The 112,716-nt window shown below is 68.5% G+C and carries 105 protein-coding genes, 1 tRNA gene and 1 pseudogene (2 of these 107 only partly in view); 55 read left to right on the top strand and 52 right to left on the bottom strand.

The genetic code is table 11. The features are described 5' to 3' along the window. Nucleotides 1-1,759, top strand: the 3' portion of a protein-coding gene (locus ACIBG5_RS28085) for a family 43 glycosylhydrolase (protein WP_396394447.1). The gene continues 464 nt to the left of window position 1, outside the view; 1,759 of the gene's 2,223 nt are visible here — the last part of the coding sequence; its start codon lies beyond the left edge, outside the window; the stop codon is at nucleotides 1,757-1,759. An 8-nt stretch (nucleotides 1,760-1,767) separates the two neighbouring features. Beyond that, nucleotides 1,768-2,670, top strand: coding sequence for a glycoside hydrolase family 43 protein (locus tag ACIBG5_RS28080; RefSeq protein ID WP_396394446.1), 903 nt, complete (start codon nucleotides 1,768-1,770; stop codon nucleotides 2,668-2,670). Between the two features lie 420 nt (nucleotides 2,671-3,090). Here the strand turns inward: ACIBG5_RS28080 and ACIBG5_RS28075 are convergent, their stop codons facing one another. Next, nucleotides 3,091-4,470, bottom strand: coding sequence for a PLP-dependent aminotransferase family protein (locus tag ACIBG5_RS28075; protein ID WP_396394445.1), 1,380 nt, complete (start codon nucleotides 4,468-4,470; stop codon nucleotides 3,091-3,093). 69 nt (nucleotides 4,471-4,539) lie between these two features. Between ACIBG5_RS28075 and ACIBG5_RS28070 the strand changes: the two genes are divergently transcribed. Next, on the top strand, nucleotides 4,540-5,220 hold the full coding sequence (locus ACIBG5_RS28070; RefSeq protein WP_396394444.1) for a pyridoxamine 5'-phosphate oxidase family protein: 681 nt from the start codon (nucleotides 4,540-4,542) through the stop codon (nucleotides 5,218-5,220). Here the strand turns inward: ACIBG5_RS28070 and ACIBG5_RS28065 are convergent. The 5 genes from ACIBG5_RS28065 to ACIBG5_RS28045 all read right to left on the bottom strand — a co-directional run bounded on the left by ACIBG5_RS28065 (nucleotide 5,217) and on the right by ACIBG5_RS28045 (nucleotide 8,958). Beyond that, entirely contained in the window at nucleotides 5,217-5,999 is a 783-nt protein-coding gene (locus tag ACIBG5_RS28065) for an ABC transporter permease (protein ID WP_396394443.1), read from the bottom strand. The two genes, ACIBG5_RS28070 and ACIBG5_RS28065, sit on opposite strands and share 4 nt — an antisense overlap. Further along, the gene (locus ACIBG5_RS28060; RefSeq protein ID WP_396394442.1) at nucleotides 5,996-6,952 is read right to left on the bottom strand and encodes an ATP-binding cassette domain-containing protein; all 957 of its coding nucleotides are present in this window, start codon (nucleotides 6,950-6,952) and stop codon (nucleotides 5,996-5,998) included. Before ACIBG5_RS28060 ends, ACIBG5_RS28065 begins: the two co-directional genes overlap by 4 nt. 136 nt (nucleotides 6,953-7,088) lie before the next feature. Then, nucleotides 7,089-7,613, bottom strand: a complete 525-nt coding sequence (locus ACIBG5_RS28055; protein ID WP_360437924.1) for an EXLDI protein — start codon at nucleotides 7,611-7,613, stop codon at nucleotides 7,089-7,091. Nucleotides 7,614-7,699: 86 nt separating this feature from the next. Continuing rightward, nucleotides 7,700-8,308: a hypothetical protein gene (locus tag ACIBG5_RS28050; RefSeq protein ID WP_396394441.1), complete on the bottom strand. Its 609-nt coding sequence runs from the start codon at nucleotides 8,306-8,308 to the stop codon at nucleotides 7,700-7,702. Between the two features lie 41 nt (nucleotides 8,309-8,349). Continuing rightward, nucleotides 8,350-8,958 carry a hypothetical protein gene (locus tag ACIBG5_RS28045; protein WP_396394440.1) on the bottom strand — a complete coding sequence of 203 codons (609 nt, stop codon included), beginning with the start codon at nucleotides 8,956-8,958 and terminating at the stop codon, nucleotides 8,350-8,352. 81 nt (nucleotides 8,959-9,039) lie between these two features. Here ACIBG5_RS28045 and ACIBG5_RS28040 point away from each other — a divergent pair, with 81 nt between their 5' ends. Then, a complete protein-coding gene (locus tag ACIBG5_RS28040; RefSeq protein WP_131362217.1) occupies nucleotides 9,040-9,486 on the top strand; it encodes an Lrp/AsnC family transcriptional regulator in 447 nt (148 codons plus the stop codon). Nucleotides 9,487-9,681: 195 nt separating this feature from the next. Here the strand turns inward: ACIBG5_RS28040 and ACIBG5_RS28035 are convergent, their stop codons facing one another. Beyond that, on the bottom strand, nucleotides 9,682-9,942 hold the full coding sequence (locus tag ACIBG5_RS28035; RefSeq protein ID WP_360437914.1) for a cell division protein CrgA: 261 nt from the start codon (nucleotides 9,940-9,942) through the stop codon (nucleotides 9,682-9,684). Between the two features lie 111 nt (nucleotides 9,943-10,053). Between ACIBG5_RS28035 and ACIBG5_RS28030 the strand changes: the two genes are divergently transcribed. After that, on the top strand, nucleotides 10,054-10,824 hold the full coding sequence (locus ACIBG5_RS28030; RefSeq protein WP_396394439.1) for a DUF881 domain-containing protein: 771 nt from the start codon (nucleotides 10,054-10,056) through the stop codon (nucleotides 10,822-10,824). Between the two features lie 17 nt (nucleotides 10,825-10,841). Next, nucleotides 10,842-11,459 (top strand): aminodeoxychorismate/anthranilate synthase component II, encoded by a 618-nt coding sequence (locus tag ACIBG5_RS28025; RefSeq protein ID WP_396394438.1) that lies wholly within the window; start codon nucleotides 10,842-10,844, stop codon nucleotides 11,457-11,459. Nucleotides 11,460-11,513: 54 nt separating this feature from the next. On the opposite strand, the gene pknB is transcribed toward ACIBG5_RS28025, so the two are convergent. The 6 genes from pknB to ACIBG5_RS27995 form a co-directional block, all read right to left on the bottom strand. Then, the gene (gene pknB, locus ACIBG5_RS28020; protein WP_396394437.1) at nucleotides 11,514-13,337 is read right to left on the bottom strand and encodes a Stk1 family PASTA domain-containing Ser/Thr kinase; all 1,824 of its coding nucleotides are present in this window, start codon (nucleotides 13,335-13,337) and stop codon (nucleotides 11,514-11,516) included. A 115-nt stretch (nucleotides 13,338-13,452) separates the two neighbouring features. Next, on the bottom strand, nucleotides 13,453-14,904 hold the full coding sequence (locus tag ACIBG5_RS28015; RefSeq protein WP_396394436.1) for a peptidoglycan D,D-transpeptidase FtsI family protein: 1,452 nt from the start codon (nucleotides 14,902-14,904) through the stop codon (nucleotides 13,453-13,455). Next, complete coding sequence (locus ACIBG5_RS28010) at nucleotides 14,901-16,298, bottom strand: FtsW/RodA/SpoVE family cell cycle protein (protein ID WP_396394435.1); 1,398 nt, start codon at nucleotides 16,296-16,298, stop codon at nucleotides 14,901-14,903. The genes ACIBG5_RS28015 and ACIBG5_RS28010 overlap by 4 nt, the downstream gene beginning before the upstream one ends. Beyond that, nucleotides 16,295-17,701 carry a PP2C family protein-serine/threonine phosphatase gene (locus tag ACIBG5_RS28005; RefSeq protein WP_396394434.1) on the bottom strand — a complete coding sequence of 469 codons (1,407 nt, stop codon included), beginning with the start codon at nucleotides 17,699-17,701 and terminating at the stop codon, nucleotides 16,295-16,297. The genes ACIBG5_RS28010 and ACIBG5_RS28005 overlap by 4 nt, the downstream gene beginning before the upstream one ends. Before the next feature lie 10 nt (nucleotides 17,702-17,711). Next, a complete protein-coding gene (locus ACIBG5_RS28000; protein ID WP_396394433.1) occupies nucleotides 17,712-18,194 on the bottom strand; it encodes an FHA domain-containing protein in 483 nt (160 codons plus the stop codon). A gap of 10 nt (nucleotides 18,195-18,204) precedes the next feature. Then, complete coding sequence (locus ACIBG5_RS27995) at nucleotides 18,205-19,023, bottom strand: DUF3662 and FHA domain-containing protein (protein ID WP_360437891.1); 819 nt, start codon at nucleotides 19,021-19,023, stop codon at nucleotides 18,205-18,207. A 223-nt stretch (nucleotides 19,024-19,246) separates the two neighbouring features. On the opposite strand from ACIBG5_RS27995, the gene ACIBG5_RS27990 reads away from it, so the two are divergent. Continuing rightward, nucleotides 19,247-19,330 (top strand) — tRNA-Leu (locus tag ACIBG5_RS27990). Between the two features lie 336 nt (nucleotides 19,331-19,666). Here ACIBG5_RS27990 and tgmC read toward each other — a convergent pair. From tgmC to tgmA, 3 genes are read right to left on the bottom strand one after another with little or no spacing between them, the layout of a single operon-like run. Next, complete coding sequence (tgmC, locus tag ACIBG5_RS27985) at nucleotides 19,667-20,839, bottom strand: ATP-grasp peptide maturase system methyltransferase (RefSeq protein WP_396394432.1); 1,173 nt, start codon at nucleotides 20,837-20,839, stop codon at nucleotides 19,667-19,669. Nucleotides 20,840-20,856: 17 nt separating this feature from the next. After that, the gene (tgmB, locus tag ACIBG5_RS27980) at nucleotides 20,857-21,783 is read right to left on the bottom strand and encodes an ATP-grasp ribosomal peptide maturase (protein ID WP_396394431.1); all 927 of its coding nucleotides are present in this window, start codon (nucleotides 21,781-21,783) and stop codon (nucleotides 20,857-20,859) included. A gap of 18 nt (nucleotides 21,784-21,801) precedes the next feature. After that, nucleotides 21,802-22,053 (bottom strand): putative ATP-grasp-modified RiPP, encoded by a 252-nt coding sequence (gene tgmA, locus ACIBG5_RS27975; protein ID WP_396394430.1) that lies wholly within the window; start codon nucleotides 22,051-22,053, stop codon nucleotides 21,802-21,804. A 223-nt stretch (nucleotides 22,054-22,276) separates the two neighbouring features. On the opposite strand from tgmA, the gene ACIBG5_RS27970 reads away from it, so the two are divergent. Next, nucleotides 22,277-23,665 (top strand): hypothetical protein, encoded by a 1,389-nt coding sequence (locus ACIBG5_RS27970; RefSeq protein WP_396394429.1) that lies wholly within the window; start codon nucleotides 22,277-22,279, stop codon nucleotides 23,663-23,665. Nucleotides 23,666-23,669: 4 nt separating this feature from the next. On the opposite strand, the gene ACIBG5_RS27965 is transcribed toward ACIBG5_RS27970, so the two are convergent. Then, nucleotides 23,670-24,563, bottom strand: coding sequence for a phosphotransferase enzyme family protein (locus ACIBG5_RS27965; protein WP_396394428.1), 894 nt, complete (start codon nucleotides 24,561-24,563; stop codon nucleotides 23,670-23,672). Nucleotides 24,564-24,640: 77 nt separating this feature from the next. Between ACIBG5_RS27965 and ACIBG5_RS27960 the strand changes: the two genes are divergently transcribed. From ACIBG5_RS27960 to ACIBG5_RS27950, 3 genes are all read left to right on the top strand, one after another. Then, nucleotides 24,641-25,471 carry a carbon-nitrogen hydrolase family protein gene (locus ACIBG5_RS27960; RefSeq protein ID WP_396394427.1) on the top strand — a complete coding sequence of 277 codons (831 nt, stop codon included), beginning with the start codon at nucleotides 24,641-24,643 and terminating at the stop codon, nucleotides 25,469-25,471. Nucleotides 25,472-25,597: 126 nt separating this feature from the next. Continuing rightward, nucleotides 25,598-26,356 (top strand): ABC transporter ATP-binding protein, encoded by a 759-nt coding sequence (locus ACIBG5_RS27955; RefSeq protein WP_396394426.1) that lies wholly within the window; start codon nucleotides 25,598-25,600, stop codon nucleotides 26,354-26,356. Continuing rightward, nucleotides 26,341-28,164: a hypothetical protein gene (locus tag ACIBG5_RS27950; protein ID WP_396394425.1), complete on the top strand. Its 1,824-nt coding sequence runs from the start codon at nucleotides 26,341-26,343 to the stop codon at nucleotides 28,162-28,164. The genes ACIBG5_RS27955 and ACIBG5_RS27950 overlap by 16 nt, the downstream gene beginning before the upstream one ends. Here the strand turns inward: ACIBG5_RS27950 and ACIBG5_RS27945 are convergent. After that, a complete protein-coding gene (locus tag ACIBG5_RS27945) occupies nucleotides 28,144-28,287 on the bottom strand; it encodes a hypothetical protein (RefSeq protein WP_360437880.1) in 144 nt (47 codons plus the stop codon). The genes ACIBG5_RS27950 and ACIBG5_RS27945 overlap by 21 nt on opposite strands. A 194-nt stretch (nucleotides 28,288-28,481) precedes the next feature. Here ACIBG5_RS27945 and ACIBG5_RS27940 point away from each other — a divergent pair, with 194 nt between their 5' ends. Beyond that, a complete protein-coding gene (locus tag ACIBG5_RS27940) occupies nucleotides 28,482-29,459 on the top strand; it encodes a helix-turn-helix domain-containing protein (RefSeq protein WP_396394423.1) in 978 nt (325 codons plus the stop codon). A 37-nt stretch (nucleotides 29,460-29,496) separates the two neighbouring features. Here the strand turns inward: ACIBG5_RS27940 and ACIBG5_RS27935 are convergent, their stop codons facing one another. Then, nucleotides 29,497-33,141: a S8 family peptidase gene (locus tag ACIBG5_RS27935; RefSeq protein WP_396394422.1), complete on the bottom strand. Its 3,645-nt coding sequence runs from the start codon at nucleotides 33,139-33,141 to the stop codon at nucleotides 29,497-29,499. A gap of 314 nt (nucleotides 33,142-33,455) precedes the next feature. Between ACIBG5_RS27935 and ACIBG5_RS27930 the strand changes: the two genes are divergently transcribed. From ACIBG5_RS27930 to ACIBG5_RS27900, 7 genes are all read left to right on the top strand, one after another. Further along, complete coding sequence (locus tag ACIBG5_RS27930; RefSeq protein ID WP_396394421.1) at nucleotides 33,456-34,082, top strand: transcriptional regulator; 627 nt, start codon at nucleotides 33,456-33,458, stop codon at nucleotides 34,080-34,082. Then, a complete protein-coding gene (locus ACIBG5_RS27925) occupies nucleotides 34,066-35,196 on the top strand; it encodes an aminotransferase class I/II-fold pyridoxal phosphate-dependent enzyme (protein WP_396394420.1) in 1,131 nt (376 codons plus the stop codon). Before ACIBG5_RS27930 ends, ACIBG5_RS27925 begins: the two co-directional genes overlap by 17 nt. Beyond that, the gene (locus ACIBG5_RS27920; protein WP_396394419.1) at nucleotides 35,193-36,110 is read left to right on the top strand and encodes an ornithine cyclodeaminase family protein; all 918 of its coding nucleotides are present in this window, start codon (nucleotides 35,193-35,195) and stop codon (nucleotides 36,108-36,110) included. Before ACIBG5_RS27925 ends, ACIBG5_RS27920 begins: the two co-directional genes overlap by 4 nt. Before the next feature lie 355 nt (nucleotides 36,111-36,465). Next, complete coding sequence (locus ACIBG5_RS27915) at nucleotides 36,466-37,593, top strand: endonuclease (RefSeq protein ID WP_396394418.1); 1,128 nt, start codon at nucleotides 36,466-36,468, stop codon at nucleotides 37,591-37,593. 106 nt (nucleotides 37,594-37,699) lie between these two features. After that, on the top strand, nucleotides 37,700-37,951 hold the full coding sequence (locus tag ACIBG5_RS27910; RefSeq protein ID WP_396394417.1) for a type II toxin-antitoxin system Phd/YefM family antitoxin: 252 nt from the start codon (nucleotides 37,700-37,702) through the stop codon (nucleotides 37,949-37,951). A 76-nt stretch (nucleotides 37,952-38,027) separates the two neighbouring features. Next, nucleotides 38,028-38,855, top strand: coding sequence for a siderophore-interacting protein (locus ACIBG5_RS27905; protein WP_396394416.1), 828 nt, complete (start codon nucleotides 38,028-38,030; stop codon nucleotides 38,853-38,855). Nucleotides 38,856-38,900: 45 nt separating this feature from the next. After that, on the top strand, nucleotides 38,901-39,581 hold the full coding sequence (locus ACIBG5_RS27900; RefSeq protein WP_396394414.1) for a class I SAM-dependent methyltransferase: 681 nt from the start codon (nucleotides 38,901-38,903) through the stop codon (nucleotides 39,579-39,581). Here ACIBG5_RS27900 and ACIBG5_RS27895 read toward each other — a convergent pair. Continuing rightward, nucleotides 39,544-40,266, bottom strand: coding sequence for a hypothetical protein (locus tag ACIBG5_RS27895; protein WP_396394413.1), 723 nt, complete (start codon nucleotides 40,264-40,266; stop codon nucleotides 39,544-39,546). The genes ACIBG5_RS27900 and ACIBG5_RS27895 overlap by 38 nt on opposite strands. A 17-nt stretch (nucleotides 40,267-40,283) precedes the next feature. On the opposite strand from ACIBG5_RS27895, the gene ACIBG5_RS27890 reads away from it, so the two are divergent. After that, complete coding sequence (locus ACIBG5_RS27890) at nucleotides 40,284-41,204, top strand: aminoglycoside phosphotransferase family protein (protein ID WP_396394621.1); 921 nt, start codon at nucleotides 40,284-40,286, stop codon at nucleotides 41,202-41,204. Between the two features lie 12 nt (nucleotides 41,205-41,216). Then, nucleotides 41,217-41,678 (top strand): group II truncated hemoglobin, encoded by a 462-nt coding sequence (locus tag ACIBG5_RS27885; protein ID WP_396394412.1) that lies wholly within the window; start codon nucleotides 41,217-41,219, stop codon nucleotides 41,676-41,678. A gap of 13 nt (nucleotides 41,679-41,691) precedes the next feature. Here the strand turns inward: ACIBG5_RS27885 and ACIBG5_RS27880 are convergent, their stop codons facing one another. Further along, nucleotides 41,692-42,348, bottom strand: coding sequence for a hypothetical protein (locus ACIBG5_RS27880; RefSeq protein WP_396394411.1), 657 nt, complete (start codon nucleotides 42,346-42,348; stop codon nucleotides 41,692-41,694). A gap of 156 nt (nucleotides 42,349-42,504) precedes the next feature. Here ACIBG5_RS27880 and ACIBG5_RS27875 point away from each other — a divergent pair, with 156 nt between their 5' ends. Genes ACIBG5_RS27875 through ACIBG5_RS27865 form a run of 3 tightly spaced genes read left to right on the top strand, consistent with a single transcriptional unit; the run spans nucleotide 42,505 to nucleotide 46,486 of the window. Further along, a complete protein-coding gene (locus ACIBG5_RS27875; protein WP_396394410.1) occupies nucleotides 42,505-43,575 on the top strand; it encodes a glycine betaine/L-proline ABC transporter ATP-binding protein in 1,071 nt (356 codons plus the stop codon). Beyond that, complete coding sequence (locus ACIBG5_RS27870; protein WP_396394409.1) at nucleotides 43,575-45,530, top strand: ABC transporter permease subunit; 1,956 nt, start codon at nucleotides 43,575-43,577, stop codon at nucleotides 45,528-45,530. The genes ACIBG5_RS27875 and ACIBG5_RS27870 overlap by 1 nt, the downstream gene beginning before the upstream one ends. Further along, nucleotides 45,527-46,486, top strand: a complete 960-nt coding sequence (locus ACIBG5_RS27865; protein WP_396394408.1) for an ABC transporter substrate-binding protein — start codon at nucleotides 45,527-45,529, stop codon at nucleotides 46,484-46,486. Before ACIBG5_RS27870 ends, ACIBG5_RS27865 begins: the two co-directional genes overlap by 4 nt. On the opposite strand, the gene ACIBG5_RS27860 is transcribed toward ACIBG5_RS27865, so the two are convergent. Then, a complete protein-coding gene (locus ACIBG5_RS27860) occupies nucleotides 46,440-47,237 on the bottom strand; it encodes a tetratricopeptide repeat protein (protein WP_396394407.1) in 798 nt (265 codons plus the stop codon). The two genes, ACIBG5_RS27865 and ACIBG5_RS27860, sit on opposite strands and share 47 nt — an antisense overlap. A 95-nt stretch (nucleotides 47,238-47,332) precedes the next feature. Beyond that, nucleotides 47,333-49,324 carry a BTAD domain-containing putative transcriptional regulator gene (locus tag ACIBG5_RS27855; protein WP_396394406.1) on the bottom strand — a complete coding sequence of 664 codons (1,992 nt, stop codon included), beginning with the start codon at nucleotides 49,322-49,324 and terminating at the stop codon, nucleotides 47,333-47,335. A 52-nt stretch (nucleotides 49,325-49,376) separates the two neighbouring features. Between ACIBG5_RS27855 and ACIBG5_RS27850 the strand changes: the two genes are divergently transcribed. Both ACIBG5_RS27850 and ACIBG5_RS27845 read left to right on the top strand, forming a co-directional pair. Then, entirely contained in the window at nucleotides 49,377-50,249 is an 873-nt protein-coding gene (locus tag ACIBG5_RS27850; protein ID WP_396394405.1) for an NAD(P)-dependent oxidoreductase, read from the top strand. 106 nt (nucleotides 50,250-50,355) lie between these two features. Next, nucleotides 50,356-50,952, top strand: coding sequence for a ParA family protein (locus ACIBG5_RS27845; protein WP_396394403.1), 597 nt, complete (start codon nucleotides 50,356-50,358; stop codon nucleotides 50,950-50,952). Nucleotides 50,953-50,995: 43 nt separating this feature from the next. On the opposite strand, the gene ACIBG5_RS27840 is transcribed toward ACIBG5_RS27845, so the two are convergent. The 4 genes from ACIBG5_RS27840 to ACIBG5_RS27825 are packed head-to-tail and all read right to left on the bottom strand — an operon-like array spanning nucleotide 50,996 to nucleotide 54,975. Continuing rightward, nucleotides 50,996-52,195 carry an ROK family protein gene (locus ACIBG5_RS27840; protein WP_396394402.1) on the bottom strand — a complete coding sequence of 400 codons (1,200 nt, stop codon included), beginning with the start codon at nucleotides 52,193-52,195 and terminating at the stop codon, nucleotides 50,996-50,998. Nucleotides 52,196-52,204: 9 nt separating this feature from the next. Next, nucleotides 52,205-53,107, bottom strand: a complete 903-nt coding sequence (locus tag ACIBG5_RS27835) for an oxygenase MpaB family protein (RefSeq protein WP_396394401.1) — start codon at nucleotides 53,105-53,107, stop codon at nucleotides 52,205-52,207. A 30-nt stretch (nucleotides 53,108-53,137) separates the two neighbouring features. Continuing rightward, a complete protein-coding gene (locus ACIBG5_RS27830; RefSeq protein ID WP_396394400.1) occupies nucleotides 53,138-53,671 on the bottom strand; it encodes a GNAT family N-acetyltransferase in 534 nt (177 codons plus the stop codon). A gap of 8 nt (nucleotides 53,672-53,679) precedes the next feature. Then, nucleotides 53,680-54,975, bottom strand: coding sequence for an XRE family transcriptional regulator (locus ACIBG5_RS27825; RefSeq protein ID WP_396394399.1), 1,296 nt, complete (start codon nucleotides 54,973-54,975; stop codon nucleotides 53,680-53,682). A 229-nt stretch (nucleotides 54,976-55,204) separates the two neighbouring features. Here ACIBG5_RS27825 and ACIBG5_RS27820 point away from each other — a divergent pair, with 229 nt between their 5' ends. Further along, nucleotides 55,205-55,378 carry a hypothetical protein gene (locus ACIBG5_RS27820; RefSeq protein ID WP_165553433.1) on the top strand — a complete coding sequence of 58 codons (174 nt, stop codon included), beginning with the start codon at nucleotides 55,205-55,207 and terminating at the stop codon, nucleotides 55,376-55,378. A gap of 544 nt (nucleotides 55,379-55,922) precedes the next feature. Here ACIBG5_RS27820 and ACIBG5_RS27815 read toward each other — a convergent pair. After that, a complete protein-coding gene (locus ACIBG5_RS27815) occupies nucleotides 55,923-56,333 on the bottom strand; it encodes a MarR family winged helix-turn-helix transcriptional regulator (protein ID WP_396394398.1) in 411 nt (136 codons plus the stop codon). A gap of 28 nt (nucleotides 56,334-56,361) precedes the next feature. Here ACIBG5_RS27815 and ACIBG5_RS27810 point away from each other — a divergent pair, with 28 nt between their 5' ends. After that, on the top strand, nucleotides 56,362-56,796 hold the full coding sequence (locus ACIBG5_RS27810; protein WP_396394397.1) for a MarR family winged helix-turn-helix transcriptional regulator: 435 nt from the start codon (nucleotides 56,362-56,364) through the stop codon (nucleotides 56,794-56,796). On the opposite strand, the gene ACIBG5_RS27805 is transcribed toward ACIBG5_RS27810, so the two are convergent. Continuing rightward, nucleotides 56,791-57,807 carry a GNAT family N-acetyltransferase gene (locus ACIBG5_RS27805; protein WP_396394396.1) on the bottom strand — a complete coding sequence of 339 codons (1,017 nt, stop codon included), beginning with the start codon at nucleotides 57,805-57,807 and terminating at the stop codon, nucleotides 56,791-56,793. The genes ACIBG5_RS27810 and ACIBG5_RS27805 overlap by 6 nt on opposite strands. An 80-nt stretch (nucleotides 57,808-57,887) precedes the next feature. Between ACIBG5_RS27805 and ACIBG5_RS27800 the strand changes: the two genes are divergently transcribed. Continuing rightward, the gene (locus ACIBG5_RS27800) at nucleotides 57,888-59,318 is read left to right on the top strand and encodes a sulfatase (protein ID WP_396394395.1); all 1,431 of its coding nucleotides are present in this window, start codon (nucleotides 57,888-57,890) and stop codon (nucleotides 59,316-59,318) included. Here ACIBG5_RS27800 and ACIBG5_RS27795 read toward each other — a convergent pair. Next, complete coding sequence (locus ACIBG5_RS27795; RefSeq protein WP_396394393.1) at nucleotides 59,256-60,707, bottom strand: MDR family MFS transporter; 1,452 nt, start codon at nucleotides 60,705-60,707, stop codon at nucleotides 59,256-59,258. The two genes, ACIBG5_RS27800 and ACIBG5_RS27795, sit on opposite strands and share 63 nt — an antisense overlap. A gap of 276 nt (nucleotides 60,708-60,983) precedes the next feature. Here ACIBG5_RS27795 and ACIBG5_RS27790 point away from each other — a divergent pair, with 276 nt between their 5' ends. Further along, nucleotides 60,984-63,239, top strand: coding sequence for an NACHT domain-containing protein (locus tag ACIBG5_RS27790; RefSeq protein WP_396394392.1), 2,256 nt, complete (start codon nucleotides 60,984-60,986; stop codon nucleotides 63,237-63,239). Here ACIBG5_RS27790 and ACIBG5_RS27785 read toward each other — a convergent pair. Further along, on the bottom strand, nucleotides 63,229-64,362 hold the full coding sequence (locus ACIBG5_RS27785; RefSeq protein WP_396394391.1) for an MFS transporter: 1,134 nt from the start codon (nucleotides 64,360-64,362) through the stop codon (nucleotides 63,229-63,231). The two genes, ACIBG5_RS27790 and ACIBG5_RS27785, sit on opposite strands and share 11 nt — an antisense overlap. 55 nt (nucleotides 64,363-64,417) lie before the next feature. Between ACIBG5_RS27785 and ACIBG5_RS27780 the strand changes: the two genes are divergently transcribed. Further along, nucleotides 64,418-65,152 (top strand): AraC family transcriptional regulator, encoded by a 735-nt coding sequence (locus ACIBG5_RS27780; protein ID WP_396394390.1) that lies wholly within the window; start codon nucleotides 64,418-64,420, stop codon nucleotides 65,150-65,152. On the opposite strand, the gene ACIBG5_RS27775 is transcribed toward ACIBG5_RS27780, so the two are convergent. The 10 genes from ACIBG5_RS27775 to ACIBG5_RS27730 all read right to left on the bottom strand — a co-directional run bounded on the left by ACIBG5_RS27775 (nucleotide 65,125) and on the right by ACIBG5_RS27730 (nucleotide 77,696). After that, nucleotides 65,125-65,736, bottom strand: a complete 612-nt coding sequence (locus ACIBG5_RS27775) for a TetR/AcrR family transcriptional regulator (protein WP_396394389.1) — start codon at nucleotides 65,734-65,736, stop codon at nucleotides 65,125-65,127. The genes ACIBG5_RS27780 and ACIBG5_RS27775 overlap by 28 nt on opposite strands. Next, nucleotides 65,729-67,297, bottom strand: a complete 1,569-nt coding sequence (locus ACIBG5_RS27770; RefSeq protein ID WP_396394388.1) for an AMP-binding protein — start codon at nucleotides 67,295-67,297, stop codon at nucleotides 65,729-65,731. The genes ACIBG5_RS27775 and ACIBG5_RS27770 overlap by 8 nt, the downstream gene beginning before the upstream one ends. 49 nt (nucleotides 67,298-67,346) lie before the next feature. Beyond that, nucleotides 67,347-68,504: an acyl-CoA dehydrogenase family protein gene (locus ACIBG5_RS27765; RefSeq protein ID WP_396394387.1), complete on the bottom strand. Its 1,158-nt coding sequence runs from the start codon at nucleotides 68,502-68,504 to the stop codon at nucleotides 67,347-67,349. Then, nucleotides 68,501-70,471 carry a biotin carboxylase N-terminal domain-containing protein gene (locus tag ACIBG5_RS27760; protein ID WP_396394386.1) on the bottom strand — a complete coding sequence of 657 codons (1,971 nt, stop codon included), beginning with the start codon at nucleotides 70,469-70,471 and terminating at the stop codon, nucleotides 68,501-68,503. Before ACIBG5_RS27760 ends, ACIBG5_RS27765 begins: the two co-directional genes overlap by 4 nt. Before the next feature lie 7 nt (nucleotides 70,472-70,478). After that, the gene (locus tag ACIBG5_RS27755; protein WP_396394385.1) at nucleotides 70,479-72,032 is read right to left on the bottom strand and encodes an acyl-CoA carboxylase subunit beta; all 1,554 of its coding nucleotides are present in this window, start codon (nucleotides 72,030-72,032) and stop codon (nucleotides 70,479-70,481) included. Then, nucleotides 72,029-73,150: an acyl-CoA dehydrogenase family protein gene (locus ACIBG5_RS27750; RefSeq protein WP_396394384.1), complete on the bottom strand. Its 1,122-nt coding sequence runs from the start codon at nucleotides 73,148-73,150 to the stop codon at nucleotides 72,029-72,031. The genes ACIBG5_RS27755 and ACIBG5_RS27750 overlap by 4 nt, the downstream gene beginning before the upstream one ends. Further along, nucleotides 73,147-74,859 carry an acyclic terpene utilization AtuA family protein gene (locus ACIBG5_RS27745; protein WP_396394383.1) on the bottom strand — a complete coding sequence of 571 codons (1,713 nt, stop codon included), beginning with the start codon at nucleotides 74,857-74,859 and terminating at the stop codon, nucleotides 73,147-73,149. The genes ACIBG5_RS27750 and ACIBG5_RS27745 overlap by 4 nt, the downstream gene beginning before the upstream one ends. Then, nucleotides 74,856-75,644: a TIGR03084 family metal-binding protein gene (locus ACIBG5_RS27740; RefSeq protein ID WP_396394381.1), complete on the bottom strand. Its 789-nt coding sequence runs from the start codon at nucleotides 75,642-75,644 to the stop codon at nucleotides 74,856-74,858. The genes ACIBG5_RS27745 and ACIBG5_RS27740 overlap by 4 nt, the downstream gene beginning before the upstream one ends. 74 nt (nucleotides 75,645-75,718) lie before the next feature. Next, nucleotides 75,719-76,831 carry an FAD-dependent monooxygenase gene (locus tag ACIBG5_RS27735; RefSeq protein WP_396394380.1) on the bottom strand — a complete coding sequence of 371 codons (1,113 nt, stop codon included), beginning with the start codon at nucleotides 76,829-76,831 and terminating at the stop codon, nucleotides 75,719-75,721. Nucleotides 76,832-76,955: 124 nt separating this feature from the next. Then, nucleotides 76,956-77,696: a GntR family transcriptional regulator gene (locus ACIBG5_RS27730; RefSeq protein ID WP_131511608.1), complete on the bottom strand. Its 741-nt coding sequence runs from the start codon at nucleotides 77,694-77,696 to the stop codon at nucleotides 76,956-76,958. 169 nt (nucleotides 77,697-77,865) lie between these two features. Here ACIBG5_RS27730 and ACIBG5_RS27725 point away from each other — a divergent pair, with 169 nt between their 5' ends. From ACIBG5_RS27725 to ACIBG5_RS27715, 3 genes are all read left to right on the top strand, one after another. Then, nucleotides 77,866-78,180 carry a hypothetical protein gene (locus tag ACIBG5_RS27725; RefSeq protein ID WP_396394379.1) on the top strand — a complete coding sequence of 105 codons (315 nt, stop codon included), beginning with the start codon at nucleotides 77,866-77,868 and terminating at the stop codon, nucleotides 78,178-78,180. Then, nucleotides 78,180-78,761, top strand: coding sequence for a carboxymuconolactone decarboxylase family protein (locus ACIBG5_RS27720; protein WP_396394378.1), 582 nt, complete (start codon nucleotides 78,180-78,182; stop codon nucleotides 78,759-78,761). The genes ACIBG5_RS27725 and ACIBG5_RS27720 overlap by 1 nt, the downstream gene beginning before the upstream one ends. Before the next feature lie 67 nt (nucleotides 78,762-78,828). Beyond that, nucleotides 78,829-79,470 (top strand): hypothetical protein, encoded by a 642-nt coding sequence (locus tag ACIBG5_RS27715; RefSeq protein ID WP_396394377.1) that lies wholly within the window; start codon nucleotides 78,829-78,831, stop codon nucleotides 79,468-79,470. On the opposite strand, the gene ACIBG5_RS27710 is transcribed toward ACIBG5_RS27715, so the two are convergent. Both ACIBG5_RS27710 and ACIBG5_RS27705 read right to left on the bottom strand, forming a co-directional pair. Continuing rightward, on the bottom strand, nucleotides 79,467-80,834 hold the full coding sequence (locus ACIBG5_RS27710; RefSeq protein ID WP_396394376.1) for an NAD(P)/FAD-dependent oxidoreductase: 1,368 nt from the start codon (nucleotides 80,832-80,834) through the stop codon (nucleotides 79,467-79,469). The two genes, ACIBG5_RS27715 and ACIBG5_RS27710, sit on opposite strands and share 4 nt — an antisense overlap. After that, nucleotides 80,819-81,259, bottom strand: a complete 441-nt coding sequence (locus tag ACIBG5_RS27705) for an Lrp/AsnC family transcriptional regulator (protein WP_396394620.1) — start codon at nucleotides 81,257-81,259, stop codon at nucleotides 80,819-80,821. The genes ACIBG5_RS27710 and ACIBG5_RS27705 overlap by 16 nt, the downstream gene beginning before the upstream one ends. A 189-nt stretch (nucleotides 81,260-81,448) precedes the next feature. On the opposite strand from ACIBG5_RS27705, the gene ACIBG5_RS27700 reads away from it, so the two are divergent. From ACIBG5_RS27700 to ACIBG5_RS27680, 5 genes are read left to right on the top strand one after another with little or no spacing between them, the layout of a single operon-like run. Continuing rightward, nucleotides 81,449-82,639, top strand: coding sequence for a spermidine/putrescine ABC transporter substrate-binding protein (locus ACIBG5_RS27700; protein ID WP_396394375.1), 1,191 nt, complete (start codon nucleotides 81,449-81,451; stop codon nucleotides 82,637-82,639). 2 nt (nucleotides 82,640-82,641) lie between these two features. Next, on the top strand, nucleotides 82,642-83,775 hold the full coding sequence (locus ACIBG5_RS27695) for an ABC transporter ATP-binding protein (RefSeq protein WP_396394374.1): 1,134 nt from the start codon (nucleotides 82,642-82,644) through the stop codon (nucleotides 83,773-83,775). After that, a complete protein-coding gene (locus tag ACIBG5_RS27690) occupies nucleotides 83,772-84,680 on the top strand; it encodes an ABC transporter permease (RefSeq protein WP_396394372.1) in 909 nt (302 codons plus the stop codon). The genes ACIBG5_RS27695 and ACIBG5_RS27690 overlap by 4 nt, the downstream gene beginning before the upstream one ends. Beyond that, the gene (locus tag ACIBG5_RS27685; protein ID WP_396394370.1) at nucleotides 84,677-85,477 is read left to right on the top strand and encodes an ABC transporter permease; all 801 of its coding nucleotides are present in this window, start codon (nucleotides 84,677-84,679) and stop codon (nucleotides 85,475-85,477) included. Before ACIBG5_RS27690 ends, ACIBG5_RS27685 begins: the two co-directional genes overlap by 4 nt. Continuing rightward, nucleotides 85,474-86,841: an NAD(P)/FAD-dependent oxidoreductase gene (locus tag ACIBG5_RS27680; protein WP_396394369.1), complete on the top strand. Its 1,368-nt coding sequence runs from the start codon at nucleotides 85,474-85,476 to the stop codon at nucleotides 86,839-86,841. The genes ACIBG5_RS27685 and ACIBG5_RS27680 overlap by 4 nt, the downstream gene beginning before the upstream one ends. A gap of 200 nt (nucleotides 86,842-87,041) precedes the next feature. On the opposite strand, the gene ACIBG5_RS27675 is transcribed toward ACIBG5_RS27680, so the two are convergent. After that, the gene (locus tag ACIBG5_RS27675) at nucleotides 87,042-88,421 is read right to left on the bottom strand and encodes an aspartate aminotransferase family protein (protein ID WP_396394619.1); all 1,380 of its coding nucleotides are present in this window, start codon (nucleotides 88,419-88,421) and stop codon (nucleotides 87,042-87,044) included. A gap of 129 nt (nucleotides 88,422-88,550) precedes the next feature. Between ACIBG5_RS27675 and ACIBG5_RS27670 the strand changes: the two genes are divergently transcribed. Further along, nucleotides 88,551-90,209, top strand: a complete 1,659-nt coding sequence (locus ACIBG5_RS27670) for an amidohydrolase (protein ID WP_396394368.1) — start codon at nucleotides 88,551-88,553, stop codon at nucleotides 90,207-90,209. 9 nt (nucleotides 90,210-90,218) lie between these two features. Then, complete coding sequence (locus tag ACIBG5_RS27665) at nucleotides 90,219-91,649, top strand: gamma-aminobutyraldehyde dehydrogenase (RefSeq protein ID WP_396394367.1); 1,431 nt, start codon at nucleotides 90,219-90,221, stop codon at nucleotides 91,647-91,649. A gap of 119 nt (nucleotides 91,650-91,768) precedes the next feature. Here ACIBG5_RS27665 and ACIBG5_RS27660 read toward each other — a convergent pair whose 3' ends face one another. Further along, a complete protein-coding gene (locus ACIBG5_RS27660) occupies nucleotides 91,769-92,854 on the bottom strand; it encodes a glycoside hydrolase family 172 protein (protein ID WP_396394366.1) in 1,086 nt (361 codons plus the stop codon). A gap of 137 nt (nucleotides 92,855-92,991) precedes the next feature. Here ACIBG5_RS27660 and ACIBG5_RS27655 point away from each other — a divergent pair, with 137 nt between their 5' ends. From ACIBG5_RS27655 to ACIBG5_RS27610, 10 genes and pseudogenes are all read left to right on the top strand, one after another. Further along, entirely contained in the window at nucleotides 92,992-95,652 is a 2,661-nt protein-coding gene (locus tag ACIBG5_RS27655; protein WP_396394364.1) for a hypothetical protein, read from the top strand. Then, nucleotides 95,649-96,572, top strand: a complete 924-nt coding sequence (locus ACIBG5_RS27650) for an N-acetylglucosamine kinase (RefSeq protein WP_396394363.1) — start codon at nucleotides 95,649-95,651, stop codon at nucleotides 96,570-96,572. The genes ACIBG5_RS27655 and ACIBG5_RS27650 overlap by 4 nt, the downstream gene beginning before the upstream one ends. A gap of 9 nt (nucleotides 96,573-96,581) precedes the next feature. Next, on the top strand, nucleotides 96,582-97,250 hold the full coding sequence (locus ACIBG5_RS27645) for an N-acetylmannosamine-6-phosphate 2-epimerase (RefSeq protein WP_396394362.1): 669 nt from the start codon (nucleotides 96,582-96,584) through the stop codon (nucleotides 97,248-97,250). Between the two features lie 110 nt (nucleotides 97,251-97,360). After that, nucleotides 97,361-98,740 carry an N-acetylglucosamine/diacetylchitobiose ABC transporter substrate-binding protein gene (gene ngcE / locus ACIBG5_RS27640; protein WP_396394360.1) on the top strand — a complete coding sequence of 460 codons (1,380 nt, stop codon included), beginning with the start codon at nucleotides 97,361-97,363 and terminating at the stop codon, nucleotides 98,738-98,740. Between the two features lies 1 nt (nucleotide 98,741). Next, a complete protein-coding gene (locus tag ACIBG5_RS27635; protein WP_396394359.1) occupies nucleotides 98,742-99,632 on the top strand; it encodes a carbohydrate ABC transporter permease in 891 nt (296 codons plus the stop codon). Between the two features lie 9 nt (nucleotides 99,633-99,641). Then, nucleotides 99,642-100,547, top strand: coding sequence for a carbohydrate ABC transporter permease (locus tag ACIBG5_RS27630; protein WP_396394358.1), 906 nt, complete (start codon nucleotides 99,642-99,644; stop codon nucleotides 100,545-100,547). Beyond that, a complete protein-coding gene (locus tag ACIBG5_RS27625) occupies nucleotides 100,544-101,788 on the top strand; it encodes a hypothetical protein (protein WP_396394357.1) in 1,245 nt (414 codons plus the stop codon). Before ACIBG5_RS27630 ends, ACIBG5_RS27625 begins: the two co-directional genes overlap by 4 nt. 88 nt (nucleotides 101,789-101,876) lie before the next feature. Next, nucleotides 101,877-102,431: a hypothetical protein gene (locus ACIBG5_RS27620; protein WP_396394356.1), complete on the top strand. Its 555-nt coding sequence runs from the start codon at nucleotides 101,877-101,879 to the stop codon at nucleotides 102,429-102,431. A 73-nt stretch (nucleotides 102,432-102,504) separates the two neighbouring features. Further along, a pseudogene (locus tag ACIBG5_RS27615) lies at nucleotides 102,505-102,729 on the top strand (hypothetical protein); the annotation flags it as partial. Between the two features lie 271 nt (nucleotides 102,730-103,000). Next, nucleotides 103,001-103,210 (top strand): hypothetical protein, encoded by a 210-nt coding sequence (locus tag ACIBG5_RS27610; RefSeq protein ID WP_396394355.1) that lies wholly within the window; start codon nucleotides 103,001-103,003, stop codon nucleotides 103,208-103,210. Here the strand turns inward: ACIBG5_RS27610 and ACIBG5_RS27605 are convergent. The 4 genes from ACIBG5_RS27605 to ACIBG5_RS27590 all read right to left on the bottom strand — a co-directional run bounded on the left by ACIBG5_RS27605 (nucleotide 103,207) and on the right by ACIBG5_RS27590 (nucleotide 107,554). Next, nucleotides 103,207-104,769, bottom strand: a complete 1,563-nt coding sequence (locus ACIBG5_RS27605) for a molybdopterin-dependent oxidoreductase (protein ID WP_396394354.1) — start codon at nucleotides 104,767-104,769, stop codon at nucleotides 103,207-103,209. The genes ACIBG5_RS27610 and ACIBG5_RS27605 overlap by 4 nt on opposite strands. 98 nt (nucleotides 104,770-104,867) lie before the next feature. Beyond that, the gene (locus ACIBG5_RS27600) at nucleotides 104,868-105,419 is read right to left on the bottom strand and encodes a MarR family winged helix-turn-helix transcriptional regulator (RefSeq protein ID WP_396394353.1); all 552 of its coding nucleotides are present in this window, start codon (nucleotides 105,417-105,419) and stop codon (nucleotides 104,868-104,870) included. Nucleotides 105,420-105,548: 129 nt separating this feature from the next. Next, a complete protein-coding gene (locus tag ACIBG5_RS27595; RefSeq protein ID WP_396394352.1) occupies nucleotides 105,549-106,811 on the bottom strand; it encodes a hypothetical protein in 1,263 nt (420 codons plus the stop codon). After that, a complete protein-coding gene (locus ACIBG5_RS27590) occupies nucleotides 106,811-107,554 on the bottom strand; it encodes a hypothetical protein (protein ID WP_396394351.1) in 744 nt (247 codons plus the stop codon). The genes ACIBG5_RS27595 and ACIBG5_RS27590 overlap by 1 nt, the downstream gene beginning before the upstream one ends. A gap of 103 nt (nucleotides 107,555-107,657) precedes the next feature. Here ACIBG5_RS27590 and ACIBG5_RS27585 point away from each other — a divergent pair, with 103 nt between their 5' ends. Further along, nucleotides 107,658-108,455 (top strand): metallophosphoesterase family protein, encoded by a 798-nt coding sequence (locus tag ACIBG5_RS27585; RefSeq protein WP_396394350.1) that lies wholly within the window; start codon nucleotides 107,658-107,660, stop codon nucleotides 108,453-108,455. Between the two features lie 81 nt (nucleotides 108,456-108,536). Here ACIBG5_RS27585 and ACIBG5_RS27580 read toward each other — a convergent pair whose 3' ends face one another. Next, on the bottom strand, nucleotides 108,537-109,181 hold the full coding sequence (locus tag ACIBG5_RS27580; RefSeq protein ID WP_396394349.1) for a GNAT family N-acetyltransferase: 645 nt from the start codon (nucleotides 109,179-109,181) through the stop codon (nucleotides 108,537-108,539). 35 nt (nucleotides 109,182-109,216) lie between these two features. On the opposite strand from ACIBG5_RS27580, the gene ACIBG5_RS27575 reads away from it, so the two are divergent. Together ACIBG5_RS27575 and ACIBG5_RS27570 are read left to right on the top strand one after the other, a co-directional pair. Then, entirely contained in the window at nucleotides 109,217-110,143 is a 927-nt protein-coding gene (locus ACIBG5_RS27575) for a hydroxymethylglutaryl-CoA lyase (RefSeq protein ID WP_396394348.1), read from the top strand. Between the two features lie 40 nt (nucleotides 110,144-110,183). Continuing rightward, nucleotides 110,184-111,023, top strand: a complete 840-nt coding sequence (locus ACIBG5_RS27570) for a helix-turn-helix transcriptional regulator (protein ID WP_396394347.1) — start codon at nucleotides 110,184-110,186, stop codon at nucleotides 111,021-111,023. A gap of 3 nt (nucleotides 111,024-111,026) precedes the next feature. Here ACIBG5_RS27570 and ACIBG5_RS27565 read toward each other — a convergent pair whose 3' ends face one another. Next, on the bottom strand, nucleotides 111,027-111,413 hold the full coding sequence (locus tag ACIBG5_RS27565; protein ID WP_396394346.1) for a VOC family protein: 387 nt from the start codon (nucleotides 111,411-111,413) through the stop codon (nucleotides 111,027-111,029). Nucleotides 111,414-111,418: 5 nt separating this feature from the next. Further along, complete coding sequence (locus ACIBG5_RS27560) at nucleotides 111,419-112,114, bottom strand: EcsC family protein (protein WP_396394345.1); 696 nt, start codon at nucleotides 112,112-112,114, stop codon at nucleotides 111,419-111,421. Nucleotides 112,115-112,254: 140 nt separating this feature from the next. Here ACIBG5_RS27560 and aat point away from each other — a divergent pair, with 140 nt between their 5' ends. Beyond that, nucleotides 112,255-112,716, top strand: the 5' portion of a protein-coding gene (gene aat / locus ACIBG5_RS27555; RefSeq protein WP_396394344.1) for a leucyl/phenylalanyl-tRNA--protein transferase. It continues 204 nt past the right edge of the window; 462 of the gene's 666 nt are visible here — the first part of the coding sequence; the start codon lies at nucleotides 112,255-112,257; its stop codon lies off the right edge, out of view.

Below are 112,716 nucleotides of genomic sequence, written 5' to 3'. Positions count from 1 at the left end.
CGACGGACCGGTCGTCGCGCCGAGACCGGACGGCAACGGCGGCTTCCTCGGCACGATCGACCCCGCTCTGCTGACCGCCGCCGACGGCAAGCGGTACCTGTACTACGGCGGCTTCAACGGCGGCATCTCCGTCACCGAACTGTCGCCGGACGGCCTGCACTCGGTCGGTACGCCGACCCAGGTGACCATCGGCGACCGCTACGAGGGTTCGTACGTCGTCTACCGCGACGGCTGGTACTACTTCATGGGCTCGTCGATGAACTGCTGCGCCGGCCCGACCACGGGCTACTCGGTCTTCGCCGGCCGGTCCCGCTCACCGCGCGGCCCCTTCCTCGACAAGGACGGTGTCGCACTGACCGACTCACACGTCGGCGGTACGACGGTCATCACGCAGAACGGGAATCGGTGGATCGGACCCGGCCACCACGCGTTCATCACCGACGCGGCCGGCCAGGACCACATCGTCTACCACGCGATCGACCGCGGTACGCCGTGGCTGACCAACCCGCTCGGGGTCAACCGGCGGCCGATGCTGATCGATCGGATCGACTGGATCGACGGCTGGCCGCGGACCCGCGCCGGTCTCGGGCCGTCCGAGGGGCCGGTGCCTGCTCCAACAACCGGGTCCGGACTCGGGATCGACTCGACCGATCCGGCTGGTGGTGTGCTCGGTGCCAGTCGGCAGCCCGGTGACGCTTTGGGCGGACCGACGGCGTCCATCTCCGGTGCCGCGCAGACGCGCCAGTCGGCGCCGGGTGGTTCGCTCCGCGTGGAGGCCGACGTACGGCTGGGGAACTCGTTCACCACTGTGCTCGGCAACGAGGTCGTCGCCACTGTGTCGGGTGGCAAGGTGACCGTTGTGGCGGGTCACCGGACCGCGTCGGCCGCACTGCCGGCCGACTTCGATCGGTCGCAGTGGAACAAGCTGAGCGTGCAGGTCTCCGGTACGACTGTCACCGCTCGGGTGAACGACGCCGGTCTGGGTGACGTGTACGCCGAGGCACAACTCGCCGTACCCGGGCTGATGCTTCAGGCTGCGCCGGTGCGGTGGCTCGGGTCGGCCGAGGTGGACAACCTGACCGTCCGTCCGGTGGCGGAGCCGGTACGACGGATGGCCGACGTACCGCGGACCGGGGAGCTGTTGTCCGGAGACGACTTCTCCGCGAACCTGGGTGACGACTGGTCGTGGTTGCGTGAGGACGCCAACGCGGTTGTTGCTGATGGCAAGCTGTCGTGGCCGTTGGAGAACGCGGACATGGTCGGCAGCGGGAACAACGCCGGGTTGCTGTTCCACCAGACGCCGGCCGGGGACAGTTGGATCGCCGAGACCAAACTGCATCTCGATCTCGGTGCGAACGACGTACGCAACTATCAGCAGGCCGGGATGATCGTCTATCTGAACGACAACGACTTCGCGCGGCTGGGCTCCGTCTCGATCTGGAAGACACGGCAGACGGAGTACGGGCGCGAGCTGGTGGCGCGGCCGTCGGACGGTGCGACGACGTACGGTGCGGCGGCGATCGGGCGGTCGGCGTCGACGCTGTGGCTGCGGATCGCGTACAGCAAGAACGCTGCAGGTGAGAACGTCTACCGCGCTGGGACGTCCGTCGATGGGCAGAGCTGGACATGGGGCGCCTCGTGGGTACTGCCCGCGGGGCAGACGCCGAAGCTCGGGCTGTATGCGCATGGTGAGTTCACCGGTGCGAACCCGGCGCCGGTGGCGACGTTCGACTATCTGCGGTTCTACGAGAGCAAGTAAGGAGACACGTGGGATTCACCAATCCGGTCTACGACGGCAACTTCGCCGACCCGGCCATCATTGCGGTGGGCAACGGCTTCTACGCCTTCGCGACCAACGGGCCGTTGGGGAACGTGCAGACGTTGAAGTCTGCCGACCTGGTGGCGTGGGAGCAGGTCGGCGATGCTCTGCCGTCGTTGCCGGATTGGTCGTCGCCGGGTCGGGTCTGGGCGCCGGAGGTTTCGGTGCACGGGCCCGATCGGTACGTCATGTACTACACGACGCGCGGGACTGCCTCCGGTCGTCAGTGCATCGGGGTCGCGGTCGCGTCCGTGCCGACAGGTCCATATGTCGATAAATCGTCTGAGCCGTTGATCTGTCAGGCAGACGAGGGTGGTTCGATCGACGCGTCGCCGTTCCAGGACTCGACCGGGCGGCGCTGGCTGTACTGGAAGAACGACGGCAACGCGATCGGTGTCGACACGTGGATCTACGTGTCGGAGCTGTCGGCCGACGGTCTGAGTTTGACCGGTCCGGTACATCGGCTGATCAAGCAGGACCTCCCGTGGGAGGGTGCGCTCGTCGAAGCGCCGTACATGGTCGAACGATCCGGCGTCTTCCATCTCTTCTACTCGGCCAACGCCTTCGACAAGGCGGCGTACGCCGTCGGCCACGCCCGCTGCTCATCCCCCATCGGCCCCTGCACGAAGTCCGGCGACCCCATCCTGTCGTCCTCCCCCGACGCCGCCGGCCCTGGTCACAACATGGTCATCCGCAAGGACAACCGCGACTGGTTCGTCTACCACGCCTGGAACCCAACCCAGGTAGGCACCGACCCCAAAGGCCGCACCATGTGGCTCTCCGAACTCACCTGGCCTGCGGACACCCCCGTCGTACAACCACCACTCCGACTCAACCCACTCACTCCGTAGAAGCCCCGCGCCTCGTTCGCGACCCGTTGAACGGCGATTGAGACCGGCCGTAACCTTTCGGGTCGTTCCCGCATCAAGTGTATGGAGGTACTTGCCGGCGGAGGCGGGTGTAGCGGCCGCGGAGGGAACGGCCGCTGCGTGCCGTCTCATGACTGAGGCCGTGACGGCTACGGGTGACGACGCGGGGAGCGTGGTCAGCAGGTCCGCGCCGGTACCTGGCAGGGCTTCGAGAAGCTGATCGCGACCAGGTGCGGCCAGAACGGCACACTGCTCCTCGGCATCGACAAGGACGCCAAGGCCGGCTACCTGTACGCCGTTGGCCACGCCAACGGCACCGCCACGGTCATCAAGGGCCTCGGCAAGGTCAACGCCACCTTCTCCGACCCCGTCAACTTCCGCTGGGCCGTGAGTGGGACCAACTCAACGGGAACTGACGCCGGCTCCATCGAGAACCCGCACCAGGATGTCGAGGGCCCGGTGGAGGTCGGGGGTGCTGGGGGTGGCGTAGCCGATGACTAGGCCGGGTGGGCCGGGGGTGGAGCGGCGGTACTCCGACAACGGGGCTACTACTACGCCGGCTTGGCGGGCTTCGGCGGTGATTTGGTGGTCGTTGAGGGAGTCGGCGAGGAGCAGGGTGATGTGGAGGCCCGCCTCCTGGCCGATGATTTGGCCGTAGGGCGAAAGGGTGGTGCAGGTGTGGAGGCGGCGATCGGCGTACAGGCGGCGGCCTTTGCGGACGGTCTGGTCGAGGTAGCCGTCGCGGAGCATGGCGAGGAGGGCAGCCTGCATCGGCCAGCCGGGCCAGTCGCCGGACTCGGCGCGGAAGCGGGCCAGGCGATCGACCATCGTGTCGGACGCGACCAGCCAGCCGAGCCGGAGCGCCGGACTGATCGTCTTGGAGAGCGTGCCGAGGTGGACCACCCGATCCAGGTCCAGCTGGGCGAGCGCGGGCAGTGGCGCGACGTCGTACCGGAACTCGCTGTCGTAGTCGTCCTCGATCAGCATCGCGTCGTTGCGGCGTGCCCACCGGACCAGCTCGTTGCGTCGGGCAACGGGCAGCCGTCCGCCGAGTGGGTACTGGTGCGACGGGGTCACGTAGACGGCCGGGACCTCGGTCAGTGCGGAGACCTGCAGTCCGTCGGCGTCCACCGGTACGTCGAGGATGTCGAGGTGGTGGTCCCGGGCCGCGACGACCGCGTTCAGGTAGCCGGGGTCCTCGATCGCGATCCGGTCGCCCGGCCGCCGGGTCACCGTGAGCAGCAACCGAAGGCCGTGCACGGTGCCGTTGGTGATCAGGATGTTCTCCGGCCCGCAGGCGATCCCACGGACGCGGCCGACGTGGTCAGCCAGCGCAGCGCGGAGCTCCGGTAGCCCGGCGGCTTCGTCGTACCCATGTGGGGGCGACTGCGTCGACACCTCCCGCCAGGCACGTCGCCAGCCGGGGTCCGGCGTCGGTGCGATGTACGGGATGCCGGGGCGCAGGCTGAGCAGCTCGGCCGCCCGATCCGGCTGGGGTGCAGCCCGGTGCCGTACGGCGGGCTGCAGCGGTACGACGTCCGTCACGTACGTCCCGGCACCCGTACGACCCTCGATCCACCCCTCAGCGTGGAGTTGGTCGTACGCCGCCTGAGTCACCGACCGGGACACGGACAGGTCGCGGGCGAGATCGCGGGTGGACGGGAGCCGGTGGCCGGACCGGAGCCGGCCGTCCAGGATCGCGGCCCGGAACTGCTCGGCCAGCTGCAGGTGCAGCGGCAGACCGGTACGGCGATCGATGGTCAGCGGCAGGGAGCTTTCCACGAATGGACTACCTGATTCGCGCGGGAATGGACCGTGCCAGCATGCCACTCCGGACGGGACTCTGGTGACATGACCACCACGCCGCTGCAGCCGACCGACCGGACCGCCCTCCGCCGCTCCAAGGAGCGCGCTGCTACCGACCGGCAGGCGCTGTACGACGTACTCCTCGACGGCATGTTCTGCCACCTCGGTGTCGTCGTCGACGGTGCACCGCTGGTGCTGCCGACGGCGTACGGCGTGGATCTGGACGAGGGACCCGACGGGACGCTGTACCTGCATGGGTCGGTCGCCGCCCGCAGTGTGGTCGCGGCGCCGCAACAGACAATCTGCGTGACCATCACGCACGCGGACGGCCTGGTGCTTGCCCGCTCCGCGTTCCACCACTCGGTCAACTACCGGTCGGCGGTGATCTTCGGCGTACCGAGGCTGGTGACCGATCCGGAGGAGAAGCTGCACGCCCTCAACCGCATTGTCGACCACCTCGTCCCCGGCCGCTCCACCGCGGTCCGCCCGCCGAACCGCAAGGAACTCGCGAAGACCTCGGTCCTCGCGCTCTCACTGACCGAAGCCTCGGTGAAGACCCGCTCCGGGCCCGCCAACGACGAGGAGCAGGACCTCGACCTGCCCTATTGGACTGGCGTGATCCCGCTCCACATCGTTGCCGGCGAACCGGAGAACAACCCTGACTGCGACCTGCTCGTGCCCGCTCACGTCCGCACGAAGGCGAACCTGCTCGGCGCACCGTCCTAGGCCACCGTCCCCTTGTTGTAGTTCTTCTGGGCCCAGAAGTAGCCGACCACGGCGATGGCGGCGCACCAGGCCAGCGCGAGCCAGCCGTCGCCGCTGTCCATCGGCGTGCCCAGCAGCAGGTGCCGCAGGGTGTTGATGGTCGGGGTGAACGGCTGGTACTCGGCGAACCAGCGGATTCCGCTCGGCATCGACTCCAGCGGGATGAAGGTATTGCTGAGGAACGGCAGCAGCAGGGAGATCGGCAGGACGACATTGCTCGCCGCCTCCGGTGTCTTGCTGGTCAGGCCCAGCGCGATCGCGAACCAGGTCAGCGCGATGGTCAGCGCGATCAGCAGGCCGGCTGCCAGCAGCCAGTCACCCGGCGACGCGTTCGGACGGAACCCGATCAGGACGGCGAAGCCGACCACCAACGCCAGGCTGACGATCGTCACGAGTACGTTGCCCAGCACATGTCCGGTCAGTACGGCGGGCCGGAAGATCGCCATCGTCCGGAACCGCGCGACGATGCCCTCGGTCATGTCCATGCAGACGGCCACCGCGGGAGACATCGTCCCGGACGCGATCGACATCAGCAGGATGCCCGGGGTGAGGAAGTCGATGTAGTCGAAGCCGCCGCTGCCGCCGAGACCTGCTGAGAACGTGTCGCCGAAGACGAGGCCGAACAGCAGGATCATGATCACCGGCATCGCGAGAGCGCCGAGGGACAAGCCGGGGTAGCGCTGGGCGTGCCGTAGGTTGCGGCGCAGCATGGTGGCGGTGTCCTGCAGTGCGTAACTCATTTCGTCGTCACCTTCTCGTGCGAAGTCTCAACAGTGGGCTGACCGGTGACGGCGAAGAACACGTCGTCCAGGTCGGGGGTGTGGACGGTCAGGTCGTCGAGCTCGAGTGAGGCGTCGTCGATCCGGGCCAGCAGGGCGCGCAGCGAGTGCACGCTGCCGTCGTTCGGCACCTGCAGGACCAGTGCCTCCTCGTCCCGCGCCGCCTCCGGCAGGACCTGGGCCGCAAGGGCGAACACATCGGGCGCGGTGAACCGGAGCCGAACATGCCCGCCCGGTACCAGCCGCTTCAGCTGCTCGGCAGTTCCCTGCGCGACCAGCCGCCCATGATCGAGTACGGCGATCCGGTCGGCGAGCTCATCCGCCTCGTCCAGGTACTGCGTGGTGAGCAGGACGGTGACGCCTCCGGCGACCAGCTCGCGGATCAGCTGCCACATGCTGTGCCGGCTGCGCGGGTCCAGGCCGGTGGTCGGCTCGTCCAGGAAGATGATCCGTGGATCCCCGACCAGCGTCATCGCCAGGTCGAGCCGGCGCTTCATACCGCCGGAGTATGTCGAAGCCATCTTCGAGCCGGCTTCGACGAGGTCGAACCGCTCGAGTAGTTCGTCCGCCCGGAGGCGGCCCTCGCGACGGCCGAGGTGGTGCAGGTCGGCCATCATGATCAGGTTCTCGCGGCCGGTGAGCAGGCCGTCGACCGCGGAGAACTGGCCGGTGACGCCGATCGCGGACCGGACGTCCTCGGGGTTCTGGTGCAGATCGAACCCGGCGACCCGGATCTCGCCGGCGTCGGCCGCGATCAGGGTGGACAGGATCTGCACCGCGGTGGTCTTACCGGCGCCGTTCGGGCCGAGCAGGGCAAAGATGGTGCCTTCGGCAACGTTCAGGTCGATGCCGTCCAGCACGAGCTTGTCGCCGTAGGACTTGCGCAGTCCGCGGACGTCGATGGCTGATGACATGGGTCTTCCTCGGGTGAAGTGGGCAGGGTGAACCTGACCCAGTGGCTGAAAGGGTCTGTGGGAGGAGATTCAGGGCGTGCTGATCCAGCCGGCCGGCCTTCGTCGAAGGCGCCGGATCAGCGCAGAGGGATGAGGACTAGATGTCGAGGTCCTCCACCGTGGGGTGGTTCGAGGCTTCCTCGACCAGTTCGTAGAGGTCCTCGGGGATCAGCTCGCGGAGCTCCTCGATGGTGTCGACGACATCGAGGGTGGCCTCGCCCTGGGCCACGCTCCAGGACTGGTCGGTACTCCAGTTGCCGATCCAGGAGCGCCAGCCGCTCAGGTACTGCTCGTCGTCGGCGCCCACGGTGAAGAGGTTGCTGCGGTCCGCGTGCAGCACGTACTTGCCGGTCCGGCTCCGGTACACCTTGAAGGCCTCGTAGCCGTGCTTGCTGGATCGGCCGCCCTCGGCGAGCAGTACGCCGGAGAACCGCTGCTTGCGGCCGGTCCCCCGGCCCACCCGCACGGTGATCTCGTCGTACCCCTCGAGCCGGCCTTCCTCCAGTTCGACGTACTTGCGCAGCGCGATCGAGATCGCCGAGGACAGGTTCCCGGCGAGCTCCTGCGCCTTCTTGTACAGCGGCAGGTCGTCGTCCGACACGTAGATCGTCTTGTTGGGCATGCTTCTCACTCCTCCTACGTAGAACTATACGTACGAGGGTGGGCCGTGTCTACATATATCTCTACGTAGAGGTGGAGCCGGCCGGCTCAGCGGGGTGAGAACAGCCAGGGCTGGTCGAGATCGAAGAACACCGGCTGCTCCGCGTCGAGCGAATTCAGTTCGTCCATCGTCGCCTTCAGGCTGGCCGGCGGCTCCTTCCGCTCGCCCTCCCGGGCCTCCGCCTCGGAGGTGAAGTACAGCGCGGTCGTGAAGGCACCGTCGTCGTAGATCGCGAGCAGACTGCCGATGATGTCCGGCCGGAAGGCAGCCCATTCCTCCGGATGCTCGGCCATCAGCGCCCGGGCTCGCTCGGGGTTCGATGCCCGTCCCTGGATCACCTGGACGAACCCTGCCGCATCCGGATCGCCGGACTGGTCGACCGTCACATCCTCGGACTCGTGGAAGATGGCGCTGCCGGTGAGCAGCGTCGAGAACTCGTGCCACCACTTGTCCTGCGCGGGCGACTCGCTGTTCCGCCGCGCCGCATCGGCGGAGTCGAACCGGGCCAGCACGATGAACCGCCCGTCCGCGGTGACCCCGGCGGTGCTCCCCAGCCAGCCGGTCGCCTCGGGCGCCAACTCTTCCATCCACCGGTCGAACGCGGTGTGCGCCTGCTCGGCATCGGTGATCTGCCCCTGAATGACCTGAACGAACATCGTGCGACCTCCCCTGTCTCGCCCCAGGTCGCACTTCGAAGCTACGCCGGTGACTTGATTCGGTCGATGGGTGCGGAGGTGAGGCGGGTGGCGTGGCGGATACGGGCCAGCATGAGGAGGCTGGCGAGGATGCCGGTGGCGCCCAGGGTGATCAGGCGCGGGTCCGCTTTCCACAGGCCGAAGACGAACCAGCAGGACAGTTCGCCGAACACCAGGGCCCACGTGCCTTGGGAGATGCCGGTCGGGCGTGCGGTCCGGTACGCCGTCCACACTGACGGCGTGACCTGGACGATCGAGGCGGCGGCGAGCAAGGTGCCCAGGCCGATCCGTCCACCGACGGCTGCCGCGAGCACGAGCAGTCCCACCCAGCCGCAGATCCACACGATCGCGCGGCGGTTCACCGCGCCACGTCGTACCAGCATCACCGAGAGGGTTCCGGCCAGGATGGCTGCCCCTGTGGACGGCAGGCTGGCGGTCCAGTAGCCCGAGGCCATGAAGTACGCGAACCAGGCCGCGTTGTTCGCACTCGTCAGCGTCGCCCAGGACCAGGAGACGCCGGCCGTGTCACCCGTGCCGCGGAGCTTGAGGAGCTGCGGCAGGTACTGCGGCATCCCGAAGCAGGCAGCGAGGATGGGCAGGAAGTCCAGCATGGCGCAAGATTACTGCTGAATCGGCGACGATATCGTGCGAATTCATGCTCACATCGCGGGACAGCGGTTAGGATCTGTGCCATGGACGCGATCGATCGCAAGATCCTTGCGGTGCTTCAGGCGGAGGGCCGGCTGACCGTCACCGAGCTCGCCCAACGGATCGGGCTGAGTGCGGCGCCCTGTCACCGGCGGCTGCGGGAGCTGGAGCGGTCCGGAGTGATCAGTGGATACCGGGCCGTCATCGATCCGGGCGCGGTCGGGCGCGGGTTCGAGGTGCTGCTCGCGGTCACGATGGACCGGGAGGAGTCGGTGGCCGGATTCGAGTCCGGGCTGGCCGAGATCCCCGAGGTGGTGCATGCCGAGCGGCTGTTCGGGGAGCCGGACTACTTCGTCCGGGTGGCGACGGCCGATATCGGCGCGTTCCAGCGGCTGCGCGACGAGCGGCTGGCCCGGCTGCCCGGAGTACAGCGGCTGACCTCGACGATCGTGATGAAGAAGGTGGTGGACAACCGCCCGCTGCCGACGTGAACGGTGTGGAAACTCATCCACTCAAACCTGACTTATCCACAGATTTCGCCGAGTTTCGGCCGGATTCGGTGGAGAAGTCGACGGTGAGCTGGGGACAACGTCGCGAAAACGGTGTGCACAACTGGGGATATGGATGTGGATAACTCCACTGCTGTGATTCCGGACAGGTCCGGTTCACCCGCTGGGATCAGTGCGTCAGACCCACTGGGTGGAGACGACGAAGCCGACCGCGATCAGGCCCATGCCGATCAGCAGGTTCCAGTTGCCCAGGTCGTCCATCAGCGGAATGCTCTGGCCGGCCACATAGAAGACGACCAGCCAGGCGAGCCCGAGCAGCCAGCAGGCGAGCATCACCGGCGCGACCCACACGCGGCTGGTGGTGCGCGGCTTCTTCGGCGTCTTCTCGACCTTGACCTTCTCGGTCTTCTTCTTGTTGCGACTGCTCGACTCGGGCACGGCTGAACTCCTTGTAAGGACGCATAAGCTGACCTCTGAGGCCAGGAGGCCCGGACCTGTCGGGTCCGGTCCGGGGTTAGCGTAGTGCAGACAGCAACATGGAGATCACAGGTGCGTAGGTTCAAGCGGATTTCGCTGTGGCGCGTGGGGGCACCCCTGGCGCTGCTGTGCGCCGGTCTGCTGTTCGCGACCAGCGCCACCAACGCCCGAGGCACCGACCTGCGTCCTTCTCGCAACACTACGCTCGCCGGGCTCGTGGAGGAACAGAGCCGGCGCAGTGCGAGCCTGGTCCGCCAGCACGCGGCGCTGACCCAGGACATCGAGAAGCTGCAGGAGCAGCAGGGTTCGATCGATCCGGCGCTGGCCAAGAAGCTCCAGGATCTGTCCGAGGAGGTCGGCACCACGCCGGTTACCGGTCCAGGTCTGACGGTGACGCTGAAGGACGCGCCGTCCGAGGTGGTCAAGGAGAACCCGGACGTCGACGCGGACTGGTTGGTGATCCACCAGCAGGACATCCAGGCGGTGGTGAACGCGCTCTGGGCCGGTGGTGCCGACGCGCTCTCGATCCAGAACCACCGGGTCATCTCCACCACCGGGATCAAGTGCGTCGGGAACTCCGTCGTACTGCACGGTGTGCCCTACCTGCCGCCGTACAAGATCACGGCGATCGGTGATCGGCGGAAGCTGCAGCAGGCGCTCGACGACTCGCAGTACATCGAGAACCTGCAGGACTATGTGGTGAAGTTTCAGCTCGGCTACGAGGTGAAGAACGAGTCGTCGGTCGCGATGCCGGCGTACGAGGGCACCCTCGACCTGCAGAGCGCGACCGTGCCCGGGTTCGAGCACACCCCGTCGGTCAGCCCGACGGCCAGCGGCCGCTAGCTGTCACAATGGTCCGCATGCCGCGGATCCTTGTCGTCGACAACTACGACTCCTTCGTCTACAACCTGGTGCAGTACCTCCAGCAGTTGCAGGCCGAGACCATTGTGCTGCGCAACGACGAGGTCACCCCTGACCAGGTCACCGAATACGACGGAGTCCTGCTCTCGCCCGGCCCCGGTACGCCGGAGGAAGCCGGCGCCTGCGTGGACATCGTGCGGGAGAAGGGTGGCGAGGTGCCGATTTTCGGCGTCTGCCTCGGCCTGCAGGCCATCGGAGTCGCGTACGGCGGCGTGGTCGGACGCGCGGACGAGTTGCTGCACGGGAAGACGAGCCAGGTGTTCCACGACGGCGCCGGTGTGCTCGCCGGACTGCCGTCGCCGTTCACCGCGACCCGGTACCACTCGCTCGCTATCGCCGAGGACACCGTGCCGGACGAGCTGCAGGTGACGGCCCGGACCGACGCCGGCGTGATCATGGCGGCCCGGCACCGCGACCTCCCGGTCGAAGGCGTCCAGTTCCACCCGGAGTCCGTGCTCACCGAGGGCGGCCACCGGATGCTGGCCAACTGGCTCGCGATCTGCGGCGACCCGGACGCGGTCGCGCGCTCCGCCGGTCTGGCGCCCGTCGTCAGCTGACACCAACGCCAAAGGCCCCCGCCGAGGCGGGGGCCTTGGTGCGTTGTACGGCGGTCAGCCGCCGATCGTGATCCCCGGCGTGTCCGGGCTCTCCGGAGTGGACGGGGTGCTGCTCGGCGGGTTGCTCGGCGGTTCCGGTTCCGTGTTGACGGTCAGCGTGATCGTCGAGCCCTTCGCGATCTTCGTGCCGGCCTTCTCGCTCTGCGCGATCACCACGTCCGGACCGTAATTCGGGTCGGTGCCGTTCTTGTAGCCGACCTGGAAGCCGAGATCCTTCAGCTGCTTGGTCGCATCGTCCTGCGGCACGCTGACGACGTTCGGGACCTCGACCTGCTCCTTGCCGCTGGACACGGTCAGGGTGAACTCGGCGCCGGACGGGTACGTGCCGTTCGGATCCGGGCTGACCGCGAGGACGGTGCCGGCCTTCTCGCCGCTGTCCTGCTTGACCGTGTCTTCCTTGACCTCGAACTTCCCGGGCGAGTCCTCCAGCGCCTTGCGGGCCTGCGACTCGGACTTGCCGATCACATCCGGCACCGGGAACGCGGCCCGGCCGGACGAGAACACCACGGTGACGGTCGAGCCCGGGTCGGCCTGGGTGGCCGGCTCCGGCGTCTGGCTGAGCGCGAAGCCGCGGCCGACCGTGTCACTCGTCTGGTTCGGCCCCTGCGCGAACTTCAGGCCCTTCTCGGTCAGCGCCGCGGTCGCCTGCGTCGCCGTCATGCCGCTCACGTCCGGCACCTGGACCTTCGCCGGCGGAGTGTTCGCGGTACCGCCGTTGTCCTTGCCGAGGTTGGTGAACAGCGCGTAGGCACCGACCGCGATCGCGACGATGGCCAGGCCGAGCAGGAAGTAGGCGAGGCCGCGGTTGCGCCGCGACCGGGAGTCCTCGAGGTCGTCCGGGTCGCCGCCGGGCGGCAGCAGGTCGTCGGCCGGACCCTGCCGGTACGCCTGCGTCGCCGCGGTCGAGGCCACGGTCGCCGGGATCGCGCGGGTCTCGGCGACCGACGCCATCGGCGCGGTCACCTGCTGTCCGGCCAGCACCCGGTGGATGTCCTGCCGCATCTCCGACGCGCTCTGGTACCGCTCCTCGCGGCTCTTCGCCAGCGCCTTCAGGACGACGGCGTCGACCTCCGGCGGGATGTCCGGATCGAACGACGACGGCGGCAGCGGCTGTTCCCGGACGTGCTGGTAGGCCACCGACACGGGCGACTCACCGACGAACGGTGGCCGGCCGGTGAGCAGTTCGTACAGCAGGCAGCCGGTCGAGTACAGGTCGGAGCGGGCGTCCACGGTCTCACCGCGCGCCTGCTCCGGCGACAGGTACTGCGCGGTGCCGATGACGGCCGCTGTCTGGGTCATCGTGGACGAGGTGTCCGCGACCGCCCGGGCGATGCCGAAGTCCATCACCTTGACCTGGCCCTGCGGGGTCAGCATCACGTTCCCGGGCTTGATGTCGCGGTGCACGATGCCGGCCCGGTGGCTGTAGTCCAGTGCCTCGAGGACGCCGGAGGTGATCTCCAGCGCCCGCTCCGGCATGATCTTGCGTCCCTCGCGAATCAGGTCGCGCAGCGTCTTGCCGGTCACCAGCTCCATCACGATGTACGGGATCGTGACGCCGGAGCCGTTCGGGTCGGGCTCCTCACCGGTGTCGTACACCGACACGATGGTCGGGTGGTTCAGCGAGGCCGCCGACTGCGCTTCGCGCCGGAACCTGGCCTGGAAGGTCGCGTCACTCGCCAGGTCGACCCGGAGCCGCTTGATCGCGACCGCCCGGCCGAGCCGGTTGTCGACGCCCCTGCGCACATCGGCCATGCCGCCGCGGCCGAGCGGTTCGCCCTCTTCGTACCGGCCGCCGACGAGACGTGCCTGCGATGTCATGACTCAGCCTTCCAACCCGTCCGGAAACACTCACTCGACTTGCCCACCGTAGCGGCCGCCACGCGTGGATCCCCGTGGGAAAGACGCACCGTCACGGCATCATTCCGTATGGTGCTCATTGGTTCAGCACCGCCTCCATGACGCTCTTCGCGATCGGCGCGGCGAGCTTGCCGCCGGCGATGTCGTCACGGGAGATGTTCGCCTTCTCGATCAGCACGGCGACCGCGACCTTCGGGTCGTCGGCCGGCGCGAACGCGGTGAACCAGGCGAACGGCGGCCGGTCCGGCGAGGTCTGCGCCGTACCGGTCTTGCCGGCCACCTGGACCCCGCTGATCCGGCCCGGCTTGCCGGTGCCGTTGTTCACGACGTCGATCATCATCGTCGTCAGCTGGGACGCGACCTCCGGCGTGACCGCCTGGTGCAGCGACTCCGGCTTGGTCTCCGACACCGTCTTCAGGTCCGCCGTCTTCACGTTCTGGACCAGGTAGGGCTTCATCACCTCGCCCTTGTTCGCGATTCCGGCCGACACCATCGCCATCTGCAGTGGGGTGGCCCGGACGTCGAACTGGCCGATCGCCGACTGCGCCGTCTGCGGCGGGTTCGGGTCGCCGGGGAACTGGCTGGCCACGGCCCCGAGCTCCGGCAACTGCTTCTCGCCGAAGCCGAACTTCGCCGCCTGGTCACGCAGGACGTCCGGACCGAGGTCCAGGCCGACACTGCCGAACGCCGTGTTGCACGACAAGCGCAGCGCCACCGTGAGGGTCGCGTTGTCGCTGCCGCCGCAGTTGCGGCGGTCCTCGTTCACCAGCGGCTGCGTGGTCTGCGGCAACGGCAGCTCTGCCGGCGAGTTGACCTTCGTCTCCGGCGTGTACTTCCCGCTCGACAGCGCGGCCGCCGCCGTCACCAGCTTGAACGTCGAGCCCGGCGGGTAGAGCTCCTTCGCCGCCCGGTTCGACAGCGGCTTGTTCGGGTCCGCGTTGAGCCTCTTCCACGCGTCGCTGACCTTGTCCAGGTCGTGCGAGGCCAGCTGGTTCGGGTCGTACGACGGCCGGCTCACCATCGCCAGCACCTTGCCCGTCTTCGGCTCCAGCGCGACGACCGCGCCGGTCTTGCCGGCCAGTCCGGCGTACGCCGCCTGCTGGGCCGCGGCGTTCAGGGTCAGTGTCACGCTGCCGCCCTGCTGCGGGCGGTTGCTGATCACGTCGATGATCCGGCGGAACGCCATCGACGGGTCCGAGCCGTTCAGCTCGGAGTTCATCGTCAGCTCGATCCCGCCACGGCCGTACAGGTAGGAGTAGAACCCGGTGAGCGGTGCGTACGTCGGTCCGGCCGGGTAGGTGCGCTGGAACTTGAACCGGTCGTTCGACTGCTCGCTCTTGGCGATCGGCGTACTGCCGATCAGGATCGGACCGCGGTTCACCGAGAACTGCGAGTCGCGCACCCGGCGGTTGTCGTTGCGGCCGTTGAGATCGCCGGCCCGGAACGCCTGCAGGTACGTCGAGTTCGCCATCAGCGCGAGCATCAGGATGATCGCTGCCACGGCCAGTCGTCGGATCGCTGAATTCACTGCTTCTGCACCGCCATGGCGATCGTTTCGTCGGACACGGGAGCGGCCGGCGTCTGCGGCCGGCGTGCTTGGTCACTGATCCGCAGCAGCAGCGCGATGATGGCCCAGTTCGCGACCAGCGACGTACCGCCCAGCGCCATGAACGGCGTGGCCAGACCGGTCAGCGGGATCAGCCCGGTGACGCCGCCGACGATCACGAAGATCTGCAGGGCGAACGACATCGCCAGACCGGTCGCGATCAGCTTGCCGAAGATGTCGCGGCAGCCGAGCGCGGTCCGCAGACCGCGCTCGATGATCAGCGTGTAGACCAGGATGATCGCGATCAGCCCGGTCAGGCCGAGCTCCTCGGCGAACGAGGAGATGATCATGTCGCTCTGGCCGTACAGCGTGATCTCCGGGCGGCCCTGACCGAGGCCGCGGCCGAGGACGCCACCCCAGGCCTGGCCCATCAGCCCGGTCGCGACCTGACCGCCGTCGATCGAGAACGGGTCGAGCCAGTCCTGGATTCGCTTGTGGACGTGTCCGAACGTCTGGTAGGCGAAGAACGCGCCGGCCGCGAACAGCAGGCCACCGATGATCAGCCAGCCGGCCCGCTCGGTGGACACGTACAGCAGGAACAGGAACAGACCGAAGAACAGCAGCGACGACCCGAGGTCGCTCTCGAACACCAGCACACCCAGGCTGACCGCCCAGGCGATCAGGATCGGGCCCAGGTCCCGCGCCCGCGGCAGGTCGAGCCCGAGGAAGCGGTGCCCGGCCAGCGTCAGTACGTCGCGCTTCACCACCAGATAGCCGGCGAAGAAGATGACCAGGCACACTTTCGCGAACTCGCCGGGCTGGAACGACATCCCGGCCAGCCGGATCCAGATCCGGGCGCCGTTCAGGTTCACGCCGAGTCCGGGGATCAGCGGCAGGACCAGCAGCACCAGACCGGCCAGTCCGGCGGTGTAGGTGAGGGCCTGCAGGCGCCTGTGATCTCTGATCACAAGGATCACCACGAGGAACAGCACGATGCCGACCGCGGTCCAGGTGATCTGCTGCGGCGCCGCCGGTGCCTTCGGGGTCCGGCCGTTCGCCTCGGCGATCGAGGCCAGGCCGAGGTCGATGCGGTGGATCATCGCCACGCCGAGCCCGTTCAGCAGCACCGCGCACGGCAGCAGCACCGGATCGGCGTACGGCGCCCGGTAGCGCAGCGCGAGGTGGGCGATCAGGGCGAGCAGACCGATCCCGGCGGCGTAGTACCCGGTGCTGGCCGGGACCTTGTCCTGCACGGTGATGCCGATGTTCACGTACGCCGCGACCGAGACGCCGACCGCGATGATGAGCAGGAACAACTCCACCCCCCGCCGGGTGCGCGGGATGATCTGGATGACCGACGTCGACGCGATGCTCATCGAACGCCGTCACAGTCGTCAGGGTCCACCGGCGTACTCGGCGTGGTCGACGGTGAGGTCGCAGGAACCGTCGTAGGGGGCTTCGGCGGCGTGGACACGGGCTTGCCGGTCGGCGGCGCCGTGCTCGGCCGCGGCGTGCTCGGCCGCGGCGTGCTCGGCCGCGGTGTCGGGCTCGGGGTCGGCTTCACCCGCGCGCACTCGTCCGCGGTGTGCTGCAGTTCGCCGACGATCGCGTGTGCCCCGGCCAGGTTGTCGGCCTGGATGTTGGCCTCCACCTGCTCCCGGCTGTAGGTCGGCAGCTTGTCCACCTGCAGCGTCTGCCGCTCGTACACCGTCGACAGCGTCAGGCCCGGGAGGTCGCCTTCCACACCCTTGAAGATCGCCACGTAGTCGCCGTCGGTGCCGACGAAATACTGCTTCTGGGTCCAGCGGTACGCGAACCAGACGCCGCCACCGATCAGGCCGAGAATCACCACGAGTACGGCGATCCGCCGCAGCCACGGGAACCGCTTCGGCGGTCTCGGGGCATACCGCAGCTCCTCCGGGTCCAGCGCGGTCGCATGACCGCCACCACCGTGGCCGGCACCCCGGACTGCCGTGGTCGGCTCACCGCGGCCCGTGCTGCCTTGTGCCAGCTCGGCCGCGGCGCCGACCAGCTGCGGCGCCTCCCCGCTGACGGGCGGCGTCTCGATCACGTCCGCGACGACACAGGTGACGTTGTCGTTCGACCCGGCTTCCAGAGCGTGCGTGATCAGCTCGACCACCACGGAGTCCGGCGTACCGTCGGCCATCGAGGCCGCGATCACTTCGTCGCTCACGTAGTCGGGCAGGCCGTCACTGCACAGCAGCAGCCGGTCGCCGGCCCGGACGTCGAGCATCTCCAGGTCCGGATCGGAGTCCGGCCGGCCGTCCAGCACCCGCAGGATCAGGTTGCGATGCGGGTGGGTGAACGCCTCCTCCTTGGAGATCCGGCCCTCGTCCACCAGCGACTGCACAAAAGTATGGTCGTGGCTCAGCTGGTACAGCTTGCCGTCCCGCATCCGGTACGCGCGGGAGTCGCCGAGGTGAGCCAGCCCGAGCTGCTGCCCGTCGAACATCAGCGCGGTGACGGTGGAGCCCATCCCCTCGCGCTCAGGGTCCTCCTCGACCAGCTCGGACAGCCGCTCGTTGGCCCGGTGCACCGCGCCGGCCAGCGCCTCGATCATGTCCTCGCCGCTGATCTCCGGGTTGTCCAGCCGCCGGATCACCTGAACCGCCGCCGCGCTGGCCACCTCACCGGCCGCCGCGCCGCCCATCCCGTCGGCGAGCAGCAGCAAGTGCGGACCGGCGTACGCCGAGTCCTCATTGTTGCGGCGCACCCGTCCGACGTCGGACAGTGCTGCGTAGTCGAGCGACAGGGTCATCGAGGCAGGCCTACTTCGCGATGTTCAGCGTCGTCCGGCCGATCCGGATCGAGCCGCCGATCTCGGCCGGCACCGGGCGGGTCACCCGCTGGCCGTCCAGGTACGTCCCGTTGGTCGAGCCGAGGTCCTCGACCCACCACTGTCCCTCGGAAGAGAACAGCCGGGCGTGCCGGGTCGAAGAGTAGTCGTCATCGAGCCGGATCTGACAGTCCGAGCCGCGGCCGATGATCACCGGCTCGTCGACCAGGGTCGCGCCGACGCCTGCCTGGGGCCCGTCCGCGATCGTCACCGACCCGGGCAGACCCTTGCGTTTCTTGGTCGGCCTGGCGGGCTTCGGCGTACGGGAATTCTGCGGTGCGACGGCGGCCGCGGCGCGGCTGTCGACCTTGGCGCCGAACAGGTCGGACCTGATCACGGACAGCACCGCGAGGACGAACATCCACAGCAGCGCCAGGAACCCCAGTTTGATCAGGGTCAGGGTCAGTTCCGACATGGAAGCTCAGTCACCACCCGCTGCTCGGCGGCTGGGCCATCGGCTCGTCCGCGAGACGCAGCGTCATGGTTGTGTTGCCGATCCGCACGGTCGACCCGTCGACCAGCTCGGCCTCGGTGGTCCGCCGGCCGTTCACCAGGGTGCCGTTGGTGGAGCCCAGATCGACCAGCACCACTCGGATGCCGCCGGGGCCCTCCGGCATCAGCCGGATCTCGGCATGCCGCCGGGAGACGCCCGGGTCGTTGATCTGGATGTCCGCGTCCGTACCGCGGCCGAGGACCACGCCGGGCGGGTTGACCGGGCGGCGCCGGCCGTTCACCTCGAGCATCACCTGGGGGTGACCGCGGCGAGGCTGCTGTTGCTGCGGGGGCGGTGGGCTGGCCGGGGTGCTCAGCACCGGGCCGTCGTTCGGCGGCACGTAGGGCTCCTGCGGGTAGGGCTGGGACCGCCGTTGCGGAGAACCGACGGTGGCACTGACCACCCGGAACTTACCGGTCGGGAGGCCGTCCTGCTCGGTCAGCTCGATCTCGATCGGGCCGGAGAACGTGTACCGCTGGATGTCGGCGTGATCGCGCAGTTCGTTGGCCAGTTCGTGGTTGAGGGTCCGGCCGTAGGCGTTCAGACGCTCGAAATCGCCCGGGCCGAGCTCGATCGTGAAGTGGTTCGGCACCAGCCGACGGTCCCTGGACAGGATCCGCGCGGTGTTGTCGATCTCACGCTTGAGCGCCGCCGCCAGCTCGATCGGCTCGACGTCGCCCTTGAACGCACGCGCGAAGACACCGCTCACAATGCCCTCCAGGCGTCGTTCGAAGCGCTGCAGCGGTCGCACGCCTCCTCCTCCACGGTCGGTCGCCGACTGGTGCCAACGATCGTGCCTGCCGTCCGGCGCCCCCAGCAGGCACGCCGTACGCCGCGTCCACCGTCACGGTAGACACACCGGGTACGACGATCGATCGTATCGGGAGGTTCGACCGAACCCGCAATGTGAAGGTCCGCCAGATCCCGTGCTACTGTCTTCATCGGTCGTGAACGACATCGTCGGAGCGACCAGCGCGCGGGTGGCGGAATAGGCAGACGCGCACGGTTCAGGTCCGTGTGCCCGAAAGGGCGTGGGGGTTCAACTCCCCCCTCGCGCACAAAGTCCCGGTCAACGACCGGGACTTTTCCAATTCCCCAGACGGACTGTGGTCAACCCCTCAGAGCAACTGGGTTGCGGCGGGCTCGTGGTCGGATCCACGGACGTGCCGTGGTCGACCCGCGCCGGCGGCTACGCGCGCTCCTTCGTCGCGTGCTCGCGCCTGCTTTCCCACCCACCCGACTGTCCGCCCCCGGCTGCTGTGGTGGCGCAGACATCCTCACCTACGGCGGATCGCGGTCTGGTCCACCGAACGTGCTGTGGTTATCCCTCCAGCCGGCTCCGCTCGCCACTTCAGGCGACGACGGCCGGCGGCATGTGGCGCGTGCGGCATGGGTCAGGGGAGGTGCCAGAGCCTCGGGCTGGCCTCGAAGCCTATGAATTGGTGTTCGGCGGTGATGGTGACTTTGAATCCGTCGATGGCCGGTGATCCTGCCGTTCTCCATGCGTGGATCGCAGCCTCGATCGCATCCCAGATCCGGACAGGACCGCCCTGGCACACGACCCTCGTATCTCTGTTGATCACCGCATACGAATCGGTCGTCACGTCAACGAGGTATTCAACGGCTTCGCCGTCACGTTTGCCACTCGCCTGCTGAACATTCGGTACGGCGAGCTGCGCCAGCAGACGACCTGGGTACTCCTCCAGCGTGACCGGCGATATCGATGCGGTCGATCGAACCTCGTCCGCGGCTCCTGTTCGGATCTCCCCGATGCCGGGCGCGGCCTCGCGCCTGGCCGGCATGAAGGACGCCGGGTCATCCAAGAACCAGCCTTCGGCAGTTCCAGGTCCTGTGACCTCGACCCGACCCAGGGCAAAGGCATGTAGCCACCCGGTCAGGGTGAGCAGCACTAATCCACCGGGCTTCGTGGCCTGGAGCCAGCCGCGTGGCACGCTTCTGAGGGAACATGCGGCGACTACGCGGTCGTAGCCCGCAGCCGGTGCTGGTGGGAGCCCATCCAGCGCGTCTGCTGCGGCGAGGCGCGGCTGGTAACCGCAGACGGCTAACGCCTCCCGGGCCGACTCGACAACAACCGCGTCAACGTCGACTGAGGTAACCCGATGGGATCCAAGGCGCTCGCAGGCCAAGGCCGTCGAGTATCCAGTGCCGGTCCCGACCTCGGCCACCATCGACAAGTCGTCGACGAGCAGGTTCTCCCACATTCGGATGACCAGGCTTGGCATCGTCGCCGACGAGGTCGGCGTCCCGAACACAGGTACGGAGACATCGGCCGGCCGGATCGTTCCGTCCAGTTGGGTCACCAGCGACTCGTCCGAGTAGATCTCCTTCAAGAGAATCCCTGGATCGACGGTGCCATCGACGACCACCGGCATCCACCGAGTTTCATCACCCGGTCCGGCCAGATGGTGAAAGTACTGCCCGAGGAACGCCTCTCGGGGCACAGCCTCGAGCGCCGCTCTCCATTCGCGTGTGCGGAGAGCGCCCTGGCTGGCGAGCCGGTCGGCAAGGTGCCCCCGGAGGTCCAGGCTCTGCGCTTGGTGATCCATCGGATGGGTACTCCTCGTCAAGAGCTGAGAAGGTGAGCGAACGCTCGGGCGATCGGCAGGCCGGTCTCGTGCTCGATCCATCCCCACTCACCGCCAGGGTTGCACTCGAACATCCACCACGTGCCGTCCACGGCGTCGATGCCAAAGTCTAAGCAGCCGTACGACAGCCCGAACCTTTCCAGGTAGCTCGCCAGGAGGTCGGGCAGACCGGCCGGTGGCTCGATCACGGTGTAGGCCTGGATGAGGTCGTAGCGCTCGCGCCAATCGGTGAATGGTGAATCGATCCGCACGCAGAAGACCCGGTCACCAACGACTGTCACCCGGACATCGGACGACTTGTCGATCCGTGCCTGAAACAGGTGCACAGTAGCGCCGACTGAGTCGTCGAGTTCATCCGGCGACACGGCTCGCACCCAGATGGTTCTCGCCTCGCCATCTTGCTCGTACTCGGTAGGCCACAGCGGTTTGTACACGACGATGCCCTGTTCCGCGACGAATTCCAGTGCGTCATCGAGTCGATTCGTTACGAGGGTCGGCGGGACAGCAAAGCCCAACTCCGCCGCGACGCTCAGTTGCGTCGGCTTGTACTCGGCGGCCATCTGTCGCCTCGGATGATTCACTTGCCGACAACCGGGCAGCGTGGACAGTATGCCGCCGAGGCCGAACCGCACCTGGTCCCGCGAGAAGCGAGCATCCTGTGCAGCGAGATTCTCGAAGGACGGCAGGGCCGGGCGGCGGTAATAGACGGAGCGAACTGCGGAAAGGTCGGCTACGCGCGAGCCCGTCGTCAACGATCCGGCGAATCGCCCGCCACCGTATCGGGCGCTTGTCGTGACCGAGCGGGGAAAGTCGGCGAGGTCGAATCGGACCACCGGTGCACCGCGTTCGTTGAGCTCTTCGATGACCATATCGGCGGTCGTGTCCTCGCCGGTCAAGATCAGCACGGCGTCACGCTGCACGGCTCAGTCCCGTTCGGCGTCGACGTCAGTGCCGTCCTGAACCACGCGTCCGTCGAGGTTGGTCATCCGCGGAGTCCTGGTGTTGCGAATCGAACCGTGCTTCGGCCCAGCAACGACTTCACCTCTGTCGTCGTAGTAGATGCCAACCTGGGTCCGACCGTCGACCTCGTGCCTCGACGGCATAATCCGTCCGGGCGAGGCGAACGGACGCATCCGGGTGAGGCCCCATGGCCTTTTGGCTGCAGTTGTGCGCATGTTGCGTCCTTTCGTGGTGGACGGGGCCGACGCCGGTCGCAGGGAAGTCACAGCGCCGGACCCGTCGATCGAGGAGGAACTCCTTCAAATCTCCCGGCCGGCCGGTCTGGCCGGCAGATGCAAACGCTGTGCAGTCGGCAGTGACCTGTGCAGAACATGTGCACTGGAGTACGACAGGTCAGCAGAATGGCCTGTCCTCTCCGCCATGACCCGACTACTGTGAGTGGACTGGTCCGCACGTCGAAGAGGCTGCATGAATTCGCCCAACGAGTTGTTTGCCGCGCTGCTGGAGGAGGCGGCCTGTTCGCGCAGTGCGATCGCTCGTGACATCCGCCAACTCGCGGCCGCACATGGACTGACAGACATCCGCTGCGATCACGTCGATGTCGGTCGCTGGCTGAAAGGCATGACGCCGCGTGGTGAAAAGCCCGCCCTGATCGCAGAAGCCCTCGGACGCCGCCTCGGCCGGACTCTGTCACTGAGCGAGTTGGGCTTCACGGCCGGGCAGCCGTTCACCCTTGCCCTGACGTTCTCGGATTCACGCGACGCCGTGATCCGGACCTCTGGAATGCTCTGGACAGAAGACTTGAAACGCTCCGACTTCCTTCGAATGGCGATCGCTGCGGGAACGCTGACGGCTCCGATGGCCCGCTGGCTGGTCTCACCTCCGGCCGATCCTCCGTACGGAACGAGCGGCACGCGACGTGTCGGGATGGACGATGTCGCCGCGGTTCGAGCGACATTGCAGATGTTCGAAGGTCTCGATCACCAGTTCGGTGGCGGGCATGCTCGAACGGCCGCAGTCCAATACCTCAGTGACGCTGTGAAGCCGTTGCTGCAGGCGACCTACACCGACGCGATCGGTCGCGATCTGTTCTCGGTCGCAGCGCAGTTCACGTACAAGACGGGAGCGATGGCCTACGACGTCGGACTGCATGGATTGGCTCGGCGATACTTCGTCCAGGCGCTGAACCTAGCCCATGCCTCTGGCGATCGCCCGCTGGGTGGAAAGGTGCTGGCTCTTATGAGCCACCAGGCGAACTATCTCGGTGAGTACCAGGACGCGGTCGATCTGGCGAGGGCAGCCGCGCTTGGTGCCGGGGCCCAGGCGACGCCGCGAGTCATGGCGATGTACGCCGCGATGGAAGCACGCGGCCTGGCGAGTATCGGCGACAAGCGCGCCTGCCTGCGGGCCATGAAGCGAGCCGAGTCGAGTTTCACGAAGCAGACCGAGGCCGACGAGCCGGATTGGATCCGGTACTTCGATCACGCGGAGCTTCACGACGAACTCGCCCACTGTTTCACCGCACTTCGTGCGCCGCGCGAGGCTGAGCACAATGCACGACTCGCCCTCGTGCAAGCGCCGGATCTGCACCCGCGAAGCCGCACGTTCTGTCGTGTCTCGCTCGCCACGTCGTATCTCGACGCCGGCGACATTCCACGAGCCTGCGAAACTGCTGGTGACGCGTTGCAGGCCGCAGGGAGGATCAAGTCCGCACGAGTCCGGAGCTACGTGCGTTCCTTCGACCGCCGGTTGAACGCGTACGGATCCCAGCGCTCCATCACTGACTTTCGCGAACGGGCGCGGGCGATGCTGGCGCCGGCTTCCTGAGTTGTCAGGTTCCTGGGGTCCAGTGTTTGGGGGCTTGGGGATTGCGGAGGGAAGCGATTCGGCGGTTGGACTCGTTTCTCAGGCGTGGTTCCCTCGCAAGTCTGCTGAGCAGCCAGGCGGTCATCCGGAACTCGCGGAGGGCGGAGAAGACAGGGAAGCCGTCCCAAGCGCGGACATCCCGACCGTAGGTGTCGGCGAAGGCGTCGTACTCGGCGTCGGTGTACCAGCCGAGTTGCTGGTAGACGGCTGGTACGACGAGGTCGAACTCGCGTGGCCCGAGGCTGAAGCGTTCGAGGTCAAGGAGGACAGCGACTCCGTCTGGTCCGCGGATCGCGTTCTTCCGGTTGGCGTCCCCGTGGACGACACAGACCGGCAGCGCAGCACTCGCCTTCCTGTAGTCGTGCCGCAGTTGCTCCAACAGTTCGACGAGGAACTGATGGTCGCCGCGCTCAAGTGCCGGCGCGGCGACCGCGAGGTGTTCGTCCAGCCGGACGAAGGGGTCCAGCGCCGGGATCTCGAAGTCTGACGGAATGGGCAGCGCGTGCAGACGCCGAAGCAGCTCGGCGAGTTCCGCCGTACTGGCCATCGACGCATCAGCCACCTCGTGCCACAGCGTCACGACATATCCGTTGACGGACACCGGCTGGATCGTCGACTCCAGCGGCCGCACGGCGGACATTCCTTGTTCGGCCAACCAGCGACCGGTGCGTACTTCGCGGTCAGCTCGCTCCAACGCAGCGGAGGTGCTCACCCGCGCGACTACCTGAGCTGGCAGCCGGAAGACCGCGTTGTCGGCAATCGGGCCGAGCAAGTCGATCCCCGTGCTCTTCAGACCGAGCTCCGCGGCAACGGCCTGGACCGCCGCTGTCGCTGTCGCACGATCGACGGTCCCGGCCATAGGTCAAGTGTCTCATCGCTGGAGGAACGGCTGTGGCGCTGCGTGGTTCTGTTGGTGCTGGGTGCGACTGTAGGGCGATGACGGGGATTCGGGTTGCTCTGGCGCAGCCGGGTATCAGTGCGGACGCGCGGGTGAACGGGAAGACGGTTCGGTCGTTGATGCGGAAGGCGGCGGCTGGGCGGGCTCGGTTGGTGCAGTTTCCTGAGGGTGCGTTGAGTGGGTATGCGAAGGAGCAGATCGCCGACTGGTCCCAGGTTGACTGGGATGTGGTCCGCGGGGAGCTCGAGCGGATCATGGCGCTGGCTGCTGAGCTGCGGCTGTGGGTGGTGCTCGGCTCGGCGCATCCGTTGACGCCGCCGCATCGGCCGCACAACAGCTTGTACGTGATCTCCGACGCCGGCGAACTGGTCGACCGGTACGACAAGCGCTTCTGCTCGAACACCGAGATCAGCCACTTCTACAGTCCTGGCTTCGACCCGGTTGTGTTCGACGTCGACGGCTATCGATTCGGCTGCGCGATCTGTGTCGAGATCAACTTTCCGCAGGTGTTCAGTCAGTACGAGCGTCTCGGCGTCGAGTGTCTGCTGCTGTCGGCGTACCCGATGGATTCGATCTTCGAGCTGAAGGCCCGTGCGTACGCCGCGATCAACTGCTACTGGGTTTCGATGTCGCTGCCCGCGCAGACCGTCGACCTGATGCCGTCCGGTCTGATCACGCCCACCGGCACGTACGCCGCCCAACTCAGCGGCAACTCCGGTCTCGCCATCACCACTCTGGACCGCGACGACCCCGCCCTGACTGTCCCGTTCCAGCACGCCCGCCCCTGGCGCGCCACCGCCATGAAGGGCGACATCTACCGCACCAGGGCCGTCGACGACCCCCGCTCCCGCGACAAGACCGCGCTCTGACCCGGTCCGAGAGGACGTAGGCCGTGCGGGGGACAACGCAGGTCGGTCGGGGGAATGACGACTGAGGCGGCCGTTGGGTGACAGAGTTTGACTTTGAGGGGTGTGAGCTGGAAGGAAACTGGCGGTATGGAGAGTGCGGCGTTCGAGTTGGTCGGGCTGACCAAGGTGTTCGGCGAGGAGCGGGCGGTCGACGGGCTGAGTCTGTCGGTGCCGACCGGGTCGTTCTTCGGGATGCTCGGGCCGAACGGGGCCGGGAAGACGACCTCGCTGTCGATGGCGGTCGGACTGCTGCGGCCGGACGAGGGTACGGCGCGGATCTTCGGGGTGGACGTGTGGGCCGAGCCGACCAAGGCGAAGGCGCTCGTCGGAGTGCTGCCGGACGGGCTCGGGATGCCGGAGCGGCTGACCGGGCGTGAGGTGCTGACGTACCTGGGCCTGCTGCGCGGTCTGCGCGAGGACGAGGTCCGGAGGCGTACGACGGAACTCCTCGAGGTGTTCGAGCTCGATCACGAGGACGAGAAGCAGGTGATCGGCTACTCGACCGGGATGCGGAAGAAGCTCGGGCTGGCCGTCGCGCTGCTGCACGCACCCCGGCTGCTGGTGCTCGACGAACCGTTCGAGGCGGTCGACCCGGTGTCGGCGGCGACCATCCGGACCATCCTGAACAGGTTCATCGCCGGCGGCGGCTCGGTGGTGATGTCGAGTCATGTGATGGCGCTGGTCGAGCAGCTGTGCGACCGGGTGGCGGTCGTCGCGGACGGCAAGGTTGTTGCCTCGGGCACTGTTTCCGAGGTGCAGGCCGGTGGCAGCCTGGAGGATGCGTTCGTGTCGCTGGTCGGTGCGTCGACCCGGGGTGCGGAGGGCCTGTCGTGGCTCTCGGCCTGACCTACACCACCTCGCACACGCTGGTCCGGATGCGGCTGTCCTCGTTCCGGCATGCGCTCAAGGACCAGAACCGGGTCTCCTGGATCGGCACCGGTGCGTTCTGCGGCCTGGTGCTCGCCGGTGGCACGATCTGGGTCGCGGCCCGCGGCGACAACGACGGACTGGTCGTCGCGCTCGGGATCTGGATGCTCGGCTGGGTGGTCGGGCCTCTGTTCGCCGGTGGCGGTGACGAGACGCTCAAGCCGGAGTACTTCAGCATGCTGCCGCTGCCGCCGCGCACGCTGTCCACCGGACTGCTGGCGGCCGCGGTCGCCGGTGTCGCGCCGGTGATCAGCCTGGTGGCCCTGCTGAGTCTGGTCGTCGCCGGTGCGCAGCTGAGCGTCGCAGCAGCACTCATCGCCTTGCCGGCCCTTGTACTGCAGCTGTTCTGCTTCATCCTTGCGTCTCGGCTCGCTGTCGCTGTGTACGGCGTACTCCTGCAGGTGCGATCGGGTGCCGTACTCGCCGCGGTGGTCAACGCGTTCATCCTGGCGTTCGCAGCCCAGGGCTGGGCGCTGATCGTCGCGTACGTGTCCACCGATGTGCAGGGCACCGTGGCCACTGCTGCGCGCATCGCACCGTCGGGCTGGGGTCTGGCCGCGGTCGAGGCCGCCGGCCGTGGCGACTGGCTCGATGTCGTGCTGCCGCTGGCTGGCCTGGTCCTGCTCGCCGCTGTGATGCTGATCGCCTGGTCCGCACTCCTGGTACGCCGTACCACCGCCAGCCACAGCAGCCACAAAGTACGGCGACCACTGTCCGCCACCGGACCGAGCAGCGCGGCCGCAGCCAAGGAACTCCGCTCGTGGACGCGGGACCTGCTCTACGGTCACAAGGCCGTCTTCGCGGTCAGCTACGGACTCTTCTTCTGCATGATGCCGCTCGCGCTCAAGGCGACCTACATGCTGCCCTGGGCCGGTCCGGCGGCCGTCATCATGGCTGGTGCGATGGCCTCCAACCTGTACGGCGCGGACGGCACGGCGCTCTGGACGACGCTGATGACGCCCGGATCGGCCGGACCGGATGTGCGGGCACGCCAGCGTGCGTTCCTGCTCGTCTTCGGACCGCTCACCGTCCTGATCACCGTGCTCTTCACCTGGTGGGCAGGCGACGCCGGTGCCTGGCCGCTCGTGCTCAGCGTGATGCCGGCGCTCCTGGGTGGCGCGGCCGGTCTGATCGTGGCCTGCTCGGTGTGGGCCGCCGTACCGACGACCGACGCGCACAAGCGGTCCGGCAATCCACTCAACTCGGGTGAGAACGAGGGCGAGACCGTGGGCCTCGTCTACGTGATGCTCGTCCTGGTGTCCGTGACCGCGGCACCCGCACTGGTCGTCGCGCTGTACTGGTCGTGGTGGGGCGTCCCGATCGGGATCCTGTCCGGCGTACTCGCGTGGTGGTACCTGGGCCGGCTCGCCATCACTCGGCTCGAACAGCGCGGACCCGAACTGCTGACCCTGCTCAGGCATGGCCGAACCGTCGAGGAGGCCAAGAAGAAGGCGCAGCTCGAGGCACTCCCTCGCTGGAAGCGGACAACGGCCGGCTTCTGTCTCGGCTTCGGCGCCATCCCGTTGTTCCCGCAGGCGCTCGTACCCGCGATCTTCCTGCTGACCAACAACCAGGACACCAAGTCCTGGTTCCTCGCGCTCTACGTGCCGAGCCCGTGGCAGTGGCTGGTGATCGCGGGAATGGCCGCGCTCGGCCTCGGGATGTACGCGTTCGGCGGGCTTATCTATTACAACGCGCGGAAGGCGTCACCGGCGGAGGCGGGGTAGCCCCGGCTTGGGAGTCCCCCGGTGGCGGGCGTTGGTGACGCTTCGGGCGCCCAGGACCATCCACAGGGCGAGGACGGCCGCGGCTACCAGGCCGGCGATTCCGGCGTAGTCGGTCAGACTCATGAGACTTCTCTTTCGAGGGCGGGCGGGTGCTCGGCGGCGGCGAGTTCCGCGAACTTCTGACCGGAAGTGACGGTCGCTCAGCAAATCCGTGATGACACGGGCGTGCCGTGGCACCGAACGGCCAGCGGGAATCGGCTCGCTTCAGCGTTGTAACGCCTGATTAGGTGGACTACCGCGCCGAGAGGGGGCCGCCCATGCAGGAAGGCTTGTTGCTTGATGCCCGGGAGGAGCAGACCTACCGCCTGCTGGTCGGGCTGTCCGCCGCCCGGTCCGTGGAGCTCGCCGAAGTCGCGGAGCTGACCCAGCACGAGGCGGACGAGGTACTGCAGCGGTTGCAGGCGAAGGGGCTGGTCGCGGCCACCGAGGTCGACGACCCGGTGTTCCGCCCGCTCCCTCCCGACGTGGCCCTCGGTACGACGCTGCTCCGCCGGCAGGAGTCGCTGGAGACGGCCCGCAAGACAGTGGCGGCGTTGAGCGAGGAGTTCCGCGCCAGTGCGAGCCGCCGCGACGCGCACCACCTGGTCGAGGTGATCGTCGGCGCGACCGCGCTCCGGGAGCGGCTGCGCGACCTGCAGGAATCGGCGCGCGAGGAGATCCTCTGGTTCTGCCGCGCCAACCCACTGGCGATGCAGGGCGCGGACAACACCGAGGAGTACGGCGCTCTGACCCGCGGCGTCCGGTACCGCGCGATCTACGAACGCGCCCTGCTCGAGACACCGGGCGAACTCGACTCGATCGCCGAGGGGGTGAGCTGGGGCGAGGAGGCTCGCGCGTTGCCGACCCTCCCGGTCCGGCTGGCGATCGTCGACCGCTCGACAGCGGTCTGCCCGTTGGTCCGTGACGACGAGCTGGGGATCGGCGAGCCGACGGCCGCTGTCATCAGCCGCGGCCAACTCCTGGACGCGCTGCTGGCGCTCTTCGAGAGCCACTGGGAGCAGGCGACGCCGGTGAAGCTCCAGCGCGGGGACTCCGAGGGGTCGGAAGGTCTCGACGACAACGAGCGGTTCCTGTTGTCGCTGCTGGTCGCCGGTGTGCCGGACAAGTCGATCGCGTCGCAGCTGGGCATCAGTCGTCGTACCGTCCAGCGCCGGCTCGATCGGATGATGGCGCTGGCCGGCGTCGACACTCGCACCGGCCTGGCGTTCCAGGCCGCCAAGCGCGGTTGGATCTGAGCGGGCCCGCCTCACCAGGCGGGCCCGCCCAGGACTACTACTTCACGCCGTACGCGCGGATCACTGTCTGCGTGAACTTCGCGCCGTCCGGGCCGGTGGATTGCACCTTCAGGGAGACGGTGTCGTGGGCGTTGGCGACCACGGCGACATAGTGGCCGAGGGCACCTACCACGAGGAGTTTCCGCCAGGTCTTGCCCTCGTCGAAGGAGGCCCAGGCACTCAACGTGGTTGACCGGGGTGCCTCGAAGCCGACCACATGCGTCCTGGCGCCGACACGACCGGTCAGATCGGTCGGCACCTTGTAGCCGACCTGCAGCAGCGGCAGCGGCGTCGCCTTGTCCTCCGCCTGCTTACCGGACCGGAACTCCCACGTGGTCTCCGTGTTCGTCGCCCAGTTCCACTCCCCGCCAGCGTCGATCCGCGAGGTGGCGAGGTCCAGCTTGTACGCCGCGGTGTCGCTGGAGGTGATCACGTCCTCCCACGCGTCCGGCAGTTCGGCGATCACCTGACCGTTGCGCGACAGCTTGGCTCTGGCCGAACTGGTCTCGCCGACCGTGTAGTGCCCGTCCGCGTCCACGAACGACGGGATCCGCAGCGACAGCCGGTCGCCGGTCCGGCTCGACACCACATCCGGTGCGACGGCGGGCCGGACGACCGGGCCGAACCAGGTCTCGTCCGACATACCGCGCCGGTAACTGCGCGGCACGCTGGTCATTCCTCCGCGCAGAGGGTTCATCTCGTCCCACGTGTAGAGGTGGTGCACCCGGTGCTGCCAGAGCGAGTCGCCGGACGTCACCCACTCCTCGCGGACCTTCGGTGTCTCCACGAACCGCTGCGAGTCGTGCCAGGAGTACTCCTGCCACGGCCGCCACCCGAACCGCTGCTCCTTGGCCCAGGCGACACCACCGTTGTCGGCGTACCGGGTCATGATCCGCGCGCTGTTCGCCGGGCTCACCGTGTAGTCGATCCGGCTGGGGATCGATCCGGTCGAGACCTGCTGCACGTCGTACAGGTACGGGCTCGAGGTGGTCAGGGTCAGGTCGATGGTGGCACCACCGCGGTCGGCCCGGTCGATCAGCCGGTGGCCGTCGTTGTAGATGGTCACCATCGCCGGGATCGGTTCCCGCGCCCCGATCGGGCGCCACACCGTCCACGCCGATTGGTTCGCCGGCCGGACCAGGATCACGCCCGCGGCGCCCGCCTGCGCGGCCGCGGCGATCCGTTGCTTCTCACCGCCCGGACCCCAGCCCTCCTCGGCCGGATCCAGCACCGCCACCGCGCCCTTCACGTTCGCCAGTGACGGGTGGGCGTGCACGAGCGGGAACCGCTTCTTGCCTTCGAACGACGGCGACTGGTGCAGCAGGTTGATGTCCAACGGCCCGCTGACCCCGGAGACTGTCGCCTGCACCAGTGGCGCGACCAACTGCCAGCGGGAGGAGAACTCGAAGGTGCCGTCCTCGACCGGCTTGGTCGGGGTGACGTTCACCTGGCGGACCGTGCTGAAGTGCATGACGCCGTGGGAGATCTCGCGTCCGTTGGCGTACTGGCGGTGCACGTAGTAGCTCAGCACCGCCTGCTGCTCGGACGGCTTCGGCGTCTTGATCGTGATCGGCGCCGACTTGCGCGCGTCGATGACGATCTCGCGATCCTGGCTCACCACGATGTTCGGGTCGGTGAACAGGCTGATCTGCGAGTCCTGCGGATTGTGGTTCTCCACCAGCGAGTGCAGCAGGTAGGTGCCTTCCTCGACCTCGGCCGTGAGTGTCTCGCCGTCCGGGATCCAGGCCAGTACGTCGGAGCGCGAGTTGTCGCCGTACAGCGAGATGACCGGGACGCCGGTGGGCTGTCCGTCGAGGCCGACCGCCCGCAGCGTGACGGTGTGCTTCGGGCCCTGCCGGAGCGCGCCGACCGCGGTGTGGGTGACGACGCCATCCGGGCCGGTGGCAACGATCCAGCCGCTGTGCAGGCCACGGTCGAGCTTGGCCGCTGTCAGGTCCACCGGTACGTCGCTGTTGCCGTGCGCCGGCACGGTGATGGTGGCGGGGACGCCGAAGGCGTCGGTCTCCGGCTTGCCGGCGTCCAGGTTGCTCACGGCAACGGACAGGGCGAGCGTGACGGGTGCGTCCGAGTCGTTGCGGTAGTTGATGGTCCGCGTGGACGAACCGGTCGTCGTCTGCAGGCCGAAGTCCGCCACACCGGTGGCGAACACCTTCTGCGCAACCGCGCGGGTCAGGTCAACGCGACCGGCGCCCTGGGCGTAGACGCTCTGGTTCGGTTGGGTCTTGGCGGTGCTGACCAGCGCGTTCTTCAGCTGGTCGGACTTCCAGTCCGGGTGCTGCTGCGCCAGCAAGGCGGCCGCTCCGGTCACGTGCGGCGCGGCCATCGACGTACCGGACGCAGCGGTGTAGAGCTCGTCCACCGGTGCACCCATGGCCGTACCGGCCGCCCGGGCGGCGATGATGTCCACACCGGGTGCGGTGATCTCAGGCTTGAGTCCGGCGTCGCCGAGACGCGGTCCGCGGCTCGAGAAGTCGGCCAGCCCGTCGGTCCGATCTACGGCACCGACCGTCAGCGCGGACGCCGCGGCTCCCGGCGTACCGATCGTCTCGTCCGCTCCGTCGTTGCCGGCCGAGACGACGAACAGCGTGCCGGTCTGCGCGGTGATGTCGTTCACCGCCTGGCTGAGCGGGTCGGTGCCGTCGGTCGGACCACCGCCGAGGCTCATGTTGACGACCTTCGCGCCCTCGGCGGCGGCCCACTCCATCCCGGCGATGATCCAGGAGTCGTAGCCGTAGCCGTCATCGCCGAGGACCTTGCCGACCAGCAGGTCGGCCTTCGGGGCGACGCCCTTCCGGGTTCCGCCAGCGCCGGCTCCAGTGCCCGCGATGGTCGCCGCGACATGCGTGCCGTGGCCGAAGTGGTCCTGCGCGCCCGTCGGACTACCGGAGAAGTCCTCGGCCTCCTTCACCTTGCCGACCAGGTCCGGATGCTGCGCGTCCACACCGGTGTCCAGTACGGCGACCTGGACGCCGGAGCCCTCGTAACCGGCCTTCCACGCGTCCGGTGCGCCGATCTGCGGGACGCTCTTGTCGAGCACCGGCTTCACCTTGCCGTCGAGCCAGATCTTGCTGACACCGCTGCTCAGCGAGCGAGCACCGACCGCCGGGGTCAAGGACTTCCACAGCTCGGGCAGCTGGTCCTTGGCCGCGTCCACGGCTTCTCCACCGATCGACGAGAGCTGACGGGTGGTCGTCGTACCGGCGAGTGCCTCAGACGTGCGGAGGCCCGGGGTGTACTTGACGATCAGCGGGAGTTGCCGGGCGGCAGAGTCGCCGTACCCGTCGGCGATCAACTCGTCCACGTCGAACAGGTCGACGTCGAGGACGCCGGTGGAGACGTACGGAACGGCGTCGCTCGGCAGGACGCGGAGGCCGCCGTCGGCCTCGATGGTGTGGAACGAGACGCCTTCGCGGCCCGGGGCCGGGTGAACGCTGGCCGCCTTCCGGCCGCCACCGGCGTCGGTCACTTCGACGACGTCGCCGGTGATCAGGGTGACCGCACTGCTCTTCGGGCTGGTGTTCCCGGTCGGGGGTGGTGACGCGGCGGCGGCCGGGGTCACCGAGACCGCGCCGAGGGCCAGCACCGCTGCGAGGGTGGCAGCAGTGATCCGTGGTTGGGACATGATCGGATTCTCCTTCGAGAGGTTGGGGGCAGGACCACCTCTTCTTCCGACAGAGTTTGCAATCAGGTCACGGGGATCCGGCCTGTCCATCACTGCCGTTCCTGCGACATGGCGCAACCACGCCAGCCCCGGCACCATCGGAGGCATGACCGCACAGCAGTTGGTGCGTAAGTGGGCCGGTCACGCCGCCCGTCGGCGTGATCTCGATCGGTCTGCTGCTGTACGGCCTGAAGCGGGCGCAGCGGATGGACCAGGCGCGCGTTCCGGTTCCCGCCGGCTAGACAGATTGTCCATGGTGGACCTATTGTCCACACGTGAAGCCGGATCAACTCGCACCGATCGGTGACGCCCTGGCGCGGCTGCTGTCGCCGCACGCGGAGGTCGTGCTGCACAACGCCGTGACCGACGAGGTCGCCGGCATCTGGAACCCGCTGTCCGGCCGCGAGCCCGGCGAACCCTCGTTGCTCGGTGAGTTGGCCGAGCTGACCGCGACCGGCGAAGGCGTCTACGGCCCGTACCCGAAGACGCTGTCCGACGGCCGCCGGCTGTCGAGCGTCAGTGCCGTGATCCGCGACGACGACGGCAAACCGGCGTACGTCCTGTGCGTCAACGTCGACCGGACGGCCTTCGAGGACGCGAGTCGGCTGCTGGCGGCCTTCGCGGCGCCGGTGGCCGGCCAGCCGCGGGTGCTGTTCGAGCACGACTGGTCCGAGACGCTCAACGAGATTGTCGCCGCGTACGTCCGCGAGCGTGGCGTGACGGTCGACCGATTGAGCCGCGCGGACAGGTACGAGCTGCTCGGTCAGCTGGACGCCGCCGGCGTGCTGAGTCAGCGGCGATCGGTTCCGGCCGTTGCTCGCGCCCTGCGGATCTCCCGTTCCGCGCTCTATCAACTGCTCGCCGAGGCCCGGAAGGAACCCGCCGATGCCGACCCTGCCTGACTTCCGGTTGGAGACCTACTTCGCGCAGTGGGAGTTCAGTGCGCGGTACCACCTGACGGCCTCGGACGCGCAGACGTTGTCGCTGGCCGAGCTGCTCGCGCTGGCCGACGACGACGGCCGGGAGCGGTGGGAGTCGCTGGCCTTCGGCTACACCGAGACGCGCGGACTGCCTGCGCTCCGGGAGGAGATCGCCGCGACGTACGAGCATGCCGAGGCGGACGACGTACTGTGCTTCGCCGGGGCCGAGGAGGCGCTGTACTTGGCGATGCGCGCGCTGCTCGAGCCAACGGATCACGCGGTCGTGCTGACCCCGAACTACCAGGCGGCCGAGACCGTCCCGCTGTCGGTGTGTGAGGTCAGCGGTGTCGCGCTGCGGCCCGAGGACGGCTGGGCGCTCGACGTCGACGCGATCGAGCGTGCACTCCGGCCGAATACCCGGATGGTGTCGGTGAACTTCCCGAACAACCCGACCGGGGCGGTCCCGTCCCTCGACAGCTGGTACCGATTGGTGCGGCTGTGCGACGAGCGTGGGATCACACTGTTCAGCGACGAGGTGTACCGCGGGCTGGAACTCTCCGCGCCATCGTTGCCACAAGCAACAGATCTGTCCGGTACGGCGCTCTCGCTGAACGTGATGTCCAAGGCGTACGGGCTACCCGGCCTGCGGATCGGCTGGATCGCCTGCCGGGATCGGAGCGTGCTGGACAAGCTCGAGCGCGCCAAGCACTACACCACGATCTGCAACTCGGCCCCGAGCGAGGTGCTCGCACTGATCGCGCTGCGGGCCCGCGAGCAAGTGCTCGGCCGGAACCGCGGCATCGTCGCGGAGAACCTGCCGGTGTTCACCGAGTTCTTCGCGCGCTATCCCGAGCTGTTCGAGTTCGCCGCGCCGGACGGCGGCTGTGTCTGCTTCCCGCGCTACCTCGGTGCGGACGGTGTCGAGGCCATGTGCACTGAGCTCGTCGAGCAGGCCGGCGTACTGCTGCTGCCGTCGAGCATCTACAGCTCGGCGCTCACCGAGACCCCGATCGACCGCTTCCGGGTCGGCATCGGGCGGAGTGATCCCGGTGAGGCCTTGGCCGTGTGGGGCGACTGGTTGGAGAAGCGCGGATGACGTTGCCTGTGATCGGTCTGGCGGAGATCACGCGGGTCGCCACGCCGGAGCTTGTGTTCGGCGCGGTTCGCGATGCGCTGATCGCCCACGCCGAGGGTCGTACGTCGGTCCCGGCGCCGATGGTGCTGGACTTCCCGGAGCACGCCGGCGATTGCCACGTGAAGGCCGGCTACGTTGACGGCTCGCCGTACTTCGTGGTGAAGATCGCCAGCACGTTCGCCTCGGCCAACAACGGGCTGATGCTCGTCGTCGACGCGACGAACGGCGCTCCCGCCGCGGTGCTCGCCGACGAAGGCCTGCTGACCGCGTGGCGTACGGCGGCCGCCGGAGCGCTGATCACCGACGCGATGACACCAGCCGACGTGGATGAGGTCGCCGTCCTCGGAACCGGCGAGCAGGCGCGGATGCAGGTGCGGTGGTTGTGCGAGTTGCGGCCGCTGCGCCGGGTCCAGGTGTGGGGGCGTCGCCCCGAGGCTGTCGATGCACTCTGCGCGGCCTTCGCCGAGGACGGCCTGGACGCGCGGCCCGACGCCCTGGATGGCGCGGCGTGCGTGATCGCGACGACCGCTGCGCGGGTGCCGTTGCCGGCCGAGGCGTTCCGGTCCGCGGTGCACGTGACCGGGATCGGGACCGACATGCCCGGGAAGGGTGAGTTGCCGGTCGAGGTGTTCGCGGGTGCGCTCATCGCCACCGACGACCACGAGCAGTGCCTCGATCACGGTGACTTCGGGAACGCCGTACGGGCCGGTGTCGTGGGCAACGACGTCGACCTGGCGATCGGCGCCGTACTGCGGGACGGCGTGGACCGGAGCCGTTGGTCGGTGGCCGATCTGACCGGGATCGGTGCGGCCGACGCCGCGGTGGCGAGCGCCGTACTCGCCAAGGTGACTGCCGGGTCAGTTTCCCGTCAGTAGGGTGAGACGGCCGCGCTGAGGCATGGACAATGCGTGCCGGACTGAGTACGGTCCGTAAACGGCGTCCGCACCACGCCACCGCAGGAGGGCCGCTCGTCTGGGGCTGTGCCCTCCTCCTGTGCGGTGAGGTGCTGCCCGCCAGTAGCGCCTCACTGGTGGATGGGCAGAGCGGCCCGTGGCGGTTCGTCGCGGCCTGATGGGGGCCCATACACCCAGGTGGGGCGGTTGAGCGTCACTCACATGCTCACCGCCCCACCGACTCAATTCATCTACGGTTTCACCGCCGGACGTTCGGTGACCCGATCCGGTGGGCAGACTGAGGGCGACCGGACCCCAACCGCCCCTGGGAGTTGCCGTGCCCATTTCACGCGCACTTCGTCCCGCCCTGGTCGTCTCCGTTGTGCTCGCCCTGCTCGGCTTCGGCATCACGCCGTCGACGGCGGCGACCACCGCGACGATCTCCGTCAGTACGGCGATCGGCCGGCAGGACGGATCCACCGCGACGGTCGAGGGGTACGTGGTCGGTCAGCCGACCGCGACCAGCACCGTTGTCCGGAGCAACTTCCCGAACGACTTCGCGCTGGCGCTGGCGGACTCGGCCTCGCAGACCAGTACGTCGGCGATGGTGTACGTCCAGATCCCCTCCGCGTTCAGGGCGTCGTACGGACTGCAGAGCAACCCCGGGCGGATGGGTCAGAAGATCACCGTCACCGGGACGCTGTCGGCCTACTTCTCGCACCCGGGCCTGAAGAACGCGACCGCGTTCGGCGGCGGGTCGGACGATCCCGGGCCGGATCCGGGTGACTACTACGCCGGCGCGGAGGGCAAGACCGGTCCCGCACTGAAGGCCGCGCTGCACACGATCATCTCGAGCCAGACCAAGCTCACCTACGACCAGGTCTGGAACGCGCTCAAGGACACCGACCAGGACCCGGCGAACACCAACAACGTGATCGAGATCTACTCCGGCCGCTCGATCAGCAAGACCACCAACGGCGGCGACCCGGACGACTGGAACCGCGAGCATGTCTGGGCCAAGTCCCACGGCGACTTCGGTACGGCGACCGGCCCCGGCACCGATATCCACCACCTGCGGCCCGAGGACGTGTCGGTGAACGGGGTCCGCGGCAACCTCGACTTCGACAACGGCGGCTCGGCCGTCGCCCAGTGCACCGGCTGCACCGCGGACTCCGACTCGTTCGCCCCGCGTCCCGCCGTTCGCGGTGATGTCGCCCGGATGATCTTCTACATGGCAGTCCGGTACGACGGCGGCGACGGCTTCGCCGACCTCGAGCCGAACGACTCCGTCGGCAACGGCACCGCGCCGTACATCGGCAAGCTCTCCGTCCTCAAGGCCTGGGCCGCCGCCGACCCGCCCGACGCCTTCGAGAAGCGCCGCAACGAGGTCATCTACACCACCTACCAACACAACCGGAACCCCTTCATAGACCACCCCGAATGGATCCCCTCCATCTGGCCGTAAACCCATCTGCCCCACGATCTGCCCTTCGCGTCGGCCGCATGGTGCTCCACCTTGGTGGAGACACGCAACGTGGCTGTCGAAGGTGAAACTGGCGATAGGAGGTCTGATGGACATCGGGATCCGGGAGCTTCGCGACGGCCTGAGCCACCATCTGATGGAGGTGCGCGAAGGACGGACGATCACCATCACGGACCACGGCAAGCCGATCGCCCGCCTCGTGCCGGTCGACGGCCCGGCCAGGCTGCAGCAACTGGTGGCCGAGGGCAAAGTGCGGCCGCCGCTCCAGAGGAAACGTCCGCCGATACCCACCAAGGCTGACGGCATCGTCAGCGACCTGATCCCGGACCAGCGCCGGTGATCTGCCGCGGCGGGTGGTGTTGGTGGGTTAGGGTTAGTTAGGTAGGCCTAACTTCCGCCGAGAGGACCGTGGTCGTGTGACCAGCCCCGCACCCCGTCGCAACCGCGTGTGCAAGCGCGCGACCGTTCGCCGTACCGAGCAGCTCACTCCGCACATGATCCGGGTCGTGTTCAGCTCCGAGGACTTCGCCGACAACGGCTTCACCGACCACTACGTGAAGCTGCTGTTCAGCCGGCCCGGGGTCGAGTATCCGGAGCCGCTGGACATGGGTGTGGTCCGGGAGACGTACCCGCGCGAGCAGTGGCCGACGATGCGGACCTACACCGTGCGCAGTTGGGACGAGGACGCGAAGGAACTCGCGATCGACTTCGTGTACCACGGCGACGAAGGCATCGCCGGACCGTGGGCCGCGGCGGCCAAGCCGGGTGACGTGCTGTGGTTCAACGGTCCGGGTGGCGCCTACGCGCCGGACGAGGCGGCGGACTGGCATCTGTTGGTTGGCGACGAGAGTGCGCTGCCGGCGATCGGTGCCGCGGTCGAGCAGTTGCCGCCGGGTGCGAGGGCGACCGTCCTGGTCGAGGTGGGGGACGAGACCGAGGAGCAGAAGCTCAGCGGCTCCGGCGAGGTCGACGTGACCTGGTTCCACCGCGCGGGCAGTTCCGCCGGTCGTGGCGACGGGCTGGTCGCCGCGGTCGAGGCGCTCGACTTCCCAGCCGGCGACGTCCAGGTGTTCGTGCACGGCGAGGCCGGCTTAGTGTTCCGGATCCGCAAGAACCTCTTCCAGGAGCGCGGCCTGCCGCGTGAGCGGGTCTCGCTGTCCGGCTACTGGCGGCTGGGTAAGAACGAAGACGGCTGGCAGGCGGAGAAGGCCGAGACCGCCCGCAAGGAGCGCGAGGGTTCCTAGCGGCGGCAGGCGAACCAGGCCGGCTCGGGCGGCATCGTACGAAGCATGGATGACCCAGCCTCGTTCGATCGTTTCGCGGCCGAGTACGACCGGTTCGTCAGCCTGCAGCCCGGGCAGAACGTCGAGTGGGTGCTCGGCCTCGGGCTCCGCGGCAAGCGCGCGCTGGACGCGGGCTGCGGTTCCGGCCATGCGGCCGAGCGGCTGGCCGCGCAGTACGACGAGGTTCTCGGCGTGGATCTGAGCGAGCCGATGATCGAGCTCGCCCGGAGGACGCGGTCCCGGCCGAACCTCGAGTACCGCACGGCCGACGTGTTCACGATCGACGACAACGGCTTCGACCTGGTCTACAGCCACACGATGATGCACCACCTGCCCGACTACCGGGCCGGCCTCGAGCACCTCAAGAGCCTGGTCCGGCCGGGCGGCACGGTTGCGGTCGTCGACAACGTCTGCGATCCGTATCCGACGCCACCCCGGTACATGTATGTGCTCGGTGCCTGGCTGGGGTTTCCGCGGGAGATCCGCCGGCTCGGGCTGCGGGATGCGTGGTTCGAGTTCCGGTTCTGGCACAGCAAGCCGTGGCTCGATCACCTGGCGAGCGACCGCTACCTGTCCCGTGCCCAGTTCCGCGCGGTCTACGACGACGTGTTCCCTGGAGCGCAGTACGACGACCTCGGGTTCGCGTTGGCTATGCGCTGGACCTGCGCCGGTCCAGGAGTTCGATAAGGGTCGGCGCCTGGTTGCTCGGCAGAACCCAGTCGTCGCCGGAGGCCTGCAGGATGATCGCCGGCCCCTCGGTCGCGACCGGCGGGTGAGGAATCGCGATCGGGAACTTGAGCCGCTCGGCACCACTCAGCGACACCTCGAAGGTCCCGGTGATCGAGGCCAACGGATATGACCGCGACTGCCCCTCGGATCGCGGGAACGGGTGGCCCTGGATCGTCACCGAGTCCGCGCCCAGCAGTACCGCGGCCAGCGGCATCCCGCGCAACCGGAACACCAGCTCGTACGGCGTCTCCGCCAGTTCAGGTACGACGGGGACCAGCAGCGCACGATCGGCGGCGCGGGCCAACGCGAGACCCACGACCAGTCCGACGATGAGCGCCGGCAACGCCAGGAGCGCGGGCCACCAGACGCCGAGCACCAGCGGATAGAGCGTCGCGAACAATCCGGCGATCCCGCCGAACAGTCCCCCGACGCCGGCCCACCAGCGCGGCATGTACCGATGCCGTCGCCAGAGGATCCAGCCGAACACCAGCATGCCGGCCGGCACGACGCAACCGATCCAGGTCGCGGCCGGTCCTTGCGTGCTGATCCACGCCACGATCCCCAGCAACACCAGCGGGATCCCCAGATACGTCACTGCCACCACGCGCTGCGCTCGCCGGTGCCGGCGTTCCACCTCGGTCACGGGGAAAACCCAAGCACATCCCGGCCGAACCACCTACTGTGCCGAGGGTGATCGAGATTCCCGCGAAGCTGATCAGGAACCACAGCGAGCGGTCGGCCGAGTGGCTGGAGAGTCTGCCCGGCACGGCCGCGACGTACCTCGACCGGTGGCAGTTGTCCGTCACGGGCGAGCCGCTGAGCGGTGAGGCGTCCCTGATTCTTCCGGTCGTCCGGCGGGACGGCACTGAGGCGATGCTCAAGCTCCAGTCGGTCAACGACGAGAGCGAGGGTGAGGCGCTCGCCCTACGCACCTGGAACCACGACGACGTCGTCGAGGTGCTCGAGGACGACCCGGCGACGTCGACCCTGCTGCTCGAACGGCTCGAACCCCGCACTCTCGACGATCTGCCCGACCACGTCGAGGCGACTCGCATCCTGGCCGGGCTTCTGGTCAGGCTGAGCGCCGTACAGGCGCCGCCCGGGATCCGGCGTCTCGCGGACATCGCCGGCGCCATGGTCGAGGACGCGCCCGGCCTGATCCCCCGGCTGGCCGATCCGGCCGAGCGGCGGCTGGTACGGCGTTTTGCCGCCCAGGTGGCCGAGCTGCTGCCGGACTCCGGTGACCGGCTGCTGCACTGGGATCTGCACTACTACAACGTGATGGCCGCGCAGCGGCAGCCGTGGCTGGTGATCGATCCCAAGCCACTGGCCGGTGATCCCGGCTTCGAGGTCTTCCCGGTGTTGTGGAACCGGTGGGACGACCTGGTCGCGACCGGCGATCTGCCGAAGGCGATCCGGGACCGGTTCGACCTGATGCTCGAGATCACCGGGATCGATCGGGGCCGCGCGCTCGGCTGGACGGCCGGCCGCATCCTGCAGAACGTGCTGTGGTTCACCGAGGACGGCGCGACCCGGATGGAGGCCGAGTTGGCCGCTGTCGCCGCTGCCCTGTACTCGTGATTACATCATTACATGACGACGACTCCGACGCTGTACGAGTGGGCCGGTGGGCATGAGGCGCTGCTACGCCTGACCCAGGTGTTCTACGACAAGGTGCTGAGCGACCCGGTCCTCGCGCCGGTGTTCGCGCACATGAGCGACAAGCACCGCGAGCATGTGGCGATCTGGCTGGGCGAGGTCTTCCGCGGCCACAGCCGGTACACCGACGAGCTCGGCGGCTACCCGGCGATGCTGGGCCACCACCTCGGCCTGGCGCTCACCGAAGAGCAGCGTTCGCGCTGGGCTGCGCTGATCGCGCAGAGCGCCGACCCGGCCGGGCTCCCGGACGACCCGGAGTTCCGCTCGGCCTTCGTCGCCTACATCGAGTGGGGCACGAGGATCGCCCTGTCCAACTCGCAGCCGGGCGCCACCCCACCTCCCGAGGCGCCGGTCCCCCACTGGGGCTGGGGCGAAGCACCGCCGTACCAGCCGTAGGCACCGTTGTCCGTCAGGTCCGCCGGCCCCAGGTCTGGCGGACGTGACGGACGACGAGCAGGACGACGGCCGCGAGCGCAGCGATGCCTGCGACGATCCCGATGACCACGGACACAGCGAGGCCGGTGCCGAGCGCGTCGCCGATGAGCCCGGCCAGCGCGCCGACCAGGACCGCCACGATGACGCTGACGAGCAGCGCGATGCTCGACAGGTACTGCGTCGCCGGGATCCGCGTACGGCGGGTGCCGTAGGTCCGCATGATCCCGGCGACGTCCTCGCGATGCCCGGTCACGAAGTACTCCTCGAGTTCGGGCGCGATGTCGAGATAGCCCCGCCGCAGCCGGTTCATGCCGATCACCAGTTCGACGTCCTCGCCGTTGAGCTGGACCAAGCGGATGACGGTGGCCACGCCGATGACCACCAGCAACGGGATGACCAGCAGCGCGAAGATGCGGAACCCCACGCCGAAGTCGGTGCTCTGCGCCACCAGGGCAAGCGCGACCATGGCGGCCGAAACCACCGTCACGAACCAGCTCGCGCGGCTGAAGCTCTCGCTCCACGCCAGGCTGCGGGTCGCCAGCAGACTCCAGTGCTCGGTGGACAGGATCTGTGCCCGCACGGACGCCGGGGCAGGCCCGGCGGGCTGGGTTTCGGCGGGAACGTCAGGCATGTCGCCACTCCTCGCATCGTGGGGGTCACCAGTTTCGCCGACGGCGGGGGCCGTTCGCTGACGTCGCAGACACCCGCGCCCGCGCTGTGGGACTGTGGGTTGGATACAGTCGCGGTTCACGACGAATCCGCGTGGCGGGGATGCGAGGGTGAATCAGTGACCGCTCAACTCGAGTATCCCGGGGTGCAGGACGACAACGCGCTGCTGTCGATCCACGGCCTGTGGAAGGTGTTCGGCCCGAAGGCGCAACGCGTCCCCCGCCGGCCGGAGCTCGCCTCGCTCGACCGCGCCGCGCTGTACACCCAGACCGGATGTACGGCGGCCGTCCGCGATCTCAGCTTCGACGTGGCACCCGGCGAGGTGTTCGTGGTGATGGGCCTGTCCGGTTCGGGCAAGTCCACGCTGGTCCGGTGTCTCACGCGCTTGATCGAACCGACCGCGGGCAGCCTGATCTTCGAGGGCGAGGACCTCCGCGCGGCCGACGAGAAGCGGCTGCGCGCCCTGCGGCGGAGCAAGTTCTCGATGGTGTTCCAGCACTTCGGGCTGCTGCCGCACCGCAAGGTCATCGACAACGTCTCGTACGGCCTGGAGATCCGCGGCGAGAGCAAGCCGGACCGGCGTCGCCGGGCCCAGGAGGTCATCGACCTGGTCGGACTGGCCGGCAACGAGAACCTCTACCCCGAGCAGTTGTCCGGCGGCATGCAGCAGCGCGTTGGCCTGGCGCGTGCGCTCGCCAACGACCCCGACGTACTGCTCTTCGACGAACCGTTCTCCGCGCTCGACCCGCTGATCCGTCGCGAGATGCAGACCGAGGTCGTGCGCCTGCATCGCGAGGTCGGCAAGACGATGGTGTTCATCACCCACGATCTGTCCGAGGCGCTCAAGCTGGGTGACCGGATCCTGCTGATGCGTGACGGCGCGGCGGTGCAGTTCGGGACCGGCGACGAACTGGTCGGTGCTCCGGCCGACGACTACGTTCGCGAGTTCGTGCGGGACGTTCAGCGGGCCGACGTACTGACGCTGCGGTGGATCGTCCGTGAACCGCGCCCGGGGGAGCCGCTGGACGGACCGGAGCTCGGCCCGGACGTGCTGGTCCGGGAGGCGACCCGGCTGGTGCTGGAGTCGGACCGCCCGGTCAAAGTCGTCTCCAACGGCACGCTGCTCGGTGTGATCGGTGACGAGGAGATCCTCGCCGTCGTAGCGCCGCCCCACAAAAAGCCAGCCTGATGGCCTCCATCACCGGCTCGGTCGAGTTCGAGGTACGACGGCCGCGCCGCAGCGTGATCGTCGGGATCCTGCTCGTCGTCTGGGTCGCGGCGTACTTCCTGCTCCGCGGGATCGACACGCTCGTTCTCGGTGGGCAGGAGACGACCGCGTTCCACCGCTGGCTGACCGATCACCGCGACGACGTCGGCCAGGGCAACGCGGTCTTCGACGCGATCCGGGTCGGGGTCGACCACTTCGTCGTACTGCTCCAGAACGTCCTGTCCCAACCGTCGTACGGGCGTCCGGTCCCGGTGATCGGCTGGCTCGGCGTGGTCGCGGTGGCGGCGTACCTGGCCTGGGCGTTCGGGACCTGGAAGGTCGCGCTGCTGACCGCGGCCGGGCTCGGGTTCGTCGGGATGCAAGGGCTGTGGCAGGAGAGCATGGACACGCTCTCGTTGACCATCGCGGCCGTGCTGTTGTCCTTGCTCGTCGCGATCCCGCTCGGCATCTGGGCCGGTCTGTCGAATCGCGCGTTCCGGGTCGCGACGCTGGTGCTCGACCTGATGCAGACGCTGCCGACGTTCGTGTACTTGGCGCCGCTCACACTGTTCTTCGCGATCGGGCCGGCCGCCGCCACCATCGCGACCGTGATCTACGCCGCGCCGCCGGCCGTCCGGCTGACCGCGCACGCGATCCGCTCGGTCCCGCTGGAGAGTGTCGAGGCGGCCCGTTCGCTCGGATCCACTCGCGGCCAGACGCTGACCAAGGTCCTCTTGCCGATGTCGCGCAGCACTGTTGTGGTCGGCATCAACCAGACGATCATGGCCGCGTTGTCGATGGTGACGGTCGCTGCGCTGATCGACGCGCCAGGTCTCGGGCAGACCGTGCTGACGGCCCTGCAGACGCTCGACGTCGGCGTCGCGTTCAACGCGGGCCTGGCGATCGTGGTCATCGCGATCGTCCTCGACCGCGTCACCACCGCGGCCGGCGACCGGCCGTGGCGTACGGCGAGCGTCCGCCGGAAGGTCCTGCTCGGCGCGGGCGCGGTCGGAGTGCTGGTCGCGGTCTGGTTCTCCCGGACCTACGTGTGGGCGGCCGAGTTCCCGGACACGGTGAACATCGGCTCGCGGATCGCCGTGATCGCCACCGACGTGACGAACTGGGTGCAGGACACCTTCGGCGGTTTCACGTACGGCGTCCGTGACGCGGTGACCAACGGTCTGCTGAACCCGCTCGAGGCCCTGCTGACCGGATCGCCGTGGTGGCTCGTCGCCACGGTCGTCGTGGCGCTGGCCGCCGTACTCGGGAGCTGGCGGGGTGCGGTGCCGGCGGCGGTGTGCTCGGGATTGCTGGTGGTCACCGGGTTGTGGCACGACAGCATGATCACGCTGGCTTCGACGTTGCTCGCGACCGTCGTGGTCGTCGCCGTCGGGCTTGCGCTCGGAGTATGGGCCGGGCGCAAGCATCGGGTCGACACCTGGATCCGGCCGGTCCTGGACGCCGGGCAGACGATGCCGCCGTTCGTGTACCTGGTGCCGTTCCTGGCGCTCTTCGGCACCAGCCGGTTCACCGCGATCGCGGCCGCCGTCGTGTACGCCGTACCGGTCACCACCAAGATCGTTGCTGACGGCATCAAGGCGGTGCCGGTGGCAACGGTGGAGGCGGCGAACTCGGTCGGCTCCAGCAGTTGGCAGGTGATCAGCAAGGTGCAGCTGCCAGTGGCCCGCAGAGCCATCACACTGGCGGTCAACCAGGGCCTGATCTACGTGCTCGCGATGGTGGTGGTCGGCGGCCTGGTCGGCGCCGGTGCCCTCGGGTACGACGTCGCCGCCGGCTTCGCGCAGAGCGAGCTGTACGGCAAGGGTCTGGCCGCCGGGCTGGCGATCGTGCTGCTCGGGGTCCTGCTCGACCGCATCACCCAGGCGGCCGCGCGGACCCGGAAGTTCAACGGAACAGTCAGAGGAGACAAGCTGTGAAGAAGCTCCGGTACGCCGGTGTCCTGACGGCCGCGGCACTCGCGCTCGCCGGATGCGGCGGGGAGAAGGTCGGTGCGGACGAACCGGCCGCGAGTGGTGGAAAGGACTGCGGCACGTTCAACCTGGCCGTCAGCCCCTGGGTCGGGTACGAGGCGAACGCGGCCGTGGTCGGGTACGTGGCCAGCAAGGATCTCGGCTGCACAGTGGTGAAGAAGAACCTCAAGGAGGAGATCTCCTGGCAGGGCTTCGGCACCGGCGAGGTCGACGCGGTGCTGGAGAACTGGGGCCACGAGGACCTGAAGAAGAAGTACGTCGAGGACCAGAAGGTCGCGGTCGAGGCGGGTTCGACCGGGGTCAAGGGCGTGATCGGGTGGTACGTGCCGCCGTGGATGGCCGAGAAGTACCCGGACATCACCGACTGGAAGAACCTGAACAAGTACGCCGCCCAGTTCAAGACGTCGGAGTCCGGTGGCAAGGGCCAGTTGCTCGACGGCGACCCGTCGTACGTGACGAACGACGAGGCGCTGGTGAAGAACCTGTCGCTGAACTACAAGGTCGTGCAGAGCGGCAGCGAGACCGCGCTGATCCAGGCGTTCCGGGACGCGGAGAAGAACAAGAAGCCGCTGCTGGCGTACTTCTACGAGCCGCAGTGGTTCTTCAACGAGCTCAAGCTGGTGAAGATCGACCTGCCGCCGTACAAGTCCGGCTGCGATGTCGACCCGGCGAAGGTTGCCTGCGACTACCCGCCGTACGACCTGGACAAGGTGGTCTCGAAGAAGTTCGCCGACTCGGGCAGCCCGGCGTACGACCTGGTCAAGAACTTCCAGTGGACCAACGAGGACCAGAACGCGGTGGCCCGGATGATCGCCGTCGACAAGATGACGCCGGACGCGGCCGCCGAGAAGTGGATCAAGGACAACCAGTCGAAGGTCGACGCCTGGCTGGGCAAGAAGTAGCCCGGCGGCTGATCCGGTCGACGTCGAAGCGTTCACCGGGTGGGAGCGGTAGACCCACCGAGCGGCGCAGTGCATCGGCCTCGTCGAGCAGTTCGAGGGCGCGGCCGGGATCCCCGGCCGCGCCCGCCAGGCCCTCGAGAGCCAAGGCGATCGCCCGCTCGTCACCGACCTGGACGGCGGCCTCGTAGCTCTGCTGGTGCAGGGCTTGTGCCTTGGTGAACTCCCCGCGTTGTTCGGCGACGAAGCCGAGCTGGGCGCGGATGAACGCGATGCCGGGTGTGCCGCCGACCTGCTCGAGCCAACCGAGCCACTTGGTGAAGTGCGTCTCGGCCTGCTCGAGCCGGCCCTGCCATCGCGCGGACAGCCCGAGTCCGACCTCGGCGTATTCCTCGGCGGACTTGTTGGACTGCTCGATCGCCAGCCGCCGGGCCCGCTCGTGCAGCTCGTCGGCTCGGTCGTAGTCGCCGGTGAGCAGCGCGATCCGGCCCAACCCGGCGGTCCGGAACGACACCTCGGTCCACAGGCCGAGATCCTCCGCCCGCCGGATCGCATCGTCGAGATACCTCGCCGCGGTCGGGTAGTCCCCACTGATCTCTGCGGCCACGATCAGCGAGTACGTCGCCTGCAGCCGTCCCCAGTCGTCGCCCAACTCGTCGAAGAGCTCCAGGCTGCGTCGGCTGTCGCGCACCATGTCGTCCACACCGGCGTGCACGATGTTCAACTGCGCCCGGGTGCTGAGCGCCGCGGCCAACCCCCACCTCTCGCCGTGTTGGGCGAAGGTCGCGATCGCCCGGTCGATGCGTTCGCGGAGGAGGGTCCGGTCGCCGTACGCCCACTGTGTCGTGGTCAGAAACCACAGTGCCCGCGCCTGCCCGAGTCCTCCTCCGGGTAGAGCTTCAGCGCCTCCTCACTCGCTGCGGTGAGGTTGGTGCCCTTGGCATCGGTCGCCGTCATGCCGACGTACCAGACCGTGGCAGCCGCACGGTCTGCCGAATCCTGCCCGGGTACGTCGAGAGCTGCGGCGATCGAGCGGCGTGCCTCGCCCAGACGGCCGCGGAGGTACCAGTACCACGCGAGGGCGTTGACCAGCTTCAGGTTCGGAACCGCATCGAGTGCGGCCCGGAAGTTGGCGGACTCCTGGTCGAGACGGCGCAACCAGGCCTGTTGCTCCGGCCCGCGAAGCTCGGCCCTCTGCGCGAGCGAGAGGTAGTACTCCGCGTGCTGCCGCCGGGTCGCCGCCTCCTCGCCGGCTTCGGTCAGTCGCTCGAGACTGTAGTCCGCCACCGACTCCAGCAGCCGGTAGCGGCCGGCGGCCGCCACGACGAGTGATTTGTCGACAAGGCTCAGGACGGTCTGCTCCGGCAGGCGACTGACCGCGGTCGCCGCCTCCAGCGAGAAGGTGCCCGCGTGCACGGCCAGCCGGCGGAGCATCGTGCGCTCCTCCTCGTCCAGCAGGTCCCAGCTCCAGTCGATCGTTGCTCGCAGCGTCCGCTGCCGCTCCGGTACGCCGCGACCACCTGACAGGACCCGGAAGCGGTCGCTCAGCCGGTCCGCCAGACCTTGCACTCCGAGCGCCCGTACCCGGGTCGCCGCCAACTCGAGTGCGAGCGGGATCCCGTCGAGCCGCTGACAGATTGACTCGACGTCCTCGCTGACCCCTGCGCGCGCTTGGAAGAGCTCGATCGCCGCCGCGAGATCCAGCGGTGGTACGTCGAGCGCCCGTTCACCGGCGAGACCCAGTGGCTCCCGGCTCGTCGCCAGTACGCGCAGCCCCGGGGCTGACTCGAGCAAGCGTCGTACGAGGTCTGCGAGGTCCAGATGCTCGCAGTTGTCCAGGATCAGCAGGAGCTGCCGAGTACTGAGTGAGTCGACCAGACGCGGGAGGAGGTCCGTCGACTCGTCCCGGATCTCCAGCACAGTGGCAAGTGCCTCCAGTACGTCGTCCTGCCGCTGGGATGCGAGTTCGACCAGGCGTACGTCGCCCTGGTGGTCGCGGCCGAGTTCCAGCGCCAGACGGGTCTTGCCGACGCCGCCCGGACCTACCAGCGTGAGTAAGCGGTTGGCCGCCAGCAAGTGCTGCGCCTCTGTGAGTGCCTCGTCCCGGCCGATGAGGTCGTTGAGCGGCGCCGGCAGTGCTGCGGAATTCCGCAGCACAGGGTCGTGCCGGAGGATCGCCTGATGCAGATCCGTCAGCTCCGGACCAGGGTCGGCACCGAGCTCTTCGGCCAGCGTCTCCCGCAGCTCGGCGTACGAGCGCAAGGCCTCGTCCTGCCGTCCGACGCGGTAGAGGGCCCGCAGGTGTACGGCGCGCAGCCGCTCGTGGAGGGGATGTCGCCGGACCAGGTCGGTCGTCTCGGGCAGCACATCCTCGCCCCGGTCGGCCAGATCCTCGATCGCGGTGAGGCGGATCTCCTCGAACCGGTCCCGAGTGGCCCGGGCGAACTCGTGGTCCGAGACATCGGCGTACGCGGTGCCGCGCCAGAGAGCGAGCGCCTCGCGCATCCGGCCGGCCGCGACCAACTCCTCGAACATGTTGCTGTCGACAACCTCCGCGGCGAGCGTGTAGCCGGCTGATCCATGGATGACGAGCCCGCGACTGCCGGGCTCGGCCCGGTCGAGCGCCGTACGGAGTTGGGAGATCCTCGCTTGCAGGGTGCCGGTCGCGTTGCGCGGCGGGTGGTCTCCCCAGAGGTCGTCGATCAGGCGGTCCGCGCTGACCGGGCGGCCCTGGTTCACCAGCAGGTCGAGAAGCAGCGTGCGGACCTTGGTGTCGGGGACCGTGACCGGGTCACCGGCGTCTGTCCGCACCACCAGCGGACCGAGTACCCCGAAGAACACCTGGCCACAGTAGCCGTAGCGAACCCGTAGCGAGCCTTCGCACGATCGGGCCATGAGTTCTCGAGAAGCAGTCACAGTGATCGGCCTCGGTGCGATGGGATCGACCATGGCCGAGGTCTTCCTGGCCGCTGGTCACCCCACCACCGTGTGGAACCGGACGCCGGGCAAGGCGGCCGGGCTGGCGGCCACCGAGGCGGCGACCGCCGCCGACGCGGTCGCCGCGAGCACCCTGATCGTAGTCAGTCAGGTCGACTACCCGGCGATGGAGGAGTCGCTGGGCTCCGCGGACTTGTCCGGGCGGGTCGTGGTCAACCTCAGCTCCGACAGCCCGGACCGGTTGCGCGCGGGAAGCCGGTGGGCGGCCGAACGTGGTGCCACCCTGATCACCGGCGGCATCATGGTGCCGCCGCCGGGAATCGGCAAGCCCGGCGCGTACGTCTTCTACGCCGGTCCGCACGACGTACTGGAGACGCATCAGCGGACGTTGTCGGCGCTCGGCCGCGTCGACTACGTGGGTACCGACCCAGGTCTGGCAATGCTCTACTACCAGGCGATGCTCAATGTCTTCTGGACCACGCTGGTGAGCTACTTCCACTCGGCCGCCCTGGTCGGGACCGCGGGGATCAAGGCCGAGGACCTGCGCCCGTACGTCGCGACGATGCTCACCGATCTCACCGAAGACGGGCCGATGGGCTTTCTCCAGCTGCTGACCGCGGCCGTCGACGCAGGTGTCTATCCCGGCGGCCAGAACAACCTGCAGATGCAGGCGGTCGGCAGTGAGCACGTGGTCGAGGCCTTCGAACAAGCCGGTCTGGACACCGGACTGCCACGCGCACTGGCCACCCTGTTCGCCCGCGCCGTAGCAGCCGGCCACAGCGCCGACGGCCTGGCCTCGCTGGTCGAGATGGTCCGCATTCGCGGCTGAAGGACACTTGAGCTTGTTCACACGGGCTGGGGGCAACTATCACGATGTGGGCGAGCAACGCCGACGACACGCCGGAAATCGGACAGGACCGGGTAAGTTCACTCTCATGATCATCGTGACAGCTGCACTGAAGGGCGGGGTCGGAAAGACAACCACGTCGGTGTACTTGGCCGCGCTGGCATCTTCCAACCGTCGCACAGCGACCCTGGTCGACGCCGATCCACAAGGCAGTGCCGCCGACTGGGTCGACTCCTCCGAGGACGACCATCTGAACAGGATCGAGATCGCGGAGGCGCCGACCGAGCGGCTGCTGAACAAGGCACTCGACAAAGTGCCGCCCGAAGGCATCGGCATCGTGGACATGCCGCCGTCGCACGAGCGGCTGCTGAACAAGGCCCTCGAGCGAGCCCGGATCGTGGTCATCCCGACCCGGATCGGCGGGGTGGAGACGCCCCGCGTCAAGGCGGTCCTGGAACTGGTTCCGGACGGCGTCCCGTCAGGCCTGGTGATCTGCTCGGCCCGGACGTACACCCGGAGCTACCAGGAAGCGATGCAGCAGTACGCCGAGGAAGGCATCCCGGTCTGGGGCACGATCCCGGAGCGCGTGTCGATCACGGCCGGCCCCAGCGGTCCGCTCGCCGCCGACGGCCTGGAGTCCTACAAGAAGGTCTGGCGCAAAATCCTGGCCGCCGCCAGGACCTGAAGGTCGCGAGAGTCCGGGCGCACAGTGCGGCTGTGTGCCCGGCTCAGCGGTTTAGGGGTGGTTCGCCGCGGACGTAGGAGCGGATCACCGTGGCGGCCGCGCCGCGCGCCCAGTCGTCGAAGGTGTGCGAGCGCAGCATCAGTCGGCAGTCGCCGGCGGCGCCGAACGCATGCTCCGCGAAGGTCCGCCGCAGTCGATCCTCGTACAGGTCGTACTCCGCGACGCCCTCGCCTGCGATCACCACGAGCTCCGGCCCGACCAGGTTCACCATCGCGGCCAGCGCCGCACCGATCACCTCGCCGGCCCGGTCGAACGCCTCGCGCGCGTGGTCATCGCCTTCGTGCGCGAGCTTGATCGCCCCGGCCAGATCCAGGTCCGCCCGGCCGGTGGTCTCCCGGGTCCGGGCCAGGATGGCGTCGGACGAAGCAACCGTCTCCACGCACCCGCGCCGGCCGCAGGTGCAGACGAGGTCGCCCGGGGCCAGCGGTAGATGGCCGAGCTCGCCGGACACGCCGTACGCCCCGGACACGACCTCGCCATTGATGTAGAGCCCGCAGCCGATGCCGGACCCGATGGTCACGACCGCGAACGAGTCTGCGTCGACGCCGACCCCGAACCAATGCTCGGCGACGGTCAGCGCCCGTACGTCGTTCGTCACCACGACCGGGACCCGGAGCCGCTGACCCATCAGCTCCGCGACCGGGACGTCGCGCCAGCCCATGAACGGCGAGTCCCGTACCACGCCATGCGCCGCGTCGACGTCGCCCGACACCGCGACACCGATCCCGACCAGCGGTCCGGCCATCGCCTCACCCGTCTTGAGCGACGTGATCAGTTCCCTGGACAGGTCGGCCAGTTGGTCGATCACCCGCTCGGGCGTCGTGTCGTCGAGCCGTTGGTGCCGGACAGTCAAGATCCCGGCGGTGAAGTCGGTGGTCACGCCGATCAGGCTGGTCGGGGTCACCTTCAACCCGATCAGCGAGACGCTCTCGCGGACCACGGTCAGCGGGCTCACCGGCCGGCCGATGCCGAGCTGGTTGTCGTCGGCCGGCACGGGTGCCTGGTCGGTGACGAACCCGGTCTCGATCAGCGGCGCGACGGCCTTCGTGACGGCCGCCTGGGACAGTCCGGTCCGGCGCGCGATCTCCACCCGGGGGATCGGGCCCTGAGTCAGAATCCTGGTCAGCACCTCGACTCCCGCCGGCGTGGCCAGGGGGAGCGGACGATGAGGACGCAGCGGCACGAGAACAACCTACCGGCGCGTCACTACGGCCGCTTCGATTTCTCCCAGTGTTGGGGACGTCAGTGCCCACCGGATAGTCCTGGTCAGGCCGTTGCCGGCGGCGCGTACGACGGTCCGCTCGGCGAGCGGGAGGTACGGCAGCCGCAGCGGCAGCCGGGTCCACCACGGCAACAGACCGACCGCAGCAGCCGTGAGTACGCCGTACGCCGGGCGCGCGGCCCACGGAACCGGTGGGTGCACGAGCATGAAGCGGGCGGCCTGGCGGGCTTCGGTCGTGCCGCGCAGCTCCGGCTGGTAGTCCCTCAGTGTCTGCCGCAGCTCGGCCACTGTGGTCGGTGGGTCGATGACTCCGAGCTTGCGGGCCACGAGTGCCGCGTCTTCGACGTACAGGTCCTGCTCCTCGGCGTTCAGCGGTGCGACGCCGTACTGCTGGTGGGCGGCGAGGAAGCTGTCGACCTCCGCCACGTGGACCCACTTGAGCAGGTGCGGATCGGAGGCGCGGTACTTCACCCCGTCCGGACTGGTCCCACGGACCCGCTCGTGCACGGACTTGACCCGCGCGATCGCCTCCTCGGCGTCCGGGATCGCGCCGTACGTCGTGATGGCCAGGAAGTAGCTGGTCCGGCGCAGCCGCCCCCACGGGTCCCCGCGGTAGCCGGAGTGGGCCGACACCGCGGCCATCGCCAGCGGATGCAACGACTGGAGGAGCAGAGCCCGGAGTCCACCGGCGAACATCGACGCGTCGCCGTGCACCCGCCGGATCGGGCGGTCCGGGGCGAACCAGCGGGGACCAGGCGTGTTGTGTACCCGGTTGCGTTCGGCGCGCGGGTCCGGACCCGCCACCTTGGTCATGATCAGCTTCGCCAACCCGTCCCGCAGCGGGTCCAGCGGTCCAGCAGTGGTGGCGGCCATACAGTCAGTCTCCCCCCGGCCCCAACCCGGTCAGTCGGCGTACTCGTTCTCCAGGAGGGAGTAGAGCAGGGAGTCGCGCCAGGCGCCGTTGGTGAAGACGTGGTCGCGGAGGTGACCTTCGTAGGTGAAGGCGAGACGCTTCACCACCGCGATCGAGGCCTCGTTCTCGGGGCCGATCGCGGCGGTCACCCGGTGCCGGCCCTGGCTGGTGAACGCGAAGCGCAGCATCACCCGGGAGGCGTCGGTGGCGTAGCCGTGCCCCCAGTGGTCGGCGTGGATGGCGTAGCCGAGCTTCGCTCCCCACGGCCCGCTGGGCGCCAGCCGGGCGAAGCCGATCACGCGGTCGTCGTCCCGGCGGGTGACGGCGAGCATGTGATCCGGCCGCTTCTCCCGGGCCGACCGTTCGATGATGCCGGCCAGCGCCTCGGCCGCTTTGGCGCGGTCGTAGCTGTCGAAGGCCATCCAGGTGGTCACCCTGTCGTCACCGGCAACGGCCAGATAGTCGTCCAGATCGGTGGGGCGGAATTCGCGCAGCGTGGTCAGGTTGCCGATCAGGGGATCCATCCGGGCGGCTACCGGGGGAACGTCTGTATCGGGGTCCGGGTGAACATCTCGATCTCCTCCTGCAGCTCCCGGGCGTCGTCCGCGCGCCCGGACTGCCGCAGCGCCTGATGGACCCGGCGGGCCGAGTGCACCACGCCGTTGATCCGGCGTTCGGCCGGAAGGCCCAGCACCGGCGCGATCGCGTCGGCCGCGCCGTCGAGCTCGCCACTGGCGATCCGGTTGATCGCCATCGCGGCCTGGCTGCCCGCGGCGTCGCCGAAGGCCCACTCCGGGTGGTTCTGGTCGGTGTAGGCGTCGACCGCCTGGCTCGAGTACCGCGTGGCCTGGTCGACTTCACCGGGCAGCCACGCCAGCGCGTCGGCCGCGTAGTACAGCTGCCGGTGCCGGCCGAAGGTGCACAGGCCGCCCATGTCGTCCAGGTCGTCGTTGCGCACCGTGTTCCAGGCCTCTTCGGCCCGCTCGAGCGCGGCCCGAGTGGCCTCCGGGTTGCCCAGCGCGGCCCAGGCGCGAGCCTCGCTCACCGGCAGCCAGACGCTGGTGGTGCTGTTCGCCTGCTCGGCGTACCCGGCGCCGAGCTGTGCGTACCGGACCGAGTCGTGGGGGTTGCCGGCCCAGTAGGAGACGAGCGACTGCAGGCCGCGCACCCAGGCGCGCAGGCCGTGGTGGTCGGCGTTGTCGGCGCAGAGGAAGGCCGTCCGCGCCTGGGTCAGGGCGGCATGTGGGTTGCCGAGGTCGTGGGATGCCTTGGCCAGCAGACCGCCGGTCACGCCCCCGAGGAAGTACAGCTGCCGCAGGTGTTCCGGGCGTTGCCTGCTCTCCAGCAGCGCGAAGACCAGGTCCTGCGTCTCGACCAGCTGGCCGAGGATTTCTGGCAGCGGGCGCTGCGGGTAGGCCTTCGCGACGTGACGCACGTCGTCGTACACCTGTTCCATGGCCTCGCTTCCGAGACCGGACTGGGCCGCGAGGGCAAACGCCCTCGCTCGGCTGGCAGCCATGTCGAGAACCTCCATCTCATTACCTGTCGTGATCCGTCCACTCGCGGCAGGTGCCGGCACCACCTGGGATGCCTGCTCGGGAACGTACGGGGAGAAGAGCTCCTCGACCGGCTTTCCGAACATGCGCTGCAGGGTGCGCCGGGTCTGAGGAGTGGTCCCCGCGCGCTCGCCCGATGCGAGGCGCCGCAGGTGCCGCTCGGTGATGGTTCCACCCAGCTCGACGAACTCGGCGACGATCTCGGAGTAGGTCTGGTTCCGGCGCTGGATCAGGTGCGCCAGGACCGTCTTTGGCGTGTACCTCCCCGCCATCGTTCCTCCCGTTCACGTCAGATCAGACGTTGTCTCGACTGATGCCCCACGACAAGGTGCGGTCCCCCAGATGTCCGCGAGAGGTCCGGAAGAGGTCCGGCAAAGGTCCGGTCCAGGTCCTAGAGCGGTCACGTCGGGCTCGTGCACCATTACTGCCATGACAACCAGTAAGTCCAACTGGTTGCAAGGGCTCAGAGTTACGGGGTGAGAAGTAGTGACCATCGCGGAAATGACGTCGAGGCAGCACCGGCGCCGAGTTCGGGTCTGGTTCGGCGAGCACGTGATCGCTCAGTACGTCGCGGAGGCGCCGTTGGCAGCCCGCTACGAACAGGCGATGCGGCGCCGTTTCGCCGGTCTCCGAGTCACCAACGACGTACTCGGCCCGCTCGACAGCACCGACTGAAAACACCACGACCTTCCGGGTCCTCCTCAGACCCGGTTCGCTGCGCCCTGGGGTCTCCTCACGCTCAGGGGCAGCTCTGGAAGGTCCGAGACACTCCTCAGTCCCGGACGAAACCCAGGTGTGGTCCGGAGCACTCCTCAGCTCCGGACCACACCGCCCATCGACCCGGCTGGGCCTGGCGGTTGAGCTCCCTGTGTCACCGCCGCCCAGCCGTTCCAAACCACCTCCTGGCCGACACCTCGGGCCAGGCAGGGCCGAGTGTCCTGGGCGGTAGGACACCGGTGGCTCTTGACACCTCACCGAGAGCCACCCCCTGAGGTGGCCTGCTCCGCTGTGTGACCGCCGCGCCTGGGCGATCACACAGCGGAGCCATTTCCGATGGCCCCGGGTGTCCCGGGTGGTCGGCGCGGTCGCTGGCGGGTTGTTTGATCGCTGGCGTCCGATAAGACGTCACTCGTGAAACAACCGGCCATCGGGGAGGGTGTGTACCCGGTCCGGGGAGCATTGCGCACCTGATTCGGCCGGCGAGACTCCCCGCTCGGAGTCAGTCTCCGCTCGCGGAGGCTGCGAGGTTGTGGGCCATCCGCCGGAGGATCCCGAGCGTGGCGGCGTACTGCTCGGGGGTGATGCCGGCTGTCACGTGTCGGCGCTGCTGGTGAACTTTGGCGCTCAGCGTCTCGAGTGCGGCCCGGCCCTCCTCGGTGAGGTCTTCGCCGGTCAGCCAGCCGCGATCGGTCAGTGGGGTGGTGACGGCGGCCAGTTCGGCGGGGTCCGCGGTCAGGAACGGCGCCAGTGTCATCGCGATCGGCTCCGGGCCGGCGGCCGCGTTGAGCGCCTGCCACTGCCGGCGCGTCAGCCCGTCCGCGGCGAGGACCCGCTCGAACGACGCTTCGAGCAGCCGGTCCACCTCCTTCAGCCACCAGCCGATAGGCTTGTTGTCATCCGACATATACATGTCAACGAGCATATATTTTGGAGTGCCCGTGGACAAGACCGACCCGGTCGTCGCGGTGGAGACGGCGATGATCGCGATCCGCCGCCGCCAGACCCGCCGGGCCCTCGCCGTACAGTCCGGCGGACCCGACCCGGTCCAGGACGTCCTCGACGCGATCGAGGCGGCCGCACCGGGCTCGATCGGGGTGAACGGAGTCGCCGCGGCCCTCGGCGTCGACCAACCCCGGGCGAGCAAGCTGGCCGCCGCGGCGGTGTCCGCCGGTCTGGTACGGCGTGAGGCCGACCAGCAGGACGGTCGCCGTACGAACCTGGTGCTGACCGCCGAAGGCCGGCAGCAGCTCGATTGGGTGCACGGCTATCGCCAGGAGCGGTTCGCCGATGCGATGGCCGGCTGGACGGACGCGGAGCGGGAGACCTTCGCGGACCTGTTGACCCGGTTCGTGAGCGGCTTCGACCGGCTATGACCGCTGGATGTCCGCTTCGGGTCCGGTGATGTAGACCGCGAACGGCGCGTCCGGCTGGACCTCGGCCGAGCCGTCGACCAGCCCTTCGTACGTGGCTTCACCCACGTAGGTCATCCCGAGCCGCTCCATCACCGCCCGGGACGCGCTGTTGATCCGCTCGGTGAACGCGACGACCGAACTCGCACCGAGTGTGCGGAACGCGAAGTCCAGTCCGGCTCGGCCGATCTCGGTCGCGATGCCCTGGCCGCGGTACGCCGTGAGCACACTCCACCCGAGCTCGAGCCGATCGGTCGCCCACTCGGACCCCACGAGCGCGGTCATCTGCTCTGAGTCCCCCAGACACGAGAGCCCGCCCCGACCGACCAGTGCACCGGACGTCCGGTCGTAGGCCATCCACTTGCTGACGCCGTCCTGCTCCCATGCCCCGTGCATCCCGGTGGCTCGCTCGAGCGACTCCTCGGCGGACCAGGTGCCGGCGAACCATTGGGCGACCCACGGATCGGCGTGCAGGATCTCGAGGTCCGCGGCATGTCCGGGCAGGACGTCGCCCGGCGCGGTCATCGGTTCGAGCCGGAGGCGCTCGGTGAACCGGGTTCGGACTGCCTGCGCCACGATGTCGCGCAGCCTCCGGTCGCCGTCGGTGCGGCCGACCATCAGCAGTTCGAGGTCGTCCGGCCCGACCCAGGCCGACGCGTCGTGCTTGCCCTCTTCGAGTCGCGGCCTGCTCAGGTCCCCGTCGACTGTGATCAGGTAGTCGAGCTCACGCCGTACCCGGCCCTCGTACTCCCACTCCCAGTCGGCGACGGTCCAGACGATGTCGCGGACCTTCCAGCCGGTCTCCTCCTCGACCTCCCGCGCCAGCGCCTGCTCCGGTGTCTCTCCCGCTTCCAGGTGCCCGCCGACGATGTCCCAGATCCCCGGCAGCAACCGCCGCTCCGCCGTACGCCGCTGCACGTAGACACGCTGCTGCTCGTCCCGGATCAAGGCACCCACACAGTCGACCGCACGCATACCAGCAACCTAGTTGCTCGTCGCGAAGTGTTCCGCTTCTTATCGGCACCGGACTGCTGGGTGTGACAGAGTGCGGAACCGTGTCCACGCCGAACATTCTGCTGATCGTGTCGGATGACCATGGGTACGCGGATCGGAGTGCGCTGGGGGTGCATTCTGATGTGCGGACGCCGGCGCTCGATCGGCTGGCTGGTGGTGGAGTGAGCTGCTCGAGTGCTTACGTGACCGCGCCGATCTGTAGTCCGTCGCGGGCGGGGATCATCTCGGGGCGGTACCAGCAGCGGTGGGGTGGTCAGTGGTTCGACTCGGCCTCCTTCGCGCCGGACGACGTACCGAGTCTGGCGGAGCTGCTGCAGGAGCGCGGCTACCGGACCGGGTACTTCGGCAAGGTCCACTACGGCGGCGAGAACGTCGGGGACCGGGCCTGCCCACCACAGCACGGCTTCGAGGAGACGCTGTACGGCCTGGCCGGGCAGTCGCTCGGCCGGCTCAACTACCTGCACCACTCCGAGCAGTCCCAGAGCGAGTACGGCGCCGATGCCGCCAAGTACATGGCGGTGCAGCCACTGTTGTCCGGTGACGAGCCGGTCGAGCACGAGGGCTTCCTGACCAGCGAGCTCGGCCGCCGCGCCGCGGAGTTCATCGAGACCGAGGACGAACGCCCGTACTTCTGCATGCTCGCCTTCAACGCGGTGCACAACTTCTGCTGGCAGTTGCCCGCCGAAGAACTCGCCCGCCGCGGTCTGCCGGAGTACAACGACTGGAAGCCGGAGTCCGGCCGCACCTACACCGAGTGGTACGACGACGTGATCGTGCCCAACCTCCCCCACGGGCGCGAGTACTACCTGGCGCAGCTCGAGCTCATGGACGCCGAGATCGGCAAGCTGCTCGACCTGCTCGACGCCACTGGTCAGGCAGACAACACTCTGGTCGTCTACACCACCGACAACGGCGGCTCGACCTGCAACTTCGCGGACAACACGCCGCTGCGCGGGACCAAGTACACGGTCTGGGAAGGCGGCATCCGGGTCCCGATGCTGTGGCGCTGGCCCGAGCGGCTGCCAGCCAGCCAGCAGACGGATGCACTGGTGAGCACGCTGGACCTCGTGCCCACCCTGGTCGCTGCCGCAGGTGGTGAAGCCGAGTCGGATGGCGTCGACCTGCTGCCGGTGCTCACCGGCGAGACCCAGTCCGCTCACACCGCCCTGCACTGGGACTGCGGCTTCCAGTGGGCCGTGCGATCCGGTGACTGGAAGCTCAGCTGGGTCGACAGCGACAGCCCATCCGTCGCTCACCTCAGCCAGTACGAGCACGCACCGATGGGCTCCGGCCGGCATCTGACCAACCTCGCCGCCGACCTGGGTGAGCAACACAACCGCCTGACCGACGAGCCCGGGATCGCCCAACGTCTCCAAGCGCTGCACGCCACCTGGCGCACCGAGGTCGGCCTAGACCCGGTTGGGCTGCTCGGGGATCCGGTTCGGCATGAAGAGAACGGCAGCGACGAGTAGGACGGCGGCTCCGGCGGCGCCGTAGTAGACGTCGTGGATCGCCGGGGCCAGAACGTCGCCGGGCAGCGTCTCGAGATCGGCGTGGTCGTCGCCGAGACGTGCGGCGACCACACCATTGGCCACGGCGCCGAAGGCGGCCACTCCGATCGCGCTACCGACCGATCGGGCGAACATGTTCGCGCCCGTCACCACACCACGCGTCTGCCACTCGACCGACGACTGCGCCGCCACGACCGACGGCGACGCGGAGAAGCCGAGTCCGATGCCGATGACGAAGCAGGCACCGGCCAGGTGCAGCACAGAACTCTCGGTCCCGACCGTGAGCAGCAGCCCAGCGCCGACGACCACGATGCACGCGCCGAACAGCATCGTCGTACGGAACCCGAGCCGCAGGTAGATCCGCCCGGCCACCGAGGCAGCGATCGGCCACCCCAGCGTCATCGCGGCCAACGCGAACCCGGCGACCAGAGCCGACGTACCCAGCACGCTCTGGGCGAACAGCGGCACGTACGTCGACAGGCCGATCATCAGCACGCCGATCAGAAGGGCCGCCGAGTTCGCGGAGTTCAGGACGCGCCGGCTGAGCACCCACAGCGGGAGCACCGGCTCGGGCGCGCGGCGCTCGACGACGACGAACGCGGTCAGCAGGCCGACCGCCCCGGCCAGGATCGCGATGCTCGCGCTCGAGTCCCAGGACCACATCACGCCGCCCTCGAGCAGGCCGAGCAACAGCATCGAGCCGCCGACCGCGAGCAGCACCGCACCGGCGTAGTCGATCCGGTGGCTGGTCCGCGGTACGGCGTTCTCGTGGAAGCGACGCACCAGCGCCCAGGCGGCGGCGATGCCGAGCGGGATGTTCACGAAGAAGATCCAGCGCCACGAGATGAAGTCGGAGAACAGCCCGCCGAGGGTCGGGCCGACGAACGACGAGATCCCCCACACGCTGGCCAGGTAGCCCTGGACCTTGGCCCGCTCGGCCACCGTGTAGATGTCGCCGACGATCGTCATCCCGATCGGCTGGATCGCGCCGGCACCGAGTCCCTGGACCAGCCGGAACGCGATCAGCGCCGGCATGCTCCAGGCGAACCCGCACAGCACCGACCCGAGCAGGAACAGCCCGACGCCGACCAGCATGATCGGCTTGCGCCCGCGCAGGTCGGCGAGCTTGCCGTAGATCGGCACCGAGACGGCCTGGGCCAGCAGGTAGATCGAGAACAGCCAGGGGAACTGGGTGAAGCCGCCGAGGTCATCCACCACCGACGGGACGGCGGTGGCCAGAATGGTCGCGTCGATCGCCACCAGCCCCACGCTCAGCATCACCGCGAGCAGGATCGGTCCCCGCTCCGACCGAAGCCCCACACTCGCCCGGTCGATCCGCTCAGTAGTCATGACAAAGGCCAATCTAACTGCCGGGACAACGATTCCCGCAGCGCCGGATCGCCAGGTGGACGCGCGCTCGGGCACGCACGGTCGGCCTAGGGCACATCTCTCAATTCCCTGCGTGCTGCGCGGCACTCGGCGGGCACATCGCGGCGTTGGAGGACGAGGCACGGAGAACCCCACTCCGAGCCTCGCCCTCCGCCTTGCGCTGCACTCCGCCGAGCACCTGCTCGCTACTGCAGGGAATCGAGAGACGTGCCCTAGTGCACAGCTACGCTCCGGGGGGTGAGGATTCGGGATGGGATGCTGCGTGCCGTCGTGCTCGTGGTGACCGTGTCGCTCACGCTGGTGCTGCTGCCGATCGCGATCAACGTCGGCACCGGTGGCACCGCTCCCGGCTTCCTGGCGCCGTACGCGGACTGGACCTGGCCGGTGATCGGTGCGCTCTGGTTGGTCGCGATCGTCACCGCGCTGTTCGAGTTCCGCAGCCGACGGCTGCCCACCGTCTCCGGTCGCTCCGCCGACCAGCCGCGCAACCGGCCGAACGCGCTGGCTCGCGTCGACCGCTACCTGTCCCAGCGCGTGGCCGGTTCGCTCGCCTCCCGCACCCGCATCGCTCTGGCCCTCGAGGAGCGTCCCGAAGCCGTCATCCGGCCGTACGACCTGCTGGTCCAGCCACTCGACAGCTCACCTCGACCCGTCTCCGACGACACCGACATCGCCACGGTGTTCGACCAACTGCAGGACTCGATGCTGATCCTCGGCGCACCCGGCGCCGGCAAGACCACTCTGCTGCTTGAGCTCGCCCGCGCCCTCGCCGAGCAGGCCCACGCAGACGAGAGCAAGCCAATCCCTGTTCTGATCGATCTGGCCGGATGGACCGCTCAGCCGTCGCGGAAGGACGACGACGAACCGCAGGACAGTCCGCTCCTGGCCGGCTTCGTCCGCTGGCTGCTGGGTGAGCTCAACACGCGCTACGGCATCCCTGCCGCCGTCGGCCGCACCTGGCTGCGCCGCGGCCGCCTGGCACTCCTGCTCGACGGCCTCGACGAGATCGCCAAACCGAGCCGCGCCAAACTCGCACCAGTCCTCGAAGAGCTCCGCCGCCGCTACCTGATCGGCAGGCTCGCCATCACGTGCCGCACGCAGGACTACGAGCTTCTCCCCGACCAGCTCAGCCTGCACGGCGCTGTGCACATCAGGCCGCTCACCAGGCAGCAGGTGCTCGACTACTTCGCCGCTGTCGGTCCGGACCTGGACGGTGCGCGCGCAGCGATCGAGCAGGACGACGAACTGTGGGACCTGGTCAACTCACCGCTGATGCTGAACGTGATGATCCTCGCGTACCACGGCCGCGTGCCGGAGGAAGTCGTCGCAGGCGGTGTCGCCGACCTGCGGCGCGAGCTGTTCGACACCTACATCAGCGAGGTCCTGGCCAGACACCGCTCGACCAATCGCCAGTACGACTCAAGGACGGCGGTCCGTTCGCTATGGTGCCTGGCGTGGTGGACCCGCAGCCGCGCCGGTGACCGCACCGCCGTACCGCGGTGGCTGATCCCCAACGGCTGGTACGGACTGTCCCTGCCAGAGGTGGACTACCTGGCCCATGCGGTCAGCCTGCCCGCCATCTTCGCCGGGTTGGCCGCCGGTGCGATCCTCGTGACGCTCGCGCAGTACGGCGTACTAGCCGGGCTGGCCGTGGCCGGAGCGGCACTGCTACTCGTGCATATCAAGCCGCATCCGTGGCAGGCGCTGATGACCGAAGGGCCCAAGCCGCAGCGGGCGCCACTGCTCGCGCTCACGCTCGTCCTGAGTACGTCGTGCACGGTCGTCCTGATCGTCGCTGTGATGGGACTGGTCGAGTTCCTCCCGGTGTGGCTGGCGCTCGGTGTCGAGGCGGCAGCGATCGCAGCGTCGTACGTCGTCGAGCAGGTGGTCTCCCACAGCAACAGGCGTCGGTTGCTGCTGGGAGTCCGGCTCGCTGTGGTGGTCGCGGCCGGCTGGTTGACGCTCAGCATCGGTGATCGGCCCGACAGCTTCGCGACCGGTCTGGCGATCGGACTGCTCGTCGCGCAAGGCATCCGGCTGGTCAAGTCGCTACCGACCGACCACGTGGTCCAGCAGCCCGCTGGACATGGCTGGTGGATGGATCTGTGGGTGCTGGGCGGTGCAGTCGGCGGATTCCTGCTGGCCGTGGCACTCGGCGCCGATCTGACCTCCCCTGACCTCGAAGCGGTGGCCGGTGTGATCACCGGCGCTGTCGCCGCGAAGGCGTGGCGCCGTCGTCCACCGCTGTTCGCCGGGCCGCTCTCCCGTCTGCTCCACGACTTCCTGCTCCGCTGGACCGGGTACCTTCCGTGGCGCCGCCGTGCCTTCCTCCGGTACGCCGCCGACCGGTACGTGCTCGCCCGCACCGGACGCGGTGAGTACTCCTTCATCCACCTGCTCGTCCGCGACCACTTGGCCGAGTGCTCCCCCAACCACCTGGCCGAGAAGGTCGAGCGCCGGATCGCCCAGCGGGCGACCGCCGCTACCCGGTAGCGGGTTCGTTCAGCGCGAAGCCCATCAGGCAGCCGGTCAGGACCAGCGCGATCAGCGGGCTCAGCGCGACGCGCAGTGAGGTGTGTTCGGCGATCGTGCCGAGCACCGGGGTGGCGACTCCGCCGATGCTGACCGCGAGACCGAGCGTCATGCCGCCCGCGGTACCGACCCGGCCGGGGAGGAAGTCCTGGCCGAGGGTGACGTGCAGCGAGAACGGGATCGACATCGCGATCGCGGTCAGCGCGAGGAAGCCGAAGAACGCCGGGCCGGGCACGAACACCAGCGCCGCGATGGCCGGTACGGCGACGGCGTACGACGTCCGCATCGTCCGGACCCGCCCGTACCGGGTGGCGAACCGGCCGCCGAGCAGCGTGCCGAGGGCGCCGGCCGCGAACAACACGAACAACGCCACCCCGCCGGTCGTCGTTCCACTGCCGACCCGCTGGCCGGCGTACAGGGCGATGAAGGTGCCGAGGCCGACGAACACGATCGAGCGGCACACCATGATCGCCGACAACCGCAGGAACGACGGCCAGTCGTCACTCCCGGGCCGTTGCATTCGATTGCCTCCAGCAACCAAGCGTGCGGAGCGAACAGCCAGCCTGGTGATCACCGCACCGACCAGCGCCGGTACGACGAGCAGCGGAGTCAGCGACAGTCCACCTGCCGCCATGATCGGCGTGACGAGCACCGGCGCCAGCGCGAAACCGACGTTCCCGCCGACCGAGAACCAGCTCATCCCGACATGGCTGCCGCCACTCACCGCACGCGCCATCCGCGCCGCCTCCGGGTGATAGGCGGCGACACCGAGCCCGGACAGTGCGGCAGCCAGCCAGCTGAGCAGGTACGTGTCGCCGACGCCGACCAGCGCGATCCCGAGTCCCGCCGTCGTCATCGCGACCGGGATCAGCCAAGCCAGCGGCCGCCGATCGGTCAGTGCGCCGAACACCGGCTGCACCACCGAGGACAGCAGCGTCGCAGCCAACGTGATCCCGGACACCGCGACGTATCCGAGCCCGCGCTCGGCGACCAGGAACGGCACCAGCGCCGGTACGGCGCCCTGGTACACATCCACGCACGCGTGCCCGATCGCCATCAGTCCGATCGGTCGAAGTCTCAGCACACCGTCGATGGTTGTCGCCGACGCCGCTGTCCGGCTTCCGATAAAATGCCAATCTATGCCGGAAACCCGCCAGCTCCGTCCCGCGAACACCGGAATCCGGCCGATCCCGGCCGGCGGTGCGATCGAGGCGCACTGGCACGACCGGAACCAGATCGTGTACGCCGGCCGTGGCGTTCTCTCGGTGACCACCGACGCAGGCAGCTGGATCGTCCCAGGGACCAGAGCGATCTGGGTCCCGGCCGGCACCCTGCACGAGCACCGCGCGTACGGCGAGACCGCGCTACACACCGTGGGACTCGAGGAGAACCCACTGGGCCTCGGCGCACCATCAGCGCTCGTCGTGAGCCCACTTCTTCGCGAACTGCTCCTCACCTACACGACAGACGAAGAGGTCGACGCGGACGAACGGCGGCGGCTCCACCTGGTGCTGCTTGATCAGCTGCGGCGATCGCCCCAGCGTCCTACGTACCTGCCGACCCCCACCGACGCACGGCTGGCCGCCGTCTGCGATCTGCTGCGGGATGATCCTGCGGACCCCCGAACGCTGACCGAGCTGGGCCGGGAAGTCGGGGCCAGTGAGCGGACTCTCAGCCGGTTGTGCAGGACGGACCTCGGCATGACCTTCCCGCAGTGGCGGACGCAGCTCCGGCTGCATCAAGCGCTCAGACTCCTGGCGACTGGGGAGTCGGTGACCAGGGTCGCGCATCAGTGCGGCTGGGCGTCGACGAGTGCCTTTATCGACACCTTCCGGGCGGCGTTCGGTCACACCCCGGGAGCCCGCAGAGCCTGATCGAGGATGCGGCTCCACTGCCGGACGATGCCCTTGCGGCGTGCGCTGTCGTCCGTCAGCAGGTCGGCGAGTCCCAACCCGCGTGTCAGGTCCAGCACGCCCTGCACGGTCTCCCGTACTCCGGGAGTCCGTTCACTCACCTCCAGCACTTCCAGCAGAGCCCGGTGGGCCTGACGTCCCACATGTGCTTCCAGCCGGACGATCTGCCTTCGCAGCGCGTCCTCCGTCGATGCAGCCACCCACAGGTGCAGGGCGGCCCGGAACAGTGGTCCGGTGTAGACGTCCGCCAGCATCTCGACGATCGCCTCGGTCCGCGCCGGGCCGCTGGGCAGTGCGGCCGCCTGCGCCTTGATCTCCGCGAGCCGTACCTCGGTCATGTACTCGACCGCCGCCTCGAACAGATCCGCCCGGGTCGGGAAGTGGTGCTGGGCGGCACCCCGCGACACCCCGGCCCGGGTGGCCACGACGCTCACCGTCGTCGCGGCGTACCCGACCTCGGCGAGCGACTCCACGGCCGCCTCGAGCAACCGCTGCCGGGTGGCCCGGCTGCGGTCTTGCTGGGGTGCCTTCAGGGCTTCACTCACGGGCGGAAGCCTCCCGCGCCCGCAGTTCACGCCGCAGGATCTTGCCCGACGCCGCCTTCGGCACCGCGTCGATGAACTCCACCTGCCGGATCTTCTTGTACGGCGCCACCCGGGCGGCGACGTACTCGATCACGTCGTCGGCGGTCAGTTCGACACCGGGCATCGGCACCACGAACGCCTTCGGTACCTCGTTGCCCTCGGCCTGGACGCCGATCACCGCCGCGTCCGCGATCCGGTCGTCGGTGAGCAGTACAGCCTCCAACTCGGCCGGCGGCACCTGGTAGCCGTGATACTTGATCAGTTCCTTCACCCGGTCGACGACGTACAGGTACCCGCGTGCGTCCATCCGGCCGATGTCGCCGGTGTGCAGCCAACCGTCCTGGTCGACGGTCGCGTCGGTCTCCGCCAGGCGGCCCAGGTACCCCTTCATCACCTGCGGTCCGCGGATCCAGATCTCGCCGGTCTCGTCGTCTCCAACATCGTTGCCGTCGGCACCGACAAGCCGCATCTCGGTGGACGGGAAGAGCTTGCCGACGGCACCGGGCGGCGGCTCCGGGTCGTCCTGCGGCACGGCATGGGTGCCCGGTGACAGCTCGGTCATGCCGTACGCCTGCAGCACCGCGTGCAGCCCGAGCCGTTTCGCGCAGGCCTCGGCCAGTTCGCCGTCCAGTGGTGCAGCCGCCGAGGTCACGTGCTTCAGCGCGGACAGATCGACTCCGTCGACTGCCGGGTGTTTCGCCAGCGCCAGCACGACCGGCGGAGCCACGAACGCCCGGGTGATCCGCTGCTGGTCGAGCGTGGTCAGGAACTGCTGCAGCTCGAACTTCGGCAGCACGACCACGGTCGCGCCGAGCCGCAGCGGCAGGTTCATCAGCACCGACAGGCCGTAGATGTGGAAGAACGGCAGGATCGCGATGATCCGCTCGTCCTCCCCGAGCGTGATCATCACCTCGGCCTGCGAGATGTTGGTGGCGATGTTCCGGTGCGTCAGCATCACGCCCTTGGCCACGCCGGTCGTCCCGCTCGAGTACGGCAGTACGGCGACGTCGTTCGCCGGATCGATCATCACCTCCGGCTCGGGTGCGGTCGACGCGAGCAGCTCCATCACCGAGCGGTACCCCTCGGCGCTGTCGCAGACGAAGATCTCGGTCACGTCGGTGCCCTCGATCGCCGCGGTCGCGTTCGGCAGGAACAGCGAGATCGTCACCAGCAGCTTCGCCTTCGAGTCGACCAGCTGCTTGTGCAGTTCGTCGGCGGTGTAGAGCGCGTTCACTGTGGTGACGGTCGCGCCGGCGCGAGTAGCGCCGTAGAAGACGACCGGGTAGAGGATCGTGTTCGGGCTGTACAGCGCGATCACGTCGCCGTGCCGGATGCCGAGCTCGGCGAGACCGGCCGCGACCCGGCGGGTCATCGCATCCAGCTGGGCGTAGCTGAGCTCCTTGCCGGTGACGCCGTCGACCATGGCCGGCCGGTCGCCGTACTCCTGGGCCCGGCCGAGGACGGCGTCGTGGATGGGTACGTCGAGGACCTCGACGGGTGGGAACTGGCTCGTGATGATCATCGGCGGGGATCCTCTCCTGGCCCGGTGGGTGATCAGACTGTGGCGGACCTCAGTAGGACTTGGGTAGGCCCAGCGAGTGCTGGGCGACGAAGTTCAGGATCATCTCCCGGCTCACCGGCGCGATCCGGGTGGCACGTGCGGCCGCGACCAGCGAGGCGACGCCGTACTCCACCGTCATGCCGTTTCCGCCGAGTGACTGGACGGCCTGGTCGGTCGCGCGGACCGCGACTTCGCCAGCCGCGTACTTCGCCATGTTCGCGGCCTCGCCTGCGGCCAGGTCGTCCCCGGCGTCGTACAGCGCGGCCGCCTTCTGCATCATCAGCCTGGCCAGCTCGAGCTCGATCTTGATCTGCGCGAGCGGGTGCGCAAGTCCCTGGTGGACGCCGATCGGAGCCTTCCAGACCTGGCGCTCCTTGACGTACGCGGTCGCCTTGCCGAGCGCGTGCCTGGCGATGCCGACCGCGAACGCGGACGCCATGATCCGCTCGGGGTTGAGCCCGGCGAACAGCTGCATCAGGGCCGCATCCTCGGCGCCGACCAGTGCCTCCCGCGGCAGGCGTACGTCGTCCAGGAACAGCGAGAACTGCTTGTCCGGGCTGATCAGATCCATCTCGATCTGCTGGAACTCCACGCCCGGTGCGTCGACCGGGACGATGAACAGGACCGGCTTGAGCTTGCCGGTTCGGGCGTCCTCGGTGCGGCCCACCACGAGGACCGCCTGCGCCACATCCAGGCCGGAGATGAAGACCTTCCGGCCGGACAGCGACCAGCCGTCGTCGGTACGGCGCGCCGTGGTGGTGATCTGGTGCGAGTTCGATCCGGCGTCCGGCTCGGTGATCGCGAACGCCATGATCGTCGTACCGTCCGCCAGGCCCGGGAGCCAGCACTGCTTCTGCTCGTCGGTGCCGAAACGGGAGATCACCGTCCCGCAGATCGACGGTGAAACGACCATCATCAGCAGCGGGGAACCGGCCGCGCCGAGCTCCTCGAGCACGATCGACAGGTCGGCCATACCGCCGCCTCCGCCGCCGTACTCCTCGGGCAGGTTCACACCGAGGTAGCCGAGCTTGCCGGCCTCCAGCCAGAGCTCGGTCGTGTGCCCACCGGTCCGAGCCTGCCGGTTGAACCAGCTGTAGCCGTACTTCTTCCCGAGCTCACCCACCGCCTTGCGCAGCGCCTGGCGTTCCTCGGATTCCACGAAGCTCATGCTTCCTCCCCAACGACGGCCAGTACGGCGCCGACCTCGACTTGTTGACCTGCTTCGACCCTGAGCTCACTGAGTACGCCGTCGGCCGGGGCGGAGATGGTGTGTTCCATCTTCATCGCCTCCAACCAGAGCAGCGGCTGTCCCTGCTTCACCCCGTCACCCACCTGCACGCCGACTCGGATCACCGTCCCCGGCATCGGCGCCACCAACGATCCTGCGGAGATCTGCTGCGATGGGTCCACAAACCGCTCCACCGGCGTCAACGCGACACTTCCCGCCGAGGAATCCACGCACACGAGTCCGTCGTACACCGCCACATCGAATGACCGGCGTACGCCGTCAACCTCCAGCACCACCCGCTCCGCCGCTGAGTCCACGAGCGCTATGTTGCCCTCGACAACCAATCCGTCCCGGGTCAGCCGGTACTCGACCTCCACGGTCGCATCACCGACGCGATAGGCCTTCCGCTGCGGTTGCGACGGCACGTTCCGCCACCCGCTGGGCACCCGCACCACCGGCACCCGCCCCGCTGCATCAGCCAGTGCAGCCGCCAACGCCGCTGTCCTGACCACCCCGGCGTCGACCTCCGGCGAGATCCCGTGCCGGTCGAAGAACCCGGTGTCGGTGTCTCCATTCAGGAAGGCCGGATGCCGCAGGATCCACACCAGCAGGTCGCGGTTGGTCCCGACCCCGTGAATCCGAGCCCGCTCCAGTTCCCCCGCCAGCCGCCTGGCCACGACCGCCCGATCCGCCCCGAACGCGATCACCTTGGCCAGCATCGCGTCGTAGTACGGCGAAACCTCCGAACCATCCTCGACCCCGGAGTCCACCCGAAGCCGCGGCAACCCTCCTGCCCCGCTTTCCGGAACATTCTCGCCACCGGGCGCCAACTTCTTTCCGGAAACCTCCCCGCCGACCGCGAACCGCCGAACCACCCCCGTCTGCGGCCGCCAGTCCTGCGCGGGGTCCTCGGCGTACGACCGCACCTCGATCGCGTGTCCGACCGTCGGGGGTGGCTCGGGTGGGAGGTGAGCGCCGGTCGCGACCGCGAACTGCAGTTCCACCAGGTCCAACCCCGTGGTCTCCTCGGTAACCGGGTGCTCTACCTGGAGGCGGGTGTTCATCTCGAGGAAGTAGAACGCGCCACCCTCGTCCGCCAGGAACTCGACGGTGCCGGCGCCGACGTATCCGATCGCCGCCGCAGCCTTCCGAGCCGCGTCGAAGAGCTCCGCCCGCAGGGACGGGATGCGTTCCACGAGCGGCGACGGGGCTTCCTCGATCACCTTCTGGTGGCGGCGCTGGATGGAGCATTCGCGTTCGCCGACCGCCCAGATCGTGCCGTGCTGATCGGCCATGATCTGCACCTCGATGTGCCGGCCGGCCGTGAGGTACCGCTCGCAGAACACCGTCCCGTCACCAAAGGCAGACAGCGCCTCCGCCGAGGCAGCCTCGATCTCACCCGGCAGATCCGCCAGCCGCGAGACCACTCGCATCCCACGCCCGCCACCGCCGGCCGATGCCTTCACCAGCACCGGCAAGTCGGCTGCGGACACCTCGGCCGGCGTCAGCTCGGCGAGCACCGGCACCCCGGCGGCCGCCATCAGCTTCTTCGCCTCGATCTTCGAGCCCATCGACGAGATCGCGTCCACCGGCGGCCCGATCCACGTCAGCCCGGCGTCGATCACCGCCTGCGCGAACCCGGCGTTCTCCGCCAGGAATCCGTATCCGGGATGCACCGCATCCGCGCCTGCCTTCAACGCCGCCTCGATCACCAGCTCACCACGGAGGTAGGTGTCGGCCGGCGCGTTCCCCGGCAGCTGCACAGCCGCATCCGCCTCACCGACGAACGGCATCGCGGCGTCGGCGGTCGAATGCACCGCCACCGTCGACAGACCGAGCGACCGTGCGGTCCGGAAGATCCGCCGCGCGATCTCGCCACGGTTCGCCACCAGAACACTTGTCAGCATGTGCCCCTCACATCCTGAAGACGCCGAAGGAGGAGGTGCCCTCCACCGGTGCCGAGTGGATCGCGGACAGACAGATGCCCAGGACTGTTCGGGTGTCGCGAGGGTCGATCACGCCGTCGTCGTACAGGCGGCCGGACAGGAACATCGGCAGCGACTCCGCCTCGATCTGGCCCTCGACGTACGCGCGCATCGTGGCGTCGCCGTCCTCGTCGTACGGCTGGTTCTTCGCCGCCGCGGCGGCCCGCGCCACGATCGAGAGGACACCGGCGAGCTGCTGCGGACCCATCACCGCCGACTTCGCCGATGGCCAGGCGAACAGGAAGCGCGGATCGAAGGCGCGGCCGCACATCCCGTAGTGGCCGGCGCCGTACGACGCGCCCATCAGGATCGAGATGTGCGGGACCTTGGAGTTCGCGACCGCGTTGATCATCTGTGCGCCGTGTTTGATGATCCCGCCCTGCTCGTACTCCTGCCCGACCATGTAGCCCGTGGTGTTGTGCAGGAAGATCAGCGGCGTGTTCGCGCGGTTCGCCAGCTGGATGAACTGCGCCGCCTTCTGCGACTCCTCGCTGAACAGGACGCCGCGCGCGTTGGCCAGGATGCCGACCGGATACCCGTGCACCGACGCCCAGCCGGTCGCCAGCGACGACCCGTACAGCGGCTTGAACTCGTCGAACCCCGACCCGTCCACCACCCGGGCGATCACGTCCCGCGGATCGAACGGGATCTTCAGGTCCTCCGGAACGATCCCGAGCAACTCGTCCTCGTCGAACAGAGGCGAGACGTACGCCGGAGCCGGTGGCGGACCGAGCTTGCGCCAGTTCAGCCGAGACACGATCTGGCGGCCGAGCCGGATCGCGTCCTGCTCGTCGACCGCGAAGTAGTCGGCCAGTCCGGACTTCCGGGCGTGCATCGCGGCGCCACCGAGCGACTCGTCGTCGGCGTCCTCGCCGGTCGCCATCTTCACCAGCGGCGGACCGGCGAGGAACACCTTGGCTCCGCCGTCGACCATCACCACGTAGTCGCTCATGCCGGGGATGTACGCGCCGCCCGCGGTCGAGTTGCCGAACACCAGCGCGATCGTCGGAATGCCCTCCGCAGACAACCGGGTCAGATCGCGGAACATCGCGCCGCCCGGGATGAAGATCTCCTTCTGCGTCGGCAGGTCCGCACCACCCGACTCGACCAGGCTGATCACCGGCAATCGGTTCGCCCGCGCGATCTCGTCCGCACGCAGGGCCTTGCGCAGGGTCCACGGATTGCTGGCGCCGCCCTTGACCGTCGGATCGTTCGCCGTGATCAAACACTCGACGCCTGACACCACGCCGATCCCGGTCACGAGGCTGGCGCCGACGGTGAAGTCCGAGCCCCAGCCGGCCAGCGCCGACAACTCGAGGAACGGCGAGTCCGGGTCGAGCAGCAACTCGATCCGCTCCCGGGCCAGCAACTTGCCGCGCTTGTGGTGCCGGTCGACGTACTTCTCGCCACCGCCGGCCAGCGCCTTGGCATGCTCGGCCTCCAAGGCCGTCAGCTTCTCCAGCATCGCCTCGCGGTTACTCATGCACTGAACCCCAGTCGTTTCGAGGCGAGGCCGGTCAGGATCTCGGTGGTGCCGCCGCCGATGGCGAGAATCTTCTGGTCGCGGTACTGGCGTTCGACCTCGGCCTCCCGCATGTAGCCGAGACCGCCGTGCAACTGCAGCGCCTGGTCGCACACCCACTGCCCGGCCTCGACCGCGGTGTTCTTCGCGAAGCACACCTCGGCGATCACGTCATCGCCGGCGTCGGACCTGCGGGCGACCTCGTGTACGTAGACCCGGGCAACGTCGATCCGCCGGGCCATCTCGGTGAGCGTGTGCTGCACGGTCTGCCGCGAGATCAACGGCCGGCCGAACGTCTCCCGCGCTCGACACCACTCCACGGTGAGGTCGAGTGCTCGCTGCGCTCCGGCGTACGCCTGTGTCGCGAGCGTCAGCCGCTCGGCCACGAAGTTCGTCGCGAGCTGGACGAACCCGGTGCCCTGGGCCCCTATCAGGTTGGCCACCGGCACCCGGACATCGGTGAACGACAACTCAGCCGTGTCCGAGCACAGCCAACCCATCTTCTCCAGCTTCCGGGACACCACGAAGCCCGGCGTCGCCTTCTCGATCACCAGCAGGCTGATCCCGTGTGCGCCCGGCCCGTCCGTCCGGACCGCGGTAGTGACGAAGTCCGCACGGCAGCCCGAGGTGATGTAGGTCTTCGCACCGTTCACGACAAACACGTCACGGTCGCGCCGAGCCGTCGTACGGATCGACGCGACATCCGAGCCGCCGTCGGGTTCGGTGATCGCCAGCGCGCCGATCAGTGCGCCGTCGAGCGTCGGCCGGACCCACCGATCGATCTGCTCCTGGTTGCCTGCCGCAACGATATGCGGGAGGGCGATCCCGCAGGTCAGCAGCGAGGCGACCAGACCGCCGGACCCGCCGGCGTAGTGCATCTCCTCGACCACCGCGATCGCGTCCAGCAACGAACCGCCGCCACCGCCGACCGCCTCCGGGAACCCGACGCCGAGCATCCCGATCTGGCCGGCCTTCTTGTGCAGCTCCCGCGGCAGCTCGCCGTCCCGTTCCCACCGGTCCAGCTGCGGCAGCACCTCGGTCGCCATGAACCGCCGTACGGTCTGCCGGTAGTCGTTCACAGCAGCACCTCTGGTACGTCGATGTACCGGGAGCGCAGCCATTCGCCGACCGCCTTCGCCTGCGGGTCGAAGCGCGCCTGCGACGCGACGCCCTCACCCAGCAATCCCTCGACGACGAAGTTGACCGCCCACAGATTCGGCAGCACGTAGCGCGTCACGGTCAGCGGCTGAGTCTCCGGGAGCAACTCCTGGAACAGCTCGACCGTCAACGTGTGCGCGATCCACCGCCACGTCTTCTCGTCCCGCACCCATACACCGACGTTCGCGTCCCCACCCTTGTCGCCGGACCGCGCGCCGGCGATCCGTCCGAGTGGGACCTCCCGGGTCCGCGGGCGCCCGCTGGACGCCAGTTGCGGCAACGGGATCGGAAGTTCGATGTCGTCGACCGGACTCAGGGGCTGCGTCTCCATCGCCGGCTCGACGACGGTCCGCGACCCGTCCGGCAGGACGACGGTGTGCTCGACCTCATGGATGTCGACGTACCCGGCCCGGAAGACGCCGTACGGCGATCCGTCGCCAGGCGGCGCGGTGACGTGGAAACCGGGGTAGCTCGCCAGCGCCAGCTCGATCGCGGCGCTGGAGAACGCGCGGCCGACGACCTTCGGATCCGGGTCCTTGACCGCGCACCGGAGGAACACGCTGGCCTCCTCCTCGGACGCGGCGTTCGGCTTCTCCGTCCACGCGAGAGTCCACCGAAGATCCGCCGGCCGCTTGGGCAGCGCCTGTTCGAGCTGCTGCTGAACCAGCTCGGCCTTCTGCTCCAGTTGCAGCCCGGTGAGCACGAAGTCCACCTCGTTGCGGAACCCGCCGACGCTGTTGAGCGACACCTTGTACGTCGGTGGCGGCGGCTCGCCGCGGACCCCGGAGATCCGGACCCGGTCGAGTCCGTCGGTGTCGAGCTCGATCGTGTCCAGCCGCGTGGTCACGTCCGGACCGGCGTACCGGGCGCCGGTGATCTCGTAGAGCAGTTGCGCCTTGACCGTGTCGATCGTGACCGCGCCCCCGCTGTTGTCGTGCTTGGTGATCACGCTGCTGCCGTCGGCATGGATCTCCGCGATCGGGAACCCGGGCCGGGCGAGGTCGCGGATCTCGCTGAAGAACGCGAAGTTCCCGCCGGTCGCCTGGCAGCCGCACTCGATCACGTGACCCGCGGCCACGGCACCCGCGAGTTCGTCGTACTGCGTCCGCTTCCAGCCGTGGTGGGCGGCGGCGGGCCCGACGATGACCGAGGCGTCGGTGACGCGGCCGGTCACGACGACGTCCGCGCCGGCTTGCAGTGCCTCGGCGATCCCCCAGGCACCGAGGTAGGCGTTCGCGGTCAGCGGCTCGCCGAGGTCGAGTTCGTCCGCGCGTTTCAGGAGGTCGTCGCCCTCGACGTACGCGATCTTGGGGTGCAGACCGAGCCGGTCCGCGAGCTCCTGGATCGCCTGGGCGAGGCCGGACGGATTCAGGCCGCCGGCGTTGCTGACGAGCTTGACGCCGCGGTCGAGCGCTTCGCCGAGGCCGGTCTCGAGTTGTTTGAGGAACGTGCGCGCGTACCCGAGCGACGGGTCCTTCAGCCGGTCCCGCCCGAGGATCAGCATGGTCAGCTCGGCCAGGTAGTCGCCGGTCAGGACGTCGAGCGGACCGCCGGTGAGCATCTCGTGGACCGCGCCGAAGCGGTCGCCGTAGAACCCGGACGCGTTACCGATCCTGAGGGGCGCGGTCATTCGAACTGCCCTCGCTCCCGGCCCTTCCCCGGCAGCCCCGCGAACGCCTGGATGATGCCAAGCCACTCCTCCGCGTCCGCGCCCTCAGCCTGTACGGCGAGGTCGTCGCGATGCCGGCGCTGTGTTGCCAGCAGGCAGAAGTCGAGCGCCGGGCCGGTCACCCGTTGCGCCGCGTCGTCCGGACCCCAGGTCCAGGTCTGGCCGTCGGGTCCGGTGAGTTCCACGTTGAACGGATCGGCCGGCGGGGTGCGGTCGTTCAGCATGTAGGCGAAGTCGCGGGTCCGGACCGCGAGGTGCGCGACGTGACGCAACCGGCTGCTCGGCTGGCGGTGGACGCCGAGCGCGTCGAACACGTCCTGGCCGTGCGCCCACGTCTCCATCAACCGTGCCGTCGCCATCGAGGTCGGGCTCATCGGCGGGCCGTACCAGAGGACCCTCTCGCCCGGCGCGACCTTCTTGAGCGCGTCAGCGAGCTCGGCGCGGGTCTCGCGCCAGTACGGCAGGAGTTGGTCGGGTGGCAGCGCCGCGGTTTCGGCAGCACCCTCGTCGACGTATCCGGTCGGGTTGGCGGCCGCCTTCTGTAGTGAGGCCTTGAAGCCGTCGGGATCGGTGGCGGCGAGATGCGCGGCCTCGTCGGTCCAGGCCAGGTGGGCGATCTGGTGTGCGATCGTCCAGCCCTCCGCCGGGGTCGGCGTCGCCCACGCGTCGGCGGCGAGTCCACCGACCAGCCGGTCCAGCTCCGCACTCTCGGCCCACAGGTCCGCCAGCACTTCGTCCAGTTGCACACTGCACTCCCTGGGTGGGGATCGTGCAGCCGAGACTGGCACGCCCAGGAAAAAGAAGCAAGGGTGCTTGTTTTCTAGTTCGGCAGCCTCGGCGGGGTCCAGTCGGCCCACTTGGCGGTCGCCTTCCGCCACGCCTTCGGCGGGATGAACCGGGCCGCGAGGGTCAGCCCGAAGTGTGCGACCGCGTTCGTGTTGGAGTTCCGCTTGACCGAATCGCGGGCTTCCGCCGCCATCGGCTGCACCCGCGCGCGCCGTTCCCGGTCGTACCGCGGCAGATCGTCGTCGGCCAGTGCCGCGGCCAGCACCACGGCATCCTCGATCGCCTGGCACGCACCTTGGCCGAGGTCCGGCGGCATCGCGTGCGCTGCGTCGCCGAGCAGCACGACGCGATCCTTCACGTACGTCGGCAGCGGATCGATGTCGATGATGTCGTTGTGCAGCACCTGGTCCGGTGGCGTCGCCGCGACCAGCGCCGGGATCGGGTCGTGCCAGTCCCCGACCCGATTCAGCACCTCGCGGCGATCGTCGGCGTACAACTGGTTGGGCTGATCGGCGTTGACGGTGACGAACCAGTAGACGCGCTCCCTCGGCAGCGGGAGTACGCCGACCTGCACACCACGACCGAGCGTGAGTGACTCCTGGACCGGCCACACCGACTCCGGTGGCGTCACGCCGCGCCAGACCGCCCGGCGCTGGAAGACCGCGTCGCCGGACCACAACGTCCGCCGCGTGATGCTGTTGACGCCATCGGCGGCAACGACCAGGTCGGCGGTCAGTTCCTCGCCCGAGCAGGTCACCGTGCCGTCGGACGACACCGCGGTCACCTCGGCATCCGTGTGCAACACCGAGTCAGGCAGATGCTCTCGCAGTACGTCGTGCAGCTCCGCGCGATGGATCGCGAGAACGCCGACGTCCTCCGGGTGATTGCGCCGTACCCAACGGCCCTTCGGAGTCAGGATGTTGCCGCGCGAGACTGTCTTGACGGTGCGGTCGGTGACATCCAGATCGAGTGCTTCGAGCGCCCGAACCGCATTCGGCCAGAGCGTCAGGCCGGCGCCCACCTCGGCGATGATCGGCGCCCGCTCCAGCACGCTGACCGACCACCCGATCCGGCGCAGCGCCACCGCCGCAGCCAACCCGCCGATCCCCGCCCCGACAACAAGCGCACTCCGCTCACCGATGCCCATGCGCCGGACGTTACTTGCTAGGGGTGTCTGATGGTCCCCCGCCTACTGCGCGGGACCATCAGACACACCCTGCCCGGTCCCCGCACGCACCGGGGCAAGGCACTCTGGTCCACTCGAATGTGGTTCAGAGGCCCTTGGCGTTGGCTCGGGGAGTGGGGGTGGTGCGGAGTTCGGTGGTGAAGGCGTAGCGGTCGCCGCGGTAGAGGGCGGAGGTGTACTCGAAGACTCGGTCGCGGCGGTCGAAGCTGACGCCGTGCAGCGCCAAGCACGGCTGGGTGGTGGGGATGCCGAGCCAGGACGCGGTCTTGGCGTCGGGCATGACGGGCTCGAGGCGCGAGGTGCCGCTGACGAGGTCGATGCCGTAGCGGTTGGTGAGCAGGTCGTAGAGCGAGCCGTTCAGGTCCTCGGCCTGGAGGCCGGGGACGTAGGCCGCGGGCATCGTGGTGCGCTCGACGACCATCGGAAGATCGTCGGCGAGACGGAGGCGGGTGAACGCGATGATCGGGTCGCCGACCGGGATCCGCAGCCTGCGCGCGGCGGCGCGCTCGGCCTTCTGGTGGCGGAACTCCAGCATCTTGCTGCCCGGCCGCATGCCGCGCCGGCGGATGTCCTCGGAGAACCCGATCATCCCGAGCCAGCGGGCGACCTTCGGGCGGGTGGTGTAGGTCCCGCTGCCGTGGCGGCGGACCAGGAGCTCCTCGATCACGAGCTCGTCGACGGCACGGCGCAGCGTCATCCGGGCGACGTTCCAGCGCACAGCCAGTTCGCGCTCCGGCGGGAGTGCGGCACCCTCCGGCAGCGTGTCGATCAGGCTGAGCAGCAACGCCCGGATCTCAGCAGCCTTTCCGGGCAGCGAACTGTGCATTGGTCTTGCGTAACACTCCGCGGACCCCACCGTGAACCCTTTCCACCGCCGTTGAAGCCAGATCAACTAGACCAATTACCACCTTCCTCGGGTGGATGTCGTGTTCGGCGGCGCGCCGATCGTCATATACATGTGAGCAGACAACCGAGATCGAGAAGCGGAGTGCGCCGTGCCGGATGAGGACAAGAAACGAGTCGCGCACCAGGCCCTGGTGGATCGCGTGCTGACCGGAGAGGGAACGGCATCCGCCGAGGATCGGGCCCGCGCCTTCGGCAATGCCGACGTACCTCTGCCCTTGCAGGCGCTGATCGGCAAGGTCGCGATGACGCCGTCGCAGGTGACCGACGCGGACTTCGCTGCGGCCAAGGCAGCGGGGTTCAGCGAGGACCAGTTGTTCGAGCTGGTGGTGTGTGCTGCGGTCGGTCAGTCCACCCGGCAGTACGAAGCTGGACTGGCGGCGCTGACCGAAGGGGAGGTCGGCTGATGCGCCTCGAGATCCTGAACAGCGGCTACAAGCCCGGAACCAAGCTGCTCTTCGCGATGATCCGGCTGTTCTCGCGGCAGCCGGTACCGGACGCCGCCAAGCTGGTCTTCTACCGGCCCGATTTCTACGGCAATCGCGCCAAGGTGTTCACCCACGAGGCGATGCGCGGCCCGTCCGAGTGGTCGGTCGGCGACCGCGAGCTGATGGCGGCGTACGTGTCGAAGGTGAACGAGACCGCGTTCTGTATCGGCGCGCACACCGCGACCGCGAGCCAGGCCTATCAGGACGGGCGTCGGGTTGCCGCGGTCCTCGACGACCTGGAAACGGCTCCCGTCGAGAACGGGCTTCGGGCAACGCTGCGGATGCTCGGCCGGCTGACCCGAGAAGGAAAGGTGGGCGCCGAGGACATGCGGGAGGTGCTGTCCGCAGGTGTCTCACCTCAGCAGATCAAGGACGCACTGGCGGTCTGCGCCGCCTTCAACATCACCGACCGCCTCGCCGACGCGTTCGCCTTCGAGATCCTCAGCTCGGAGGGCTTCGACGCGGGAGCCAAGTACCTGCTGAAGCGCGGCTACCAGTAGGGCAAGGTGGTTGACGGGTCATGGTGATTACGGTGAGTGGGGGTGTGATCACTAGGGTGGTCGGGTTATGGATCTCAGGACCCCGATCAGTACCGTCGTGCCGTCGCTCGATGGTCCCGTGCTCCAGGTGCTGGCGCGCAGTGACGAGGGGCTGTCCGGACGGCAGATCCACAAGCTGGCCGGCACGGGCAGCGTCGCCGGTGTGCGGCTGGTGCTGCAGCGGTTGGCGGCGACCGGGCTCGTGCATGTGGATGACCTCGGCAACTCGTTGCTCTATCGACTCAATCGCAGACACCTGGTCGCCCCGGCGGTCGAGTTCCTCGCGGATCTTCGCAGTACGTTGGTCAGCCGGCTCGCGGACGAGATCAGCGCCTGGCGGATACCGCCGGTGCACGCCAGCCTGTACGGCGCGATCGCCCGAGGTGACGGCGACCTGGACAGTGACGTCGACCTGCTGCTGATCCGCCCGGACCACCTCGACGCCGGTGATGTGCTGTGGGAGGAACAGGCCGGCCGGCTGATGCAGACCGTCGTCGACCTGACCGGCAACCCGGCCCACGTCTTCGAACTGAGCCGGACCGAGCTGACCGATCACCTCACCACCGAGGAGCCGATCCTCAACGATTGGATGCGTCCCAGCATCCAACTGACCGGCCGCCCGCTCGCATCCCTGCTCGAAGAAGGCACCACGCAATTAGCGCTCCGCTAGCGACCGATCAATGGCGCCATCAGACGAGCGATCCGGCTGTCCCGACCGGTCACGCGTTCCTCCGTGTCGGCGAACGTCATCGCGCGCAGCCCGGCGTTGATTCCGAGCCAACGCAGCGGCTCCGGCTCCCAGCGCCGCGACCGATGCCCCACCCATGGCAGCCGCACCAGCGCGGTGTCGCGCCCGAGGATCAGATCCGTCAATGTCCGCCCAGCGAGATTCGTCGTACTGACGCCATCCCCGACGTACCCACCCGCCCACGCCAGCCGGGATCCACGATCGAACCCGACCGACGCGCACCAGTCCCGGGGTATGCCGAGCGGCCCACCCCAAGCATGCGTGAACTCAACGTCGTCCAGCCCGTCGAACAGATCACGCAACGTCGCCTGCAACGCCTTGAACACACGCGGCACCTCGTCGTACGACGCCTTGACCCGCGACCGAAAGTGGTACGGCGCGCCGCGCCCGCCGAAGGCGAGTCGCCCCTCGGCCGTGCGCTGCCCGTAGATGATCAGGTGCCGGTGATCGCTGAACGTCGGCCGGTCCGCCAGCCCGATCCGCTCCCAGATCGCCTCGTCGAGCGGCTCCGTCGCAACCATCAACGAGTACACCGGCGCCACCGCCCGCGACTGCCCGTCGAGCGCCGGCGTGAACCCCTCGGTCGCCCGGACCACCACCTCGGCGCGGACGACGCCGTACGGCGTGATCGCGCGGCCGGACTCGATCGCGGTCACCGGAGTGTTCTCGTGGATCGTCACGCCGAGGCCCTCGACCACAGCGGCCAGTCCACGCACCAGCTTGCCCGGATGGATCGCGGCACAGTGTGGCGTGAATGTTGCCCCGAGCACCTTTGTGGCCCGCACCTGCGCCGCGACCTCGTCCGGCTCGAGGAACCGCAGGTCACCAGGACCCCAGTCGTGCGCCTCGGCCACCTCGGCGCGGGCCCGGGCGAGTTGCGCCTTGGTCCGGGCGAACATCATCGTGCCGCCCTTGTGGTAATCGCAGTTGATGCCCTCGGCAGCGGTCACCAACCCGACCTCGTTGACCGTCGCCTGCATCGCCCGGTGCAACTCGATCGCCGACTCACGGCTCGATCCGGGCAGCGCCGCCAGCCGCCGCGATGAGACCGGGAACAAGGCGGAACACCAACCCCCGTTGCGACCAGAGGCCCCGAACCCGGCTGTCCGAGCCTCGAGTACGACGATGCGCAGCGAAGGATCGGCCTTCGCGAGGTAGTACGCGGTCCACAGGCCGGTGTACCCGGCGCCGACGATCGCCACGTCGGCGTGCCGGTCACCCGCGAGCCCCGGGCGTGCGGCCGCGGGCTCGGTCGTCTCGGCCCAGAGGATCAGCGCACACCCCACGAATACGTCTGTTTGACCAGCTTCAGGTAGACGAACGTCTCGGTCGCCTTCACGCCGTCGATCTGCCGGACCCGCTCCGACAGCACTTGCAGCAGGTGCTCGTCGCTCTCGCACAGCACCTCGGCCAGCAGGTCGAACGAGCCGGCCGTGATCACGACGTACTCGACCTCGTCCATCTTCGCGAGTTCGTCGGCGATCGGCTCCAGCGAACCCTCGGCCTTGATTCCGATCATCGCCTGCCGGTCGAAGCCCAGTTCGAGCGGATCGGTGACCGCGACGACCTGCATCACGCCGGCCTCGGTCAATCGCTGCACCCGCTGCCGCACCGCGGCCTCGGACAGTCCGACCGCCTTGCCGATCGCGGCGTACGAACGGCGTCCGTCCTTCTGGAGCTGCTCGATGATCGCCTTCGAGGTGTCGTCCAGCAGCGCCTGGTTCTTGTCGGAGTTCCCCGTTCGCACAGCCACCCGGAGATCCTTTCAGGGTTACCTGGTGTAAGCAAGTCAATGCAGCGGAATTCGTTGCAAATCGGGCTATTAACTACGGAATCCCTTGTCTCGATCCATTCTGTTTGACAGTATCGCCCGCGACAGACGCATCCGGGGAGGCGTGCGATGAGTCTTCGGCAACATTCCGTCGTGGGGCGCCGGGCGGTTCTTCGCGGGATGTCACTGTCCGCCCTCGGTCTGGCCGGGGGTTCCGCGCTGGCGGGGTGCGGCATTCCCCCCGCGAAGCAGAGCGCCGGCTCGTGTGTCAGTACCGATCTGTCCGGTGAGCAGAAGGCACTGATCTTCTCGAACTGGCCGAGCTATATCGACGAGGACGAGGAGAACAGCAAAGCGCCGCCGCCCACGCTCGCCGCCTTCGAGCAGCAGACCGGGATCAAGGTCACCTACACCGCCGACGTCAACGACAACGCCGAGTTCTACGCCAAGGTGCGCGACCAGCTCGGCACCTGCCAGCCCTGCGGCCGCGACCTCTTCGCGCTGACCGACTGGATGGCGGCCCGGATGATCGGCCTGGGCTGGATCCAGAAGCTCGACCACGCGAAGATCCCGAACGTCGACGCCAACCTGCTCGAGCAGCTCAGGGCGCCGAGCTGGGACCCGAACCGCGACCACAGCGTGCCCTGGCAGACCGGTCTGACCGGGATCGCCTACAACGCCAAGGTCACCAGCGAGGTCGGCAGCTTCGAGGATCTTCTCAGTCGCGAGGATCTCAAGGGCCGCATCACCTTGTTGTCCGAGATGCCCGACACGATGTCGTTCATGCTGCGGCTGGTGGGTGCGAACCCGTCCAACTTCACCGACGCGGAGTGGAGCAAGGCGCTGGAGCGGCTCGAGGACAGCGTCGCCTCCGGTCAGGTCCGCCGGTTCACCGGCAACGACTACGTGCAGGACCTGAACGCCGGCAACATCGCCGCCTGCGAGGCGTGGTCGGGTGACGTGATCGCCATGCAGGCAGACAACGCCGACATCAAGTTCGTGGTGCCGGAAGAGGGCCTGGCGCTGTGGTCGGACAACCTGATGGTGCCGAACAAGGCCTCCCACAAGGCGAACGCCGAAGCGCTGATGAACTACTACTACGAGCCGGAGGTGGCCGCCACGCTCGCGGCCTGGGTGAACTACATCTGTCCGGTCGAGGGCGCACAGAAGGCGATGGAGGCGGTCGACCCCGAGCTGGTCGAGGACCCGCTGATCTTCCCCGACCAGGCGATGCTGTCCAAGACGTTCGCCTTCATGCCGCTGGACACGAACCAGGCGAAGCTCTACGAAACCGACTTCAACCTTGCGATCGGGGGCTGACCATGACGAGCGACCTAGTCCTCACCGGGATCAGCAAGCAGTTCGGTGCGCAGTACGCGGTGCAGCAACTGGATCTGACTGTGCCGTCCGGCTCCTTCTTCGCGTTGCTCGGACCGTCGGGATGCGGCAAGACCACGACCCTGCGGATGATCGCCGGGCTGGAGGAACCGAGCAGCGGCAGCATCAGCCTGGGTGAGCAGGAGATCACCCGGCTGCGCCCGTACAAGCGGCCGGTGAACACGGTGTTCCAGAACTACGCGCTGTTCCCGCACCTCGACATTTTCGAGAACGTCGCGTTCGGGCTGAAGCGTCGTGGCGTCAAGGACTTCAAGCCGAAGGTGACGGAGATGCTCGACCTGGTCGAGCTCGGGACCTTCGGCAAGCGCCGGCCGTCTCAGCTGTCCGGTGGCCAGCAGCAACGGGTGGCCCTGGCCCGGGCGTTGATCAACCGGCCGCAGGTGCTGCTGCTCGACGAACCGCTCGGTGCGCTCGACCTGAAGCTGCGCCGGCAGATGCAGATCGAGCTGAAGCGGATCCAGACCGAGGTCGGGATCACCTTCGTGCACGTCACCCACGACCAGGAAGAGGCCATGACGATGGCCGACACCATCGCGGTGATGAACGCTGGCGTGGTCGAGCAGCTCGGGTCGCCGGCCGAGCTGTACGACCTGCCGGCCACCACCTTCGTGGCGAACTTCCTCGGCCAGTCCAACCTGATCCGGGCGTCGATCATCGGCCGGGCCGAGCAGAACCTGATCGTCGAGGTGCAGGGGCGCAAGGTGACTGTGCCGTTGCCGCGCTGCCGGGTGACCGAGGGCGACGTCTGGATGGGGATCAGACCGGAGAAGGTGTTCCTGGCCGCGGCCGGTACCGAGCAGAGCAACGGCGTGAACCAGCTCCGCGGCGCGGTCGTCACCGACGTCAGTTACGTCGGCGTGAGTACGCAGTACCTGGCCAGGCTGCCATGGGACCAGGAGCTGACGGTGTTCGAGCAGAACACCGGTGCCCGGGGCACGTTCGCGGTCGGTGACGAGGTCGACCTGCACTGGCAGCCCGAGCACACGTTCGTGCTCGACGCCGAACAGGACGCGCTGGCAGGAGTCGAGCACGTCGTCGACCCGGGTGGCGCCGGATGAGTGCGGTCGGCCAGCTGGGCGCGACCGCCACCGCAGCCAAGCCGCCGCCCCCGCCCCAGCGATCCGGCCGGCGGGTGACGGGGTACTTGCTGCTGCTTCCGGGTGGGCTGTGGCTGCTGCTGTTCTTCGCCATACCGCTGGTGTCGTTGCTCGCGGCCAGCCTGTACGACCCGAACGGGTCCATCGAGAACGGTTTCTCGATGACCTGGCACTGGCAGAACTTTACGGACACGATCGCGGACTACTGGCGTCCGTTCGGTCGGTCGCTGTGGTACGCCTTGCTCACCACGGCGTTCTGCCTGCTGCTGGGCTACCCCCTCGCGTACGCGATCGCGATCAAGGCCGGCCGGTGGAAGAACCTGATGCTGGCACTGGTGATCGCGCCATTCTTCACCAGCTTCCTGATCCGGACACTGTCGTGGAAGCTGCTGCTGAGTGACAACGGCTTCGTCGTGGACGCGCTGAAATGGCTGCACATCCTCGGCGAGGACGGGCGACTGCTCGCCACCACGTCCGCAGTCGTCACCGGGCTGACGTACAACTTCCTGCCGTTCATGGTGCTGCCGCTGTACGCCAGCCTGGAACGGATCGACCCGCGGCTGCTCGAGGCCGGCGGGGACCTGTACGCCGGGCCTTTCACCACCTTCCGGAAAGTCACGCTGCCGCTGTCGATGCCGGGCGTGATCGCGGGCACGCTGCTCACCTTCATCCCGGCGGCCGGCGACTACATCAACGCGCAGCTGCTCGGTACGCCGAAACAACGGATGATCGGCAACGACATCCAGCGGCTGTTCGCGGCCGGCGCGTACCCGACGGCGGCGGCGTTGTCGGTGACGCTGATGGCGGCCATCGTCGTACTCGTGCTGCTCTACATACGCCGCGCGGGGACAGAGGATCTGGTATGACCAGGGTCGGGCACTGGTTCGGGCGGAACGTGGTCATGCTGGTCGCGATCCTCGTCCTGCTGTACCTGTTCGCGCCGATCGCCGTCGTGATCCTGATGTCGTTCAACCAACCGGCGAGCAAGCTGTCCTACACCTTCGACGGTTTCACCTGGGACAACTGGCAGCACCCGTGCCGGCCACTCGGTCTGTGCGACGCGGTCAGTACCAGCCTGCGCATCGGCCTGCTCGCGACCGTGATCGCGACCGCACTCGGGACGCTGATGGCGTTCGCGATGGTGCGGCACCGGTTCCGCGGCCGGACGACGGCGAACCTGTTCATCTTCCTGCCGATGGCGTCGCCGGAGATCGTGCTCGGCTCGTCCTTGCTGGCGCTGTTCGTGTCCAGCGGATTCGGCGGGCAGCTCGGCTTCTGGACGGTCCTGATCGCGCACGTGATGTTCTGCCTGTCCTTCGTGGTGGTGACCGTGAAGGCCCGGCTGGCGGGCATGGACCTCCGGCTGGAACAGGCCGCGATGGACCTGTACGCCACCGAGTGGCAGGCGTTCTGGCGGATCACGTTCCCGTTGGTGCTGCCCGGCATCGTGGCCGCCGCGCTGCTCAGCTTCTCGCTGTCGTTCGACGACTTCATCATCACGAACCTGAACGCCGGTACGACGGTGACGTTCCCGATGTTCGTCTGGGGGTCGGCGCAGCGCGACATCCCGCCGCAGATCAACGTCGTCGGTACGGCGATGTTCCTGCTCGCCCTCCTGCTCGTCGTGGGTGGCGAGCTCACCCGCCGCCGACGGACGCGATGAAACTTGCGGCGCTGGCGGATGCAGAACCGCGAGTGTTCTGGCTCGACGACAAGGCCGCGCCGGAGCATTCGCCCTCGCTCCTCGGGCCGACCAAGGCCGACCTGGCCGTGGTCGGCGGTGGTTACACCGGCCTGTGGACGGCGTTGCGGGCGAAGGAACGGTACCCGGAACTGGACGTCGTACTGCTGGAATCGGAGATCTGTGGATCCGCGGCCAGCGGACGGAACGGCGGGTTCTGCGACGCCAGCCTCACGCACGGATTCGCCAACGGTCTCGCGCGCTGGCCCGAGGAAATCGGTCAGCTCGAGCAGCTCGGCGCCGACAATCTCGCTGCCATCGGTGACGCCATCGGGCGCTACGGAATCGATTGCGACTGGCGACTGAGCGGCGAACTCACCGTTGCCACCGAGCCACATCATCTCGGCGAACTGGCCGAGGAGGTGAGTGAGCGCAACGGTGTCACGCTGCTGGATCAGGACGCCGCCCGTGCTGAGGTCAACTCACCGACGTACCTCGGCGCACTGTCCGACCCGAGTCGCATGGCTCTGGTCGAGCCGGCCCGGCTGGCCTGGGGTCTGCGTCGTGCCTGCCTGCAGCACGGCGTACGCATCCATGAAATGTCGCAGGTGAACAGGATGCATGGCAAAACGTTGTCCACAGCAACTGGTTCGGTCCGGGCGGACCGGATCGCCCTGGCCACGAACGCGTTCCCGTCCCTGCTCCGGCGCCTCCGCCGCTACACAGTCCCCGTCTACGACCTGGTCCTGGTCACGGAGCCCTTGTCCGCCGTACAGCTCGACTCCATCGGCTGGCGCAACCGCCAAGGTGTCGGCGACGCGTCGAACCTCTTCCACTACTACCGCCTGACCCGGGACGATCGCATCCTGTGGGGCGGCTACATCCCGCTCTACTACTACGGCAGCCGGATCGATCCCCGCCACGAACTACGCCACAGCATCCACGAGATGCTCGCCCGCCACTTCTTCACGACATTCCCTCAGCTGGAGGGCCTGCACTTCACCCACCGCTGGGGCGGCGTGATCGACACCAGCACCCGCTTCTGCGCCTTCTTCGGTACGGCGCACGCCGGCCAGGTCGGGTACGCCCTCGGCTACACCGGCCTCGGCGTGGGCGCCACCCGCTTCGGCGCCGACGTCATGCTCGACCTCCTGTACGACGAAGACACCGACCGCACCCGCCTCCGCATGGTCCGCGAACGCCCCATGCCCTTCCCACCCGAACCGATCCGCGCCGCCGCCATCCACCTGACCCGCTGGTCCATGTCCCGCGCCGACACCCACCAAGGCCACCGGAACCTCTGGCTAAGAACCCTCGACAAACTCGGCCTCGGCTTCGACTTCTAGCCGTACTCCGCCGGACAGGTTCTGGGGACCGCAGACGGGATCTGGGGGCCGCAGACGGGATCTGGGGGCCGCGGACGGGATCTGGGGGCCGCGGACAGAATCTGGGGGCCGCGGACAGGTTATTTCCTGTCCGTGGTCCCCAGAAGGTGTGTTCAAAGCCACGGCGTAGCACGCGTGGGGCTTGTCCCAGTGGTCCAGACCTACACCTTGGATTCGGCTTCGGTGAGGACGGATCGGATGATCTGTTCCATTTCGTCGAAGTGGGGCTGGTCGCAGATCAGGGGTGGGGAGAGTTGGATGACGGGGTCGCCTCGGTCGTCGGCCCGGCAGTAGAGGCCGGCGTCGAAGAGGGCTTTGGACAGGAATCCGCGCAGTAGGCGCTCGGATTCGTCGTCGTCGAAGGTCTCCTTGGTCGCCTTGTCCTTGACAAGTTCGATCCCGTAGAAGTACCCCGCACCGCGGACGTCGCCGACCAAGGGCAAATCGAGCAATCTTTCGAGCGTCGCCCGGAACTCCCCCTCCCGGGCCCGGACGTGCTCGTTGATGCCTTCGTGCTCGAAGATGTCCAAATTGGTCAGCGCGACCGCGGCTGATACCGGATGGCCACCGAAGGTGTAGCCATGGGCGAATGTGGTGTCCCCGTGCCTGAACGGCTCGAACAACCGGTCGGTCGCGATCATCGCGCCGAGCGGTGAGTAGCCGGAGGTGATGCCTTTCGCGCAGGTGATCATGTCGGGCTGGTAGCCGTAGCGTTCGGCGCCGAACATGTGCCCGAGCCGGCCGAACGCGCAGATCACCTCGTCACTGACGAGCAGTACGTCGTACTCGTCACAGATCTCGCGGACCCGGTCGAAGTAGCCGGGCGGTGGCGGGAAGCAACCGCCGGCGTTCTGCACGGGTTCGAGGAAGACGGCGGCGACGGTGTCGGCGCCCTCGTTCTCGATCGCGACCGCGATCTGGTCGGCGGCCCAGCGGCCGAACGCGGCCGGGTTGTCGCCGTGGATCGGGGCGCGGTAGATGTTCGTGTTCGGGACCCGGAACGTCGACGGCACCAGCGGCTCGAACGGCGCCTTGAGATCCGGGAGACCGGTGATGGACAGGGCCCCCTGGCTGGTGCCGTGGTACGCGATCGCACGGCTGATCACCTTGTGCTTGCCGGGTTTGCCGGTCAGCTTGAAGTACTGCTTGGCCAGCTTCCAGGCGGTCTCGACCGCCTCGCCGCCGCCGCTGGTGAAGAAGACCCGGTTCAGGTCGCCCGGCGCGTACCCGGCGACGCGTTCGGCCAGCTCGATCGACTTGGGGTGTGCGTACGACCAGAGCGGGAAGAACGCCAGTTCGGACGCCTGTTTGGCGGCCGCCTCGGCGAGCTCGGTGCGCCCGTGTCCGAGCTGGTTGACGAACAGTCCGGCCAGACCGTCCAGGTACCGCTTGCCGCGGGCGTCGTAGATGTAGGCGCCGTCGCCGCGGACGATCACCGGGATGTCGGCCGTCTCGTAGCTGGACATCCGGGTGAAGTGCATCCAGAGGTGGTCGCGCGCCGACGTCTGCAGGGTGGTGAACTCTGCGGCGTCGAACGACATGGTCAGATCCTTCGTCTCCGGGTGCTGTGTGTAGTTGGCCATCCTGCCTGGGAAAAAGCGTTCAGGCAAGTGATTTCGTGTCCATCCAGCCGATATGGTGTCGATGTCATCGGTTCGCATAGGCTTCTGATGCGAAATCCGTACCACGGGAAGGTTGCCAAGGTGGACACCCTGTTCGTGAACGGATCGATTTTCGACGGCCACCGCCACCGACCGGGCCTGACGGTCGGTGTGCGGGCCGGCCGGATCGCGGCGGTCACCGCCGACCCCGCCGGCCTGCGTGGTCCGCGGACCGAGGTGGTCGATCTCGCCGGCGGCCTCCTGCTGCCCGGATTCGTGGACGCCCACATCCACCCGGTGCAGGGCGGCCTCGAACGCGCCCACTGCGACCTCTCACCCGCCCACGGACTCACGGCGTACCAGGAGACGATCGCGCGGTACGTCGCCTCGCACCCGGACGTCCCGTGGATCCTCGGCGGCGGCTGGCATCAGCCCGACTTCGCCGGCGCCGCGCCGCTCAAAGCCGACCTCGACGCGGTCACCGGCGACCGCCCGGCCTTCCTGGTGAACGCGGACCACCACGGCGCCTGGGTCAACACGAAGGCGCTCCGGTACGCCGGGATCGACGCGACCACACCGGATCCACCGGACGGCCGGATCGAGCGCGGCCCGGACGGTACACCGACCGGAACACTGCACGAGGGCGCCATGAGCCTCGTCGGCCGCCTGGTCCCGCCGACGACCCACGACAAGCAGGTCGCCGCCCTCCTCGACGCGCAGGCCTACCTCCACTCGCTCGGCGTCACCGGCTGGCAGGACGCCATCCTCGGCGACTACGCGAACCTCAGCGACGCGACCCCGGCGTACGCCGAACTCGCGCGCGACGGGCGGCTGACGGCACGAGTCGTCGGCGCGCTGTGGTGGCAGCGGGACCGTGGCGCCGAGCAGTTGCAGGAGCTCATCGAACGACGGGACGCGGTGAAGTTCCCGCGGTTCCGGGCGGACAGCGTGAAGATCATGCAGGACGGTGTGGCGGAGAACTTCACCGCGGGCATGCTCGAGCCGTACTTCGACGGCTGTGGTTGCCGGACCCCCAACGCGGGTCTCTCGTTCGTGGACCCGATCGCGTTGCGGAGCCATGTCACGCAGCTGGACGCCGCCGGATTCCAGGTCCACGTGCACGCCATCGGCGACCGCGCGGTTCGGGAGGCGCTGGATGCGTTCGAGGCGGCCTGGACGGAGAACGGCGACAGCGACCTGCGGCACCACATCGCGCATCTTCAGGTGATCCACCCTGACGACATCGGCCGGTTCGCTCGCCTCGGAGTCGCCGCGAACCTGCAGGCGTTGTGGGCGGTGTACGACCCGCAGATGGTCGAGCTGACCATCCCGTTCCTTGGTCCGGAGCGGACCTCGTGGCAGTACCCCTTCGGCGACCTCGCCCGCTCCGGTGCCCGGCTCGCGGCCGGTTCCGACTGGCCGGTGTCGAGCCCCGACCCGCTGGCCGCCGTCCACGTCGCGGTGAATCGCCGGGCGCCAGGCGATCCCGACGCTTTCCTTCCCGAGCAGGCCCTGGACCTGAGTACCGCGCTGGCGGCGTACACGTCGGGGAGTGCCTGGCTGAACCATGCCGACGGTTCCGGCCGGATCGAGGGTGGAGCGCTCGCGGATCTGGTCCTCCTCGACCGGGACCCGTTCACCGGCCCGACCGACGAGATCGGAGCCGCCCGAGTGCGGGCCACCTATGTCGAGGGCGAGTGCGTCTTCGGTGATCACTCAACGAGATAAGGGACGGTCATGGAGCAAACCCTCACCAACCTCGTGGACGGCAAGCCGGTCCCGGCCCAGAGCGGAGCGACGTACGACGTGATCGCGCCGGCCACCGGCGAGACGTACATCCGCGCGCCGCTGTCGGGTCCGGAGGACGTGGATCAGGCGATGACCGCGGCCGCGCGGGCGTTCGAGACCTGGCGCGACACCACGCCGGCCGAGCGGCAGCTGGCCCTGCTCCGGATCGCCGACGCGATGGAACGACGCGCGGACGAGTTCATCGCGGTGGAGAGCCGCAACACCGGCAAGCCGCTGGCGATCGCCGCGACCGACGAGGTGCCGCCCTGTGTGGACCAGTTACGGTTCTTCGCCGGTGCGGCCCGGGTGCTGGAAGGCCGCTCGGCGGGCGAGTACCTGGCCGGCCACACGTCGTGGGTACGCCGCGAACCGATCGGCGTCGTCGGTCAGGTGACGCCGTGGAACTACCCGCTGATGATGGCGATCTGGAAGATCGCGCCGGCGCTTGCCGCCGGCAACACGATCGTGCTCAAGCCGAGCGACACCACCCCGGCATCGACTGTCCTCCTCGCCGAACTGTGCAACGAGTTCCTGCCACCGGGTGTGTTCAACGTCGTCTGCGGCGACCGCGACACCGGCCGTGCTCTGGTCGACCACGAGATCCCGCAGTTGGTTGCCATCACCGGTTCGGTCCGGGCCGGGATGGAGGTCGCGTCGTCGGCGGCCCGGCAGCTCAAGCGCACCCACCTCGAACTCGGTGGCAAGGCGCCGGTCGTGGTCTTCGACGACGCCGACCTGGAGCAGGCCGCGGAGGCGATCGCCGACGCCGGCTACTACAACGCCGGGCAGGACTGCACTGCCGCGACCCGGGTGCTGGCCGGTCCCCGGATCCATGACGACTTCGTCGATGCGCTCACCGTCCGCGCCAACCGCACCCGTACCGGCCGCCCCGACGACCCTGACGTCGCGTACGGCGCCTTGAACAACGAGGCCCAGTTGCACCGGGTGGACGGCTTCGTCCATCGCCTGCCCGACCACGCGTCGGTGCGGACCGGCGGTGCGGTCGTCGGCGAGCGCGGGTACTTCTACGCGCCGACGGTCGTCTCCGGTCTGCACCAGGACGACGAGGCGATCCAGCAGGAGATCTTCGGCCCGGTCATCACGGTCCAGCGATTCACCGACGAGGACGAGGCGCTGCGCTGGGCCAACGGCGTCGAATACGGCCTGGCCTCGTCGGTGTTCACTCGCGATCACGGCCGCGCGATGCGGATGGCCCGCCGCCTCGACTTCGGCTGCGTCTGGATCAACACCCACATCCCGATCGTCGCCGAGATGCCACACGGCGGCTTCAAGCACTCCGGCCACGGCAAGGACCTGTCCATGTACGGCCTGGAGGACTACACCCGCATCAAGCACGTCATGTCCAACCTCGAGGTCTAGGGCAGATCCGTGCAGCTCGACAGGAGGTGTCCGTTCAATTCGTCCGCCGAGCAGGTTCGACGAGCGTCACAAGTTCGTGCCACAGGTGACACCTCCTGTCCGTTTGCACGGCACCAGGTCTAGACGACCTCGAGGTAGTCCTTTCCCGGCAGCGAAGGGAACGGTGCGTGCGGCTCGGTCTGGTACCAGTACGACGTGGAGGCCACGTCGTCCTGGAGTTGCAGCAGCCGGCCGTCGCGCCGCCAGCCGAGGGCCTGGACGGTGACCCTCAGGTCCTCGGTGAAGCGGATCGTGTCGGCGATGTGCCAGCGGTAGAGCCCGAACCGCTGCTGGTTCTTCATGAACCCGTCCGGCTGGATCGCCTGTGGCATCCCGAGGTACGGCGTCGTGAACGTCGCGTACACGCCCTCCGGATGGATGAACCCCCACGCGCCGCCGAAGTAGTCCTCGGTGCCGGTCCCGCAGATGGTCGGGTACTCGTCGTCGCCGTCGAGGTAGAACTTGACCTCGCCCTCACCCCACCACCCCGAGTTGTTGCAGCCCCACGCGAGGTACGTGCCGACGTACTGCCCTTGGCCGCGGACGCCGTCCAGCAGCGTGTGCACCTCGCCGTACGGGATCGGGTTGCTGCGTCGCCACTGCGCGTGCAGGTACGCCGTGTCGTCCGGGACATCGGTCTTGACGTAGTCGACCTGGTAGAAGAGCTCCGGGACCTCTGTCTCCAAGAGGTTCTCGATCGTCAGCCTGGCGCGGCCGCGGAACGGCATCTGCCAGTAGCTGTTGAAACCGCCGGACGGGTTCACCGCGATCGGCACCGAGCTGACCTGGCAGTGCTGACCCCAGCCGTTGCAGAAGAAGTCGCCCAGCGGTACTTCGATCGACGGCGTCTCCTCGTCGTCCCAGTACGCGCGCAGCACCAGCGACCGCCACAGCTTCGAGTCGACCGTGATCCACACGTGCGTGATCGCTCCCGGTCCCTCGATGTCCGCGATCGTCGTGGTCGACTCCGGTGCGAGCGGGATGCACGGCGCCATCTTCCAGCCCGGGCCGAGCTCGCGGGCCTGCCGTGAATACGCGCCTTCGGTCGCCCGGGCGCCGCCCGCCTTCGCGCCGTCCGGATTCTCCGCACTGATCGAGTAGGTCCGTGCCGCCGACAACCGAGCCACGTTGCCGAGATGAACGTCGAGCCCGTTGAAGTCACCCATGGCGAATGACCCTAGAGGCCGTGGCCGGTCAGCAGGCGCCCATCGGCGGACCGGGTGAGACCGGCGTGTCACGGAAGCCCCGAGTGGTCTACTCAAGGTGCTTTACCCGGCCGGGCGGAGTCGGCGACAGTGAACCGGTGACCGCATCAGCGCCTGTCGCCGTCATCGGACCACCCGGCCCGGCGGCCACGCTCACCGGTGCCCTCGACCGGGCCGGACTCCCCTACGTCCGGTACGACGCCCAGCCCGCCGAGCTCACCGGTCATCGTGCGGTGTTCGTCCTCGCCGGCCGCTATCCGGAACCCGACCACCTCGACACCGGCGCGCTGGCGCAGTACGTCGCTTCAGGCGGATCGGCGTACGTCGAGTTCGCCCTCGACGAGACCGGGTTCCTGCCGGCCGGGGACGTGCGGGAGGCGCACATCGAGCGGATCTTCACCACGGCGGCGCTGCCAGGGCTGGAGCCGCTCAGCATCCTGGACGAGCACCTGTCCCGCGCTCAGGAAGTAGCCGCCCCGAACAACGCGGTCGAGCTGCTCAGCTACGGCTCGGTCGCCGGCACGCACAAGGCGGTCTTCGGCCCACCCGAACACACCTTCCCGGCCCTGCTGGACATCCCGGTCGGCGACGGCCGATTGCTCTACGCCACGACTGCACTCAGCCACCACCTCGAGGGCCGCTACAAGCCGGTACGCCGCTGGCGGCGCCTGATGCAGGTGATCGTCGCCGAGGTCACCGGCACCGAGATCCCACCGGACCTCGAGGTCTTCACCGAGCCGCGCGTCTGGGTTGCATCCGGCGAACCGGTCCGTCTGGTCGCGCGGTCCGCGACCAAGCCGTCGTCCCCGGATCTCGACCTGACCGAGACCGCGACCGGGAGGTTCGAGTCCGAGCCGCAGTACCTCGATGACGGCGAACACACCTTCACCGTCGGCGACCAGCAGACGACCGTCAGGGTCGGGCCGCGGGCGGAGCGTTATCGCCGGATGGTCGACAAGGGCATTGCGTGGTTCGACCGGGCCGGCATGTTCTACGACCGGCCGGACGGGTCCAAGGGCGTCGCGGAAGGCTTCTCCAACGAGGTCGACGTCGACGGCAGGCTCCCGTTCCGTCCGGTGCCGCGCGGCGACTGCTTCACCCAGACAGCGCACGCCTTCCGGATGTATGCCGACCTGGCGGACTTCCCGCGCGGTCACACGATCGCCGACAACCTGATGCGTCTCGTGGTCGAGGAGGAACAGCTCACGGACCGCAACCAGCTGTACGGCGCCTGGGAACCGCGTGGAGCTCGTACCGACCTGACCGCGACGAACAACCTGTTTGCCGACGACAACGGCTGGATCTCCCTCTTCGCGCTGATCTCCGGTGCGACCGAGGCCGGGCTGCGCGGCGTCGAGTCGCTGATGCGGACCGCGAGCGATGAGCTCGGCCTGCAGGTCGACCCGTGGCGAACCCCGTCGACGATCCTGGTGAAGGGCTGGGAGGAGATCGCCCGGACCCCGATCGAGGACGGCCTCGACCTGACCTCGCACTGGCAGAGCTCGGCCCAGTGCGCCTACCTGTACGCGTACGGCCTGACCGGTGAGCAGCGGTACCTCGACATCGCCACCCGCGGACTGGACCACATGGCGAGCCACCATCCGCGCGCCCGCCTGGAGACCAGCCGGACCTGTGAGGCCGGCCGCTTCCTCCTGCCGCTGGTCGGCGCCTACCGCTACACCCACAAGCCCCTCTACCTGGACACGCTCCGCTCGCTGGCGGAGTACCTGAAGAGCCGGCAGGGCCCGGACGGCGGGTTCGCCGAGTGGGACGGGAAGTGTCCGCCGAGCAACGAGGCGTACGGCGTCGATGAGGCGTCCATCTTCCAGGCGAACGGCGACCCGATCACCGACCAGCTGTACGGCACCCCGTTCGCCGCCTGGGCGCTGCCGCTCGCGTACCAGGTCACCGGGGAGAAGGAGTTCGAGGAGCTGGCGCACGGCGTGCTCGACTATCTGAGCCGGATCCAGATCGACGACCCGGACGACGAGCAACTCGACGGGACCTGGCAGCGGGCGTTCGACTTCGAAGCGTGGGAGTACTTCGGTTCGAACGCGGACCTCGGCTGGGGACCGTACTGCGTCGAGACCGGCTGGTCCGTGGCGCCCGCGCTGATCGGCGCGATGCTCTACCTGAACAGCGACCCCTTCTTCCCGCCCGAACCCAGCACCGGGCACAGCGCCACCGTCGGGAAGGTCCAGGCAGAGTTCGACGCGATCCTCACCGGACGCCCGGCACCGGTCAGTTTCGCGCGGCGTGACGACGGCCGGATCGTCCGTACCCAGGACGGCGCTCAGGCAGTGCTCGGCGATCTGGTCGCAGCCGGTGAACCGGTCTGGGCGCGGAACGAGCCGGCCCGATCGACCGAGATCTATGTCCGCGGCGCGGACGGCCACCTGCACCACACCTACCTGGACGACCGCGTCGGTCAGGGCCGGTGGCAACAAGTTGGCGAGCTGGAACTGGCCGACGACCCGGTGGCCGCCTTCAACCCCGGCGCCGACGCGGTCGAGGTGTACGTGCTCGGTGCGGACCGCCGGATCCACCACTGCTCGATGATCGACGTGCGTGGCGGCCACACCCCGTGGGAACCTGTCGGCACCTTGCACTTCACCGGTTCGCCGGCCGTGCTGTACGACGAGACGCTCGGAACCGTCCGCCTGGTCGCCAACGACATCGCCGGACAGGACCGCCGGACCCGCAAGGTGAACCGTTGGCACCTGCCGTGGCAGGACTACTCACACTGGATCACCGCATGACTCACCTCGCGATTGACGGCGGTCAGTCCGCTCTCCGACTCCGAGCCCTCCCGTCCCGGCGCACCGGCACCGGCCCTGGGTACACCCACGGCCCGGACGCGCTCCGACGGATGCTGACCGCCATCGGAGCGGCCGCCGCCGAGGCAGGTGTGAGCGGACCGGTCGAGGTGGTCGCTCTCGGCCTCACGGGTTATCCGCCTGCGCCGGGAGCCGCGGAAGAGTTCGCGGCGGACGTCGGCGAACTGCTGGACGCCGACGAGGTGCGGCTGACCCAGGACATGGTGACCGCGCACGCCGGCGCGCTGCCCGACGGGTACGGCGTGGTGGTTGCCGCAGGCACCGGGCTTGTCTGTCTCGCGGTGGATCGCGACGGCAGTTGGCACAAGCTCGACGGACACGGGTACCTGTTCGGCGACGCGGGCAGTGCCTTCGCGATCGGTCGTGCCGGTCTGGTTGCCGTCCAGCGGGCCCGCGACGGCCGCGGCCCGGTGACGAAGCTCGCGGACACCCCGCTCGATCCGGTCACGCTCTATCGATCCGCGACGCTGGTCGACGACGTTGCCCGCTTCGCTCCCGACGTACTGCGCTGTGCCGCCGAAGGGGACCCGGTTGCCGCGGACCTCGTCGTACAGGCGGCCGGGGACATCGGCGAGACGATCAACGCGGCCGTTGCGCAGTTGGCCGGAGAAGGACCGGTGCCGGTCGCGTGTGTCGGCGGGCTGTTCCGCGGTGCCGGCGATCAGTTGCTGGAGCCGGTCCGCGCGGCGCTGTCGGCCCGTGCACGGCTGACCCCCGCCGTCGGCAACTCGCTCGACGGCGCCGAGCGGCTCGCGACCGGATCGCTGCAGCCGTATGCCGACCTCACCGTGATCCACCGCAAGACACAACAGAAAGGGCGCCCTCGCTTCGCTCGGGGGTGATAACAGACGATGAGAGTTCTTGCCCACGGCACCCTTGTGGTGTCCTGCCAGGCCGGGCCAGGCAATCCGTTCTACTCGCCCGACGCGATGGCGCTGATGGCCCGCGCGGCCGAGGCGGGCGGGGCCGGGGCGATCCGGGTGAACGGGGCGCTCGACGTGGCAGCGATCCGGGCAGTCACGGACCTGCCGATCATCGGGCTGAACAAACTCGGCGATCCGGCCGGCGTATTCATCACCCCGACGTACGACTCGGCCGTCGGGGTGGCCCGGGCCGGGGCCGACCTGATCGCGCTGGACGGCACGATGCGGCCGCGGCCGGACGGGCAACGGCTGGACCAGCAGATCGCCCGGATCCACGAGGAGCTCGGCGTACCGGTACTGGCCGATGTGGACAGCGTCGACGCGGGTCTCGCGGCCCGTGCGGCGGGCGCCGACCTGGTCGCGACCACGCTGTCCGGGTATACCAATGGCACGTCGCCGGCCGGACCAGACGTCGAGCTGGTCCGGCAGCTCGCGGCGAAGCTGGACTGCCCGATCGTTGCCGAAGGCAGGATTCGTACGCCCGAACACGTCCGCGCTGTGTGCGATGCGGGCGCGTACGCCGTCGTGGTCGGTCACGCGATCACGAATCCGATGGACATCACGGCCCGATTGGTCGAGGCGATCCCGGGTACATAGGCCATCCGAGTGGTCTAGCCCACCTTGTCGACGAGGGTCGAATCCTCTTCCGCGCGAGTGCCGGGCGGCGTATCCATGACGCAACTCAACCCTGGGAGAGGACGCGACACATGAGCATTGCCGGCAAGGTCGACCGCCGTACCCTCCTCCGCGTGGCGCTGGCCGCGCCCGCCGTTGCGGCGCTCGCCTCCTGTGCGAAGCCGGTCGCCGACAAGTCCGCGCCGGCCGCGAGTACCGGCGCCTCGGTGGACGGCTCGAAGCCGCTGGAGTTCTTCAACTTCGACGGCGGCTACGGCAAGGAATGGACCACGATGCCACTGGACCTCTACCGCAAGGAGTTCCCGCAAGCGGAGGTGAAACTGACCAGCGGCCAACAGCTCCAGCAGCAGCTCCAGCCCCGGTTCATCCAGGGCAACCCGCCCGACCTGATCGAGAACGTCGGCCTCGACGGCGCCACCCTGGCCGCCAAGAAGCAGGTCATGGACATCGGCGCGCTGCTCGAGATGGACGCGTACGACGAGCCCGGCAAGAAGGTCAAGGACACCCTGCTGCCGGGCGTCGCCGAGGCCGGCCGGTACGACGGCGTGAAGTACGAGATGCCGTACGTGTTCGGCGTCGGCGGGATCTGGTACAGCAAGCCGCTGATGGACAAGCACGGCTGGACCTACCCCAAGCACTGGGACGAGATGCTCGCACTCTGCGAGGAGATCAAGAAGACCGGGATCGCGCCGTGGACCTACCAGGGCAAGTTCCCCGGCTACCTGACCAACCCGATGCTGATGACGGCGTACAAGGCGGCCGGGCCGGACCTGAAGAAGAAGGTCGACAACCTCGAGCCGAACGCCTGGCGGGATCCGGCCCTGATCCAGGCCGCCGAGGGCTACCAGGAGCTGGCCGCGAAGGGCTACCTGCTGGAGGGTTCGCAGGCGCTGTCGCACACGCAGTCGCAGACCTACTGGGCGCAGGGCAAGGCCGTGTTCATCCCGTGCGGCGGCTGGCTGGAGAACGAGCTGGGCGCCATCGCGCCCAAGGACCTCGGCATGACGATGGTGCCGGTCCCGGGCTGGTCGAAGGACGACAAGGCGCCGTTCGAGACGGTGACCGGCGGCCCGGGTGGGGCGCTGATCGTGCCGGCCAAGGCGAAGAACCCGCAGGGCGGCCTGGAGTTGCTGCGGATCATCCTGTCCAAGCAGTGCATGAAGAACTTCACCCAGGTGACCAAGTCGCTGACCGTGGTGCAGGGCGCGTCCGACGGCGTCGAGCTGTCGTCCGCGAACAAGTCCATGCAGGACGTGATCACCGCGGCCGGCACGAACATGTTCGCCGACTGGTCGTTCCGGCTGTGGTACAAGAAGCTGCTCGACAACTCGGACAAGGCGATGGCGGCGCTGATGAACCGCGAGGTGACGCCGGACGAGTGGAGCAAGCAGATGCAGAAGTACGCCGACGAGACCGCCAAGGACTCGTCGATCAAGAAGTTCCACGTCTGACATGCACCACGGCAAGTACCGGTTCGTCCTCAGCCTGCTGCTCGTCCCGCTCGGCTTGTACGCGGTGTTCGTGGTCTCGCCGTACGTGCAGGCCTTCCCGATCGCGTTCACCGACTGGGAGGGCCTGTCGGCGGACTACCACTACATCGGGTTCGACAACTTCGTCACGCTGTTCCACGACTCGGTGTTCTGGGTGGCGCTGCGGCACAACCTGTTCCTGCTGGTCAGTCTGCCGGTGATCATCGTCACGCTGTCGCTGTTCTTCTCCGCGATGCTGAACTACCGCGGCGGCGTACCGGGCGCGAAGTTCTACAAGGTCGTGTACTTCTTCCCCAGCGTGCTGTCGATCGCGGTCGTCGGCGTGCTGTGGCAGTTCGTCTTCGAGCCGCGGAACGGATTGCTGAACGGGTTCCTGCGGGCGATCGGGCTGGACGGTCTGGCCGAGCTGTGGCTCGGCGACGGGAAGACCGCGCTCGGCTCGATCATGGCTGTGGTCGTCTGGGGTGGCGTCGGCTTCTACGTCGTTCTGTTCACCGCGGCGATGGCGGCGATCCCGCGGGAGTTGTACGAGGCGGCGCTGCTCGACGGCGCCGGCGCGTTCCAGTCGTTCTGGCGGCTGACGTTGCCGCTGATCTGGAACACCGTCCAGGTCGCGCTCGCGTTCCAGGTGATCGGCGCCCTGGACCTGTTCGCGCTGGTGAAGATCCTGTCGGTCGGGCCGGGTGGACCGGACGACGCGACCCAGGTGATCTCGCTGTACATGTACACGAACGCCTTCACCTACGGGAAGTTCGGTTACGCCTCGGCGATCGGGGTAACGCTGTTCGCCATCAACATGATCCTGACCCTGCTGACGTTCCGGCTGACCCGCCGCGAGCGGGTCGAGTACTGAGGAGCACAGGTGGCCACACTGACGGATCCGGCCCGGATCGACGCCGCCCCGGCTCCCGCCGTACCGGACCCACCGACAGGGCGGACCGTGGGATCGCGGGTGCTGGGCGGCACGTCCCAGGGGTTCGTGCTGGTCTGGGGCGCGATGGTGGTGTTCCCGCTGCTCTGGGCGGTGCTCAGCTCGTTCAAGTCCGACGCGGACATCTTCAAGAGTCCGTGGAGTCTGCCGTCGGTGTGGCACTGGGACAACTTCTCCCGGGCCTGGAACGAATCCCACATCGGCACGTACTTCTTCAACAGTGTGATCGTCGTCTGCGGCGGCGTACTGCTGACCCTGCTGCTGTCGTCCGCGGTCGCGTACGTGCTCGCGCACTTCGAGTTTCCGGGCAGCCGGCTGCTGTACTACGTCTTTGTTGGCGGCATGGTGTTCCCTGGGTTCATGGCCCTCGTGCCGTTGTTCTTCGTGGTTCAGAACCTGGGTCTGCTCAACACGTACCTCGGCCTGATCCTGGTGTACGCGACACACGGCATGTCGTTCTCGGTGTTCTTCCTGACCGCGTTCTTCCGGACCCAATCGAAGGAACTCGCCGAGGCGGCGCTCGTCGACGGCTGCTCACACTGGGGTGTGCTGTTCCGGATCATGCTGCCGCTGGCTCGCCCCGGTCTGGTCAGCATCGGCATCTTCCAGTTCCTCGGGATGTGGAACGAGTACCTGCTCCCGCTGGTGCTGAACACCGACGAGAGTCGCTACCTCGTCACCCAGGGTTTGGCGAACATCGCGGTGACGCAGGGATACCACAGTGATTTCTCCGGCCTGTTCGCCGGACTGACCATTTCGATCCTCCCCGTGCTGGCGGTCTATCTTGCCTTCCATCGACAGATCAGCACCGGTATGACCGCTGGAGCCCTCAAGTGACCGATCTCCTGCTCGCCGCGACGTCGCTCGACGTCACCCCGCCGCCCGGGCACCGCCTGGATGGGTACGCGGCCCGGACCGCTCCCGCGACCGGTGCCGCGGACCCGTTGCGAGCCACCATCATCTGGCTCGGTACGGCGGACGACCCGGGGGTGCTGTGGCTGACTCTGGACGCGATTGCTGTGGGCAAGCAACTGACCACGGAACTGGCCGCGGCCGCCGCCAAGGTGGCCGGGATCCCGCCGGCGAACGTGGTGGTGTCCGCGTCGCACACGCACTCCGCGCCGTCCGGATGGACCGGCCAGATCCACCCGGTCATCCCGGCGGAGCGGGAGCGGGTGCTGTACGAGGCGCTGAGCGCGTCGATCGCCAATGCAACGTTGGAGCGCCGTCCGGTGACGGCGTCCTGGCGATCGATCGAGGTGATCGGGGTCGGCACCAACCGGCACCGGCGGAACGGTCCGCACGACAACACCGCCGGCGTCCTCGCGCTCCACTCCCTCGACGGCTCGCTGGAGGCGATCCTGCTGGACTTCGCCTGCCATCCGACAACCCACGGCCCGGAGAACCTGCAGTACTCCGCCGACTGGCCCGGCGCTGCTCGTGCAGCACTGGCACCCGCGGTGGTCGGTTACCTCCAAGGTGCCGCCGGCGACGTCAGTCCGCGCTTCACGCGCCAGGGCCGCGGCGCCGTCGAGGTCGCCCGGTTGGGCGGTCTGCTCGCGTCCCGGGTCCGCGAGGCCTTGGCCGGCCCGGGCCTCGAGCTACCCCGATCGGCCCCGGTCATCCGCCGTACGACGATCAGCCTGCCGGTCCGCGATCTACCCTCGGCCGACGATCGGGCCTCGGCCGTCGCGACGGCCGAGCGATCCTTGCGTGACGGCGTCGACGACCCGTCGTCCCGGATCGCGCAGACCCGGCTCGACGGTGCGCGCGGCCAGGCGCTGATGGCTGCTGCATCGCTGCCGGAGACGCTGGACCTGCCGGTCAGCGTGGTGACGATGGGCCACGTGTGCTGGGTCAACCTGCCGGTCGAACTGTTCGCTCTGCACGGCGCCTGCCTGCAGGCGGACAGTACGCACCCGATCACCCGCGTCGTCGGCTACACGGACGGCTACTACGGCTACATCGTCGACCCCTCGGCCGCCAATTCCGGCGCCTACGAAGCCCTCATCACCTTCTTCGACCAGCCCACCACCACCCGCCTGCTCTCCGAAACCTCCGCCTTCGTCAACAGGTAGCTCGCACGGGCCGTGGGTTTGGGCACGAACCGGGGGGCAACCAAACTACTTCCGGCGCCGATGTAACGCTCCGTGTTCCCAAACCGATGTGACCCCGGAAGCTCCTCCCGAGCTGGGGCAGTCTTCGTCCGGCGAGGGCCTGAACTTCAACATCCCGACCGGCCAGGACGCCGTCATGTGGGGCAACGAGGCCGACTTCGCGGCCAAGCCGGTCGCGGGTACCCTGTCCGCGGTCAAGTACGAGGTCTTCCAGACGGGTGAGAACTCGGCGATCGCGGGCAACATGCCGTCGATCAAGTTCGAGATCTCGAACCCGGCCACGGGCGCGACGTACACGACGCTGGTCTACACGCCGGACAACTCGGCGTCGAACACCTGGACCTCGATCGACGCGAAGGCCGACACGGGGAACCACTGGGGGTTCACCGGTACATACTTCAACACCGGCACGGACCGGTGCGGCATCAACGGTTCGCGGTGCACGCTGACCGAGGCGCTGTCCAAGCTGGGCGACGACGCGAAGTTCATCTCCGCCGGCGTCGGCAAGGGCCGGGACAACGCCTGGCACGGCGCGATCCGGTCCCTCACCATCGCCAACACCACCTACAACTTCACTGCCGCTGGCGTCCTGGCTTCCAACTGACGCCCCGCAACTAGCGATCCCGTCGACTTTGTGCACCGCGTGCGCACCGAACCGCCGCTGGGATGCGGATCCGGTGCACAAAGTCGACGCTGACCAGGACGTGGTGGGCGCGGGGATCGTCTGCCACGGGAAGGTACCGCCGGCGCTGACCAGCTGGATCACCATCAGGACCAAGCCGAGGAACTTGCCGACGGCACCGAACCAGGCGGACAACGCGTGCAGGATCGCGACGAACGTGGTGTTCGCCGAGCGCGGGTTCAACTGCGCTTCGGTGGAGGACATCTGCGAGCGGGCCGGCTTCACCCGAGGCGCCTTCTACTCGAACTTCGGGTCCAAGGACGAGCTGGTGCTGGCGTTGTTCCAGGCAACCACCGACCGCCTGCTCGAGCAGATCGGCGCGCTGCTGCCGGACCTTGCGAATCAGCCCGGCACCCTGCTGGACGCCGTACTCGGGCTGCTCGACGAGGCGGCCGGGGACCAGCGGCAGTGGCATCTGATCTCCACCGAGTTCACCCTGCACGCGTTGCGAAAACCCGGAGGCGGCGCGGGCGCTCAATCGGCAGCGGGCGATGTTCCGGTCCAGCCTGACCAAGCTGGTCGAGGAGATCTCCGAGACCAGCGGGATGCGGATGAGTGTCCCGGCGGAGCAGTTCGTCCGGCTCGTCATCGCCGTACACGAAGGTGCGCGGTCACAAAGCCTGCTGGAGCCCCGCAAGGTCCCGGCCGGCTCGCTCGAACGCACCTTCCTGCCGATGGTCCTGACCGCGGTGACCGACTAGTTGACCTTCACGCTCACCGTGTGGAGGCCGGTCGAGCCGTTCGGTGCGGGGGGTGCCGAGGCCTCGACCTGTGGGTTGCCCTTGGCATCGAACGCCCGGGACTGCAGCATGTGCATCCCGTGCGGCGCGTTGTCCCAGGTCCAGTGCCACTGCCGCCAGGTGTCGATCGACGCGTCCGTCGCCAGTGTCGCCTCGTGCCACGGGCCACCGTCCACCCGGACCTCGACCTTGGATACCCCGACGTGCTGGTCCCACGCGACCCCGGCCACCGTGACCTGACCCGCCGGCACCTCCTTGCCACCCGGTACGTCGATCCGCGACGACAACTTGATCGGCCCGAGCGCCGACCAGCCGCGCGGCGTCCAGTACGCCTCGAACTGGTCGAACCGGGTCACCTCGATGTCCGTCAGCCACTTCGTCGCGGAGACGTACCCGTACAGCCCGGGTACGACGATCCGCACCGGGAACCCGTGCTCGACCGGCAACGGCTGCCCGTTCATCGCGTAGGCCAGCATCGCCTGACGATCGTCGAGCAGCGTGCTGAGCGGCGTCCCCGCGGTGAAGCCGTCCTTCGACGTGGACTGGATCGCGTCGGCGTCCGCAGACGGGCCGGCCTCCTGCAGCAGGTCCTTGAGCAGTACGCCGGACCACAGCGCGTTCCCGATCAGGTCGCCGCCGACCTCGTTGCTCACGCAGGTCAGCGTCACCCACTTGTGCAGGACCGGGCGCTTCAGCAGGTCGTCGAAGCTCAGTTCGATCTCGTGGTCGACCATGCCGTGGATGCGCAGTTTCCAGTCCGACGGCAGGATCTGCGGCACCGACAGCGCCGTGTCGATCCGGTAGAAGTCGTCGTTCGGGGTGACCCACGGCACCGCGCCGTCGGCCTGCGCACCCGCCGGCGCGTCGAGGCTCGGCGGTTTCGGCAGGTTGAGCGCCTTCCGTGCATCGGCGACGGCGGCACGGTTCCCCGAGACCACCCGGCCGAGCAGCCCAACGGCCGCCGCGCCGATCGCGACTCCGGCCGACAACTGCAGGAACCCGCGCCGGCTCACGCCGTCGTCGAGTCCTTGGAGGAGCGGCTCGAGCCGCCTGCTGAAGAGCCGCAGAATGATCAGGGCCGTGATCCCGGCGACCGCTGACGGCAGGAACCCGGTCTGTCCGGCGTCCGCCCGCGTCGCCGCCGCGATCACCGCCGCCCCGGTCAGTACGACGATGATCAGTGCGCCGGCCCAGTAGCGCCGTACCGCGAGAATGCCGCCGATCGCGGCCAGGGCGAGCAGGACGATCACGATGCCGACGCGCAGCGCGGTCTTGTCGTTGGTGCCGAACCAGGAGATCGCCAGGTCCTTGAGCCACGGCGGGACCCGGTCGATGAACGCCGACCCGATCGCCACCACGGGTGTCTGCGAGGTGCCGAGGAGGCCGGCGGCCACGCTCCCGGCCGCCAGTCCGGACACAGCGGCGAGGATGCCACCGAGGGCACCACGCCAGCGGATCCCGTTCCTGCCCTCGGTACGACGTTGGGGCACCCGCGGCTGGTCGACGAGTTGCTGGTTCACCTCTCAACCATTACGCGGCGGGGCGCCCGGCACCAGCCGGGCGCCCCATCCGTTAGTCGCGGGTAATACAAATATCGAGTTTTGCCCCGGATACTGCGTCAGATGCGCTCGGGAGAGATCGGACCCAGCGATGGCCGGCCGTTCGGCCAGCGGCGGGCGTTGTCGCGAACCCGGCGCAACTTGCCGAGCACAACCTCCCGCTCGTCGGCCAGTTGGGACATCCAGAGGCTGTCGATCTCCAGGAGGTGATCCGGCAGTGCTTCGCGCAACCGCCGCTTCCCCTCCTCGGTGAGAACCGCGAACGAACCGCGGGCATCGTCGGGACAGGGCTCCCGGCGTACCAGACCGAGGTTCTCGGCGCGGTCGACCAGCCGGGTGATGCCGCCGGTGGTGACGGTCAGCTCCCGGGCTAGAGAGGTGAGACGCTGCTTCTCCCCGTGACTGCGGGCCAGCCGCAGCAACAGTTCGAACATTGCCATTTGCAGACCACTGCGCTTGAGGGAGTGACGCATCACATGATCGAGTTCGGCCGCTGCTTCTCGCAGCAGACCGTACGCGGTGAGGACGTCGCTTTCCCATGGTTCCGCGGCGCGGGTGGGTTCTGCATCGGCGAGCGCTAGGGGCGAGCAAAGCGAAGGCGCGATGGTCATGCGCGGACTCTATTAGCTGACTAGGTCACTTCGCTACACGGGGTGACCTTTCGGCTACAGATCGACCCCGAACCGACAAGCTTCTGAGCCTAACCCGGCCACCACCGAGCGTCCTCGGCGGGATCCGGTCTAGCGCGGTGCGGACGGCGTACTGCCACTCGGACCCTTCCTTTCGCGACGGGGTTCGCGGGATCCGCCGGGCTGGGACAGCGGACCGAAGGACGAGGTCGGAGTGGTCGATCCGCCGCCCTGCTCACCGGCCGAGTGCGCCGCGGCGCCGGCCAGACCGCCGGCGAACTTCCGCGCGCCGTTCACCATCCCGCCGGCTGCGACGACGCCGGGATGCGACCCGACCCCGACCGCGCCCGACGCACCACGGCCCGAGGATCCGCCACCGGACCGGCCCGATCCGCCGCCTCCTCGGCCGAAGACCGAGCGGCCGACACCGACGGCGCCGGTCGCCATGCCGCCCGGATCGGCCACTGCGCTGCCCATCCCCGAGCCGCCGCCGGCCACCGCGGCAGTGACCGGAACCAGGAAGCGGAGCAGGGCCGGTAGCGCGAAGATCGCGAGGAACAACATCATCAGGCCGGTGGTGGTCTGCACGAAGCTGTTGCCGGATTGCCCGATGCCGAGCTCGTTCATCTTCAGCGCGGCCGCGTAGATGAGCGCCGCGGCCGGCTTGTACGCGATGAACGCCAGCGACCAGCCGCAGTACTTGCGGAACCAGCTCCGGCCGATCTCGGTGTTGGTCGCGGCCGCCGCGAGCGGAAACGTGCCCGCCAGCAGGATCAGCATGGCCGACCGGATGATCATCAGCACGACCTGGATCAGGGCGGCCAGAATGACGGCGACGCCGGCGAACATCATGATCAGCGTGGCCGGGCTCGTTCCCGTGACCGTGCCCAGGGAGCCTTGCAGCATCACGTTCGCGAGTGCGGTGGCCAGGGTCGTGTCGTCGGGATGGGCGGAGCGGATGATCGCCTCAGCGAGCTTGTCCGACCACTCGGCCAGCAGTTGCAGTGTCGCGGACCCGGCCGCGCCGACGGCGACGAACACCATTGTTGCCTTGAGCAACTCTTGGAGCGGCCGGGCGCGTTGCTCCCAGGCCAGCCGCATCCCGGCGACCAGCACCGCGACGGTGAAGACGGCCGCCGACACCCACAGCACGCTGCCCTGGAGGAAGTCGACGATCGCGCTGTTCCGCGGACTCGAGGTGTCCGCGCCGACCGAGAGTGCCGGGCTCGGCTGGTGGATCCAGAAGGTCGCGATCGCCTGGATGCCCTCGTACGCCGCCTGCCCGATGCTCTTCGCGATCTGCTCCAGTGCGTTGCCGGCGACGTCGTTCAGACCTCTGCTGATGCGGCACTCGATCTCCGTCGGCCCACACATCAGACACCGCTCCACGGCACGAAGTCGCTCAGGTCCCGGTGCTGGGAGTACGGCGCTCCGACCGCCCCGCCGGGAGGTGGTGACTGAAGGCGCCAATCGCCGTCGTACCAGCGCATGGTCAGCGTGATGCTCATGTACGCCGACTCGACCGGAAGTGCGAGCATGATCGTGGCTCGGTCCCCGCCGGCGTCGAGCACGCGGAAGCCGGCCACCTGCGAGGCAGCCGAGCCGGATGGCTCCGACTCGCTCTGCGCACGCGTCAGGGCCTCGGTGTCCGGACCCGGGACCATGAGTTTGCGGATCGTTGCGAGCGCCTGCTCCTGGTCGGCGAAGGCGGCGACCACGTTGTAGGCAGCGAAGACGGCGCCTGTCGGTGAGTGGGCGAAGCAATGCCGGAAGCCGTCGGGATCGGTCCGGGCAGGTCCGGTCGCGCTCGATCGCGGTACGACGACGCGACGGCTGACCTCCCAGGCATCCACGGCCGGCGGCTTCGTCGGGATCGTCTGATCACCACCGGGCGGACCGCAGTTGCCCTCTCCAGTTGCGGCAGGCTGGGAGTCGGGCGTCGCGGACGCCGCGGGTAGTGCTGTGGGTGCGGTTTGCGCTGCCGCCTGATGGTCGTCGTCCGAGGTCAGAGCGCTGACCAGCAGCAGAGCGCCGCACAGCAGCACCGCGCTGACGACCACACAGGCGGTGACGAACCCGCGTCCGAACGGTGACTTGTCCTCGTGCTCCGGCCTCATGGATCAAGGCTGGCAAAGATCGGCCGATCGCCGCGGAAGTTATCCACAGGCCTGGGGCCGCCGTGGGAAAACCGGTGTCGGTGGAGTGCGGCAGGGTGGAACCATGACGGACATGGGGCTGGAGCGGATCGCGCTGATATCGGACGTGCACGGGAACCTGACGGCGTTGGAGGCGGTGCTCGCGGACATCGAGCGGCGGGGGATCGGGCGGATCTTCAACCTCGGTGACTACGTCGGGAAGGGACCGCGCGGGCAGGCGGTGGTGGACCGGTGCCGGGAGGTCTGCGAGGTGAACATCCTCGGCAACTGGGACGACTCGCTGCCCGACCCGGACCGCGAGTTCGACACCGAGGGTTTGCGCTGGTGGCAGAAGGAACTGCGCGAGGACCAGGGGACCTGGCTGCGAGGGCTCCCGTTCTGCCACGACTTCCTGCTCAGCGGCCGGCAGATCCGGTTGTTCCACGCGTCGTCGACGAGCGTTCACAAGCGCGTCCGGTTCGATCACGACGAGGCGGAGTACCGGCTGATGTTCGAGAACACCGAGGCCACCGGCGCCGGACCGATCCCGACGATGGTCGGGTACGCCGACACCCACGACCCGTTCTACGAGGTCGATCTCGGCCGGACGCTGTTCAACATCGGCTCGGTCGGCAACAGCCTGGACGATCCGACCCCGGTCTACACGATCCTCGAAGGCGTGCCGGACTCACCCGATCCGGCGACGTTCTCGATCCAGTTCGTCCGCGTCCCGTACGACGCGCACGCCGAGCTCGAGATCGCCCGCGAACTCGGCATGCCCGAACTCGACGGCTACGAGGCCGAGATCATCCGGGGTCTGTACCGCGGCAACTTCTACGCCGGCGAACCGCACACCTACCACCGCCGGCTCCGCACCGCCTGAGGACGTTGTCCCCAACGTTGTCCACAGGTGTGGATTAGGTGCCCCGAGCAACGGTCCGCCCATCGGATGTTCACCCGGTGGTCACTTGACCAGGAGAGCTTCCGAACCGACAGGCCGGTATCCGGCCGCGAGGAACGTGCGCATCGATGCGGCATTGCCCGGTGTGACCTGCGCCCAAACGTGTGCATTCGCAGGAATCAAGGCCCGCGCGGCCCGCGCCAGCCGGCGCCCGTGTCCCTTGCCGCGGGCGTCTCCCGGTACTTCGATCGCACACTCGACGCGATCCGCGAGACCGCGTCCGGTCAGCACGAACCCGCCGTACTCGTCCACGTACACACGGACGTCGTCGCGGGCGTGCAAGGCGTTCTCGATCCGGGGGTGCTGGTGGTCGGTCACTTCGCTGAGACCGGCGGTCGCCGCGGCGCGCTCCGCCGCGTCGGTGACTGCCGGCGCAAGGAGCATCGCGTCGAGGGAGGCCACGTGGCGTCCGGTCGCCGCCTCGAGAGCCGACAGGAACGGCGGGTTCGTCGGTGCGCACAGGTCGCCTGGTGGCAGTCGCTCCGCGACCCAGGCGGCGTCGACATCGGCGGCGATGACGATGTGGGCGGTGAACGCGAGCAGGCAGGACGCTCGGTCCGACGGCGGGGGCACGACGGTGGTGCCGAGGTCCGGGGGCGGGAACGCGCCGCGTTCGACGCCACGCAGAATGTCAGCAAGAGTGTTCATCACGACCATTGTCGGCGGTACGGAGGGGCAAGGACATGCGGAAGCCGCAGGTGGAGCGGGCCGACGGACTGCCCGGCCGGGTCACGATCTACGAGGTCGGCCCTCGCGACGGACTGCAGAACGAGTCGGCGATCGTCGACGTGGCGGTCAAGGCGGAGTTCATCCACCGGCTCGTGGACGCGGGGCTGACGACCATCGAGACGACCAGTTTCGTGCACTCCAAGTGGGTGCCGCAGCTCGCCGACGCCGCGGAACTGCTCGAGGGGCTGGACCTGCCGGAAGCCGTCCGGGCGCCGGTCCTGGTCCCGAACGAGCGCGGCCTCGACCGGGCCCTGGCCGCGAACGTGCGGGAGATCGCGATCTTCGCCAGCGCGACCGAGACCTTCGCCGCGAAGAACCTGAACTCCACGCTGGACGACCAGTTCGCGATGTTCACCCCGACGATCGACCGTGCCCTGGCCGAAGGGCTGACGGTCCGTGGCTACGTGTCGATGTGTTACGGCGATCCGTGGGAGGGCGACGTACCGATCGACCAGGTCGTGAAGGTCGGCGCGCGGCTGGTCGAGCTCGGCTGCCACGAGCTGTCCCTCGGCGACACGATCGGTGTGGCGACGCCGGGGCAGGTGACCGCGCTGATCGCCGCCTTCGGTGCCGCCGGGGTGGGCGTCGACAAGCTGGCTGTGCACTTCCACGACACGTACGGCCAGGCTCTCGCCAACACGCTGACCGCGCTCCGCGCCGGCGTCACCACGGTCGACAGCTCGGCGGGCGGTCTCGGCGGATGCCCGTACGCCGAGAGCGCGACCGGCAACCTGGCCACCGAGGATCTGCTCTGGCAGCTCGACGGCCTCGGCATCGAGACGGGTGTCGACCTGGAGAAACTGGTCGCCACCAGCGTCTGGATGGCCGGTCAGCTGGGCAAGCCGTCGCCGAGCCGGGTGGTGCAGGCGCTCGCCGGGTAATCCGCTGGGAAATGTCGGTAGGTGCGGTCAGGATGGTCGGGTGACTGATCGCCGGACCGAGCTCGGGGAATTCCTGAAGGCGCGGCGCGCCCGGGTCTCCCCCGAGGACGTCGGCCTGCCGGCCGGCGGGCGGCGTCGTACGCCCGGACTGCGCCGTGAGGAGCTCGCTCAGCTCGCCGGGGTCGGCGTGACTTGGTACACGTGGCTCGAGCAGGGCCGGCCGATCAACGCCAGCGGGCAGGTGCTCGACGCGGTCGCCGGGACGCTGCGACTCAGCTCGATCGAACGCGAACACCTGTATCGCCTGGCCGAGGCGACTCCGGCGCGGCCGCCGCGCGTGACCGATTGCGCGAACGAGAACGTCCTCGCCGAGATCCTCGGCGCGCTCGACCCGTTGCCCGCGGTGATCACGAACACCCGGTTCGACATCGTCCGGACCAACGCGGCGTTCAGCGACCTGTTCCACGACTGGCACGCACTGCCCTGCATCCACAAGAACCTGCTCTGGTGCCTCGTCACCGAGCCGACCTCCCGGCAGCAGTTGCTCAACTACGACACCGAGGTCCCGTATCTGGTCGGTCGGCTGCGCTCGGCGTACGGCGAGCATGTCGGCGACCCCGACTGGGAGACGGACCTGGAGCGGCTGCAGAAGCTGAGTCCGGAGTTCGCTCAGCTCTGGTCCCGGCACGAGGTCGCTGCGTGCAGTCCACGTCCGCGCCACATCCTGCACCCGTTGGCCGGTGAGCTGCATCTGACCGTCACCGAGCTGGCTGTGCCCGCGCATCCGGAGCTGGTGTTGTTCGTCGAGACACCGGCCGACGAACAGACGCGCAACCGGCTTCCGATGACCCGCCGCTCGGTGGCGGCGGCTGGGGTCTGACGTTCAGCGGGACTTGGGTGGACCGCTCGGCGTACGCCAGGTGGTCAGGCAGAAGGGGTGTCCGGCCGGGTCGAGGAAGACCCGGAACACCGATGGCTCCGGCTGGAGCGGGGTCGGGGTCGCGCCCGCCTCGATGACGCGGGTCTGCTCCGCGTCCAGGTCCGCCGCCATGAAGTCGAGGTGGCACTGCTGCGGCACGCGCGGATCGGGCCAGGTCGGCGCCCGGTAGTTCAGGTCGCGCTGGAAGCCGATGCTGTACGTCTCGAACCTCAGCTCCACGAACGCCTCGTGGACGACGGCCAGCTCACCACCCGCGACGCGCTGGTAGAACTCGCCCAGCTCCAGCGGATCCGGACAGTCGAGCGTCGGGCCCCAGAACGGCGCGACCACGCTCGTCAGGGCTCGATCGGGCGACGGATCCGGCGGACCAGACTCTTGTCGGCGTACTGGCCGACCCGGTACGTCGACCAGCCGTCGACGGTGGCGGCGACCGCGCCACCGAGCAACGGAACCCGCCGGGTGAAGGTGAGCGCCATCTTCTTCCCGCTGATCCGCGCGATCAGCTCGCCGACGACCTCACCGGCGACCTGCCGGTCCAGCTCGGGGTCGAACACCGGGGCGGTCGCGATCGCCAACGGCGACGTCGGGAGACTCGACTTTTCCAGCCGGTCGGTGATGCCGTCCTCGCCGAGCAGGCAGGTGATCACCGCGGTGCGGACGCGTGGGTCGCCGAGGTCGTAGCCGCGCAGGTGCGCGATGGCCGCGACCATGCGTGCCTGGACGATCGCGATGCCGGTCAGGTTCGCGGGCAGCGCGACCGGGAGGGTAACCAGGCCGCCGAGGCCGGTGGCGAAGCCCTGCACACCGGCCAGCCGGATGTGCTGGTCGATCACGGCGTCGATCGCGAGCTGTGGGTCACCGCCGACCTTGGCCAGCTTGGTCTCGGCGATCCGCTCCGCGCCGGGGAACCGCTGATAGCCGTCGATCGCGATCTCGAGAACCTGGCGCAGGGCACCCGCTGCGGCCTGCGGTGCAAGGCGCTGCGCGGCGGGCGCGAGACTGCTGGCAACGAACCTGGCTACTCCGGCCACGGTGCTCCTTCCGGCCCTCCCCGCGACGGAGTCGGGGCGTGCCTCAACTCTACGTGGCTCCTGGTACCCCGCCACTCGGGAGAAACCCTTGGTGTCCCCTAGGTGGGAAGGGACGATGGGTCGTGGTCCAGGATGGTGGCGTGCCTGTCGAGCCTGCTGGGTCTGTCTGGGAGTTTCCGCCGGTTGCGGTCGCCGGGGCGAGTGACGTGGTCGCGGGCGGCGCGGATCTGGCCCCGGGGACCGTACTGGCGGCGTACCGGGCGGGGCTGTTCCCGATGCCGGACCACCGTGGTTCGGTGCTGTGGTGGTCGCCGGTCGATCGGGGCGTGATCGAGGTGGCCGGGTACCGGCCGTCGCGGACGGTGCGGCGAGCCCGAAGCAAGTTCGAGATCCGGGTCAACACCGCGTTCGACCAGGTCATCCGGGCCTGCGCCGATCCGCGCCGGCCCGGCTCGTGGATCGACCGGGACATCATCGCGTCGTACACCGAACTGCACCGGCTCGGCTGGGTGCACTCGGTCGAGGCCTGGGACGGCGACGAACTCGCGGGCGGCCTGTACGGCGTCGCGATCGGCGGGCTGTTCGCCGGGGAGTCGATGTTC

The sequence above is a fragment of the Kribbella sp. NPDC050241 genome (assembly GCF_044459685.1).
Taxonomy (GTDB): Bacteria; Actinomycetota; Actinomycetes; order Propionibacteriales; family Kribbellaceae; genus Kribbella.
This window is presented reverse-complemented; position numbering and strand designations above follow the sequence as displayed.

Excerpts from the sequence above, each read along its gene's own strand:
- ACIBG5_RS28070 (WP_396394444.1), top strand. The coding sequence starts at position 4,540 with ATGACCACCACGCCGCTGCAGCCGACCGACCGGACCGCCCTCCGCCGC.
- ACIBG5_RS28065 (WP_396394443.1), bottom strand. The coding sequence starts at position 5,999 with ATGAGTTACGCACTGCAGGACACCGCCACCATGCTGCGCCGCAACCTA.
- ACIBG5_RS28060 (WP_396394442.1), bottom strand. The coding sequence starts at position 6,952 with ATGTCATCAGCCATCGACGTCCGCGGACTGCGCAAGTCCTACGGCGAC.
- ACIBG5_RS28055 (WP_360437924.1), bottom strand. The coding sequence starts at position 7,613 with ATGCCCAACAAGACGATCTACGTGTCGGACGACGACCTGCCGCTGTAC.
- ACIBG5_RS28050 (WP_396394441.1), bottom strand. The coding sequence starts at position 8,308 with ATGTTCGTTCAGGTCATTCAGGGGCAGATCACCGATGCCGAGCAGGCG.
- ACIBG5_RS28045 (WP_396394440.1), bottom strand. The coding sequence starts at position 8,958 with ATGCTGGACTTCCTGCCCATCCTCGCTGCCTGCTTCGGGATGCCGCAG.
- ACIBG5_RS28040 (WP_131362217.1), top strand. The coding sequence starts at position 9,040 with ATGGACGCGATCGATCGCAAGATCCTTGCGGTGCTTCAGGCGGAGGGC.
- ACIBG5_RS28025 (WP_396394438.1), top strand. The coding sequence starts at position 10,842 with ATGCCGCGGATCCTTGTCGTCGACAACTACGACTCCTTCGTCTACAAC.
- pknB (WP_396394437.1), bottom strand. The coding sequence starts at position 13,337 with ATGACATCGCAGGCACGTCTCGTCGGCGGCCGGTACGAAGAGGGCGAA.
- ACIBG5_RS28010 (WP_396394435.1), bottom strand. The coding sequence starts at position 16,298 with ATGAGCATCGCGTCGACGTCGGTCATCCAGATCATCCCGCGCACCCGG.
- ACIBG5_RS28005 (WP_396394434.1), bottom strand. The coding sequence starts at position 17,701 with ATGACCCTGTCGCTCGACTACGCAGCACTGTCCGACGTCGGACGGGTG.
- ACIBG5_RS28000 (WP_396394433.1), bottom strand. The coding sequence starts at position 18,194 with ATGTCGGAACTGACCCTGACCCTGATCAAACTGGGGTTCCTGGCGCTG.
- tgmC (WP_396394432.1), bottom strand. The coding sequence starts at position 20,839 with ATGGATCACCAAGCGCAGAGCCTGGACCTCCGGGGGCACCTTGCCGAC.
- tgmA (WP_396394430.1), bottom strand. The coding sequence starts at position 22,053 with ATGCGCACAACTGCAGCCAAAAGGCCATGGGGCCTCACCCGGATGCGT.
- ACIBG5_RS27965 (WP_396394428.1), bottom strand. The coding sequence starts at position 24,563 with ATGGCCGGGACCGTCGATCGTGCGACAGCGACAGCGGCGGTCCAGGCC.
- ACIBG5_RS27960 (WP_396394427.1), top strand. The coding sequence starts at position 24,641 with ATGACGGGGATTCGGGTTGCTCTGGCGCAGCCGGGTATCAGTGCGGAC.
- ACIBG5_RS27955 (WP_396394426.1), top strand. The coding sequence starts at position 25,598 with ATGGAGAGTGCGGCGTTCGAGTTGGTCGGGCTGACCAAGGTGTTCGGC.
- ACIBG5_RS27945 (WP_360437880.1), bottom strand. The coding sequence starts at position 28,287 with ATGAGTCTGACCGACTACGCCGGAATCGCCGGCCTGGTAGCCGCGGCC.
- ACIBG5_RS27940 (WP_396394423.1), top strand. The coding sequence starts at position 28,482 with ATGCAGGAAGGCTTGTTGCTTGATGCCCGGGAGGAGCAGACCTACCGC.
- ACIBG5_RS27935 (WP_396394422.1), bottom strand. The coding sequence starts at position 33,141 with ATGTCCCAACCACGGATCACTGCTGCCACCCTCGCAGCGGTGCTGGCC.
- ACIBG5_RS27925 (WP_396394420.1), top strand. The coding sequence starts at position 34,066 with ATGCCGACCCTGCCTGACTTCCGGTTGGAGACCTACTTCGCGCAGTGG.
- ACIBG5_RS27920 (WP_396394419.1), top strand. The coding sequence starts at position 35,193 with ATGACGTTGCCTGTGATCGGTCTGGCGGAGATCACGCGGGTCGCCACG.
- ACIBG5_RS27910 (WP_396394417.1), top strand. The coding sequence starts at position 37,700 with ATGGACATCGGGATCCGGGAGCTTCGCGACGGCCTGAGCCACCATCTG.
- ACIBG5_RS27900 (WP_396394414.1), top strand. The coding sequence starts at position 38,901 with ATGGATGACCCAGCCTCGTTCGATCGTTTCGCGGCCGAGTACGACCGG.
- ACIBG5_RS27885 (WP_396394412.1), top strand. The coding sequence starts at position 41,217 with ATGACGACGACTCCGACGCTGTACGAGTGGGCCGGTGGGCATGAGGCG.
- ACIBG5_RS27880 (WP_396394411.1), bottom strand. The coding sequence starts at position 42,348 with ATGCCTGACGTTCCCGCCGAAACCCAGCCCGCCGGGCCTGCCCCGGCG.
- ACIBG5_RS27870 (WP_396394409.1), top strand. The coding sequence starts at position 43,575 with ATGGCCTCCATCACCGGCTCGGTCGAGTTCGAGGTACGACGGCCGCGC.
- ACIBG5_RS27850 (WP_396394405.1), top strand. The coding sequence starts at position 49,377 with ATGAGTTCTCGAGAAGCAGTCACAGTGATCGGCCTCGGTGCGATGGGA.
- ACIBG5_RS27845 (WP_396394403.1), top strand. The coding sequence starts at position 50,356 with ATGATCATCGTGACAGCTGCACTGAAGGGCGGGGTCGGAAAGACAACC.
- ACIBG5_RS27835 (WP_396394401.1), bottom strand. The coding sequence starts at position 53,107 with ATGGCCGCCACCACTGCTGGACCGCTGGACCCGCTGCGGGACGGGTTG.
- ACIBG5_RS27830 (WP_396394400.1), bottom strand. The coding sequence starts at position 53,671 with ATGGATCCCCTGATCGGCAACCTGACCACGCTGCGCGAATTCCGCCCC.
- ACIBG5_RS27825 (WP_396394399.1), bottom strand. The coding sequence starts at position 54,975 with ATGGCGGGGAGGTACACGCCAAAGACGGTCCTGGCGCACCTGATCCAG.
- ACIBG5_RS27820 (WP_165553433.1), top strand. The coding sequence starts at position 55,205 with ATGACGTCGAGGCAGCACCGGCGCCGAGTTCGGGTCTGGTTCGGCGAG.
- ACIBG5_RS27815 (WP_396394398.1), bottom strand. The coding sequence starts at position 56,333 with ATGTATATGTCGGATGACAACAAGCCTATCGGCTGGTGGCTGAAGGAG.
- ACIBG5_RS27805 (WP_396394396.1), bottom strand. The coding sequence starts at position 57,807 with ATGCGTGCGGTCGACTGTGTGGGTGCCTTGATCCGGGACGAGCAGCAG.
- ACIBG5_RS27795 (WP_396394393.1), bottom strand. The coding sequence starts at position 60,707 with ATGACTACTGAGCGGATCGACCGGGCGAGTGTGGGGCTTCGGTCGGAG.
- ACIBG5_RS27780 (WP_396394390.1), top strand. The coding sequence starts at position 64,418 with ATGCCGGAAACCCGCCAGCTCCGTCCCGCGAACACCGGAATCCGGCCG.
- ACIBG5_RS27770 (WP_396394388.1), bottom strand. The coding sequence starts at position 67,297 with ATGATCATCACGAGCCAGTTCCCACCCGTCGAGGTCCTCGACGTACCC.
- ACIBG5_RS27765 (WP_396394387.1), bottom strand. The coding sequence starts at position 68,504 with ATGAGCTTCGTGGAATCCGAGGAACGCCAGGCGCTGCGCAAGGCGGTG.
- ACIBG5_RS27760 (WP_396394386.1), bottom strand. The coding sequence starts at position 70,471 with ATGCTGACAAGTGTTCTGGTGGCGAACCGTGGCGAGATCGCGCGGCGG.
- ACIBG5_RS27755 (WP_396394385.1), bottom strand. The coding sequence starts at position 72,032 with ATGAGTAACCGCGAGGCGATGCTGGAGAAGCTGACGGCCTTGGAGGCC.
- ACIBG5_RS27745 (WP_396394383.1), bottom strand. The coding sequence starts at position 74,859 with ATGACCGCGCCCCTCAGGATCGGTAACGCGTCCGGGTTCTACGGCGAC.
- ACIBG5_RS27735 (WP_396394380.1), bottom strand. The coding sequence starts at position 76,831 with ATGGGCATCGGTGAGCGGAGTGCGCTTGTTGTCGGGGCGGGGATCGGC.
- ACIBG5_RS27730 (WP_131511608.1), bottom strand. The coding sequence starts at position 77,696 with ATGCACAGTTCGCTGCCCGGAAAGGCTGCTGAGATCCGGGCGTTGCTG.
- ACIBG5_RS27720 (WP_396394378.1), top strand. The coding sequence starts at position 78,180 with ATGCGCCTCGAGATCCTGAACAGCGGCTACAAGCCCGGAACCAAGCTG.
- ACIBG5_RS27715 (WP_396394377.1), top strand. The coding sequence starts at position 78,829 with ATGGATCTCAGGACCCCGATCAGTACCGTCGTGCCGTCGCTCGATGGT.
- ACIBG5_RS27700 (WP_396394375.1), top strand. The coding sequence starts at position 81,449 with ATGAGTCTTCGGCAACATTCCGTCGTGGGGCGCCGGGCGGTTCTTCGC.
- ACIBG5_RS27695 (WP_396394374.1), top strand. The coding sequence starts at position 82,642 with ATGACGAGCGACCTAGTCCTCACCGGGATCAGCAAGCAGTTCGGTGCG.
- ACIBG5_RS27690 (WP_396394372.1), top strand. The coding sequence starts at position 83,772 with ATGAGTGCGGTCGGCCAGCTGGGCGCGACCGCCACCGCAGCCAAGCCG.
- ACIBG5_RS27685 (WP_396394370.1), top strand. The coding sequence starts at position 84,677 with ATGACCAGGGTCGGGCACTGGTTCGGGCGGAACGTGGTCATGCTGGTC.
- ACIBG5_RS27680 (WP_396394369.1), top strand. The coding sequence starts at position 85,474 with ATGAAACTTGCGGCGCTGGCGGATGCAGAACCGCGAGTGTTCTGGCTC.
- ACIBG5_RS27675 (WP_396394619.1), bottom strand. The coding sequence starts at position 88,421 with ATGTCGTTCGACGCCGCAGAGTTCACCACCCTGCAGACGTCGGCGCGC.
- ACIBG5_RS27670 (WP_396394368.1), top strand. The coding sequence starts at position 88,551 with ATGCGAAATCCGTACCACGGGAAGGTTGCCAAGGTGGACACCCTGTTC.
- ACIBG5_RS27665 (WP_396394367.1), top strand. The coding sequence starts at position 90,219 with ATGGAGCAAACCCTCACCAACCTCGTGGACGGCAAGCCGGTCCCGGCC.
- ACIBG5_RS27660 (WP_396394366.1), bottom strand. The coding sequence starts at position 92,854 with ATGGGTGACTTCAACGGGCTCGACGTTCATCTCGGCAACGTGGCTCGG.
- ACIBG5_RS27650 (WP_396394363.1), top strand. The coding sequence starts at position 95,649 with ATGACTCACCTCGCGATTGACGGCGGTCAGTCCGCTCTCCGACTCCGA.
- ACIBG5_RS27645 (WP_396394362.1), top strand. The coding sequence starts at position 96,582 with ATGAGAGTTCTTGCCCACGGCACCCTTGTGGTGTCCTGCCAGGCCGGG.
- ngcE (WP_396394360.1), top strand. The coding sequence starts at position 97,361 with ATGAGCATTGCCGGCAAGGTCGACCGCCGTACCCTCCTCCGCGTGGCG.
- ACIBG5_RS27635 (WP_396394359.1), top strand. The coding sequence starts at position 98,742 with ATGCACCACGGCAAGTACCGGTTCGTCCTCAGCCTGCTGCTCGTCCCG.
- ACIBG5_RS27610 (WP_396394355.1), top strand. The coding sequence starts at position 103,001 with ATGTTCCGGTCCAGCCTGACCAAGCTGGTCGAGGAGATCTCCGAGACC.
- ACIBG5_RS27600 (WP_396394353.1), bottom strand. The coding sequence starts at position 105,419 with ATGACCATCGCGCCTTCGCTTTGCTCGCCCCTAGCGCTCGCCGATGCA.
- ACIBG5_RS27595 (WP_396394352.1), bottom strand. The coding sequence starts at position 106,811 with ATGTGTGGGCCGACGGAGATCGAGTGCCGCATCAGCAGAGGTCTGAAC.
- ACIBG5_RS27590 (WP_396394351.1), bottom strand. The coding sequence starts at position 107,554 with ATGAGGCCGGAGCACGAGGACAAGTCACCGTTCGGACGCGGGTTCGTC.
- ACIBG5_RS27585 (WP_396394350.1), top strand. The coding sequence starts at position 107,658 with ATGACGGACATGGGGCTGGAGCGGATCGCGCTGATATCGGACGTGCAC.
- ACIBG5_RS27580 (WP_396394349.1), bottom strand. The coding sequence starts at position 109,181 with ATGAACACTCTTGCTGACATTCTGCGTGGCGTCGAACGCGGCGCGTTC.
- ACIBG5_RS27575 (WP_396394348.1), top strand. The coding sequence starts at position 109,217 with ATGCGGAAGCCGCAGGTGGAGCGGGCCGACGGACTGCCCGGCCGGGTC.